At 49.0% G+C, this 115343-nt stretch carries 101 protein-coding genes, 6 tRNA genes and 1 pseudogene (2 of these 108 cut by a window edge); 23 read left to right on the forward strand and 85 right to left on the reverse strand.

From position 1 onward, the window contains the following. The 3 genes in view from FQV43_RS08555 to FQV43_RS08565 are tightly spaced (at most 52 nt apart) and all read right to left on the reverse strand, a layout consistent with a single transcriptional unit that may run on beyond the window. On the reverse strand, positions 1–2276 hold the 5' portion of the coding sequence (locus FQV43_RS08555) for a vWA domain-containing protein (RefSeq protein WP_146340007.1). 628 nt of this gene lie to the left of the window's left edge; 2276 of the gene's 2904 nt are visible here — the first part of the coding sequence; it begins with the start codon at positions 2274–2276; its stop codon lies off the left edge, out of view. A gap of 52 nt (positions 2277–2328) precedes the next feature. Next, a complete protein-coding gene (locus FQV43_RS08560) occupies positions 2329–2895 on the reverse strand; it encodes a hypothetical protein (protein WP_144275396.1) in 567 nt (188 codons plus the stop codon). Positions 2896–2912: 17 nt separating this feature from the next. Then, on the reverse strand, positions 2913–3251 hold the full coding sequence (locus FQV43_RS08565) for a hypothetical protein (protein ID WP_146340009.1): 339 nt from the start codon (positions 3249–3251) through the stop codon (positions 2913–2915). Positions 3252–3474: 223 nt separating this feature from the next. On the opposite strand from FQV43_RS08565, the gene FQV43_RS08570 reads away from it, so the two are divergent. Together FQV43_RS08570 and FQV43_RS08575 are read left to right on the forward strand one after the other, a co-directional pair. After that, positions 3475–4305, forward strand: a complete 831-nt coding sequence (locus FQV43_RS08570; RefSeq protein WP_144275392.1) for a GDSL-type esterase/lipase family protein — start codon at positions 3475–3477, stop codon at positions 4303–4305. 264 nt (positions 4306–4569) lie between these two features. Beyond that, positions 4570–4881 (forward strand): hypothetical protein, encoded by a 312-nt coding sequence (locus tag FQV43_RS08575; RefSeq protein WP_146340011.1) that lies wholly within the window; start codon positions 4570–4572, stop codon positions 4879–4881. An 82-nt stretch (positions 4882–4963) separates the two neighbouring features. Here FQV43_RS08575 and FQV43_RS08580 read toward each other — a convergent pair whose 3' ends face one another. From FQV43_RS08580 to FQV43_RS08610, 7 genes are all read right to left on the reverse strand, one after another. Continuing rightward, positions 4964–5485 carry a hypothetical protein gene (locus FQV43_RS08580; protein WP_146340013.1) on the reverse strand — a complete coding sequence of 174 codons (522 nt, stop codon included), beginning with the start codon at positions 5483–5485 and terminating at the stop codon, positions 4964–4966. Between the two features lie 117 nt (positions 5486–5602). Beyond that, positions 5603–9610, reverse strand: coding sequence for a DNA-directed RNA polymerase subunit beta' (locus tag FQV43_RS08585; protein WP_144275388.1), 4008 nt, complete (start codon positions 9608–9610; stop codon positions 5603–5605). A 120-nt stretch (positions 9611–9730) separates the two neighbouring features. Continuing rightward, positions 9731–13243 (reverse strand): DNA-directed RNA polymerase subunit beta, encoded by a 3513-nt coding sequence (locus tag FQV43_RS08590; protein WP_168195107.1) that lies wholly within the window; start codon positions 13241–13243, stop codon positions 9731–9733. 323 nt (positions 13244–13566) lie between these two features. Further along, positions 13567–15132, reverse strand: coding sequence for a hypothetical protein (locus tag FQV43_RS08595; protein ID WP_146340015.1), 1566 nt, complete (start codon positions 15130–15132; stop codon positions 13567–13569). Between the two features lie 289 nt (positions 15133–15421). After that, positions 15422–15871, reverse strand: coding sequence for a hypothetical protein (locus FQV43_RS08600; RefSeq protein WP_146340017.1), 450 nt, complete (start codon positions 15869–15871; stop codon positions 15422–15424). Positions 15872–15884: 13 nt separating this feature from the next. Next, positions 15885–16199, reverse strand: a complete 315-nt coding sequence (locus FQV43_RS08605) for a hypothetical protein (RefSeq protein WP_146340019.1) — start codon at positions 16197–16199, stop codon at positions 15885–15887. Positions 16200–16468: 269 nt separating this feature from the next. After that, positions 16469–17902 (reverse strand): hypothetical protein, encoded by a 1434-nt coding sequence (locus tag FQV43_RS08610; protein WP_146340021.1) that lies wholly within the window; start codon positions 17900–17902, stop codon positions 16469–16471. A 509-nt stretch (positions 17903–18411) separates the two neighbouring features. Here FQV43_RS08610 and FQV43_RS08615 point away from each other — a divergent pair. After that, positions 18412–19521: a glycerophosphodiester phosphodiesterase family protein gene (locus FQV43_RS08615; RefSeq protein WP_246846908.1), complete on the forward strand. Its 1110-nt coding sequence runs from the start codon at positions 18412–18414 to the stop codon at positions 19519–19521. Between the two features lie 9 nt (positions 19522–19530). Here the strand turns inward: FQV43_RS08615 and FQV43_RS08620 are convergent, their stop codons facing one another. After that, positions 19531–20673 carry an ATP-binding protein gene (locus FQV43_RS08620; protein ID WP_146340023.1) on the reverse strand — a complete coding sequence of 381 codons (1143 nt, stop codon included), beginning with the start codon at positions 20671–20673 and terminating at the stop codon, positions 19531–19533. A gap of 236 nt (positions 20674–20909) precedes the next feature. On the opposite strand from FQV43_RS08620, the gene FQV43_RS08625 reads away from it, so the two are divergent. Next, complete coding sequence (locus tag FQV43_RS08625; protein ID WP_146340025.1) at positions 20910–21425, forward strand: hypothetical protein; 516 nt, start codon at positions 20910–20912, stop codon at positions 21423–21425. A 76-nt stretch (positions 21426–21501) separates the two neighbouring features. Here the strand turns inward: FQV43_RS08625 and FQV43_RS08630 are convergent, their stop codons facing one another. Genes FQV43_RS08630 through FQV43_RS08640 form a run of 3 tightly spaced genes read right to left on the reverse strand, consistent with a single transcriptional unit; the run spans position 21502 to position 24431 of the window. Further along, the gene (locus FQV43_RS08630; RefSeq protein WP_168195079.1) at positions 21502–22533 is read right to left on the reverse strand and encodes a PrsW family intramembrane metalloprotease; all 1032 of its coding nucleotides are present in this window, start codon (positions 22531–22533) and stop codon (positions 21502–21504) included. Next, on the reverse strand, positions 22526–23296 hold the full coding sequence (locus tag FQV43_RS08635) for a hypothetical protein (RefSeq protein ID WP_146340029.1): 771 nt from the start codon (positions 23294–23296) through the stop codon (positions 22526–22528). The genes FQV43_RS08630 and FQV43_RS08635 overlap by 8 nt, the downstream gene beginning before the upstream one ends. Before the next feature lie 16 nt (positions 23297–23312). Continuing rightward, the gene (locus tag FQV43_RS08640) at positions 23313–24431 is read right to left on the reverse strand and encodes an isochorismate synthase MenF (protein ID WP_144275372.1); all 1119 of its coding nucleotides are present in this window, start codon (positions 24429–24431) and stop codon (positions 23313–23315) included. Positions 24432–24551: 120 nt separating this feature from the next. On the opposite strand from FQV43_RS08640, the gene gltX reads away from it, so the two are divergent. The 4 genes from gltX to FQV43_RS08660 all read left to right on the forward strand — a co-directional run bounded on the left by gltX (position 24552) and on the right by FQV43_RS08660 (position 27431). Beyond that, positions 24552–26030 carry a glutamate--tRNA ligase gene (gene gltX, locus FQV43_RS08645; RefSeq protein ID WP_144275370.1) on the forward strand — a complete coding sequence of 493 codons (1479 nt, stop codon included), beginning with the start codon at positions 24552–24554 and terminating at the stop codon, positions 26028–26030. Between the two features lie 54 nt (positions 26031–26084). After that, the gene (locus FQV43_RS08650; protein ID WP_146340031.1) at positions 26085–27098 is read left to right on the forward strand and encodes a PHB depolymerase family esterase; all 1014 of its coding nucleotides are present in this window, start codon (positions 26085–26087) and stop codon (positions 27096–27098) included. A 142-nt stretch (positions 27099–27240) separates the two neighbouring features. Beyond that, positions 27241–27312 (forward strand) — tRNA-Gln (locus FQV43_RS08655). A gap of 43 nt (positions 27313–27355) precedes the next feature. Next, positions 27356–27431, forward strand: a tRNA-Glu gene (locus FQV43_RS08660). Positions 27432–27604: 173 nt separating this feature from the next. Here the strand turns inward: FQV43_RS08660 and rplL are convergent. The 17 genes from rplL to FQV43_RS08745 form a co-directional block, all read right to left on the reverse strand. Further along, positions 27605–27991: a 50S ribosomal protein L7/L12 gene (rplL, locus tag FQV43_RS08665; protein WP_144275366.1), complete on the reverse strand. Its 387-nt coding sequence runs from the start codon at positions 27989–27991 to the stop codon at positions 27605–27607. 115 nt (positions 27992–28106) lie between these two features. Then, the gene (gene rplJ, locus FQV43_RS08670) at positions 28107–28622 is read right to left on the reverse strand and encodes a 50S ribosomal protein L10 (protein WP_144275364.1); all 516 of its coding nucleotides are present in this window, start codon (positions 28620–28622) and stop codon (positions 28107–28109) included. Positions 28623–28903: 281 nt separating this feature from the next. Next, complete coding sequence (locus FQV43_RS08675) at positions 28904–30127, reverse strand: aromatic amino acid transport family protein (RefSeq protein WP_144275362.1); 1224 nt, start codon at positions 30125–30127, stop codon at positions 28904–28906. Between the two features lie 9 nt (positions 30128–30136). Continuing rightward, positions 30137–31702, reverse strand: a complete 1566-nt coding sequence (locus FQV43_RS08680; RefSeq protein ID WP_146340033.1) for an APC family permease — start codon at positions 31700–31702, stop codon at positions 30137–30139. A gap of 2 nt (positions 31703–31704) precedes the next feature. Further along, entirely contained in the window at positions 31705–32523 is an 819-nt protein-coding gene (locus FQV43_RS08685; protein WP_146340035.1) for a universal stress protein, read from the reverse strand. A gap of 28 nt (positions 32524–32551) precedes the next feature. Continuing rightward, positions 32552–33910, reverse strand: a complete 1359-nt coding sequence (locus FQV43_RS08690) for an NAD(P)/FAD-dependent oxidoreductase (RefSeq protein ID WP_146340037.1) — start codon at positions 33908–33910, stop codon at positions 32552–32554. A 44-nt stretch (positions 33911–33954) separates the two neighbouring features. After that, positions 33955–35379 (reverse strand): aminobutyraldehyde dehydrogenase, encoded by a 1425-nt coding sequence (locus tag FQV43_RS08695; RefSeq protein WP_146340039.1) that lies wholly within the window; start codon positions 35377–35379, stop codon positions 33955–33957. 235 nt (positions 35380–35614) lie between these two features. Then, entirely contained in the window at positions 35615–36322 is a 708-nt protein-coding gene (gene rplA / locus FQV43_RS08700) for a 50S ribosomal protein L1 (protein ID WP_144275352.1), read from the reverse strand. Positions 36323–36459: 137 nt separating this feature from the next. Continuing rightward, positions 36460–36894: a 50S ribosomal protein L11 gene (gene rplK, locus FQV43_RS08705; RefSeq protein ID WP_144275560.1), complete on the reverse strand. Its 435-nt coding sequence runs from the start codon at positions 36892–36894 to the stop codon at positions 36460–36462. A 239-nt stretch (positions 36895–37133) separates the two neighbouring features. After that, a complete protein-coding gene (gene nusG / locus FQV43_RS08710; protein WP_144275350.1) occupies positions 37134–37979 on the reverse strand; it encodes a transcription termination/antitermination protein NusG in 846 nt (281 codons plus the stop codon). A 159-nt stretch (positions 37980–38138) separates the two neighbouring features. Further along, positions 38139–38459, reverse strand: a complete 321-nt coding sequence (gene secE, locus FQV43_RS08715; RefSeq protein WP_146340041.1) for a preprotein translocase subunit SecE — start codon at positions 38457–38459, stop codon at positions 38139–38141. Between the two features lie 144 nt (positions 38460–38603). Next, positions 38604–38679: transfer RNA gene (locus tag FQV43_RS08720), tRNA-Trp, on the reverse strand. A 27-nt stretch (positions 38680–38706) separates the two neighbouring features. Then, positions 38707–38778, reverse strand: a tRNA-Met gene (locus FQV43_RS08725). 32 nt (positions 38779–38810) lie between these two features. After that, positions 38811–38883, reverse strand: a tRNA-Thr gene (locus FQV43_RS08730). Positions 38884–39024: 141 nt separating this feature from the next. Then, positions 39025–40974: a fructose-specific PTS transporter subunit EIIC gene (locus FQV43_RS08735; RefSeq protein WP_146340043.1), complete on the reverse strand. Its 1950-nt coding sequence runs from the start codon at positions 40972–40974 to the stop codon at positions 39025–39027. Positions 40975–41076: 102 nt separating this feature from the next. Beyond that, a tRNA-Tyr gene (locus FQV43_RS08740) sits at positions 41077–41161 on the reverse strand. Between the two features lie 105 nt (positions 41162–41266). Next, complete coding sequence (locus FQV43_RS08745) at positions 41267–42268, reverse strand: polyprenyl synthetase family protein (protein WP_146340045.1); 1002 nt, start codon at positions 42266–42268, stop codon at positions 41267–41269. Between the two features lie 149 nt (positions 42269–42417). Between FQV43_RS08745 and FQV43_RS08750 the strand changes: the two genes are divergently transcribed. Continuing rightward, positions 42418–43728: a geranylgeranyl reductase family protein gene (locus tag FQV43_RS08750; protein WP_371710886.1), complete on the forward strand. Its 1311-nt coding sequence runs from the start codon at positions 42418–42420 to the stop codon at positions 43726–43728. Between the two features lie 112 nt (positions 43729–43840). Beyond that, entirely contained in the window at positions 43841–45910 is a 2070-nt protein-coding gene (gene nagE, locus FQV43_RS08755) for an N-acetylglucosamine-specific PTS transporter subunit IIBC (RefSeq protein WP_146340049.1), read from the forward strand. 125 nt (positions 45911–46035) lie between these two features. Here nagE and FQV43_RS10140 read toward each other — a convergent pair whose 3' ends face one another. The 6 genes from FQV43_RS10140 to FQV43_RS08780 form a co-directional block, all read right to left on the reverse strand. Continuing rightward, positions 46036–46194 (reverse strand): hypothetical protein, encoded by a 159-nt coding sequence (locus tag FQV43_RS10140; protein WP_168195080.1) that lies wholly within the window; start codon positions 46192–46194, stop codon positions 46036–46038. Positions 46195–46366: 172 nt separating this feature from the next. Continuing rightward, positions 46367–47053, reverse strand: a complete 687-nt coding sequence (locus FQV43_RS08760) for a demethylmenaquinone methyltransferase (protein ID WP_144275338.1) — start codon at positions 47051–47053, stop codon at positions 46367–46369. A 48-nt stretch (positions 47054–47101) separates the two neighbouring features. Then, positions 47102–48268, reverse strand: a complete 1167-nt coding sequence (locus FQV43_RS08765; protein WP_146340512.1) for a glycosyltransferase family 1 protein — start codon at positions 48266–48268, stop codon at positions 47102–47104. A gap of 97 nt (positions 48269–48365) precedes the next feature. Continuing rightward, positions 48366–48845 carry a DUF3592 domain-containing protein gene (locus tag FQV43_RS08770; protein ID WP_144275556.1) on the reverse strand — a complete coding sequence of 160 codons (480 nt, stop codon included), beginning with the start codon at positions 48843–48845 and terminating at the stop codon, positions 48366–48368. Positions 48846–48885: 40 nt separating this feature from the next. After that, on the reverse strand, positions 48886–50547 hold the full coding sequence (gene menD / locus FQV43_RS08775; protein ID WP_146340051.1) for a 2-succinyl-5-enolpyruvyl-6-hydroxy-3-cyclohexene-1-carboxylic-acid synthase: 1662 nt from the start codon (positions 50545–50547) through the stop codon (positions 48886–48888). Between the two features lie 10 nt (positions 50548–50557). Beyond that, positions 50558–51598 (reverse strand): o-succinylbenzoate synthase, encoded by a 1041-nt coding sequence (locus FQV43_RS08780; RefSeq protein ID WP_146340054.1) that lies wholly within the window; start codon positions 51596–51598, stop codon positions 50558–50560. Positions 51599–51769: 171 nt separating this feature from the next. Here FQV43_RS08780 and FQV43_RS08785 point away from each other — a divergent pair, with 171 nt between their 5' ends. Both FQV43_RS08785 and FQV43_RS08790 read left to right on the forward strand, forming a co-directional pair. Beyond that, the gene (locus FQV43_RS08785; RefSeq protein WP_144275332.1) at positions 51770–53134 is read left to right on the forward strand and encodes a CitMHS family transporter; all 1365 of its coding nucleotides are present in this window, start codon (positions 51770–51772) and stop codon (positions 53132–53134) included. 21 nt (positions 53135–53155) lie between these two features. Further along, positions 53156–54100, forward strand: coding sequence for a 1,4-dihydroxy-2-naphthoyl-CoA synthase (locus tag FQV43_RS08790; protein WP_144275330.1), 945 nt, complete (start codon positions 53156–53158; stop codon positions 54098–54100). On the opposite strand, the gene FQV43_RS08795 is transcribed toward FQV43_RS08790, so the two are convergent. Beyond that, on the reverse strand, positions 54094–55881 hold the full coding sequence (locus tag FQV43_RS08795) for a BCCT family transporter (RefSeq protein WP_146340056.1): 1788 nt from the start codon (positions 55879–55881) through the stop codon (positions 54094–54096). The genes FQV43_RS08790 and FQV43_RS08795 overlap by 7 nt on opposite strands. A 204-nt stretch (positions 55882–56085) precedes the next feature. Between FQV43_RS08795 and menE the strand changes: the two genes are divergently transcribed. Continuing rightward, complete coding sequence (gene menE, locus FQV43_RS08800; RefSeq protein WP_146340058.1) at positions 56086–57228, forward strand: o-succinylbenzoate--CoA ligase; 1143 nt, start codon at positions 56086–56088, stop codon at positions 57226–57228. 8 nt (positions 57229–57236) lie between these two features. Then, a complete protein-coding gene (locus FQV43_RS08805; RefSeq protein WP_146340060.1) occupies positions 57237–58112 on the forward strand; it encodes a 1,4-dihydroxy-2-naphthoate polyprenyltransferase in 876 nt (291 codons plus the stop codon). On the opposite strand, the gene FQV43_RS08810 is transcribed toward FQV43_RS08805, so the two are convergent. Further along, positions 58109–59344 (reverse strand): MFS transporter, encoded by a 1236-nt coding sequence (locus FQV43_RS08810; RefSeq protein ID WP_144275322.1) that lies wholly within the window; start codon positions 59342–59344, stop codon positions 58109–58111. The two genes, FQV43_RS08805 and FQV43_RS08810, sit on opposite strands and share 4 nt — an antisense overlap. A 110-nt stretch (positions 59345–59454) precedes the next feature. Beyond that, positions 59455–59847, reverse strand: a complete 393-nt coding sequence (locus FQV43_RS08815; protein WP_144275321.1) for a DUF4229 domain-containing protein — start codon at positions 59845–59847, stop codon at positions 59455–59457. A 100-nt stretch (positions 59848–59947) separates the two neighbouring features. On the opposite strand from FQV43_RS08815, the gene FQV43_RS08820 reads away from it, so the two are divergent. Then, complete coding sequence (locus FQV43_RS08820) at positions 59948–60217, forward strand: hypothetical protein (RefSeq protein WP_146340062.1); 270 nt, start codon at positions 59948–59950, stop codon at positions 60215–60217. Positions 60218–60236: 19 nt separating this feature from the next. Here the strand turns inward: FQV43_RS08820 and ccsB are convergent, their stop codons facing one another. The 24 genes from ccsB to FQV43_RS08935 form a co-directional block, all read right to left on the reverse strand. Continuing rightward, positions 60237–61247 (reverse strand): c-type cytochrome biogenesis protein CcsB, encoded by a 1011-nt coding sequence (gene ccsB, locus FQV43_RS08825; protein ID WP_144275317.1) that lies wholly within the window; start codon positions 61245–61247, stop codon positions 60237–60239. Positions 61248–61341: 94 nt separating this feature from the next. Further along, a complete protein-coding gene (locus tag FQV43_RS08830; RefSeq protein ID WP_370511223.1) occupies positions 61342–62940 on the reverse strand; it encodes a cytochrome c biogenesis protein ResB in 1599 nt (532 codons plus the stop codon). 22 nt (positions 62941–62962) lie between these two features. Continuing rightward, the gene (locus FQV43_RS08835; protein WP_146340064.1) at positions 62963–63769 is read right to left on the reverse strand and encodes a cytochrome c biogenesis CcdA family protein; all 807 of its coding nucleotides are present in this window, start codon (positions 63767–63769) and stop codon (positions 62963–62965) included. Beyond that, on the reverse strand, positions 63766–64380 hold the full coding sequence (locus FQV43_RS08840; RefSeq protein WP_144275313.1) for a TlpA disulfide reductase family protein: 615 nt from the start codon (positions 64378–64380) through the stop codon (positions 63766–63768). The genes FQV43_RS08835 and FQV43_RS08840 overlap by 4 nt, the downstream gene beginning before the upstream one ends. Continuing rightward, positions 64381–64992, reverse strand: coding sequence for a histidine phosphatase family protein (locus tag FQV43_RS08845; RefSeq protein WP_144275311.1), 612 nt, complete (start codon positions 64990–64992; stop codon positions 64381–64383). Positions 64993–65097: 105 nt separating this feature from the next. Beyond that, positions 65098–66399 carry a glutamate-1-semialdehyde 2,1-aminomutase gene (hemL, locus tag FQV43_RS08850; protein WP_146340066.1) on the reverse strand — a complete coding sequence of 434 codons (1302 nt, stop codon included), beginning with the start codon at positions 66397–66399 and terminating at the stop codon, positions 65098–65100. 43 nt (positions 66400–66442) lie between these two features. Next, positions 66443–66748, reverse strand: a complete 306-nt coding sequence (locus FQV43_RS08855) for a hypothetical protein (RefSeq protein WP_146340068.1) — start codon at positions 66746–66748, stop codon at positions 66443–66445. A gap of 10 nt (positions 66749–66758) precedes the next feature. Next, positions 66759–68255 (reverse strand): hypothetical protein, encoded by a 1497-nt coding sequence (locus FQV43_RS08860; RefSeq protein WP_146340070.1) that lies wholly within the window; start codon positions 68253–68255, stop codon positions 66759–66761. Continuing rightward, positions 68248–68946 carry an ABC transporter ATP-binding protein gene (locus FQV43_RS08865; protein ID WP_146340072.1) on the reverse strand — a complete coding sequence of 233 codons (699 nt, stop codon included), beginning with the start codon at positions 68944–68946 and terminating at the stop codon, positions 68248–68250. Before FQV43_RS08865 ends, FQV43_RS08860 begins: the two co-directional genes overlap by 8 nt. A 184-nt stretch (positions 68947–69130) precedes the next feature. Next, the gene (locus FQV43_RS08870) at positions 69131–70687 is read right to left on the reverse strand and encodes a hypothetical protein (protein WP_168195081.1); all 1557 of its coding nucleotides are present in this window, start codon (positions 70685–70687) and stop codon (positions 69131–69133) included. A gap of 282 nt (positions 70688–70969) precedes the next feature. After that, positions 70970–72700: a hypothetical protein gene (locus tag FQV43_RS08875; RefSeq protein WP_146340077.1), complete on the reverse strand. Its 1731-nt coding sequence runs from the start codon at positions 72698–72700 to the stop codon at positions 70970–70972. 154 nt (positions 72701–72854) lie between these two features. Then, entirely contained in the window at positions 72855–72986 is a 132-nt protein-coding gene (locus FQV43_RS10255; RefSeq protein ID WP_256371488.1) for a hypothetical protein, read from the reverse strand. Next, positions 72973–74037 carry a hypothetical protein gene (locus tag FQV43_RS08880; RefSeq protein WP_146340079.1) on the reverse strand — a complete coding sequence of 355 codons (1065 nt, stop codon included), beginning with the start codon at positions 74035–74037 and terminating at the stop codon, positions 72973–72975. The genes FQV43_RS10255 and FQV43_RS08880 overlap by 14 nt, the downstream gene beginning before the upstream one ends. 159 nt (positions 74038–74196) lie before the next feature. After that, positions 74197–75768: a hypothetical protein gene (locus FQV43_RS08885; RefSeq protein WP_146340081.1), complete on the reverse strand. Its 1572-nt coding sequence runs from the start codon at positions 75766–75768 to the stop codon at positions 74197–74199. A 169-nt stretch (positions 75769–75937) separates the two neighbouring features. Next, positions 75938–77356, reverse strand: a complete 1419-nt coding sequence (locus tag FQV43_RS08890) for a protoporphyrinogen oxidase (protein ID WP_146340083.1) — start codon at positions 77354–77356, stop codon at positions 75938–75940. Positions 77357–77418: 62 nt separating this feature from the next. Then, positions 77419–78486 carry a uroporphyrinogen decarboxylase gene (gene hemE / locus FQV43_RS08895; RefSeq protein WP_146340085.1) on the reverse strand — a complete coding sequence of 356 codons (1068 nt, stop codon included), beginning with the start codon at positions 78484–78486 and terminating at the stop codon, positions 77419–77421. 25 nt (positions 78487–78511) lie between these two features. Then, positions 78512–81181 (reverse strand): heavy metal translocating P-type ATPase, encoded by a 2670-nt coding sequence (locus FQV43_RS08900; protein ID WP_371710942.1) that lies wholly within the window; start codon positions 81179–81181, stop codon positions 78512–78514. A 54-nt stretch (positions 81182–81235) separates the two neighbouring features. Next, a complete protein-coding gene (locus FQV43_RS08905) occupies positions 81236–81709 on the reverse strand; it encodes a hypothetical protein (protein WP_144275270.1) in 474 nt (157 codons plus the stop codon). Between the two features lie 8 nt (positions 81710–81717). Continuing rightward, positions 81718–82326, reverse strand: coding sequence for a hypothetical protein (locus FQV43_RS08910; protein WP_144275268.1), 609 nt, complete (start codon positions 82324–82326; stop codon positions 81718–81720). An 8-nt stretch (positions 82327–82334) separates the two neighbouring features. Then, positions 82335–83420 carry a porphobilinogen synthase gene (hemB, locus tag FQV43_RS08915; protein ID WP_168195082.1) on the reverse strand — a complete coding sequence of 362 codons (1086 nt, stop codon included), beginning with the start codon at positions 83418–83420 and terminating at the stop codon, positions 82335–82337. A gap of 4 nt (positions 83421–83424) precedes the next feature. Further along, positions 83425–84282, reverse strand: a complete 858-nt coding sequence (locus FQV43_RS08920; RefSeq protein WP_168195083.1) for a uroporphyrinogen-III synthase — start codon at positions 84280–84282, stop codon at positions 83425–83427. After that, positions 84282–85178 (reverse strand): hydroxymethylbilane synthase, encoded by an 897-nt coding sequence (hemC, locus tag FQV43_RS08925; RefSeq protein ID WP_144275262.1) that lies wholly within the window; start codon positions 85176–85178, stop codon positions 84282–84284. Before hemC ends, FQV43_RS08920 begins: the two co-directional genes overlap by 1 nt. A 36-nt stretch (positions 85179–85214) precedes the next feature. Beyond that, on the reverse strand, positions 85215–86603 hold the full coding sequence (locus tag FQV43_RS08930) for a glutamyl-tRNA reductase (protein WP_146340090.1): 1389 nt from the start codon (positions 86601–86603) through the stop codon (positions 85215–85217). Between the two features lie 91 nt (positions 86604–86694). Further along, positions 86695–86943, reverse strand: a complete 249-nt coding sequence (locus FQV43_RS08935; RefSeq protein ID WP_144275258.1) for a glutaredoxin family protein — start codon at positions 86941–86943, stop codon at positions 86695–86697. A 146-nt stretch (positions 86944–87089) separates the two neighbouring features. Between FQV43_RS08935 and FQV43_RS08940 the strand changes: the two genes are divergently transcribed. Further along, positions 87090–88139 (forward strand): HAD family hydrolase, encoded by a 1050-nt coding sequence (locus tag FQV43_RS08940; RefSeq protein WP_370511222.1) that lies wholly within the window; start codon positions 87090–87092, stop codon positions 88137–88139. Between the two features lie 49 nt (positions 88140–88188). On the opposite strand, the gene FQV43_RS08945 is transcribed toward FQV43_RS08940, so the two are convergent. The 6 genes from FQV43_RS08945 to FQV43_RS08970 form a co-directional block, all read right to left on the reverse strand. Beyond that, entirely contained in the window at positions 88189–88290 is a 102-nt protein-coding gene (locus tag FQV43_RS08945; RefSeq protein WP_003402602.1) for a 30S ribosomal protein bS22, read from the reverse strand. A 240-nt stretch (positions 88291–88530) separates the two neighbouring features. After that, entirely contained in the window at positions 88531–88722 is a 192-nt protein-coding gene (locus FQV43_RS08950; protein WP_144275254.1) for a helix-turn-helix domain-containing protein, read from the reverse strand. A gap of 205 nt (positions 88723–88927) precedes the next feature. Further along, positions 88928–89737 (reverse strand): pyrroline-5-carboxylate reductase, encoded by an 810-nt coding sequence (gene proC, locus FQV43_RS08955; protein WP_144275252.1) that lies wholly within the window; start codon positions 89735–89737, stop codon positions 88928–88930. Between the two features lie 78 nt (positions 89738–89815). Beyond that, positions 89816–91024 carry an MFS transporter gene (locus FQV43_RS08960; protein ID WP_168195084.1) on the reverse strand — a complete coding sequence of 403 codons (1209 nt, stop codon included), beginning with the start codon at positions 91022–91024 and terminating at the stop codon, positions 89816–89818. Positions 91025–91457: 433 nt separating this feature from the next. Continuing rightward, the gene (locus FQV43_RS08965; RefSeq protein WP_146340094.1) at positions 91458–92240 is read right to left on the reverse strand and encodes a DUF3021 domain-containing protein; all 783 of its coding nucleotides are present in this window, start codon (positions 92238–92240) and stop codon (positions 91458–91460) included. Continuing rightward, positions 92237–93196: a Ppx/GppA phosphatase family protein gene (locus FQV43_RS08970; protein WP_144275246.1), complete on the reverse strand. Its 960-nt coding sequence runs from the start codon at positions 93194–93196 to the stop codon at positions 92237–92239. Before FQV43_RS08970 ends, FQV43_RS08965 begins: the two co-directional genes overlap by 4 nt. A 31-nt stretch (positions 93197–93227) precedes the next feature. Between FQV43_RS08970 and FQV43_RS08975 the strand changes: the two genes are divergently transcribed. After that, on the forward strand, positions 93228–94163 hold the full coding sequence (locus tag FQV43_RS08975) for a hypothetical protein (RefSeq protein ID WP_146340096.1): 936 nt from the start codon (positions 93228–93230) through the stop codon (positions 94161–94163). On the opposite strand, the gene FQV43_RS08980 is transcribed toward FQV43_RS08975, so the two are convergent. From FQV43_RS08980 to mshA, 4 genes are read right to left on the reverse strand one after another with little or no spacing between them, the layout of a single operon-like run. Then, the gene (locus tag FQV43_RS08980; RefSeq protein WP_144275242.1) at positions 94160–94849 is read right to left on the reverse strand and encodes a response regulator transcription factor; all 690 of its coding nucleotides are present in this window, start codon (positions 94847–94849) and stop codon (positions 94160–94162) included. The two genes, FQV43_RS08975 and FQV43_RS08980, sit on opposite strands and share 4 nt — an antisense overlap. A 9-nt stretch (positions 94850–94858) precedes the next feature. Next, positions 94859–96115, reverse strand: a complete 1257-nt coding sequence (locus FQV43_RS08985) for a cell wall metabolism sensor histidine kinase WalK (RefSeq protein WP_144275240.1) — start codon at positions 96113–96115, stop codon at positions 94859–94861. A gap of 20 nt (positions 96116–96135) precedes the next feature. After that, the gene (locus FQV43_RS08990; RefSeq protein WP_146340098.1) at positions 96136–96882 is read right to left on the reverse strand and encodes a phosphoglyceromutase; all 747 of its coding nucleotides are present in this window, start codon (positions 96880–96882) and stop codon (positions 96136–96138) included. A gap of 57 nt (positions 96883–96939) precedes the next feature. Continuing rightward, complete coding sequence (gene mshA / locus FQV43_RS08995) at positions 96940–98232, reverse strand: D-inositol-3-phosphate glycosyltransferase (RefSeq protein WP_210415241.1); 1293 nt, start codon at positions 98230–98232, stop codon at positions 96940–96942. Positions 98233–98403: 171 nt separating this feature from the next. Between mshA and FQV43_RS09000 the strand changes: the two genes are divergently transcribed. Further along, positions 98404–100128, forward strand: a complete 1725-nt coding sequence (locus FQV43_RS09000) for a long-chain-fatty-acid--CoA ligase (protein WP_146340100.1) — start codon at positions 98404–98406, stop codon at positions 100126–100128. A gap of 81 nt (positions 100129–100209) precedes the next feature. Here the strand turns inward: FQV43_RS09000 and FQV43_RS09005 are convergent, their stop codons facing one another. Together FQV43_RS09005 and FQV43_RS09010 are read right to left on the reverse strand one after the other, a co-directional pair. Continuing rightward, positions 100210–100650, reverse strand: a complete 441-nt coding sequence (locus FQV43_RS09005) for a hypothetical protein (RefSeq protein ID WP_144275234.1) — start codon at positions 100648–100650, stop codon at positions 100210–100212. Between the two features lie 235 nt (positions 100651–100885). Next, complete coding sequence (locus FQV43_RS09010; RefSeq protein ID WP_146340102.1) at positions 100886–102001, reverse strand: UDP-N-acetylmuramate dehydrogenase; 1116 nt, start codon at positions 101999–102001, stop codon at positions 100886–100888. Between the two features lie 23 nt (positions 102002–102024). On the opposite strand from FQV43_RS09010, the gene FQV43_RS09015 reads away from it, so the two are divergent. Genes FQV43_RS09015 through FQV43_RS09025 form a run of 3 tightly spaced genes read left to right on the forward strand, consistent with a single transcriptional unit; the run spans position 102025 to position 104341 of the window. Further along, positions 102025–102528 carry a DUF2505 domain-containing protein gene (locus tag FQV43_RS09015; RefSeq protein WP_144275230.1) on the forward strand — a complete coding sequence of 168 codons (504 nt, stop codon included), beginning with the start codon at positions 102025–102027 and terminating at the stop codon, positions 102526–102528. Between the two features lie 10 nt (positions 102529–102538). Then, complete coding sequence (locus FQV43_RS09020; protein ID WP_144275228.1) at positions 102539–103384, forward strand: class I SAM-dependent methyltransferase; 846 nt, start codon at positions 102539–102541, stop codon at positions 103382–103384. A gap of 54 nt (positions 103385–103438) precedes the next feature. Next, complete coding sequence (locus FQV43_RS09025; RefSeq protein ID WP_144275226.1) at positions 103439–104341, forward strand: LmeA family phospholipid-binding protein; 903 nt, start codon at positions 103439–103441, stop codon at positions 104339–104341. Here the strand turns inward: FQV43_RS09025 and FQV43_RS09030 are convergent. The 3 genes from FQV43_RS09030 to FQV43_RS09040 are packed head-to-tail and all read right to left on the reverse strand — an operon-like array spanning position 104338 to position 106567. After that, positions 104338–104955: an aminotransferase gene (locus tag FQV43_RS09030; protein WP_146340104.1), complete on the reverse strand. Its 618-nt coding sequence runs from the start codon at positions 104953–104955 to the stop codon at positions 104338–104340. The genes FQV43_RS09025 and FQV43_RS09030 overlap by 4 nt on opposite strands. A gap of 5 nt (positions 104956–104960) precedes the next feature. Further along, positions 104961–105236, reverse strand: coding sequence for a DUF2516 family protein (locus FQV43_RS09035; protein WP_246847011.1), 276 nt, complete (start codon positions 105234–105236; stop codon positions 104961–104963). Between the two features lie 47 nt (positions 105237–105283). Next, entirely contained in the window at positions 105284–106567 is a 1284-nt protein-coding gene (locus FQV43_RS09040; RefSeq protein ID WP_371710889.1) for a DUF445 domain-containing protein, read from the reverse strand. A gap of 730 nt (positions 106568–107297) precedes the next feature. On the opposite strand from FQV43_RS09040, the gene FQV43_RS09045 reads away from it, so the two are divergent. Then, entirely contained in the window at positions 107298–107573 is a 276-nt protein-coding gene (locus FQV43_RS09045; RefSeq protein ID WP_146340106.1) for a hypothetical protein, read from the forward strand. Positions 107574–107998: 425 nt separating this feature from the next. Here FQV43_RS09045 and FQV43_RS09050 read toward each other — a convergent pair. The 6 genes and pseudogenes from FQV43_RS09050 to lpdA all read right to left on the reverse strand — a co-directional run bounded on the left by FQV43_RS09050 (position 107999) and on the right by lpdA (position 114854). Then, a pseudogene (locus tag FQV43_RS09050) lies at positions 107999–108820 on the reverse strand (hypothetical protein). Between the two features lie 197 nt (positions 108821–109017). Then, complete coding sequence (locus FQV43_RS09055; RefSeq protein ID WP_144275220.1) at positions 109018–109368, reverse strand: hypothetical protein; 351 nt, start codon at positions 109366–109368, stop codon at positions 109018–109020. 65 nt (positions 109369–109433) lie between these two features. After that, a complete protein-coding gene (locus FQV43_RS09060; protein ID WP_144275218.1) occupies positions 109434–110183 on the reverse strand; it encodes a succinate dehydrogenase/fumarate reductase iron-sulfur subunit in 750 nt (249 codons plus the stop codon). Further along, complete coding sequence (locus FQV43_RS09065; RefSeq protein ID WP_144275216.1) at positions 110183–112198, reverse strand: fumarate reductase/succinate dehydrogenase flavoprotein subunit; 2016 nt, start codon at positions 112196–112198, stop codon at positions 110183–110185. The genes FQV43_RS09060 and FQV43_RS09065 overlap by 1 nt, the downstream gene beginning before the upstream one ends. 30 nt (positions 112199–112228) lie before the next feature. Beyond that, the gene (locus FQV43_RS09070; RefSeq protein ID WP_146340108.1) at positions 112229–112990 is read right to left on the reverse strand and encodes a succinate dehydrogenase cytochrome b subunit; all 762 of its coding nucleotides are present in this window, start codon (positions 112988–112990) and stop codon (positions 112229–112231) included. Positions 112991–113444: 454 nt separating this feature from the next. After that, the gene (gene lpdA, locus FQV43_RS09075; protein WP_144275212.1) at positions 113445–114854 is read right to left on the reverse strand and encodes a dihydrolipoyl dehydrogenase; all 1410 of its coding nucleotides are present in this window, start codon (positions 114852–114854) and stop codon (positions 113445–113447) included. A gap of 350 nt (positions 114855–115204) precedes the next feature. Between lpdA and FQV43_RS09080 the strand changes: the two genes are divergently transcribed. Then, positions 115205–115343, forward strand: the beginning of a protein-coding gene (locus FQV43_RS09080) for an alpha/beta hydrolase family protein (protein WP_146340110.1). Its footprint extends 935 nt past the window's final position; only the first 139 of its 1074 coding nucleotides appear in the window; its start codon is at positions 115205–115207; its stop codon lies off the right edge, out of view.

Raw genomic sequence — 115343 nt, forward strand, 5'->3', positions numbered from 1 at the left:
TGAGCTGGGGTAAATGGGTTGAGCCCAAGTACTACATTGAGTTGATACCCCGCAGCTGAGGCTGAACGACTATCCAATGAATATGCGTTCTGCGAAATCAACTCGGCATAATCAATGTTGAATGGCTGCCCAGTATCGGCTCGGTAAATACCAGCGCCTTTCTGAGTAATCGGCACCCGGTACGCATAAACTCGTGGCTTTGATGGCATTTTTCCAGCGACGTACTTCATGAGGTACAAAATCAACAGTGGAATTGCCAGCGCCGCGACGAGCACCACAAACATCACAGCGGTAAAAGTTACCGCATTAACTGGCGCACTCATCGCACCGCGCACTGGAATAGTAGTCTCACCAGCGTCATTACCTTGTTCATCACTAAAGTGCACCGTGAGGTAACCGCTGACAGGACCGTCGGCAAGCTCTTGGCTACGAATAGTAAGTGGGAATGTTGCTTGCTCACCACGCTCGAGGACAAGCGCTCGGTCGGCACTACTATGTTCTGTCTCTACGGCGAAATCAGCAGGATCTAAACCGCGCGGCAAGGTTGGATCCCCCAGCATAATGGTGTCTTCCAGCCATATTTTTCCAGGACCAGACACAGGCACCTCGACAGTGTGCTCTTTCTCGGTGATCTGACCAAGATCAATAGTTCCCGGCAATGAAGGCAAAGACTCAAGGGTGATCGACACCGGGGTTTCATAGGTGATAGGGGCTAACTTAGTGCCGGGCTTATCGCCGCTGGCAGCGGTAGTAATATCCGCACGGAGTTTCACTACCCCACTGGTAGGTTGAGTAATTGCCTCTAATGGCACCTCGACGAAAGCCCCATCTTTAATGGAAATGTCGTGGGCCAGCGGAGTTTCTGTGCCGTCAATGTTTTCAAGCACAGCGCTTAATGTGGCATCTCCGTCTAGAGCAACAGGTTCACCTGAACTATCCACCAGAGCCACTGAGAGAGGTTCGGCATTAAGGTGGCTGAGCGTATTCTCGCCAGCACCATCAACAGCTATTTTTAGCCCTGGGCGAATAAGCATCTGTGCCCGGTACGTGGCATCAGCAATATCAGGGGCACGATACCCAAATACCCATTGACCTGCCCAATCACCAGTACGCTCCATATACACATCAACCATGCCTGGTACTGATTCATTAAATTGGGTCGTGACCGTCGCTGAGCCAATAGTGCTCTGCCCTGGCTGCAACTCCACTGGCTGACCACCTGGGGCAATAAGATAAGGAATAGGTGCTTTATCAGCGGGCACATTCAGGTCTTTTTCCGGCAAACCGGAAAGGCGAATAGGACTTACACTATTATCAAGCACAAACTCAAATGGTTCGTTGATGTTCATCCCGGCGCGTGAATAGCTACCACCTGCAGGAAGAGCGGATCTAAACGCAGCCATGAGTCCGGCAGCGTCAGCACCAGCAAAGAATTGACCATTAGCGGTTTCTCCATTGCCACATTGCATATCAGACTCTGATATGTCTTTAAGCAGGCTCATATCTTGGCGACCACCCGCGGTGAGCCCGACAGAGAAAATGTGGATACCGCTGCGTCGTAATGCTGCCACTGGGCCTTGTGCTGCACATAAATCTGTGCGAGCAGCGTCGGCATCTTGATCTTTCATGGTCATTTTGCCGTCACTGAAAATCATGACTGCCCGACATGGCGCATCACTGGCACCAGCAGTAGCAAGTGCTCCTTGGAATGCGTCTGGGTATTGGGTGAAATTATCTTTGGTACGCTCTTGGAACTTCTTTAATTGCCCGACGACCTCACCCACACCACGATCATCGGAAAGAGCAGACCAGCTGCCATAGTTAGGCTCGTCATTGTAATATCCCTCGCCAAAGCCAGCAGTACGAACGCGAATATCCACCCCGGTTTCCTGACCATAGCGAGCGAGTTCTTTCACAAAGTCAGAAGCAGCATCGACGCGCAATGCTTTGGGATCTGTGGCTGGGATACCGTCGAACTCATCAACCAAAGAGGCTGACTGATCCATCACAATGAGCAAATCTCCACGCTGGGAGCCAGCCATGCACGCGGCAAAATCACTCATTGCAGAGGATTCTTGTTGCTCTGCCGGCTGTGCCTGCGGTGCTTGTTGAGCTTGGGCAGAGGCTGAACCCAGCCCCAACGTCGCTAACGAGCAACCAAATGCCAACGCACCAGCGATAACACTCGCACCAATTTTTTTGAGTTTTCTACCAGCTATTCCCACTGTGTACTCTTTATTCCCTTGTTGTGTCTTGACTTCTTTTCTCTGTGTCATTTCTCTATTTGCCATCACGTGTGTTTCTTTCAGCTCTACCACTTCATTTTCCCTATAGCTTTGAGAACCACAGTGCTATTTCACAACCAGTAATCAGCACACCAAGTAACCCTGCTGCAATACTAAGCCGATAGAGCAGCACCTGAGTGCCGTTACCGATGTAAGGGTTTGCAGCACGAATAGCATTGTCTTTCATCAGGTATATTCCCAGCACCACAAAGGAAATGACTCCGCAAAGAAGCCATCCCACGCTGGCAATAGCCACATAGGCGCTGTCGGTAGCATTAAGAGGACTGATGAGCACTCCTAAACCAATACATAGCCCCAGGAAGGCACATACTGCTGCAATAATCACTGGCGCCCAGGGTCCAGAGACAAAACGTACTGGCACGCTGCTATGCGTGGCATTGTAACCAGTGGCGTTGTAACCGGTAGCAGGTGCTTGAGAGGAATCTACCCATTGAGCATTGCTGGAATTATGAGTTCCACCGCCGAAACCTGATCCTTGGGGAAAGTTGTTGGTCACCCGTCTATCTCTTTTCTTTTTGCTGGTAGCTAATAAGTTTTCTTTGAGCGTATCACTGCTATCTCCCAGATGCCACAGTTCTTTCCTGTGCATTTCTGGGGCAAAAACACCTATGCCCCTTGTACCCCTTGCTCAGTTATTACTGCCGGTTCCGTCTCAGTCTGTTCAGAATGAATTGGTGCACCAGTCTCGACAGGGTCTACAACAGAGGTCACAATCTGTTCTTGATCTGTAGGTTCTTGCTTGTGCTCCCCTTGAACAGCCTGCACAATAACAGCACTACCGACGCCTATCAATGCAGTTATAGCTGCGGTAGCCAGGCTCAAACCAATAATGCGGGGCACGCTAGGCCGTGGAGAATATGGAGAATACGGAGAATATGCTGCAGAATTTTGCGCCGGTGCAAAACCACTGTCTGTATGGTTAGTGCTATCAGTATTAAAAGACATCTCTTTCCCGCCTTCCTATACATTTCCTCTGTATATTCTAGAGTTTCTTGTTCTCGCTTTACACCCTTTCGCCATGCTTTTCCTCAAGAGTGTAATGTTCTTGGGTTCTTCGTCGATAGCAAAACATGGATAATAGTTTCCTCGATCCTCGTACTTCTGTTAGGATTGGGAAATAATTTGGTAGCTGTCTATACGCTTATCAATAAATTCGAGAGGATTTTTCATGGGTTTACGTTCTAAAATGATCGCTGGTGCTTTTGCGTGCATGAGCGCTTTGAGCCTTGCCGTCATTCCAGCTCACGCTGCAGAGGGAAACTTTGTTAGCTTCGGTGATTCCATCCCAGCTGACCCAACTCCGGGCGATTATCTCAACGATAAAATCAGCAAAGCAGTCAATGCACCAGGAAAAAACAATCTCAATTGTGCTACTAACCCTAATGGTTTTGCTGCACAAGCAGCTGCTCGCCTTAATCTTGATCTTGCGGACTACTCCTGTGCCGGTGCTAGTGCTTTTACTGGCGGTCAGCACATTAGCGCTCAGGTCGATAAAGCTATTGCCGACGGCAAGCTCAACGCTGGCACCAAAGTTGTTAGCATCATGGCAGGATTCAACGACACCTACCCACACTACATCAACAAAACCCTCTCAGCTGCCGATATTCGTGCACGCTACGTTGGTGAGATGAGTGCTCAGATCAACCGCATCAAGGCTGCTGCTCCACAAGCAACAATCAAGACCATAGGTTATAACCAAATCACCGATGGTGACTTCGTTTGCCTCGTCCATGTTGGCGGCAATGCATCTGATCGCACTTTCATGCCTGTGATGAATGAAATCGAGCAGCTCGTGCAAAATATGCAGCGCGATACCGCTAATGCTACCGGTACTCAATTCGTAGACATTAAACCAAGTTCTGCTGCTCACGGCATCTGTGCCCCTGACCAGGATCGTTGGATCTCTGGTGTTGTTGATCTTCCAGTAGTACGCAACTTGCCACTGCATCTTACTGTAGGTGGTCACGCAAATACTGCTGAGCAGATTGTCCGCAGCTAAAATGTGAGCACATTGTCTCTGTGCTCGCGCAACGAGAATCCCAGACTCATACTTTCCCGGTAGTGTCTGGGATTTTTCTTATGCCATTTTACTTCCGATCACCTATTGGGCTACATCTCTAAGCGATAACAAGTACACATCATTTTCATACCATCTCCTTGCCCCCCCCTATTGCGCAACTAGGATAAGTGGTACGCGGGCATGGACAAAGTGATATTCAGCAGCTCATACACCTTAATCACAATCAAAAATGGAGGAATTTTTATGGCAGACACAGTGGAGAATGCGCTAGAAAAATATGGTTCTCTGTTGATGTATATCTCGTTCACCGTTTTAGCTTTCATGAATGGCAATGCTCTCGTAAGTGCAATGGGTGTGCTTGCCCTAGTCGTAGCCATTATCCATGTTTTCCGTCCATTACCTTGGTTATCATCGGTGAGCAATGTGCTTCTGATAATGGCAATGATCATTTTTTCATTCAACAGGGGCTGGAATATCATCGCTTGGCTACTGATCGTTGCTCTTTGTTTAATCATCGGAGGCTATGTCTGGAAGGAACTCTCAGATCGCAAGTAACAGTGAAAACATACCAAAACCGTCTACTCCGCAATACGAGTAGACGGTTTTTAGCATTACGACGCTACTTTGAGCTTGACCATTATGCTTGACGCGCACCCCAAAAATAGGCTCTGCCTTGGTACATGAAGCAATCGCTGCTCCTTGTTGGCCATTGATTACGTGTTTGTTCACACGTCCACGTTGATTGATATGGTCCCATCTTTGCCCACTCAAAGCCCTGACCTAGGGTTCCAGCAGGTGGTTGTGGAAAAGCCTCCTGGGCCGGTTGAGCAGGCTGCGCGGGTTGTGCAGGTTCTATTTGCCGCACTGGTTGCTGAGGTATAACTCCCCGAGTTGGTTGAGGCGCTACAATCTCTGGTTCTGTATCCCCTTCCTCCTCTGCGACTTCGTTATGCTCTTCCTCCGTCGCTACTTCTCCATCTGCTGTATCTTCAGCACTTTCTGTAGGTGGAGCTTCTGTAGCGGTTACTGTTTGCGTGACAATACTTGGCGTTTTCTCACCTTGTGCTCCACAAGCACTCAGCGTGACCCCCAACGCAATGCTCACTATAGAAAGAGCAATGCGCATATGAGCACTATGACTTCCCCAAACATTCTTCATGGCATAACCATAGCATGAACCACTTTTGGCGTATTCTCGTCTGTCTTTGCATACTAAGAAACCCGTCGGCGCTCATATTTTTAGCGTCCCGACGGGTTCTTATGGTTTTCCTATGTTTTAGGAGTTGAATGCGTCATCCAATGGAATGGATGCGCCGGTGAATTCACCGTATCCATCGTCACCGTAGATGGAGTCACCATAGGTTGGGATGGAGTATGCAGCATTGCGTGCAGCCTCAGTTGGTTTCACTGCAATGTTGCGGTAACGAGCAATACCGGTACCAGCTGGGATGAGTTTACCGATAATGACGTTTTCTTTCAGACCGATGAGCTTATCGGAACGCTTGTTAATGGCAGCGTCGGTAAGCACACGGGTTGTCTCCTGGAAGGAAGCAGCAGAGAGCCATGATTCGGTAGCCAAGGAAGCCTTGGTGATACCCATGATCTCAGAGCGCAATTCCGCTGGCTGCTTACCTGCGGCAACTGCCTCAGCATTTGCTGCTTTTGCCTCGGAGAGATCCACGAGAGTACCTGGTAGGAACTCGGTAGATCCTGATTCAATCACTGTTCCACGACGCAACATTTGGCGAATAATAATCTCAATGTGCTTATCGTGAATTGCCACACCCTGTGCACGGTACACAGCTTGTACTTCATCAACGAGGTGCTGTTCGACGCCACGTCGTCCGAGCACTTCAAGAACGTCGTGTGGATCAGCAGGTCCGCGGAGGAGTCGTTCACCAACTTCAACGTGGTCGCCTTCACGCAGAGTGCGCTCGATGAATGCACCTGGGTTGTTCTCCATTGGCACGCGGATTGATGCTAGACCCTGACGCTTGGATAGCTTCTCGTAGATGACATCATCGGAGCCATCGTCGGGAGTGATGGTGAGAGTGTAGAAATTACCCTCATCAGTCAAGCTGACGGTACCGGCTACGGAGGCGATAGGTGCGCGGTTCTTTGGTACACGTGCCTCGAAGAGTTCCTGAACACGTGGCAAACCACCGGTAATATCGCCACCAACACCACCTTGGTGGAAGGTACGCATTGTCAACTGGGTACCTGGCTCACCAATGGACTGCGCTGCCACAATACCAACGGCTTCGCCGATATCCACGAGCTGACCAGATGCCATGGACTTGCCATAGCACTTAGCACACACACCTGTTGCAGTCTGGCAGGTTAGTACGGAGCGTACTTTCACACGGGTAATACCAGCGTCGACGAGTTTCGCAATGATTTCTTCAGTGAGATTTTCACCTGCGGAAACGATTGTTTCATCATTGACAGTTACGTCGGTTGCGACAACACGACCAGACACACTGGTTTCGATGAGGTCATGGGCGCGGTAACCGGTGACTTCGCCTTGAGCATCTTTTACTTCTACTGCCACTGGAACGCGGATACCTTGGCGGGTGCCACAGTCGTCTTCGCGAACGATAACATCCTGAGCCACGTCCACCAGACGACGGGTGAGGTAACCAGAGTCAGCAGTACGCAACGCGGTATCGGCAAGACCTTTACGGGAACCGTGGGAGTTGTTGAAGTACTCGAGCACCGACAGACCTTCACGGAAGGAGGTCTTAATTGGGCGGGTGATGTAGTCACCCTTTGAGTTCACAACCATACCCTTCATACCAGCAAGGGTCCAGATCTGACGCATGTTACCGGCAGCACCGGACTTCACGATCATTGGGATTGGGTTGTCATCTGGGTAGAGTGCTTCGACTGCGTTACCCACAGTGTCAGTTGCATCTTTCCAGAGTTCAACGAGACGGTCATAGCGTTCGCGCTCAGTAAGAGCACCCTGCTCCCAGTATTTGCGCTCGATCTTGCGTGCCTCGCTCTCGTAGGAGTCAAGGATTTCGTCTTTGTTTGGCAAGACAAGCACGTCAGACATGGTGATGGTAACGCCAGAGCGAGTTGCCCAGTAGAAACCGGCGTCTTTCATCTTATCCATGGTCTGAGCCACAGTGATCATTGGGTATTTAGCTGCAAGGTCATTGATGACGTCGCCAAGCATGAGTTTGTCACTGCCGCCACCTTTACGAACCATCACGCCTTCAAGGTATGGGTAGTTCCACGGCAAGAGCTCGTTGAACATTACTCGACCGAGGGTGGTGTCAGCCAACCAGGATTGTCCTTGCTCCCAGCCTTCTGGGAAGAGTTCAGCTTCAATATCAGCTGGTGGGCGCAAGTGGCTAATCCGTACCTTGATTTTCGCCTGTAGCCCAAGCACACCACGGTCATATGCCATGATGGCTTCTGCGTAGGAAGAATATACACCCGTTGCTGGACCATTTTCGGTCGCAGGTGCATAGGCTCCCTGGGAACCAAATTCCCCATTGGTCTTGTTCATGGTGAGGAAGTACAAACCAGTCACCATGTCCAGACGAGGCATAGCCAATGGCTTACCAGACGCTGGGGATAGAATGTTGTTCGACGCAAGCATCAATACGCGAGCCTCAGCTTGTGCCTCTGCGGATAGTGGCAGGTGCACAGCCATCTGGTCACCGTCGAAGTCAGCGTTGAATGCCTCACACGCTAGTGGGTGGAGCTGGATTGCTTTACCTTCGATCAGCTTAGGCTCGAATGCCTGAATACCTAGACGGTGCAGGGTTGGTGCACGGTTGAGCATCACTGGGTGCTCGGCAATAGCCTCTTCGAGAACGTCCCACACCTCTGGGCGCTGGCGCTCCACCATGCGCTTTGCGGACTTGATGTTTTGCGCATAATCGTTTTCCACCAAACGCTTCATCACGAATGGCTTGAACAGCTCCAAAGCCATCAGTTTTGGCAAACCACATTCATGCAGTTTGAGCTGCGGACCGACGATAATAACGGAACGACCAGAGTAGTCAACACGCTTACCCAAGAGGTTCTGACGGAAACGTCCTTGCTTACCCTTGAGCAGATCGCTCAAGGACTTCAGTGGTCGGTTTCCTGGACCGTTCACTGGGCGACCGCGACGACCATTGTCGAAGAGCGCATCCACAGATTCTTGTAGCATACGCTTTTCGTTGTTCACGATGATCTCAGGTGCGCCAAGATCAATCATGCGCTTGAGGCGGTTATTGCGGTTAATCACACGACGGTAAAGGTCGTTGAGGTCGGAGGTCGCAAAGCGACCACCGTCTAGCTGCACCATTGGGCGCAACTCTGGTGGAATGACTGGAATGCAGTCAAGAACCATTCCTGCTGGATCATTACCGGAGCGCTGGAAAGCTGCAACAACTTTGAGGCGCTTGAGGGCACGGGTCTTTTTCTGACCTTTACCATTCTTGATGATTTCGCGTAGTTCCTCTGCCTCTTTGTCGAGGTCAAAGTTACGGATGAGGGTCTGGATTGCTTCCGCACCCATGCCACCGGTGAAGTAGTCCTCGAAGCGATCAACAAGCTCTTCATAGATAGAGTCGTCGATGATCATCTGCTTTGGCGAGAGTTTGACGAATGTTTGCCAAATCTCCTCCAAGCGGTCGATTTCCAGCTCAGCGCGTTGGCGAATGCTGCTCATTTCCTTTTCTGCAGCATTTTGCACTTTACGACGTGCATCTGCTTTGGCACCAGCTGCCTCAAGTTCAGCTAGATCTTCTTCTAGCTTTTGCGCGCGCTCAGCAATTTCAGACTCGGCATCTGCCTCAACGTCTTTCTTTTCGAGCAGCATTTCCATTTCAAGGGTGCTCATATCATTGTGACGCGCTTCTTCATCAACGCTGGTGATGATGTTAGCGGCGAAGTAAATGATACGCTCGAGGTCTTTTGGAGGTAGATCCAATAAGTAGCCTAGGCGTGATGGCACACCCTTGAAGTACCAGATGTGTGTTACTGGTGCAGCAAGTTCAATGTGTCCCATACGCTCACGGCGCACCTTGGACTTGGTTACTTCAACGCCACAGCGTTCACAGATAATGCCCTTGTAGCGGACACGCTTGTATTTACCACAAGCACATTCCCAGTCGCGGGTTGGACCGAAGATGCGCTCACAGAACAAGCCGTCCTTCTCTGGCTTAAGAGTACGGTAGTTAATGGTCTCCGGCTTCTTGACCTCGCCTTTAGACCAACGACGGATGTCGTCGGCTGTAGCCAGGCCGATGCGGAGCTCATCGAAGAAATTGACGTCTAACACGTCACTGCCTTTCCCCTCGGACTAATTCCAAGAGATGATAGTGGTTCCAATTGTGATGTTAGTTTCCGCCTGCCTGCTAGTTCCCTTGTAATGAGCGAACTAGCAGCCAGACCTGGGGTATTAAGCGATGTCAGCGTCGGAGCGTTCATCACGAGACAAGTTAATGCCAAGGGAAGCGCCAGCTTGATCGAACTCATCGTCCTCTGAGCCGGATAGTTCCATTGGGGTACCGTCTGCGGAGAGAACTTCCACGTTGAGACAGAGGGATTGCAATTCTTTGAGCAACACCTTGAATGACTCAGGAATACCTGGGTCTGGAATGTTCTCGCCTTTGACGATTGCCTCATAGACTTTGACACGACCAACCACGTCATCGGACTTAATGGTCAATAGCTCCTGGAGGGTGTAAGCGGCACCATATGCCTGCATTGCCCACACTTCCATTTCACCGAAGCGCTGGCCACCGAACTGTGCCTTACCACCCAGAGGCTGCTGGGTAATCATGGAGTAAGGACCCGTGGAACGTGCGTGAATCTTCTCATCAACCAGGTGGTGCAGCTTCAGGATGTACATGTAACCAACAGATACTGGATCATGGAATGGTTCACCTGAGCGTCCGTCGAATAGCTGCGCTTTACCATTGGCGTCTACCATGACGTCACCGTCACGATTTGGACGAGAATTAGCAAGCAAACCAGCTAGTTCTTCGTTGGATGCACCGTCGAATACTGGGGTTGCGGTCAAAGATCCTGCAGGAACGTCGTAAAGTTCTTCTGGGAGGAGCTTCATCAACTCAGCGTTATCTGGGTTGTCTGTGTCAATCTTCCAACCAGCAGCAGCCAACCAGCCGAGGTGAACCTCGAGCACCTGACCGATGTTCATACGACGTGGCACACCGTGAGTGTTCAAGATGATGTCTACTGGAGTACCGTCTGGCAAGAATGGCATATCTTCAGCTGGCAAAATCTTACCAACCACACCCTTGTTACCGTGGCGACCAGCGAGCTTATCACCGTCTTGGATCTTACGCTTTTGAGCGACGTACACGCGGATCATTTCGTTTACGCCTGGTGCGAGATCATCATCGTCTTCACGAGAGAAACGACGAACACCGATAACTTTACCAGTCTCACCGTGTGGCACCTTCATGGAGGTATCGCGAACCTCACGAGCTTTCTCACCGAAAATAGCACGCAGGAGGCGCTCTTCTGGGGTCAGCTCTGTTTCACCCTTCGGGGTGACCTTACCGACGAGGATATCGCCGTCACGAACATCTGCACCGATGCGAACAATACCGCGCTCGTCGAGATCTTTGAGCACGTCCTCGCTCACATTTGGAATTTCACGAGTGATTTCCTCGGCACCGAGTTTGGTGTCACGCGCATCAATTTCGTGTTCTTCAATGTGGATGGAGGTCAGGATGTCTTCTTCCACGAGACGCTGGTTCAAGATGATAGCGTCCTCGTAGTTGTGACCTTCCCAAGGCATGAACGCAACAAGCAAGTTGCGTCCCAATGCCATTTCACCATTGTGAGTACCTGGACCATCAGCGATAACTTGACCAGCTTCTACGCGGTCACCAATGTTGACCAATGGTTTTTGGTTATAGCTTGTGCCCTGGTTAGTGCGCTCAAACTTGCGCAAGCGGTAGGTATCACGGATACCTTCATCGTCCATCACGGTGATGAAGTCAGCAGACAGGTCTTCAACGACACCGGCTTTCTTGTTAATCACAAGATCACCTGCGTCGTAAGCTGCACGAAGTTCCATACCGGTACCAACAAATGGTGCTTCAGCACGCACAAGTGGCACTGCCTGGCGCTGCATATTTGCACCCATGAGGGCACGGTTAGCGTCGTCGTGCTCGAGGAATGGAATCATTGCGGTTGCAACCGACACCATCTGACGAGGTGAGACGTCCATGTAGTCAATCTCAGTATTCTTGACCACGGCTACCTCACCGTTCTTCATGCGAACGGTGACGCGGTCGTCAAGAATGTAGCCGTCTTTATCTACTGCAGTTTTCGCCTGAGCCACTGCATAACGGTCTTCTTCATCAGCGGTGAGGTAGTCGATTTGGTCGGTAAGGCGACCATTTTCTACCTTGCGGTATGGGGTTTCAATAAACCCAAATGGGTTCACGCGAGCATAAGATGCCAAAGCACCGATCAGACCAATGTTTGGACCTTCGGGAGTCTCAATTGGACACATACGACCATAGTGAGAAGCGTGAACGTCTCGAACCTCAATACCAGCGCGTTCACGGGACAAACCACCAGGACCAAGCGCAGAGAGACGACGCTTGTTGGTCAAACCAGAAAGTGAGTTGTTTTGATCCATGAACTGCGACATCTGTGAAGTACCGAAGAACTCACGAATGGCAGCAGAAACTGGGCGCACGTTAATCAACGAGGTTGGTGTGATCGACTCAGCGTCCTGAGTGGTCATGCGCTCGCGAACCACACGCTCCATACGAGACAGACCTACACGAACCTGGTTTTGGATAAGCTCACCGACGGTACGCAAACGACGATTACCAAAGTGGTCAATATCATCAACCTCAACTGGGATCTCACGACCAATTGGGGAGGTCATGGTCTGCTCACCTTCATGCAAACGCACAAGGTATTCCAGTGTGGTGGCAATATCTTCTTCGGTAAGAGTCATTAGACCTTCATTGTCGCCACCTAAACCGAGCTTGCGGTTTACCTTGTAGCGACCAACTTTAGCGAGATCATAGCGCTTTGCCTTGAAGAATGAGTTATCCAGCAAGGAGCGAGCCAGATCACGAGTTGGTTGCTCGCCTGGACGCTGCTTGCGATAGATTTCTAAGAGAGCGGCGTCGGTACGCTCAGCTGGATCGATTTTCTCGAAACCGTCATCTTCCAGAGTCTGCATCATGATGCCAGAGAACCCGAAGCGTTCCTGGATCTGCTGGGTTGTCCAGCCCAATGCACGTAGGAACACGGTTACTGGCTGACGACGTTTGCGGTCGATACGTACTCCGACGGTATCGCGCTTGTCAATGTCAAACTCTAGCCATGCACCACGGGAAGGAATGACCTTCGCTGAATGTAATGGACGCTCAGTTGATTTGTCGATTGTCTGGTCAAAGTACACGCCAGGAGAACGCACAAGCTGAGACACAACAACACGCTCAGTACCATTAACAATGAACGTGCCTTTGTCTGTCATCATTGGGAAATCACCAATGAAAACTGTCTGTGACTTGATTTCCTGGGTGTCGTTATTAATAAACTCGGCTGTCACATAGAGTGGTGCAGAGTAATTAATATCTTTGTCTTTTGCCTCGTCGATAGTGTTCTTCATGTCCTCGAAGCGTGGCTCCGACAACGACAGAGACATATTTCCAGAATAATCTTGGATAGGTGAAAGCTCCTCGAGAATATCCTCGAGACCGCTAGTGACGCGAACGCCCTCACCTAGCTCTTCTTGCTTACGGGCACGCCACTCAGGGGTACCGATAAGCCAAGCGAATGATTCTAATTGAATATCAAGAAGCCCCGGGACCTCGATTGGTTCCGTGATTTTGGCAAACGATTTACGTTTTGGAGCCCCAGGGATATCGGCCTTGGTCTGGCGGGAGACTGCCAAGATGGGTCCTTCCAGCACCTCACGCGGATGATGGCCCCGCAATATTGACCACCAAAACCGCTGGTAATTGTCTATTTTCCAGTCTGCTATGAGGTAGTTTTCCCAGATAACACTAAGTGACCTTGTCAAATCCGCGTTTTTGCACGGCGATCAAGGTCAAAAAATTAGCTGGATACTTTCCTCAGCGCAATTGACTAGCATATACCACTTCTAAAAGAAAGTAAAGTGATATTTACAATACCCACAACCACGCACAATACATACCCCCACATGGCACAAATAGCAAAAATCCCTTATCCCCCAAGAACGGGACATAAGGGATTACGCTTGTTTACGTCATACTATGCAGAACGCAAATGACCACCAGTGGTCACCTTCGGACGTGCTTTCTTCACAGTGCCCTTAGATTTCTCTTCCTGCTTGCTATGCTTTTCGACGTTTTCCTTAACGGTTTGAGCAATAACAGTGGCAGAACCTTGAGGCTTAGGCTGTGACTGCGGCTGTGGCTTATCAGCTTCGACAGTTTCTTTCTTCACAACAGGATTGTCTGGAATAACCGTCACAATGTTTTTCGCGCTTTCCTCAGGCTCAGGCTGAGGTGTCTCAGAGACTTCTGGTTTTTCATTCTCAGTACTTTGGACAGGTTGCTTAGGCGTAGTTACCTTAGAGCTTGGTTCCACAGTAGTTGACTGATCTGAATTATTTGGCTTATCACTAGCAGGTGTTTCCTTGCTAGGGGTTGACTCTTCGCTAACAGCTGTAGTTGTTTCCGAAACTGTGGTTTCTGGAACTGTGGTTTCTGGAACTGTGGTTGGCGGAACTGTGGTTTCAGGAGGACAAATGGTAATGTGCTGGAAGCCTTGGTCACAGTTGTCCTCAGCACCATTAAGGGCACCGTAAAAATTCGTGGCAGAATCCAAGTCAAGGTTAAAAGCTTTAACGTATTGTCCATAGCGGTCGCTTGTAGCTTCGGTATCCTGACCGATAGTGTCAAAGCGGCCAGTGTTTTCTGTTATGGCGCAGAGACCCGCTTTGACACCTTGTCCAGAGCCTTCCTCAATTCCATTCGTCTTATAAAACTCAACAATCGCTTTACGTTGTTCTGGAGTTTGTTCTTCGGTCATTACTGGAGGAAGTTCTCCCGTGTTAGCCCAAACCGGGTTTTCCCACATATCATTCGGTTCTTTCAGGGACGTACACTCTTCAGCCGCACTGCCGAATGCGTTTTCATTGTTGCATTTCCACAGCATATTTTCCACGCGGATTGGCGCATAAGTGTCCTCGCCAAGGGATTTAACTGTACCTTTGACCTCAAAAGTGTAGACTCCAGGCTTATTCCCCAAGCTAATGCGGTAAGAGTTCCACTCAGGTTGGTTATCCAAAGAAGAAGGAGTTACTCCCATTTGCTCAAAAGTGAGAGTGTCTCCACTGGTGAACTTATAGAAAGGGGTGATGCCAGTAACTTCGTCACGTTCTACATTGGCAGTGTCTAGCTCAGCAGCCTCTTTGAGGGGGACTTCATAATCCACTTCTTTAGCTGGAACAGAGTCAATATCTGCGGTGGGAGCTTCACCAATATGAACGGCTTCTGCAGGCATATGGGTGAGACGGATTGACGTCACATTCACTGTTGCAGGAAGTAGAATCTGCGCGGATTTAGTTGTCTGGATGTGATCTTCCGAGTGAACCAATGGTGCTATCTGCACCTGCCAGGTGACTTCCGCGTCGTCACCAACTTCTTTTACACAGGTGGAACCACTATCGCAGTTCGCGCCACCCCATGAACCGAATACATTTTCTGATTCCACAGCTAATACCGAGGGGGGGGGGAGTAGAACTCCCGCACCAAGTGCCGTTGCGGCAGCCACGGCTGCTGCGCGCTTGGCAAAGCGTTGCATAACCATCATTCTTCTCTTTTCTTTCTTAAACTACGCTCTCTTGGTATTCCCCGACCAGAGAGCACCATCAGGCTGAGAAAAACCTAAAAGCCTCCTTATCATAACCATAAAGTGCGTATGCACACCATACTCATCACCCCCACCAAGGTGTTCTATCCCCAATTTTCACTCCTGAGTAGGCCAACTTTTTAGGCGCACCATCCACAGTGCAGAAAAAGCAATACCCACTATTGCGCAAGCAAGAGCAGATTGCACAGACCAAAGAGAAACTCAGGCACAGCCACCAAAGCAATACGCGTTAGTCAGCGCTAGCGAGCTGAGCCAAAAGCATAATGAACACACTCAAAGCAGGTGCAGTGATAGCTGCCATATAAAGATTCTTTGCATTCTGAACCGCAAATTCCGTGGCAGCAACAACTGCGCCAAGCAACCCGCCCAGCGCACCGAGCACCCCGACGACCCCCATCTCCCAACCACCAAAACCCAAAACCCGAACACAATAAACCACAAAACCCGCCTGGAAAATAGAGCTAAAGAAATTAAAGTGGAACGAAGTGAAGGTGAGGCGCTTAAGGAAGTCATGCCCCAAGATAAAGCGGAAACCCTTAAATGATTGCCGCACCACTCCAGGCTCATATGACTCAGATACGGCAGTCGCCCCCTCTTTCTGCCCAGACCTTCTCCAAGAAAACCACACAATCGCAGAGCATAAGACCGCTAAGGCAAAATTGAAAGAACCGATGAGCATGGTCGTCGCAAAGCTAAAAAATACTGACCAAGATTCCGCCGAACCCCAATCCGCCCAGCTCAGACAATATCCCAGCACTGCGTAACAAAGAATTAGCTCGGTTAAGCGAGCGATCATCACGACCAACGATCTCCACAATAGCGCTATTAACACCCGCCTCACCCAGCAGAGAAGAAAAACCCAAGATGAATAAGCACGTATAAAGCACGGGCAAAGACGGTTGCAGTGCAAGAGATAACGCCAGAATCGCTGCACTCAATAAGCGAATAGCATTGGCAAAAGTAATAGCACGCGCACCACCAAGCTTGTCGACGAAACCCGCAATCACAAGACCAAAAAAACAAAGCAGCTGCCGACTCCGTTAAATTGAGGGCGGCTACCTGCATAGCCGAGGCATCAAAAACCGCAATTGCGGCAAGAGGAGCCGCAAAAAGAATGAGCTGCACGCCCAGCGCACTCCATAACTCCGCACTAGCCAGCAATGTTATGAGCCGCTTTGTTGTATTCATGGGCGTTATCCTAATCACAGGATCCCCAAAAAATAAAAGTCCTAGCACTGGTTGGTGCTAGGACTTTTAGATTTCTAAGAAACAAAAATTACGCTGCGCGCAAGTGACCACCCGTAGTTACTTTAGGACGGTCTTTCTTCGCTACAGTCTTAGCCTGCTTAGCGACGTTATCCTTCACACTTTCAGAGATAGCGGTCTTAGGTTCAGGCTTAGATTCTGGTTTAGAATCGGCAGGTTTGTCCTCAGGTTTTTCTTCCTTATCCTCAGGCTCTACGACTGTAGTAACAACCTCACCCTGCTCAGCCTCAACATCTGTGTCAGGTACAGTCGGTGGAACAACAGGCTTAACCGGTTCCTCACGTTCTTCAGGACGCTCAACCGGCTTCACAGGTTTCTCCTGCTCAGGTTCCTGTGGTTCTTCAGAAGGAGTAGGCTCCTGAGTTTCCTCACTCGGAGTTGGTTCCTCTGTTTCCTTAGAAGGCTTAGCAGGACCAACCTCCTCTTCGTCGGAAGGCGTTGGTTCCTCAGACTCTACAGGTTCCTCACTAGGAGGCACCTCAGTCTCCTCATCAGGACAAAGAGTAATATGCTGGAACCCCTGATCACAGTTATCCTCAGCTCCAAGCAGTGAACCATAATAATTCACGGCAGGATTCCAGTCAAGGTTAAATGTCTCCGCATACTGCCGGTAGCGATCACCACCAGACTCAATATCATTGCTAATCGTGTCAAAACGACCAGTATCACGAGTAACTGCACAGGTTCCTACACCAGTCAAACCATGCTTTGTACCTTGCTCAGCATACAACGCAGCAATCTTCTCATTCTCTAGGGCGATTTCTTTGTTGCGCTGAACAATTTCTGCTTTACGAGCTTCAGACGCAGACTCATCCTCAGGAATCATTGGGATAGAGACAGGAGGTAACTCAGCAGAACGCGCCCACGGGTAATTTTTCAGATTCTGGCACCCCTCCTCAGCACTACCAGGTCCACCACCCTCAGCAGAACACTTCCACAACATATTATCCGCACGAATCGGAATGTAGGTATCCTCACCAACTGCTTCAACAGTACCGGTGACCTCAAAAGTGAATACACCCAACGCATACAAGCCGATTTGATAGAAATCCCAATCAGGCTGATACTCAAAACTAGAAGACTCAACACCATATGGGTCTCTCGCCGAAACATCAACATCATCTTTTTGAGAAGCAGAAGTTTCGAGCGAACCGGCAGGATTCTTCACAAACGACGACACATGATATGTCTCGTTATCCTTTAGTTCCTCCATTGAATCAACAATAGGAACCTGGTAATCCACCATCTTTGCAGGAACATAGCTCCAGCTAAAATTATCAGAAGAGTAGTATTTTTGCGCCGGCATATGCGTCAACCTAATCGACACATCTTTCACCGTAGATGGGATCATAATCTGCGCACCACGAGAGGTTTGGATGTGATCCTCAGACATCGCCAACGGTGATAACTGCACCTGCCACGTGACCTGTGTTTCATCCCCCACCTGTTTTACACAGGTAGAACCTGTATCACAGTTCGCACCACCCCACGAACCACGAACATTATCAGCACCTCCCCCTTCGTTAGCGGCTAATACTGAGGGGGGGGGGCTAGAAAACCCGAACCAAGCATACTTACGGCAACTACTGCCGCAGCACGCTTAGCAAAACGTTGTAAAAACATATTTCCTCAATTTCTTCCTAGGAAAAAGAACAAAAAAGCACTTTCCAAGCCATCCTCAACCAAACAAAGCTGAGAAAAACCTAAAAGCCCCCTCATCATAACCCAAACAACATAATTTTCCACCATAATAGGACTTCTCCCTAAAGCACCCAGTACTCTACGTCCCCTTTCCAAACCTATACCCCATGCTGGTGTAACCACTTATCAAACAGAACATTAACCAAAGATGAAAACCTGGATTCCGTCGAGCGCATAAAGAAAACAGTCGGTATCTTTTTAGTGTTTTGGTTTTGTTTCCTTCAATTCTTAACGCGAAAGATAACACTTACTATGAAAAAATATCTGCCAGCACGGGCTATGCTCGCAGCAACCCTAGTCAGCGCACTTATGCTCAGTGGTTGCAGCAATAGTGAAAGCGACAGCACCGCCGAAAAAACCAGCGCCGCAGCAAGCGCAGCGAACACGTCCCAGGCTCCTACACCACTGGCAGCCAATAGCAACGCAGCTGCAAGCGCCAAGCTACCTACCACTTTCGATTTGCAAGCACACCGTGGTGGTCGAGGCGAGTGGACCGAAAACTCACGCACCTCTTTTGAGAATGTCAAGAATGTCGGCGTTACCACCATTGAGCTTGACATTCTTGTCTCCGAAGACGGAGTACCAGTGGTATGGCACGATGAGGACATTCAGGCAGAAAAATGCGCAGATACCGCACCTGCCACCCCGCAAGACCCCGAGTTCCCATACGTCGGCAAGCTCATTAAAGATCTGTCTTGGGCACAATTGCAAACCCTCGACTGCAACAAAGCACTCGAGAAGTTCCCAGAAGCAAAACATGAACAGGGCACAAAGCTCATTCAGCTCAGTGAGCTCTATGACATCTATGCTGGTACCGACGCGTATTTTAATGTCGAGGCAAAGGTAGCCGTGGAAAAACCAGGCACCAACAAACCAAACCCAGAAATTGTTAGCGCAATGCTGGGCGCGATCAATGCGTCTGGTATGGCAGATCGCACCACAATTCAGTCCTTCGACTGGAGCATTTTCCCGCTCTTCCGTGAACAAGCCCCTGAGATTCCATTGGCACTACTCTGGGACGAAACCACCTGGAAGTCTGGTTCCGCATGGACCGGTTCCGTAGATTATGACGCTGTAAAAGGCGATGTCATTGCAGCCGCCAAGCAGCTCGACGTACAGATCCTGTCCCCTGGTTTTGCGGTTCCTTATGACGCAGCCGCCGGCGATAAAGACTATCACCCTGTGGCGACACCAGAGTTTATGCGCAAAGCGCACGAGGCTGGCTTGCGAGTAATCCCGTGGACAATCAATGATGAAGCAACAATGCGAGAGCAGATCGACGCTGGTGTCGACGGCATTATCACTGATTATCCATCCAAGCTCAAGAAGATTCTGGACGAAAAAGGCGTGGAGTATAAGTAGGTTTTATACTCAGAGATCGACAGCATATTCACGAAGATAATCTCGTAAATAAGGCAAGCTAAAGTCGATCTCTCCTTTATTTGCGGTTGGCGTTATCATCTCAGCATTGATCAGGCGACGACGGTAGTTACTGATGTACTGAGCAGTTTTCCCTAACCTCTGCGCAATATCTGTGAGCTGTGATGGACCATCATCTTGTGCCATGCACGCTAAAAAAGCACGGTCAGTATACGAAAGATCCGATAACGCTGGCTCGTGCACAAGTTGCCCCAACTTACGACGCGCCCTCTGGATACTTTGCTCAGCAGCTTCCACCGATATGCTCTGGTTTTCCCGCATATGAAACGCCGCTTGTCCAACAAGTTGAATCATGAATGGATATCCTGCGCACGCTTTCACCGCATATTTAAGTGCGGTTTGATCCCATTCCACTCCCAATTCTTTTACAGGATCATTTAACGCAACACGAACTTCCGCATCGGAAACTTTTTCCAAAACAATGCGATTGGCTCTGCGCAAAAAAGTAACTGGGTTTGCATCATTATCACTAGCCAACAATGGTCTGATTGCAGAGGGTATCCCAGCCATTGCTACTGCAATTTCGCCTTCTCTACGCATAATATGCTGAATAGTTGTACTAAAGTCAAATACCTCATCCCTGCGTAGATGATGTATTTCGTCGAGAGTAATCAGCAATCCGGTGGGTTCTTGTTTCATTTTCTTATCAATACTGTGCTGATATACCAACAAATCTTCTATAGCATCTCGCAAGGTATATGTAGTTTCGTGCAATGCACGTGTTTCCCAATTAAGCCCCAAACCTAGATTAAAAATCGTAAGATTTAAGCCAGTAAGTGTCTTCTTATCAGAAGCCAAAATTTTGATGATTCGATCCCGAATGCGATCTACAAAACCTGGTGTTGCAGTCTCATCAATAATGCGCCAACCACGTTGCTCAGCGCAGTCCTTAAATGCATTGAGGAGCACTGTCTTTCCGATTCCGCGCGCACCAATAATTAATGAGGTACGTTCATGAGTGCCAGGACCATTATCGAGAGCAAAACCGAAATCCTTAATAAGGACATCACGTCCTACCAATAATGGTGGTGTGGTACCAAAAGTAGCTCTAAACGGATTACGCATTCTCTCCATGCACTCAGTGTAATCAAAGCACTTGTGTATCGCTATTTAATTTATGTAGTTTATGTAATTTGTTTATTTTATGAACTTTATGAACAAAGGGGGATAATCGTGTTCCGCACCCATAAGATGAAAAACCACAGCTAGAATGCTTAAACCATCTATAATCTTCCATGTCGCCACTATCTTTTATACTGCTCGCTACAAACAAAGTAGGAATAAAAGTACAGCGCAAAGGAAATAAACAGGTGTCTAGTCTCAGCAAAACACATGGGATATGTGAAGCTACTGGTAAGCGTCGTTATGCGAATTGGATTTCTGCCATGACGATTATGTCGCGGATTAAAGCTGTGTCTCCTATTGTAGCTGGCAGAAGAAAAATGCCAGTTCGGATATACAAATGCCATGCTTGTAAAGATTTTCATCTCACCAGCATGACTCAGCGAATATACCAAAAACAGCAGACGCACTCCTCCTCAGTGGCATTATCAAAAGAATTGGAGAAGAAAGAATTAGCTAAACCCTTGGGGAGCAAAGAAGTGGATGCGTTATTCGATAAAGCCAGAAATCATGCGGAGTTAACTCCAGATTTAGAAGTATTTTTGTATGAAATGCAATATCAAATCCAGGTTTTAGGTTCCAGGGCTTGCCTTGATGCGCAGCACACACTGCGCGAACTGATATGCCATTTTTATGATGAACATACCTGGATTGCTACTGCCAAAAGCCGCGGCTACCACAACCCAGATGTCAACCAAAGCTGAATCACTAATTATCATTAGCTTATCCCCAGGATCAAACACAGCAGACCACGCATGAGCGCAATCCTCCAGTCTGCTATCACACCTGCTCAGGTTGATGATTATACACAGATACCATGGGTACTCCATGAGGGGTTGGAGGTGCAGATAGTAGTTGATCTGCAGCACGTAATGGTACAGCCGTGTGGATTACCCCTGGGGCGTTCTTTGCTGCCAGATGGCTACGAATATAGCAATAAAGGAAAATTGCATAGGCAAGAACTAAAAGCACAATATGTACCACAATCATCATGACTTCACTATCCAAAGCGATATTCCACGCAAAGTGCAGCCCAAAACCAAGCATAAACCACGACGTGGCGATTAGTATTCGTTTCTTCTTGGACCATCCTGCACGCAAAAGAGCGTGTCCTAGTCCATAACCAGTACAACCAGTAAAAATAGGATGCAAGCCGAAGCCAAAAATAGTTCGAGTAAACCAGGATTGAGTTACTCCTGCAATATCACTATTGGGATCAAATAAAGCTCCCTGAGCTCCATAGAGAATGTTCTCGACCACCTCAAAACCCAAACCGACAAGTGCGCCTACCACAAAACCATGCCAAGGTCTATCAAGGTATCGGAATAGCCATAATATGAAAAGCACGCCCATACCTTTAAGAATCTCCTCAGGATATGCGCCGCCAAAAGAAGCAGCTAACGCAAATAACCTCGTCTTTGCGCACAAATCTATAATCGGTTGAGCAATAAAAAGTGGGACTACCGTGCTAAACGCCCCACCCCATAGTAGTGCCGCAAAAAGCCAACCCCGCCCTTTCCCTTTCGGCCACAGCCTAGAGAATCTCAGAATGCAAAAAATGGCAGCAAAGAGTACCACGGCAAATAGCATACTGAGCAAAAAAGTGCTTGGCACAGGAATAAAACTAAAGCCCACGGCAGGAATACACACAAGCACTCCTATGACAATGAAAGTCCACATGATCACTTGTGTAGCTATGCTTTTTCGCTGTGTCCTAAAAACAGCAGGTGCTGCAGAATAAAGCGAAAAATCAGAATAGGTCATATGCGGGGCAATAGGAGGATTACTAGGAGAGTTAATAGGATTAGACACTTTCGTACTCCTGTTCCTGCTCATCGCGATACCCTAGGACCTCGTCGAGATGGCGGAGTTCTTCCTCAAAGTTTCGCTGTTGATCTGTTAATTCTTCTAATTCTTGCGGGTATTGTGTGTCTTCTAATTGTGCCCCACAGCCACACTCGCGATATGCGCCCGCTAAAGAAGTAATGAGCAACTCCTCATCAAGCTCTGTTGCGACAGGTATTGATTCGCCTGCCTCTTTAAGGAAACTATCATAGACTGAAAACAAAGCCTGAACTGCCTTTTTATTTGCTTTCCCTTTGGCCCTTATCACAGCAAAAACAGCATTTCCCTCATATTTATCTTGATTTTCCAGGAGCAAACCAATAACTTTGCGAGTCGGAATCGTGAAATAAATATCCCCACTATTCACAATGTTTTCCCTCGCACTATCAGCGGGCACCCCCTCCGCCCGTAACATCCTCACCAGACTACGCTCTGCATCTTCTACATCCCCCAAAGCCGTAAGCGTAATATACGCACCAGGGCAATCATATTGCTTACCTATGCTCAAACTTAACGTAGCGGTGCATTCTAAAGCCTTTCCGTTTCTGTCCTCAATGGGAAATTCCCAACCGCTTAGGCTATCCCGGTACATCACCGCTTCGTTTTTCCCTGCAATCACAGGAACAAAAGGATTAATCACTGCTGGCAGCGCAAAAGCAACGACTACAGCGCCAAGCACTATCAGCCAATGCTTTAATTTAATTTCAGGGTGAAAACGATATGAAGGCATGAGCCTACTCTACACCTTAGAGCCCCAATGCAGTCATGATTGTTTTTAATTTTGCAGAAGTCTCGGCAACTTCATCTTCAGGGCGGGATTGCGCTACGATTCCACCGCCTGCCCAGGCTCGCGCTTTCGTACCACAAGCCGATACCTCAGCACAGCGAATCGCCACCATATACTCGCCATTACCTTGCCCATCTGCCCATCCAACAGCGCCAGCATAGAAGCGTCGATCGCCTTCTGCAAGAGCGATAACCTCCTCCGCGGCGTCGGTAGGCGTACCGCAAATAGCAGGCGTCGGGTGTAACCATGCAGCTAATTCGAGTGCAGTTGTGTGTTCATTTTTGAGCTTGCCGACGATCGGGGTTGCCAAATGCCACACCTCATTTGTCCGAATCAACTGCGGTTGTGCCGGAATCTCGAGAGTGGAACACAATGGTCGCAGCAGGCGTTCGAGATGATCCACCACAAAAGCATGCTCATCATTATCTTTGCTACTGTTAAGCAATAACTCAGCTTGAGCCTGGTCAAGATGCGGATCGCTGTGCCGGGCAGCGGAACCGGCAAGCGGAAAACTCCTAATCGTGGCACCTTGCTTGCGAACCAATACCTCTGGGGAAGAACCCACGAGCATTGCTCCCACAAAATCTTCTCCAGCAGGGCTAAGGTCAGCAATAAAACCATCTCTAGCAGCAGAAAGATCAATAAGTTTCGCAGCAATCAAACGCGGATCAACCGCAGGATCAAAACCAATTTCTACCGAGCGGGCAAGAACCACCTTTTTCAGTTGGGAATCTTCAATGGTACCAATTGCAGCCGCAATCCTGTCCGTATGCTCCTCCAGAGAAGGATCAAGAGACAGCAAAGACGCATTGAGCTGCGCTCCCGCCCCCACACGATAATATGAGTGTGGCTCTAATGCCCCTGGTTCCCGAATAATGGATTGGGGAACAGTCAGTGCTGGTTTATGATCTCTGCGAAAAGGCAGCGCGCCGACGACCATCTCTTCTGGATTATCATGAAGTTTCTTAATAGCAGCGTCGAGGTCGTCGAAAGTTTCTTTAGCGCCTTGAGTACGAACTGATCCATGCGCACGTGACAGGAGAAAGTCAGGAGCCGAATCAGGACGATAATGAGACATAGGATTCCAATTTATCAATAAACAACGCTAAACCTTAGAAATTCTAACAGTTGATGAACCTAGGAGCAATTAGGGAGAGTAATCGCACCCAAAAGCAAGGAGTGGTTTACCATAGAACCTATGTCTGAAGTACGAGTTCGTTTTTGCCCTTCCCCAACCGGAACCCCACACGTCGGTATGGTTCGCACTGCCCTGTTCAACTGGGCATACGCCCGCCACACTGGCGGAAAACTCATTTTCCGCATTGAAGATACCGACGCAGCACGCGACTCGGAAGAATCCTATCAAGCAATTATTGACTCACTCGTATGGCTCGGTATGGATTGGGATGAGGGTGTTGTCAAAGGCGGACCACATGAGCCTTACCGCCAAAGCCAACGCATGGATATTTATGCGGATGTATTAGAAAAACTCAAAGCAGGCGGATATGTTTACCCTGCTTACTCCACCGCACAAGAAGTAGAAGAACGCCACAAAGCCGCAGGACGCGACCCTAAACTTGGGTATGACAACTATGACCGTGACCTTAGCCCAGAGCAAATTGCAGCTTTTGAGGCGCAAGGACGCACCCCGGTATGGCGTTTGCGTATGCCTGACCATGACTGGAAGTGGACAGACCTTGTTCGAGGCGACATTGAGTTTAAGGCAAGCACCCAACCAGATTTCGTCGTCGCGCGTTCTAACGGCGCACCTCTGTATACCTTGGTCAATCCAGTCGATGACGCACTCATGGGTATTACCCATGTGCTACGCGGTGAGGATCTGCTGCCTTCTACCCCACGTCAATTAGCACTCTATGAGGCTCTTAAAGCTATTGGAGTAGCTAAGCACACTCCCGAGTTCGGGCACTTGCCTTTCGTGATGGGCGAGGGAAATAAAAAATTATCCAAGCGTGACCCACAGTCCAATCTCTTCCACCACCGCGACAAGGGAATCATTCCAGAAGGAATGCTCAACTACCTCGCTTTATTGGGCTGGTCATTATCGTCTGAAAAGGATATTTTCTCTGTTGCCGAGCTTGTTTCCCATTTCGATGTGGTCAATGTTCTTGCTAATCCAGCGCGCTTTGACCAAAAGAAACTAGAGGCGATTAACGCAGATCATATCCGTCTGCTCGACCCCCAAGAGTTCTGCACCCGGTTGCGCGAGTATTTAACGCAGTACACTGAGTTCCCTGCAGATTATCCAGAAGATAAGTTTGCTTTTGCTGCCGAATTGGTCCAAACTCGCATTAAAACTTTGTCCGAGGCATGGGATCTGCTTGCGTTCTTAGTCACTGAGGACGACGAGCTTACTCTCGACGAAAAATCAGCACGGAAAAATCTCAAAGAGAGTGCTATCCAGCCGCTAGAAGTAGGAATTGCGACCCTGGAAAAACTCGAAACCTGGGATACTGCGTCGATTGAAGCTGCATTATCGCAAGCGCTTATTCATGATCTTGAGCTCAAACCACGTCTTGCCTATGGCGCACTGCGCGTGGGTATTTCTGGGCAAGCTATTTCCCCACCACTATTCGAGTCGATGGAATTATTGGGGCGTGAATCAACACTGGCTCGCCTCAAAGCTGCTTTGGCACAGACTCCTTTTAGCGCTGAATAGCCTTTGAGAGAATCGGATTAAAAGGAGTAGGTCATTAAAACGTCCAAGGCCACGTTGCACAAGCGTAGGCGTAGGCACCCTAGCCCGTATCGTCGGACTAAGCCACGCCGTTATCGTCTCTATGCACTGTTCATAGGTATTCTTAGCGCTTCAGTGTCTTTGATTCTCTTTGAGACGATTAGCGCGTCTCGCTCGGCATCAACTACTGCGCAGAGTTCTCAGGAACATGATAATGGCAACGCCACGACACAGGCTCGGAAGTTCCCGCCTAACCCTTCAGTTCTGCCAGGGGAAATGCGGCAGTTATCTTTAGTGACAGCAACTGGTACCGAGCGACAATACTACGTATCAGTCCCTACCCATTATGATCTGCACTCCCCTAAGAAAACCCCAGTATTTTTTGTCCTTCATGGCTGGAAGTCAACCCCAAAGACTTTCGTCGAGGGCGATATTTTTAAGGGAAATGCCGGACAAGAGGCCTTGATTGTTCTGCCCCTTGGAATTGATGAGTCGTGGGCAAGTGCGCCTTATTCTGTCACCACCGTCGATGAGGATATTTCTTTTCTACACCAAATTCTGAGTCAATTAGCTGGCGAATATAACGTGGATAATGAGCGCATTTATGCAGCTGGCTTGTCTAATGGTGGTGGCTTAGTGGCACAGCTTGGTTGCCGCGATACGCAAACTTTTGCCGCAATAGCCACCGTCTCTGCCGCATATTATCAGTACAATCCTGCCGATTGCACCCCTGAAGGCATACCAGCGTTAGCAGTGCATGGCACAGACGATGACGTCATTCATTACAATGGCGGCAGACGTCACGGCGACGATTACTTCTCGGTTGAGGAGATTGCTGATATGTATGCCGAACGCAATAAGTGCCGCATGGATGAGTTTTGGCAAGAAAAACTCAACGAGCGAGATATAGCGTTCACGTACGACGGCTGCCAACATGACACTGCTCTACTCAAAATCATTGGCGGGAAGCACGAATGGCCACAATACGCCGGAGAAACAGAGTACATTTGGGAGTTCCTCAGTAAGCAGCGCTTAGCTAAACGAGCTTAACGACGCTCAGCTAAAACTGCACTGAACAAGTGGTTATACTTGCGATTTGGTTATTAGAGTTGGTTAGGGTTATAGTTATTCCCGTTGCTTAGCGCGCATACTGTGTTAACAGTGTTCTGTAGTTATGTGCTGCAAAGCTTTTTGGCCTATGGTGTAATTGGCAACACTACGGTTTCTGGTACCGTCATTCTAGGTTCGAGTCCTGGTAGGCCAGCAGCGATTCATTGCATAAGATTATGCACTGCATTGCGTCCTATGCCCCGTTCGTCTAGAGGCCTAGGACGCCGGCCTCTCACGCCGGTAACACGGGTTCGAATCCCGTACGGGGTACCAAAAACCGCTCAGGAATGAGCGGTTTTTTCTTTTCTCCTATCGCCTTGGCCGGAACCGCCGAAGTTATGCACCCAGAATCCCTCATGAAATCCTTGAGTAGGTTAAAGCAAAACTCCCGCCCCCGCATAACGCGGGAAACGGGAGTGATGAGATAAAAAGCCGTACGGCAAGAATTACTTAAGGGTAACCTTTGCACCAGCTTCTTCAAGCTTAGCCTTAGCAGCCTCAGCGTCATCCTTAGATGCACCCTCGAGGATAGCCTTAGGAGCACCCTCAACGAGTTCCTTAGCTTCTTTAAGACCAAGACCGGAAACGATCTCACGAACAGCCTTAATTACGCCAATCTTCTTTGCACCTGCATCCTCAAGAACAACGTCGAACTCGTCCTTCTCTTCTGCAGCAGCAGCTTCGCCACCAGCAGCGCCTGCAGCAGCAACAGCAACTGGAGCAGCAGCGGTAACCTCGAATACCTCTTCGAACTCTTTAACGAACTCAGAAAGTTCGATAAGGGTCATTTCCTTGAAAGCCTCGATGAGCTCGTCTTTAGTGAGCTTAGCCATAATGGTTTTCCTTTCGGTTATAAATTGAACCTCGTTGCGGCTCAATTCAGAAAATATTTTTAATTTTTAAGTTTCCTTTTAAGCCCTTGGCATAGCCAAAGGAAGAAAAAGAATCTTATGCTTCTTTCTTCTCTTGAAGTGCAGCCGCAAGGCGTGCAACCTGAGAAGCAGGAGCGTTGAATAGGCCTGCAGCCTTTGCCAAGTTGCCCTTCATGGCACCAGCCAACTTCGCAAGAGTAGTCTCGCGGTTGTCTAGTTCAGCAATCGCCTCAACCTGAGCGGTGGTCAGCGCATTGCCGTCCATGTAGCCACCCTTAATAACGAAAGCCTTGTTTTCAGAAGCAAACTTCTTCATTGCTTTAGCGGCATCTACAGCCTCGCCCTTAACGAAAGCAACAGCAGTAGGACCGGTAAGGAGCTCATCAAGACCTTCTACGCCAGCATCTTTTGCAGCCAGCTTAAGAAGAGTGTTCTTGGCGACGGAGTACTGGACATCAGCACCGAGAGCACGACGCAACTCAGTAGTCTGAGCTACAGTCAAACCACGGTATTCGGTGAGCAGAAAAGCATTAGTCTCTGCGAAACGCTGCTTAAGCTCAGCCAAAGATGATTCGTTCTTCGGATTTGCCATTACTTCGCCTCCTTCCTCATGTACGTTCGGATATTGATCCGCCGAGGCTTCTGCAATGCTTATACATAACAAAAACCCCGTGCAAGAGCACAGGGCACACATCTCCGAAAGGAGGTGAACTCTAAGTGACTCCTGCGTGGGCTGATCCAATTTCTTGGATACCTTCGAGCTAAAAAGCTAACCGACGGTCTTCGGTGAAACTTGAGTACAGGCTTTTTAAGAAAAGCACTTTCATCAAACTTCTCTAGGAAACTTAGCATAGGACTATGCAGAATACAAAACTATGCCCAACCACTAGGCAAAATATGGAATAGCGACGCTAGAGAATACCCAAAAGCAGCAACATACACCACAATCAGCACCACCTGAACACTCCTATGCCCCTGCCAACTCACCTGCCACAATGGTTCAACTTCTCCAGTACGTCGAGCCGCGTGCAAGAGCAACACAGGAACAACAGACATAATCAAACCCGAGAAACCACCAGCGTATCCCAGTGCGTCGGCAAAGCCACCCAAACCAGCAAGAGAAATCACCAATGGCGGAACGACGGTCACCACCAACGCATACACACGCTGCAGCCCACTATGATGCCAATGGAACGTATCCAACACATTGCGCATCGCAGTATAACCAATAGCAATAAACGAGGTGAACATGGCACACAACGCAAAGATATTCGCCAAGTAAAATGCGGCAGAACCCAAAGACTCACCCCAAGAAAGCGTCACCACCTCACTCACATCAGTGCCCAATAGTCCCAAGGCCACAAAAGGAACCAAAGCCAAGGTAAAACCAGTAATAGACATACCAGCAATTATTGACTGCGGAATCGCTTTCTTCTGTGCCGGATCCATACCACGAACCAACTCTGGGACCACATACTGAGCCATGAAAGTAAAAACCGCCAAGTTCATAATCGGCACCACATAAAAAGGATGAAACACAAGCAGATTACTGAGATCAATACCAGGACCAAGCAGCGTCCACGCGCTCAAAATGATAATGATCGCAGCCATGCCACACGTAATCACGCCCTCTAAGAACCCCGTCGCGTGTAATCCTTTCCACATCACAAAACTACCCAGAGCAAAAAACAACAGCGTTCCCAACAACTCCGGAATATGCAACAAATTTGCCAACAGTGTCCCGGAACCAGCCGCATAAGCGACAAGAGCACCCACACTATTGATCATAATGGCAACAAAAACCAACCATTTTCCCCAATTGCCTAGATATTTCTGTGCCAAACCCGATAGCTGCAATGGCTCCCTCGTGCGCCCAGACACCTCCGCCACATACATCATAGAAAACGTGGTGAGCACTCCAGCAATGATGAGCGCCAAGCACAATGCAAGAAACCCACCATGGCGAGCTGCATAAGGCAAACTCAAAATACCAGCGCCGATATTCGTACCAAAGATAAGCGAGACACCTTGCACCACCGTTAGCGCTGGTGCTTCGGATACTGCTTGAGTTTCTTGTGTAGTGTTGCGTGTTGTCATAGGGGTTCCTTAAAAATCGAGAAGTTGAGAATTATTACTGTGCTCTGGCTCTAGGGTCTGGTGTGCGTCGATTCTGGTCAAAGGACTAGCTGGTGTGGCTTTACACAAGGTTTGACTGCGAAAGAACTCCGGCGATTTCCACCTGGTAATCAACATGACGATCACACCAGAACCAAGCACTGTCATACCCAAAATGAAGACCAAACTAACGCCAAAGATCTGACTGCCTGACCCATAACTTGGGTCCATAGAGTCGTAAGAGGTTTGGATAAAGAAAATCAATAACAGTGTGCCGCCAATGAGCGGAGCGAAAAATCTAGTGACACTGTGTTTGAGAGAATCAAAAGCATGATTTCGGAAGTACCACACACAGGCAAAAGCAGTAATGCCATAGTAAAAACACACCATCATGCCCAGTGCGGTAATTGTGTCCCATAAAGCTGCTTCACTCACCACGCGCATCACTGCATAGAAAAGGAAAGAAATACTTGTTGCAGCAATCGTCGCAAAGCCCGGTGATTGATAGCGAGGTGAAATATGCGCAAATCTCTTTGGCAGCGCACCATAAAAACCCATGGCAAGCATGGTTCGTGCAGGACCGATAATCGTAGATTGCAGCGACGCAGCACAAGACACCAAAACTGTAAGTGAAATGAGAATTGCCGCAGGTCCCATCACAGGAGTGGCTAAAGCCGCAAAGATATTTTCTTGTATATCTGCATTTCCTAGCCCAAATTCCCCCGTCGAAGTTCCAGAAAAGCTCAGTGCAGAAATGGCAACAAATTGGTAGAGCACGACGATAACCACAATGGTCACAGTTGCGGCTTTACCTGGAGTAGCGTGTGTACCTTTGGTTTCTTCGCTAAGGGTGAGTACGACATCCCAGCCCCAGTAAATAAAAACCGATAATGATACTCCAGCAGCAAAAGCTGAGAAACTACTTACGCCAAAAGGATTGAACCACTGCAAGGAGATAGGAGTCGGATCAAACGCCTCACCCCTATGCACTCGCCATAACGCCATTGCACCAAAGAGTACCAATGCTATGACCTGGAAACTGACCAAAATGAATTGCACAGTTTTCGTGGTATCCACGCCTCGGTAAGAGATCAACGTAGCTAGAGCCATGAATACAAAACACGTAGCGATATTGACTGCTGTATTATCACTCAACTGCGCCAGTTGTGGTTTGTGACAGAGTTGCGCAAGAAGTAGGTAGAAAAAATCTACGCCAATTCCAGCCAGATTAGATAAAACGAGAATCGTTGCTGCCAGTAGTCCCCACCCGCCAAGCCAACCCATGACGGGACCAAAAGCTCTGGTCACCCACGTAAAAGTTGTTCCAGAATCGGGCATATCCTCGTTGAGTTCCTTATAGCCTAACGCGACCAAAAGCATCGGGATAAAACTCACTAGAAAAATAGCTGGCATATGCTCTCCGACGGCACTAACTGTCGGACCAAGCCCACCAGAAAGCGTATATGCTGGGGCAATACAGCTTAGCCCGATCACCACGGCACCGATTAACCCCACACTGCCCGCTTGTAAGCCCTTTGACTGTTGCCCACTTTCCATGATTACTCACCCCTCGGCACCACAATCAGCGGTAACGTCAATTCACGCAATAGTCGCATGGCAAAAGAACCCGCAAACACAGAATTCTTCTCTGCTACTCGTGATGATCCAATGAAAACGATGTCGCCTTGTTCCCAGGTAGCTTTTTCTAGCTTTTCGACGATAACCAGGTCTTTTCCTGTGGAAGATTCCTGTTCTTCTGTTAATAATTTCTGCACATTTTCCCGAGCATGAAGAACAGTATCTGAATTGCCCTCTGATTCTTTGCCAAGAAATGCAATGAATCTCAACGGAAGATTTGCACGTCGAGAAAGTCGTACTCCTAAGCCAACAAGACTGCCAGCTCCAGGCCGTAGCCCTACTGCACAGTTGAGACGTTGTATCGGTGTAGAGCTATAACCTCGTGGTGCTAGCGCGATAGGAAAATGCGCCCCAAATAATAAGTCGTGCGCAATTGTTCCTAACCTATGTCGTTTTAAGGGACTCGCAGAAGAACCACCTACCACAATGAGTGAAGCACCTAATTGCCCAGCGGCTCGTTCTAGCCCCTGAGCAGTATTGGTATCGGAAAATACTTTTCCACTAGCTTTCACATCATGAGGTATCTGTTCGATGGCGCCATGTAACCAAGAAAAAGCCTGATTAAGTAAGATATCTTCGCTAGTTCCTGTGGGTGGATATTCATAAGAGAAATTATCAGAACGTCGCAGTACAATAATGATCTCTAACTCCGCATTAAGGATTCGCGCTAAATCCACCCCTAATGCAAGGGCATCAATACCTTGCGGAGTTGCCTGATAGCCGATGACTAATTTCATCATTCTTCTCCCGCTCTTTCATCGTGTGGGATTACGTTTGTTGAAGTAACTCGTCGATAGTTTGAGCGACCTTATGCCCCATGCGGATAGCACCATCTACATGCTGATACCCGACGCCAGCTATATCTGAACAAGCGAAATGAATTGCACCGACCGGCTGGGTGTTAAACCGTCCCCACCGAGATAATCCGCCTAAATCATACGAACAGGCATACGCTCCCCTTGTCCATTCCTCTGCGCCCCAATCTGACTCATAGTAGGAACATGGTTCTTTGGTTTCCGGACCAAGAAAATCTGCCATAGCTGATAAGATTTTTTCTTTGCGCTCTTGCGCTGTGAGCTGGAATAATGCCTCAGCCTTTTCATCAGAAACGAAGCCTACGAGGGTACCACGTTGATCTCCATAGTTGGTGTTATCGTAGATCTCTTGGACAAGATGATTAGGTGAAAAGCACGTACCTGATAGCCCTTTTTCTCGCCAAAATGGCTGCTCATATGTGGCATGGACTTTAATAACCAACCCCATTGACTGATGTTGATGCATCACGTGCTGCAATCGCGGCATCTCAGGGCGATAAGAAATGCGGTGATATAGATTTGGCGGTATAGCAAGAATTGCATACCGAGCTGTTATTTCCTTATTACCATCCGCATATACGTGGACACCCGAGTGATCATATTCAATCGTGCGCACTGGAGAATTAAGGATAATGTTTTCCTCACCAATGCGCTGAGCTAAGCGAATAGATACTGACTGCATTCCACCAATCACCCGCTCGTCGAGAATAAAATCCTCGTCGACAAGATGAGAGAAACTACCTGCCGACGCAGCCATATGCAATGCTTGCAGTGCAGAAAAAGAATGAGCGGGTTTTGTAAGCATTCCACCTGCAATAAATAGACCAATGTTTGCTCGTGCTTCGGCATCATCACTGAGTTGTTCTAACCAATGATGAAAAGAGATAGTATCGAGTTCTCTTGCCTGCGGATAGTCCCACGGATTCTCTGGATCAATCTGCGCAACTATGTCGTCGATATGAGAAATCATGCGCAACATTTCTTGCTGAGTTTTCTCGGCACAAGGGAATACCTCACCTGAATAGCGCTGCACTTTGCCATCGAAACCAAGATAAAGACCGTCACCTTGGCGATAACGCTGATATGTTCCTAGGTCAAGTTCAGCTAGTAATGCCTTCAACTCGGTCTGATCAGGTGACACCCATTGACCACCAATTTCGTACCATGCCCCGTTCATAACATCTGACCGAGTTCTGCCACCAACTCGGTCGCGTGCTTCAAGAACAACAGCAGTATGCCCAGCTTTCTGCAATCTATAGGCAGCACTCAAACCTGCAGGTCCTGCGCCAATAACTACTACATCACTATGCATTTCATCTCCTCATTGTTTCTGCTTTGTGGCTTATACTTCATGCATTAATGTGCAATCATCACGTGCTTAATCCGCGTATATTCTTCGACGGCATACACGGATAGATCTTTGCCATAACCAGATTCCTTAAAACCACCGTGTGGCATCTCGGCAACCAATGGAATATGTGCGTTTGCCCAGACACAACCAAAATCTAATTCTCGGCTTGCTCGCTGGACTTTTTCGTTATTACTGCTCCACACCGAAGAAGCCAATCCATATTTCACATCATTGGCAAGTTCAAGTGCGTGGTCGAAATTACTAAAAGTCTGCACGGTGATTATGGGTCCAAAAATTTCCTCTTGAATTTCGGAATCATTCTGCTTCAGACCTGCGATAACAGTAGGCTCAACATAATATCCAACTTCACCCCAACGCTTACCACCTGTTAAAACGTGAGCATGATCTGGTAATTCAGCTAACACTTTCATTACCTTGTCAAAATGCTTCTTGTTATTCAGCGATCCATAAAAGGCTTCTGCATCTTCTGGCTGACCAGGTCGTATTTTCTCAACCTCAGAAACCAAACCATCAATAAACTTTTGTGCAATTTCTTCTTCAACAAGGACACGAGTAGCCGCTGTGCAATCCTGACCCGCATTAAAAAGACCTGCAGCAGCAATTCCTTCTGCTGCTTTAACAAGATCAGCATCGGCACACACAATAACTGGGGCTTTTCCACCCAATTCCAAATGCGACCGCTTAAGATTTTCACCTGCTACTTTTCCAACAGCACGTCCAGCAGAAACAGAGCCAGTAATGGATACCATATCCACATCTGGATGCTTAGTTAGGTAAGTACCAGTTGTAGCATCACCAAGAACTATGTTGATCACTCCTGGTGGAAAGCACTGTGCAATAAGCTCTGCAAGTTTTAAGGAAGATCCTGGTGTCGTGTCGGAAGGCTTAAACACTACCGTATTGCCGGCCGCAACTGCAGGAGCAATTTTCCACAAAGCCATCATCAGTGGATAATTCCACGGAGCCACTTGCGCAATAACTCCCACTGGCTCTCGACGAATACTAGAGCTAAACCCCTCCATGTATTCCCCCGTCGATAAGCCACTAAGAATACGGGCTGCACTTGCAAAGAAACGCAATTGATCAGCACCTACTAGGCATTCTTCTGTTTCAACAAAGTTGATGATCTGACCTGTTTCTTTGCTTTGCGCTACGGCAATATCACGAGCATTTTCTTCTAACAACTCAGCTAACTTCAGCAAACACTTTTGCCGTTGCGACGGGGTGCTATTGCGCCATGTGCGCCAGGCTGTTTTCGCTGCTGCCACCGCAAGATTGACATCTTCTTCATTGGAGATAGGACTCACACCAATGACTTGCTCATTAACGGGACTGACCAATTCCAATGTGTGCGTACTATGAGCAGTAACAAATTGATTGTCAACAAAATTCTTATACCTGCTGTGCATCTGTAAGTCCTTTCATGAATCTCATTTGCTCGGTGATCTGACTTATCAAGCACGATGAAAAACAATGATAATGAGCTACAAGATGCTTATACGCATGGATAAAATGTATATATTTTTATAAAATGTTGTCCTTTTTGGATACACTTCCCTCGAAAAAAGCAAAGGCAGGTAACGCAAATGCCCCGCTTTCACCAGGAAAGCGGGGCATTATGACAGTGCTAAAATTTACTGCATATTATGCTTGGGTGTAGTTCTTCTGAACGCTAGGATCCACAGGAACACCAGGACCAGTGGTAGAAGCAATGGTTACCTTCTTGATGTATACACCCTTAGAGGAAGAAGGCTTAATGCGGTTAAGCTCATCAATCAATGCGCCGTAGTTCTCAGCAAGAGCCTTGGCGTCGAAAGATGCTTTACCCAAGATTGCGTGCAAGTTAGAAGCCTTGTCAACGCGGAAAGCAATTTTACCGCCCTTAACCTCAGAAATAGCTTTTGCTACGTCGGTGGTAACGGTACCGGTCTTAGGGTTAGGCATAAGACCACGTGGACCAAGAACACGAGCAACACGACCAACTTTAGCCATCTGATCTGGAGTAGCAATAGCTACGTCAAAATCAATGGTGCCTGCGTTAATCTGCTCGATCAATTCTGAGGTACCAACAATATCTGCGCCAGCTGCCTCAGCCTCAGTTGCTTTTTCACCTTCTGCAAATACAGCAACGCGAACGGTTTTACCAGTACCATTTGGAAGAGATACGGTACCGCGAACCAACTGGTCAGCTTTACGTGGATCAACACCAAGACGGATAGCAACGTCGATAGTTGCGTCATAGTTCTTGGTTGATGTTTCTTTTGCCAATTCAGCAGCCTGAAGTGGGCTGTAGAGACGATCCTTATCGATCTTCTCAGCTGCAGCTCTATAAGCCTTAGATTTCTTGCTCATTAGTTATTCCTTAAAACATTAGGAGTGTGGTTCGGATCGAAGCTGATCCTGCCACAAATTCTCGTTGCCATGCACCCTGTGGGTAGAAACTCCTCAGAGCACAAAGCAACAACGATATTTTTGATTCTTAATCAATCTTATTCAACAACGTCAATACCCATTGAGCGTGCAGTACCTGCAATAATGCGTGATGCGCTCTCAAGGTCATTAGCGTTGAGATCCTCAAGTTTGGTCTGTGCAATCTCACGTACCTGAGCGATGGTTACTTTACCAACTTTTTGGGTGTGAGGAACACCAGAACCTTTTTGGATACCAGCAGCTTTGAGTAGCATTTTTGCTGCAGGTGGAGTCTTGAGCTTGAACTCGAATGAACGATCTTCATAAACAGTGATCTCCACTGGCACAACATTGCCGCGCTGACCTTCAGTAGCAGCGTTGTATGCCTTACAGAACTCCATGATGTTAACACCATGAGCACCAAGCGCTGGACCTACTGGAGGAGCTGGGTTAGCAGCACCAGCTTCGATCTGGAGTTTAATCAGACCAGTAACTTTTTTCTTCTTTGGAGCCATCGTTATACCTACTTCCTTGGTAACAGGCCATGCCATTATTGATGGTTCCAAGACATGACCCGTCCGGATGCCTCATCCTCTGCACAAAAACCATGCTCAAGGACTTAAGCCACCGGGAAAATATATGCTTAACTGCGCAAAACACGCGAGGTTAAACCTTACCCTAAAGACAAGCACTAAGCAAAAACGCTATGTGCTGCCCAAATGCCCACACAACTGCAAGCACGCAACCAGGGCAATTAGTTCACTTTCTCCACTTGGTCAAAGGTCAATTCCACTGGAGTTTCGCGTCCGAAGATAGACACCAGTGCTTGAATCTTGGCATTTTCTTGATCTATGTCAGAGATCGTCGCAGAAACACCTGCAAGCGCACCAGTCAAAATGGTAACCGCTTCACCTGGCTGGTAGTCCACAGCAACCTGTGGCTTCATGCTTTCCGTAGGCATTGCCACGATCTTCTCACCTTCGGCATTGGTAGTTGCCTTGCCTTCGGTTTCTTCCACGTTCTCTTGTGGCATGAGGAACTTTGCAACGTCACGATGAGAAACTGGAGTAGCTGTACCTTCGTTACCAACGAAACTGGTCACGCCAGGAGTGTCTCGCACCACGGAACGCACTCTGTCGTCGAGATCCATACGCACCAAAACATAACCCGGTAGTAACTTGCGTTTTACTAACTTGCGCTTGCCGTCGCGAATTTCTACAGCTTGCTCCACTGGCACGACAACATCGTAGATAGATTCCTCAACCTCAAGAGTCTGCGCACGCATATCGAGATTGGTTTTTACTTTATTCTCATATCCGGAATAACACTGAATAATGTACCATTGACCAGGTAGTTTCTTTAGGTCGCGGATATATTTACGCAACCGAGCACGATACTGAGCATCAGGCGTTTCTTCGCTTTCAGATTCAGCCTCAGCTATTTCTACGTCTGCTTCTTGAACAGGCTGCTCGACGACTTCCAATTCCGATGCCTCTTGCTCAAATTGCTGGGCTTCTTCTTGGCTTTCTTGCTCTAGCGTCTCTTTAGCAGCTTCACTAAAGACTGCGGCAAAACTGCCTTGTGCTTCATTCTCGCTCATTGTGCTACTCCTTTTTCATTTTTCATTCATTAGGCATATACGACACTACCATGTGCATATCACGCTTATGTTCTGGTTAGATTCAATGAATTATCCCGCCGTTTCACTAGATGAACTAGGAAAATACGACGGGATAATAACGTTATGTACCCATAATAGCTATGGGGTAAATATCTTCTCAACTCCAAGCCCGGCAAGGAAATCCACACCGGAGACTAATGCGGTCATAGCGATAAGAAAACCAAAGGTAATGAGAGTGTAATTGACCATTTGGCGACCAGTAGGCCAAATGACCTTGCGCATCTCTTTGCCTACCTCAGGGAAGAAATGAGCAATGCTATTCTTCTTCTCTGAATCCGCACTACCGCTAACGCTCACGCGTTTAGCTTCCATGTCAGCAGTGGAAGTGGTGCTTACACCCGCAAGCTGACGCTTACCTGTTGGACGTGCAGCACTTTTGACTTGCTGTTCTTCCGACATGGCACTCCTAAACCCTTAAATAATTGAGATTTCTAAAATAGGACAACATGACAACTATAGCAAAAAGCGACATACTGCCCAATCCTGCATATGCAAAATGCCGGCCATCTCCCATATAGCAAGGATATGACCAGCATTAATACCTGGCAGGGGCGACAGGACTCGAACCTGCAACCTACGGTTTTGGAGACCGTTGCTCTACCAATTGAACTACGCCCCTATGGTACAGAAGAAAAAAATTTCCTCGTAGCGATGGCGAGAATTGAACTCGCGACACAGCGATTATGAGTCGCTTGCTCTACCACTGAGCTACACCGCCAAAGTTGTTAGAACGACCTGTTAAAACAACAGAGCCCCCTGACAGAATCGAACTGTCGACCTTTTCCTTACCATGGAAACGCTCTGCCGACTGAGCTAAGGGGGCGAAGTTTCACACCAGACTCAAGCAAAAACTGCCTAAGACTTTCCTTGAAAACCTCCAAAAGATTACCCCGAATGAAAGCAAGAATACAAATCGCCTGCATAACACTTATTTTCATTCGGGAAACACTCAACACCCTACGGCTTAAACACTCTCAGAAGTATGTGCAGCACGCTCAACAGATGTCACCTCAGATACGCAAGCAACCACATCACTAGCACTCTGTGCTGCTAATACACGTTCTCGGAAGTCAGTTTTCGTGAGCGCAGCAGCCAACTTTGCCAGAATTTTTAAGTGCTGCTTAGCCGCACTATCTGGCACTGCAATGAAAAAGACAAGATTGACTGGTTTCTCATCTGGAGCCGCCCAATCAATTGGTTCACGCAAGCGAGCCACAGCGAGAACTGGATGCGTTACCGCAGCTGTCTTAGCGTGTGGAATTGCAACACCGTCGCCAACGGCAGTGCTGAACTTTGCTTCACGCTCCACCGCGGCACTAAGTACCTGGTTTTTATCGCGCACACGATCAGCGCTGGCGTCGATAAGCGCACGCAATACACCATCTCGATCAGATTCTTCTAAATCCAAGAGCACTGTTTGTTCACGTAATAATCGCTCATCTTGCTCTTTGTTTTCTTTATCCTCTTTGCCGCGGCTAAAAGCAATACCAACCAGCATAACTGCCACAGTAGTGGCAACACCTGCTGCGAGAGCAAGGAAAAATTGCACTACCCCATCCACAGCGCCGACCACGGCAACAATAGGACCCCCATGCATGACATTATCGCCCACGCCCAACACGCCAGCGACCGCACCTGCTACGGCACCACCAAGCACGTTGGCAGGAATAGCTTGCAGTGGTCTAGCCGCAGCAAGAGGAATCGCCCCCTCGGTCAGACCGAAAAATCCCATGAGCAACGCAGCAGTTCCAGCATTACGCTCCGACTCATTAAACCACTGACGACGAATAAAGGTTGCCAATCCTAGCGCCAGAGGCGGAACAGAAATAGCTGCCGCAACCATACCCATAGGGTGTGGATTACCAGCGGCAATGAGCCCCCCACCAAAGAGAAACGCAGTTTTATTGAATGGTCCACCCATGTCAAAAGCAATCATGGCACCGAGTACAGCGCCAAGGATGACCACTGAGCCACCGTCGAGAGTTTTCAGTGCCTGAGTAAGCGACTCAAAGAGTGCCGCCACCGGATGCCCAATAACAAAAATGAACAATAAGCCCACAATCAACGTGGTGAAGATCGGAATAATGATAATGGGCATAATTGGTGCAATAAACTTATTGACCGGTATTTTTCGGATGCCCAGAGCCACATACCCAGAAAGCACACCAGCAATAATGCCGCCAATAAACCCAGTACCCGCCTCGGAATCATAAAGCGAGCCTGTCACTGCCACCATGCCTGTAATAAAACCAGGAGCAAGACCAGGGCGATCAGCAATACCAACTGAAATATACGCCGAGAGAACTGGCACCATAAGGCTAAACGCCAACACCCCTAGTTGCTCAATTGTCGACCAAAAAGAGCCCTCAGGCACCACCAATCCCTGTGCCGTCGGTTCACCACCCAGAGAAAGCGCGAATGCCAGTAACAATCCGCCTGTCACAACGAATGGAATCATATACGACACACCATTCATCAGCGCTTGATAGGTATTATGCCCCACTGCACGAATCGACATCCCACCAGCAGTACCCCCGCCGGCTACCGCATGAGCAGAATCAGCCTGCGCACCAACTCCAGCACCCCCGACACCAGCCAAAACTGGAGCTTCTAATGCCTGCTCAAGTAACTGCTGTGGACGTTTAATTGCCTCATCGACGCTCACCGTTAATACCGGTTTAGCAATAAACCGATCCTTAGCAATAACAACATCAGCGGCTATGAGCACAGCTGCAGCTCGTTCTATATCTGCCGAGCTAAACGCTCCCTCAACACCAATAGAGCCATGCGTCTCAATTTTCAACTCGACACCAGCGTCTTGTGCTGCTGCCTCAAGTTTTTCTGCTGCCATATACGTATGTGCGATACCCGTCGGACAAGCAGTAATGGCAAGAACCAAAGGTTTTTCCGTCATGGCTAAAACTCTAGCAGCCTCACCCGACAGACAAGGGGTAATAGGGTCAAGGAGCAAACCAGAGCTAAACAAAAAGCGTGATGATCTTCATCATCACGCTTCTGGTGCCAGGTAGAAGATTCGAACTTCTGTAGGCAATGCCGACGGATTTACAGTCCGCTCCCTTTGGCCGCTCGGGCAACCTGGCAACAACATGGCATAAATAATTATGCTCCGCTGCGATACATACTGTACTACGAACCCCTAGCATAAATGCAAATCAGCATGAAAACAGCTAGTTTTCTCCCCTATTTCACCCCACTCGGCTAACAGTAAATTGCGCCAAAGAACGCAATGCTTGGGTCGTGGCATTATCAGGAAGTTTTTTCAGATGTTGCTCAGCAACACCAAGATAGTGATGAACGTCGTCGAGCGCGCGTTGCTTACCAGAAGACTGCGAGAGCAAATCAATCACATGGCTAACCGTGCGCTCATCATGAATTGGACCAGTGAGAATCTCACGCAATTGCTCGCCAATAGGGGAATCCTCTTCCAGAGCATAGAGCACAGGCAAGGTAAACACGCCTTCGCGCAAATCAGTTCCAGGTATTTTTCCCGACTCAGCGCTATGAGAGAAAATATCAATAAAATCATCAACAATCTGGAAAACCATACCAATTGCCGCACCATAGCCACGCAATGCGTCGATATGCTCCTGAGAAGCACCTGAGTGAAGGCTGCCGAGATACCCGGCCGAAGCGATAAGCACACCCGTTTTCTCTTCAATGACTTTCATATAATGCGCAACAGAGTTGCTCTCACCAGCACCGATAGTTTCTCGCATTTGGCCGGTAACCAAAACACCAAATGTCTCAGCAAAATGCAGCACAGTAGGAATACCCAGCTCCCCCATCAGACGAGAGGCATGGGCAAGCAAAATATCCCCGGCAAGAATCGCAACAGAATTATCCCACCTAGCATTTGCACTCTCGACGCCACGGCGTCGATCAGCCTCATCCATGACATCGTCATGATAGAGCGTGGCAAGATGAGTCATCTCTACCACGGCAGCAGCTTTGATAACATCCTCGCACAATGGTTTTGTGCCATAGTTGGACGCGAGCAGAGCAAACATCGGGCGAAAACGTTTCCCGCCTGCTTGAGCAAGGTGCAACACCTTATCCGTAATAAAATCTGCGCCTTTATTGAGCTCTCGGTAGAGTAGTTCTTCTACCTCACCAAGCCCCTGATTAATGCGCGCATTGAGTTCACTATCACCAAGATCAACTCTTGCCCCGACTGCGCCATTACTCATGCTTATTCAAGCCCTCATTCATATTTAACGACATGACTATTATCAACTACCTAACTTAACATCACGATGAGCTTTTTAATAAGTTTAATGAGTACAAAATCATCAGCAGTATTAGCAATGAGAAAAGATAACCTGACACAATGAGTAGTGTGAGTAAGCAAAACCAGAGCACCACCACTGAAAACACAAGGAACGCAACCGCAACAGAAAAGCAAACCACGCAGTCGCATATCACCACAGATGTCCTGATTGTCGGAGCAGGTCCTGCCGGTAGCGCTGCAGCGATTCATAGCGCTCAGCGTGGTTTTCATACGGTACTCGTCGATATGGCAAATTTTCCACGAGATAAAACGTGTGGCGATGGTCTTACCCCGCGCGCAATCAGCGAACTCGCTCAACTAGGGCTTGCCCGCACCATTACTGACGCATACACCTCTCAGGGATTGAAACTGCATGGCTTTGGCGGAAGCGTTACTGCCCCGTGGCATGACTCAACCTATGGCACCATTGGCTCAGCAATGCCCCGAGTGCAATTCGACCAACTCCTCTTTGATCGCGCGTGCTCCATGCCCGAAGTACAGCCACTCACCGGAAGCGCAGCAGTAAAAGTAGAGCTAGAAGGTCATATTCGTAGCGTAGAGCTTGCCGACGGCACCCGTATCTTCCCTCGCTTTGTGATTGTCGCAGATGGAGTACGCTCCACATTTGGCAAACTTTTAGGGCGCACATGGCACCGAGGCGAAGTATATGGCATTGCCGCACGCTCCTACTGCACTACCCCCTATGCAGATGAGCCGTGGATTCATTCTCATCTAGAACTACGCGCCCCAGATAATAGCGTTCAGCCTGGTTATGGCTGGATTTTCCCTTTAGGTGCCCACAATGGCACGGCTAATGTTGGCTGTGGCGCACTATCGACGGCAAAAAGACCAGCAAAAATTAACACCAAAAAGCTACTCGCGCACTATGTATCCCAAACAAGTGACCAGTGGCATTTTGGTACCCCACAACAGGTCACTTCTGCCCTTTTGCCTATGGGGGGTGCTGTCAGCAATGTCGCAGGTGCTAATTGGTTACTCATTGGCGACGCCGCCGCCTGCGTCAACCCGCTCAATGGCGAAGGAATTGACTATGGACTAGAAACAGCCCGGTTGGGCGTCGAACTGCTTGGGGAGCATAAAGACCTCACATTCATCTGGGGGCAAACCTTACGTGACCACTATGGTGAAGCATTTTTATTAGCTCGAACTGCGGCCAGGTTACTCACCTATCCCCAGTTTTTACCCGTGGTTGGACCACTTGCCTTAGGCAAGCCCTTCGGCTCCTTGCTCATGCCAGCAGCAGCACGACTGATGGGTAACCTAGTGAGCGAACACGACAAGGATATCGTCGCTAGAGCATGGCGCTTGAGTGCGAAAACCATTGGAAAACTCCGCGGGAATACCCCATTATGGAGCTAATTTCTGGCTAGATAGGCACGAAGATTGCCATAGTAGCTCATCACACGGTTATATAACACTAACAACTGGAATACCAGGGTGTCAGCGGATTCTTTATTAAGAAAGGATTGCTATGAAAGATGCAATCGTGTCTGGGCTACAAAAGCTAGGCAAAGCACTCATGGGTGCAGTGGCAGTAATGCCTGTCGCCGCAATTCTCATGGGTATCGGATATTGGATAGATCCCACAGGTTGGGGTGCAGATAATGTCGTTGCTTCGATACTCATTAACTCAGGTTCAGCAATCCTCGACAACCTGGGCTGGATTTTTGCCATTGCGCTATCTTTCGGCTTAGCAAAAGATAGCAATGGCGCCGCAGTCCTTTCTGGGTTCATCGGCTATGCCACAGTAACCAAACTTATCGGCCCAGATACTGTCGCCTCATACAAAGGCATCGACCCCGATTCCCTCAGTGGTGATGCAGCCGTCGATTGGGCAGCACAAGGTTGGGCAGCCATCAACGACAAAAATGTTTTTATCGGCATCCTCGTAGGTATCTTGGCTGCATGGTGCTATAACCGCTTCCACACCACCACACTGCCTGACTTCCTCGCCTTCTTCTCCGGACGCAGGCTCGTACCAATCCTGACCGCACTATTGTCCATTGCCCTTGCCGGTGTGCTCTACCTGCTCTGGCCCATTCTCTACAGCGGACTATTCAACTTCGGTCAGTGGATCCAAAGCATGGGTGCCCTTGGTGCCGGTATCTATGGTTTTATCAACCGTTTGCTCATCCCAACTGGACTCCACCACGCCCTTAACTCTATCTTCTGGTTTGACGTAGTCGGCATCAACGACATTGGAAAATTCCTCGCTGGCGGTAGCACCATTGCAGATGCAACACAAGCAACCTCAGCAGCTACCTGCCCAGGCATCTGGGATCAAACCACCCGTACTTGCGAGGTAACTGGATATATCGGACGTTATCAGGCTGGTTTCTTCCCCATCATGATGTTTGGCCTACCAGGTGCTGCGCTTGCTATTTATTTACGATCGACTCCTGCGCGTCGAAAAGTAGTCGGCTCACTCATGTTTGCTGGTGCTCTTGCCTCTTTCTTCACTGGTGTCACCGAGCCGCTTGAGTTCTCCTTCATGTTTGTGGCTCCATTGCTTTATGTAGTGCACGCCCTCCTCACCGGACTATCCATGTTCATTGCTGCCTCATTGCACTGGACAGCAGGTTTTGGTTTCTCCGCAGGATTGGTCGATATGTTGCTTTCCGGACGCAACCCATTGGCTCATCAGTGGTGGATGCTCATTATCCTAGGGCTCATCTACAGCGTGGTGTACTTTGTGGTGTTCTACTACCTCATTGGCATTTTCAAGTTGCGCACCCCAGGGCGTGAAGAAGAATCCGAGGACAATGACGCTCAAGAAACAATTACTTCCGACGCTCCTACCTCCGACATTGCCCGCCGCATTATCGCAGGATTAGGTGGAGCCGAAAACATCACCAACTTTGACCACTGTGCTACACGACTGCGTGTCACCGTGAGCGACTATCTCAAAGTCAATGAGAAAGAAATTAAAAAAGCTGGTGTCGCAGGGATTATTCGCCCATCCCAAAAGGCTGTACAAATTGTCATCGGCCCTCAAGTGCAAACAATTTACGACGAAGCACAGCGACAACTCACCACTACCACCGACCAACCCAGCAACCTTCCAGCTCTCACTCTCCTCTCGCCTTTCGACGGCACCGCCATCCCATTGAGTGAGGTAGCCGACGAAGTATTCGCCAAGGAAATCGCCGGAGTCGGTGTTGCTGTGCAACCAAGTACGCAGCAGGATTCTCTCATTGTTCATGCACCACTTGCAGGTAGAATAAGCACTATTCTCAAGACTAAGCACGCTCTTGCGATCCAAGGTGAAGAAAACCTCTCAGTCCTGATTCACTTTGGATTAGAAACAGTCAAGTTAGGCGGCGAAGGTTTTGAGTTGCTCGTCGAAAAAGGGCAAGAGGTACAAGCTGGGCAACCGCTCTTGCGTGTTGATATTGCTTTGCTCCGCAAGCACAATATCGACCTGACCACACCAATTGTGATCAGTGAGAAGAAAGCTATCAACACCATTGAAGGCAACTATGGCGTAGTACACACTGGCGATCATATTGCCAAGGCGCATACGCACTCCATAGCGCGCTAATGCCTCTTACTGAATGCGATGAGTTACGTTTCTATTAGTTTCTCTTGCACGGCAGTATTGAGTTGTTTATTATTGAAGTTGAACCCTAGGGAATTGCCGTTCCCTAGAGTTAGTGAGTTGCCTCTCTAGTTAAAAAGTTCCTCCAAGAACTTAACTAGAGCAGTAACAAGTTTGATGACTCCAGTCGCTAGTTGTATTTTTTCCATTTTGCTAGCGTTGGAGTCTTTTGCTTTGTCACTGGTAACAGGCTTCTCACCATGTGGTTCCTCACCTTTAGTAGCCATGATTGGCTCCTCTCGGCTTGTGCTTTCCCCTGGCGAACAGGGGCGGGTGATTCAACCCAAGCGAGGAGTTAGCGAACCCGCCCGCCAGAGAAGGAATTAAAGATAATTCACCGCTAGTTAGTTTAGCAAAAATAATTGAGATAACTAGACCCAGAACCTCAATAGTTAGAGGTTATCGCTTAACAGCCGAATGCAACGCCACAATCCCAAAAGTGAGATTCTGCCAGCCGCATTGCTCCCAGCCATTCTCATTGATCGCCCTCGCCAACTGCTCTTGATCTGGCCAAGCACGAATAGAGTCAGCAAGATACTCATAAGATTCCGGATTAGAAGAAACAACTTTAGCCACCGCAGGCAACGCACGCATGAGATATTCTTTATATACTCTGCCAAAAACAGGCACTACCGGAGTAGAAAACTCAGCTACAGTTAATCTGCCACCAGGCTTAGTCACCCGAGCCATCTCCCGCAAACCAGCACGGTAATCATGGATATTACGCAGCCCATACGATATGGTCACAGCGTCGAAAGTATTATCGGCAAACGGCAATCGCATAGCGTCGCCCACTACTTTAGGAACATCACGTTTGTGACCCGCAGCCAACATTCCCTGCGAAAAATCACACGCGACGCACCATGCGCCTGACTTTGCCAACTCAACTGTAGAAACTGCCGTTCCCGCCGCCAAGTCAAGCACCTTTTCCCCCGGCTTAAGCGCCAATCGCTCACGAGTGCGCTTACGCCATAGACGATCCTGCCCCAAACTTAAAATAGTATTGGTGATGTCGTATTTTTCGCCCACCGTATCAAACATACGGGCAACATCATGCGGTTGTTTTTCCAGGGTTGCTTTAGCCACGGTGTCCCATTCTAGCGCCCCATACTCGCAGAGCTCAACGCCAACGCACTAGCTCACACCCAGCATCTTCTGCGCCCACTTCGACAGCGGAGCACGCTGCTCGTTCTGCATAATCACACGTTCATAATGCTTAAAGAGTTGCGCACACAATGCTTCCCAGGTGCGTTGGCTGATTCCCTCCCGAGCTTGTCGTCGGAAAGTCGCGTGTTGTGCCCCCAAGAGCTTATCGACGCTTGCCTCAAGATCTTTCTCAAAAGAAGCAACATCAAGCAAAAATCCATTCTGACCTTGGGTAATCAAATCCATAGGGCCACCTGCACGTGGCGCAATGGTAGGAACACCACTAGCTTGAGCCTCTTGAATGGTCTGGCAGAAAGTCTCAAACTCGCCAGGGTGCACAAACACATCAAAACTCGCATAGGCACGTGCTAGTTCTTCACCACCGAGGGCACCAAGGAACCGCGCATTGGGCAGTTTATTCTCCAAATCTGCCCGCTCAGGCCCATCACCAACAATGACAACCTGCAAGTCACGGCGCTTATTAAGCGCAGCTAAACGATGCACACCTTTTTCAGCAGCAAGCCTACCGACAAAACCAACAATTTTTTTCTTCCCGCTAGGATCCCATGCAGCACGCAAAGCCATACTGCGCTTATCTGGATGGAACCGCACTGAGTCCACTCCGCGTGCCCAGCGATAGATATTATTGATGCCGTGGATTTTCAGTGCGTCGATAGCGGCTGAACTAGGCGCGAGAGTGCATTGGCACATATTGTGAATAATGCGTGTCCACTCCCAACTAGCTGCTGCTAGTGGCGCTAATTTATAGCGTTGCGCAAAACCGGCAACGTCTGTTTGGTACACAGCTACTGCTGGAATGTGCTGGCGATTTGCTACGAATGCGCCCGCTGCACCCAACACAAAAGGCGATGCAAGGTGAATAACATCGGGCGCGAATTGGGCTATTGCTTCTGCAACCCTAATTCCCGGAACCCCAATAGGTAGGGAGTTGATCCGTGGCACCATAACTGTAGGAACACGAACAATACGTGCGCCTCGGTAGCTAAAAATTTCTTCCTCTAAGCTGCGACCACCAGGAGCGATAATCAATACTTCATGACCATGTTCTTGGGCGTACTCGACGATACGCAGTACGGAGTTGGTCACGCCATTGACGTTGGGTAAAAATGATTCGGCAACAATAGCTACTCGCATGGCGCCCATCATAATTATGTGCTCTGGCGCTTATGTTTCTTTTCCCTAAAACTACTCTAAAAAGATATTTACAGAAAAGTAAACAAGCATGAAGAGACTAATGCTTACGCCGACGCAGTAGCAATGCCATACACACATCAATAAGCCACCAGAGAAGTGCAAACACAATCGTACTCACTACCAAACAACTTCCAGCTGGAATAAATGATAGTGTCCAGGTTCGACCTTCTACTTTCACTAAATCTGGTTGTGTTTTGGCATATGTCACCCATACGCGCTGCCCTTGGCCTAAACCGGTGGGATAGAGCAAGCCTTTTTCCGGTAGATGATATTTCCCCTGCTCGTCCTGATATTCCACGCTCGTGCGAAACCTACCAGTATCTATAACCGTGGCAAGTCCTCTACCAGGATCTTCATTGATTACTTGATCGTTAAGGAAAGGACCTATGACCATAGTGAAACAACCCAATACCACGCAGGCATAAAGAAAAAGCAGAAGTTGGCGTAATCTATGGCGAATTCGCGGCTCGTGTTCTACTGCATACTGCCACAGGCGCTTAGGAAACTTAGGTAGCATTCCTATGCGAGGGATACGCAATGCACTGCTTTTCCTGCCATCACTCATGGTGCATAGTAACTTTCGCTGCTAATGCTTCATGCATCTGTCGACGCGTATTCCTCGATGTCACTGCTTCGATAATCCGCAGCCCTGGCACATCAGTGGCGTCGATGAGCGCCTCGATGAGCTCTTGTGTGGACGTAACCTGTTGATAATCTATCTCATAGGCAGCAGCGATATCCTCAATATGCACCCCATGTGGCGTGCCAAATGCTCGCTCGAAACCGCTGCGATACGCAGAATCTCCTACTTCCAGAGTGGAGAAAATACCGCCGCCATTATCATTAGCAACCACAATGGTTAAGTTTTCCGGGCGCGCAGAGTCGTGTGGAATGAGCAAACCACCAACATCATGTAAGAATGTCACATCGCCAAGGACAGCAACGCTGCGCGGAGCACGTATCTGATCTGGGTGTGCAGCCTGCACAGCTGTTGCCATGCCCATACTTTGCGATACGCATCCATCTATCCCGGCGGTGCCACGCGGACTAAGCGTTGGGATAGCGTCGAAAGGCAAACCGATTAAGGATGCGTCACGAATTGGGTTGGATGCGCCGAGAAAGAGCCAATCGCCAGTGGCGAGTGTGTCACCGACTGCAGCAAGCACGTGTAATCCGCTGAACTCATACGTGGGATCTTCTAAAACCTCGCGCACTGCTTGCACACCTAATTGACTTGCTGCCTCGCATATTTTCAACCATTGGGCGCTAGGCTCACCTGTAGTTGTGATCCGACTGCCCACAGCATGCGCATTGTGCGCAGGGTCGGTAATCACTTCAGTACGGCTGAGCACAAAAACCTTAATGTCAGGATCACTCATGAGCGCTAATACGTCACGGTGTAGCGTCGGATGCCCTACGACGATCACCTGCTGCGGTTTTGTCTCTACGACATAGCCTTGCCCACTTATTTGTTCGGTGGCGAAGATACCGGCTGCCAGTGGGTGAACTGGACGATAAGGTGCGGGTGCAGTTGGTTCCGCAATGGTGGGAACCTCTTGGAGCTGCTCAATCTCCCATGCTTCATCACCTGCAATCACCAGAGTATTTTGCGATAGATCAACACGTATTTCCCCATGATCTACCTGTGGGAAAACCGGGCGCGTTGTGGTGGCACGCTCTGTAATGTTCTCGCTCAATGAATGCTCGACCAAAGGGGTGTCGAAAGCAATGTTGAGATGTACTTGTGGGTGCTGGAATGTTGCAGCGATACGCTCTGTAATAGCTGCTTGCGTGGTGATGTGGCTTTGCTCGATATGTGTGTGGGGTATTCGAGCGCCAAATAATCCTTGTTGTTCGATAGTTTGGTTTGCCCCACAACCATGCAACTGTTGAGGACGATCCGCAGAGATAATTGCCAACGGGATATGCGCGTACTGTGCTTCTATGAGCGCAGGTAAGCAATTAGCTACCGCTGTTCCCGAAGTAGTGAGCACTGCGACTTGGCGTGGTCGGTGGTCTTTGTGGTGCTGTCTGCTCATGCCGAGGGCAAAAAATGCTGCGCTGCGTTCATCAATGCGCGTGTGTACTCGAATATCCGAGCGTGCCAATAAGGCGAGAGAGAGCGCAGAATTGCGTGAACCTGGGCAGATAACAATGTCAGTTAAGTGGCGGGCAAGTTCAGCAGCGATATAGCGGGCGAGTTCGGACGAAGACATCATGGCTGTTATTCTACCTCGCACTTTCATGGCCTACATAGCCTGCTTTGAGCACTTCCCATGCTTGGGCAAGTCGATCCAACCACCAATCTTTGCGCGAGCCAGATGCCGCTAATGCTGCTAGGCGCTCGGGTTCTGGAGCAAGCATGACAGTGCTGAGGTGACCGTCGATAAGCGGGCGAGCAGGGGTAATGTCTTCAACAAATAATTGTTGTGTGGCAAGACCAGCGGCGGCGGGAGGTTCTGGCAGAGCTGCCACTGCTGCTATCCCTGCATTCATGCCCACTCCGGTATCAAGAGCACTTGCGACGGTAATCGCTAACCCACGTTGGCGCATGAATGAGCCGATCTCTAGTAGGCGGCGCACGCCACCCAAGGGCGCGGCTTTGACAATGGCGACATCGGCTGCTTGTTGTTTGGCGACATGGTAGGGGTCAAGCGCGCGTCGGATGGATTCATCAGCAGCGATACGTGCTGTTATTCCTTGTGCGGCTAGTTCGCTGCGTAAGTGTTGGAGTTCTGCCACAGTGGCACAGGGTTGTTCGAGATAATCAAGCTGTCCGAGCTGCCCCAGGGCGTGCGCAGCTGCAAGTGCTTGGGCTGGCGACCACCCACCATTGGCGTCGACTCTGATTTTGAGGTGGGGGTCGTAGTCGCGTACTGCGGCGACTCTGGCACAGTCCTGGGCAAGGTTCTGCCCTGGTTCTGCTACTTTTACTTTGACAGTTTTGACCCCTGGATAGCCTGCCAATATCTCTGCAACTTCCGAGGGTTCCACTGCAGGGATTGTGGCATTGACCTCGATTTTTTCTCTTCTCGGAGCTGGTGGCGCCACATATGCCATTTCTAGTCCACTGGCAAGCCACCATGCTGCTTCGGGTGCATCGTATTCTATGAAAGGAGAAAATTCTCCCCATCCAGCTGGCCCTTCGATAAGTAGGGCTTCGCGCATTGTGATACCGCGAAAACGAACTCGCATGGGTAATGCCACTACGTGAGCACGTTGGCTGATTTCTTCTAGCGATGGTAGCTCGGGCAGATGTTCCAAAAGCATTGTTTTATCTTATAAGTTTGCGACGACGCGTCGTAAATTTTTCTTAGCTAATCGGGTATGAGCTGGCACTTCTTTGGCGCTTACGCTTGTCACGACTGGTGTATTCACCCATCCCCCTACCCCGTTTTAGTGATTGGCGCCACAATATATTAGTTTCTTTATATGCAAATTATGCAAACTCCTCTTGCGCTTACCATAATCGGACTGTGCATTATCATCAGCACAGTTGCCATATTGATGCGTGGCAAAGTACATCCCATTGTCGCTATGAGTCTTATTCCTACCTTGGGAGCACTCGTTGCCGGCTTTGGTTTTAGCGGGGTGACCGAATTTTTTAGCGCCGGTCTAGAGTCCGTTATCAATGTTTCAGTTATGTTCATTTTTGCCATTATTTACTTTGGCATTATGTCTGATGTGGGGTTATTTACTCCATTGGTTAAAACCCTCATCATTGCCACTCGCGGCAATGTTATTTTGGTTGCCCTGGGCACTGCGGCAATCGCCATTGTGGCTCATCTTGATGGCGCCGGTGCCACCACATTCCTCATCACTCTCCCCGCACTATTGCCGTTGTATCATGCCCTGCATATGAGCCGATATGTGCTTTTGGCTATTGTCTCTTTGGCAGCAGCAGTCATGAATATGATGCCGTGGGCTGGTCCACTCGGACGTGCATCCTCGGTTATTTCCCAAGACCCCATCGACCTCTGGCAGCATATTTTGCCAGTACAGCTCATGAGTATTGTGGTCGTATTTATCATTGCTTTCTTTTTGGGGCTACGAGAGTCAAAACGTATCGCCGTGTTAAGGCGCTCGCCTGAGTTTGTTGGTCGCGCAGCAGTTGATGTTCATGACCTTGCGCGTAGCTTCGAGCAAACCCAAAAAGAGGAACAAGAAAAAGAAAATGTCAGCTACAGGCGCAGCAAAGGGGTTTTCGCGGCAAATGTGATCCTGTCACTGTTGCTCTTGGGAGTGCTCATGTCTGGTATTTTGCCACCAGCAGCAGCCTTTATGATTGCTACTGCAGTAGCTCTGCTGATCAATTTCTCTGATTCAGCACAACAAGCCCAAACACTAACCCGCCATGCCCCCAGCGCATTATCAATGGCTGGTGTTATTTTGGCTGCCGCTATGTTCCTTGGGGTGTTAAAAGAATCAGGAATGTTAGAGCATATTGCATTAAGCCTGTTGGCTGTACTTCCTACGTCTTTTGGTCCGTGGATTCACGTTGCTGTTGGATTACTTGGTGTGCCGCTTGATCTACTCACCTCTACTGATGCTTACTATTTCTCCTTGTTACCTGTGGTTCAAGAAACAGTGTCTGGTTTTGGCATCTCTGGTACAGGTGCAGCATCTGCACTGATTTTGGGCAATATCATTGGCACTTTCGTCAGCCCATTTTCCCCAGCATTATGGTTGGCAATTGGTTTATCAAAAACAAACATTGGTCGCCATATCAAATTTACGTTCCCTATTGCGTGGGCTTTTGGTATCGCGGTGGTACTCATCGCGCACGTTATGGGCTTACTTGCCTAGACAGCCACTATCATTGGAATAATGACAACACCTACCCCAAGTACCGATAATCCATTCCGCGCTCATCTTTGGCAGCCTGTGGCAGGTTTTGAGCATTTCAGTGATATTAGCTATCACCGTCATCGTGGTCAGGGCCGAGAATACGGCATTGTGCGTATTGCATTTAATCGCCCCCAGGTGCGTAATGCTTTTCGTCCACATACCGTCGACGAGCTTTACCAGGCACTCGACCACGCGCGACGTAGCCCTGACATTGGCACAGTTTTGCTCACTGGCAACGGCCCAAGCAGTAAAGATGGTGGATGGGCTTTTTGCTCGGGTGGTGATCAGCGTATCCGTGGTCGTTCTGGCTACCGTTACGCTGAGGGGGAAACAGCAGATACCGTCGACGAGCAACGAACCAAAGCTGAGGGGGGTAGGCTGCATATTCTTGAGGTGCAGCGCCTGATTCGTACCATGCCTAAAGTTGTCATTGCTGTGGTCAATGGGTGGGCAGCCGGGGGTGGACACTCTCTCCATGTGGTCTGTGATATGACCATTGCGTCTCGTCAAGAGGCACGGTTCAAGCAAACCGACGCTGATGTTGGCTCTTTTGACGCTGGTTATGGCTCTGCTTATCTGGCAAAAATGGTGGGGCAAAAATTTGCGCGCGAGATTTTCTTTCTCGGCAGAACCTATGATGCTGAGACTATGCAGCGCATGGGGGCGGTGAATATCGTTGCGGATCACGCGGAATTAGAAGATGAAGCAATCCAGGTAGCCAGAGAAATCAATGGCAAGTCTCCAACGGCACAGCGTATGTTGAAGTTTGCGTTTAACCTTACCGACGACGGACTCATGGGCCAACAGGTTTTTGCTGGTGAGGCCACTCGTTTGGCTTATATGACCGATGAAGCCGTCGAAGGTAAGAATGCTTTTCTGGAAAAACGCGACCCCGATTGGTCGCCTTTCCCCTACTACTACTGATTATCTTCCGCGGTTTCTGCAGTATCTACTACATCGCCTGTGATACCCAGGTCACCGGCGATGACAACATTGCCTGGGATAACGATATTTCCATCCTCGTCGTGTTCTAAGGCAATAACTGGTAATTCATTACCGTCCTCGTCGTATCCAGGGGCAGGCTCTGCTTCATGTGCTTCGAGCTTTTCTGCGGTATCAGTTTTTTCCCATTGACGAGTAACGATGCGTTGTTCAGCGGCAGAGTCATCATTCATGCCCTTGATGAGGGAATACATCATGACAAATTGGGTGAGGAAGAATGGGAACGCCACAATAATGACAACTTCCTGCAAGGTACTAATTCCGGAGTTAGGGCTTGCAATCAGCAACGCTCCAGCTACTGCCCCAATTGCTACTGCCCATAGCACCCGGTACCACGTTGGGCTGAACTCTTCTTCCCCGGTAGCGAGCATATCATTAATCATGCCTGCGGAATCAATTGAGGTGATGAAGAACAGCACCACGATCACCAGTGCAAATACACTCATTACCGTTGTCCATGGGAAATGCTCTAGGAAACCAAAAAGCGCAAAAGGAACATTACCGTTTTCGACCACCTCAGTAGCTAACGCCCCTGGATTGTTAAGCTCAATGTCGATACCAGCACGCCCGAAAATACCAAACCAAATAACACTGAAGATAGTGGGCAAAAGCAAGACACCACCAATGTATTCGCGTACGCTGCGTCCACGAGAAATTTTTGCAACGAACATTCCTACAAAAGGCGACCAACATATTGTCCATGCCCAGTAGAACACTGTCCATTTACCCTGCCAACCAGGGTTATTATCGAAAGAATCTGCCCAGAACATGACCTCTGGGAGTTTATCGGCGTAAATACCAAAACTTTCCACACTAAAACGCAACAAGGCAAGCGTGGGACCAGTGACTACCACAAAAAGCATGAGGAGTACGGCAAAAAGGATATTGAGGTTACTTAAAAACTTAATGCCCTTATCAAGACCACTGGCCACCGAAAAACTCGCGGCAACAGTAATGACCACAATAATCAGTAGCTTTACCCAACTGATTTCTGGCACACCCCACAAATAGTTCATACCGGCATTGATCTGCAATACCCCCAGCCCCACGGACACACCAATACCAAAGGTGGTAGCGATAATAGACAAAATGTCAATCAACTTACCAGGTAGCTCATATATTTTTGCCCCAAGAACAGGCGCAAAAACACTGGAAACACGTGGTGGTAGTTTACGTTTATAAATGAAGTACCCTAATGCTAGACCAGGCAGTGCTGAAATAGCCCACATATGCAGACCAAAGTGATAGAACGTAAAACCAAACGCTTCTAGAATGGCGTTTTCGCTCATCGGAGCCGCATTTTGCTGAGGCACATTCACGGCATGGTTGAGTGGTTCTGCCACACCCCAGAACATCAGCACTGCACCGATACCACCGGCAAAGAGCATACAAAACCAGGCGATTAGGGAATGTTCTGGTTCCTCGTCGTCATCGCCAAGGCGTAGTCGTCCGAAACGAGAAACGAATACGCCAATGAGAAAAATGAAGATCAGCGATACGCCACCTATATAGAGCCATCCGACGTTGCGCAGCATCCACCCGGCAATGGTGGAGAAAAAGTTAGTGGCGGTGTCGCCAAGAAGAATCGTTGCGACGATAAAGGCAACGATAAATCCTAATGCGCCAAGAAAAATTACTGGGTCAGACTTCAAGCCGCGTTTTTTCTCTTTACTCACGGGCGAAGCTGCTAGGTGTTTACTCACGAGATAAACTTTCTGTCGCGTTATAAGAACCTTTTAAGAGTACAAAAACTATCGCGCGACGCACCTTCATTCCGGCGTGCAAAATGCATATTGCTGGGGAAATGCGAAAAACAGTTAGCCAATTGTTATCACTCAGTAACTTTTTGGCTATAAAAACTCACTCATATCACCGCATTATGTCGCCAACGCTCTACACTGATTTCTGTGCACCGATTAGAACCCCTCATAATCGACCCTTCCCCCACAGGCATCGATCACGCACTCGACGTGTTAGAGACAGCTATCGCCGGTGAGCGCAGCTTTGTCCCCTTACCGCACAATGACCGCAATCGCGCCCAATTACTACAACGCACACATCGTATTGGCGAACCCATTGACAGCGACATTGCCCTGGTCATGTCCACCTCTGGTACCACTGGCACACCTAAAGGGGCACTGCTTAGCCCCACCAATCTCGTTGCCTCTGCCGACGCCACTCATCAATTCTTAGGCGGCGCCGGCACGTGGCTGCTGGCTATGCCTGCCTATCACATCGCTGGTATGCAGGTGCTTATTCGTTCTTTAGTGGCGGGAACCAACCCAGTATCTATCGACGTAAGCACTGGTTTTCATGTCAGTGATTTCGCCTATGCCGCTGCACAATTACGCGCTGAGTCCACACGTTGCTACACTGCCTTAACTCCCCTACAGCTACTTAAAGCTATGGACACGCTACAAGGCATTGAGGCATTGCGGCTTTTCGACGCCATTCTGGTTGGTGGCGCACCTTTGCGCGCGGAGGATCGTCGGGCAGCAAAGGAATTGGGTATCACCGTGATAAGCACCTATGGCAGTTCCGAAACTGCTGGTGGGTGCGTTTATGATGGCACGCCTATTCCAGGTGCAGAACTAAAAATTGTGTCCGAACGCATCTATGTGGCAGGTCCTATGGTTGCCCGTGGTTATCGCAATAGTGACCAAGACGCAGATTCTTTTATTGACGGTTGGTATGCCAGCAATGACACAGGTTTCTTAGCGCAAGGCATATTGCAGGTGACTGGCAGGATCGACACCATCATCAATTCCGGTGGGCTAAAAATACACCCTGAGGTGCTAGAACAGCGCCTGGCAGAGGTGGCTGGTATTGAGAGTGTATGTATCGTGGGTATCCCCGACTCCAAGCTCGGGCAAGCAATTGCCGCTGCCTATACTGGCAGTGCTGCGCCCACAGATATTATCGAAGCTCTCGACGATCTGCCCCGCTGGCAATTGCCACGGCATATTCTCAAGGTGGAGCAGTTGCCTCTTATTGGGCCGGGGAAAGTGGATCGGGTGGGCGTCGAAAAGCTCATGACAAAGATGGCATAATGGCACGCATGGCTTCACCTAATTTTGAGCATTGGCTCATCGGCGCACGCCCACACACCTGGGCTAATGCTTTTGCACCTGTGATTGTCGGTTCTGCTGTTGCGGCTGCTTATGGAGGGTTTAACTGGGTACGTGCGCTACTGGCAGCTGTGGTGGCATGGGCGCTCATTATCGGGGTCAACTATGCCAATGACTATTCCGACGGCATCCGCGGCACTGATGAAGATCGCACTGGTCCTCTCAGACTCACTGCTTCTGGCGTGGTAGCTGCACAGCACGTCAAATACGCTGCTTTTTTCGCTTTTGGTGTGGCAGCTGCGGCGGGAATCATCTTGAGTGTGCTCAGTGCGTGGTGGCTCATTCTCGTGGGTGCACTATGTATTCTTGGCGCGTGGTTTTATACCGGTGGGAAAAATCCTTATGGGTATCGCGGTCTTGGTGAGGTCGCGGTTTTTGTGTTCTTTGGTCTGGTTGCAGTGCTGGGCACTGTATTCACGCAGTTAGGTCGCATTACTTGGGAAGGGGTTGCGTGTGCTGTGGGAGTAGGTGCTATTTCTGCTGGGGTGAATCTGGTGAATAATTTGCGTGATATTCCCACGGATAGCCAGGCAGGGAAAATCACCCTTGCGGTACGTTTGGGGGACGCGCGCACACGTGTGCTCTATTACGTACTGCTCAGTACGCCTTTTGTAGTCAGTTGTGTGTTGTTGCTGCGTACCTGGTGGGCTGCTTTGGGATTGTGTGCTCTTATTTTTGCAGTGTATGCTGCTCGTCCAGTAGTGGCTGGAAAAACTGGTCGTGAGCTTATTCCCGTCTTAGGGCTGACTGGGCGCACTATGTTGGTGTGGGCGTTGCTGACTGCTGTGGCATTGTGCGTAGGCTAGGTTTCTTCCTCAGTTATTTTCTGCGCCTTGAGCTGGATAAACCCTGGAATGAGGAGGGGAATCAAGTAGCATATAGCCGCACCGGCTGCCATTACTATGGTTACGTGTTGTGCTGGGAAAGCCGCGATAATGGGATATGCAAGAAGAAGCCCTAGTGGGCCGAGCATGAGGTTTGCGTCTGCGGCAAATGCAAATGCTTTACCGCGTTGCTCCGCGGGGAAATGAGAAGCCACCCATGCATTAAATACTGGTTGTGCCAGTGCGTTTGTCACGCGCCCAAGAGACATAAACACTAAGGCAAACCAGATCAGTGGGTGGAACATGGCAAAAATATAGGACACAGCCATGAGCACTTGGGAACCGGCTAGGAAGAACCCAGGGATAGGAATGTTTTTTACCAAACGAGTGATGATATTGCCCAGGAGTAGTAGCCAACTTGGTAGTGCCGCCCATAGACCTAAAACCGCGGGGCTAAACGTATCGACCATGACGATGGGTGCTGATGTGCTCACGATTTGCAGTGGCACTGCTGCGATAATGCCAACAAGAACATAAGCAGATAACCAGCGTACTTGCGCAATCACTGCCCATGATTGTTGAAAAGACCGGTCGATTCTCAACGCATTGCCCAACAGCGTTCGCATAGATTCGCCATGGTCGTGCACCCCGTGGAGTTCTTGGTGTTTACGATCGACGTAAGCCCAAAAGAGCGCACTGCATAGGAATGTGACTACGTCGATTGCGAAACCACATCTGTAACTGTGCTGTGTCACGATAACGCCGCCTAAACCACCGCCGAGCGCTAAGCCAATTCTGCTGAGCATAGCGTTGGTGGCAAAGACTTGAGAGCGTTGGGCTACGTCGTTGGTTAATTGTGCCCAAATTGCAGAGACGGCAGGTCGATACAGACAAGCCATGATGCCGTTGATAAAGAATGCAGTGCAGATAAGGATGTAATTGTGGCCGAAGGCTAATGCTGCGGTGGCGATCATTCGGCATAGTTCGCTCACCCATGCGATTCGGGGGCGGGCAATGCGGTCTACGAGGGGAGCAAGGAAAGCAACGGATAGGGATAGTCCCAGAGAGAGGAAGAATAAGGGCAGGACGATTCCATGTTGTGATGTCACATCTAGCAGGTAGAACACCAGAATGGCGCCGGTGAGTCCATTGCCAAAATTGGTGAGCATGGCATTGGCGCGGATGTGTAGCCACAATCTGGGGTTAGTGGGCATGGTGTTATTCTTTCTCGTGATGTCCTTGCGAGTGTCTCGACATAACACCAGTATTCTATCAATTGATAGAAACTGTGGGTGGGAGCAGCGCCACAGCCCATCATCAAAAATTAGCGCTTAGCTAATTCTTCTTTCACCCACTGCTTATAGGCCTTATGCTGCGTATGCCACTGTTCCAGTGCCCCAGTGGCCTGCACCCGCAATCCCTTGAACACAAAAACAGATAGGGGCAACGCCACAATGAGCGCTAATGTTGCCGAAATCAGAATCGGAACAGGCGCACCAATTGCCAAAGCCAATGCCTGAATAACAATTGTAAGAAGTAAAAACAGACCTAGGCGTGCCAAACCGTAGAGCATAATACTGCGGCGTGCTTTTGCTGCCGCGGTGGGGTCTTTGTGCGGCGGTGCGGAAGTTTTTGCCCCAGCCGCAGAATCAGCCGCAATATCAGAGCTGATGGGGCTGGCAGAAGTTTCTTCAGGGGTATTATGCTGCTTAGTCATCTTCTCCAGCTTAGCAATATCGTGATTATTCCATACAACCGCATAAAAGGTAGGCTGGAACTAATTTATTTGGGTCTTGGTGAAAGGATAACAATACACAATGGGAAGACTATTGCTCCTGCTCCTCATTGTCGCCGCGCTGGTATTGGTGTGGCGTGCTTTTGGTCCACACTCTTGGAAACGCAATCAGCAGCCTCGTACCCCAGAGATAAAAGGGCCCGACGACGATGAGAACTTCCTCTGGGAAATTGAGAAGAATCGCTTTAAGGAGCGTCGGGCGCGGGAAGAAGCCCAGCGCCAAGAGCAAGAACGGCAGCGCAGGCTCAACAAACCTGGGGATACTGACCCAGAGACTTCCCCAGAACGCTAGTCTGGGGGCATAATCGCGCTTAGTTGACCCCAGCGTAGGAATGTAGCCCAGAAACCACCATGTTAATGAAGAAAAGGTTGAAGATCATCGTCGCAAGGGCAAGAATGTTGATCCATGCTGAGCGCGAATCACGCCATCCTGCGGTCGCTCGTGCGTGCAAATACGCAGCGTAAAGAATCCAGGTAATAAAGGCGACAGTCTCTTTGGGATCCCAACCCCAGGGGCGACCCCACGCTGACTCTGCCCATATCGCCCCAAGGATAATTCCTAAACCAAATACCGGAACAGTGATGATGGCAGTTCGGTAGGCAATGGCATCGAGCATTTTTGCGCTAGGTAGTGGCTTTGCCAACGCACCAAAGAAATTATTGCTTTCTTCCCCAGCAGGTTGCGCCATACGAATCAAATACAATAGCGACGCAACTCCAGAGATTAACCCGATAGAAGCACCGGTAGATACGGTTGATACGTGGATCGGGAACCATACTGACTGCAATTGTGGGATCAGCGGCGCAGAATCCGTGTAGAGTTTTGTTCCGCCGAAAAAGAGCAACGCTAAAATCGGCACCAATACCCAAGACCACATGATCCTTAGTTCTTTGCGCTGAAGATATAACGCAGCGCCTACCATGCAGAACAGGGAAATGACCAGGATGTACTCATAAAGGTTGCCGAAGGGAAAGCGGGAGGCGGATAGTCCGCGGGTAATCACAGCAACTGCGTGCACGATAATGCCCAGCCACACAATAGTTTGGGTCATGCCTGCTGCTTTTTCCGCAGCTTTCTCTTTCTTGGCAACTGCGTCGGAAGAAGCTACTGGCACGGCAGTTTTTTCTTCAGTATCTTGAGCGCTGCCGCCAGCAAGAACTGGTGTTTTAGCCGCCAAAAATTTTTGCTCCCGACGCATATCCACAAGCGCTTTACTGCGCACATAGTAAAGAATGGACAGCACTAACCCGATGAAATAAATAACAAAGGCAGAGACATACGCCGAGTCAGATAGTGACGCCAAAGTGGTGTTGATATTCATAGCCGCACAATGCTCTTTTCAGCTCATTTTTTATCAAGACGAATAGTAAAAATACCTATAGCCACATTACTCTTGGGAAGAAAACTAGCCAAGGTCAATCTTGTTCTTCATAGTCAATTCCCAGGATAGTGCAATGAATCCTGTGGTATTCCTCACCCCAACCAGCACGATCAGTACGCGCCAAACCAGCGGTTTCCACATAGGTGGCGTGCTCCCCCAATGGGGTAATGCGCACCCAGATTCTTCTCCGCTTGATCATCAATGACCCAACCAAGGACACTAAGGACACCAATGTCCAGGCAAGAATCCAGCCTTGGGCAGGGTTGTGCGAAATTTGGTAGTTGGCGAACTCCTCCGCGCCGTCGAAGGTGACAATGGTGCCATCATCCAAAGTCACCGACTGGCCTTTAGTGAGGTTCACTCGCTCCAAACGCTGCAACTGACCAGAGTGAATCAAGCTATTATCCAGGGTGAACAGCCCCTGCCCAACGCCAGTATCCAAACCATTATCGCCTCGGTAAATATCAATGGCCACTGCGGGGTCGGTCATTGTCGGATAGCGGGAGCTGAGCAATTCATTATTTTCACCCGACCATTGGGCGGTCGGTGCGAATAGTCCTTGGATTGCTAATTGCTGTTGGCGACGCTGATAAAGATCCGGGTACAGTCCCGCTGGCGGGTCAAAGCGCATAGCTCCTGAGGACAAGAAATAGGTCAAATCATCAGGGCGCCACTGCACGGTTTGGGTGCGCTTTTGTCCATTAGGCCAGGTGATAGTGAAGGTCGGTGCAAAACCATGACCCTGGAGATATACGCGGTCACCAGCAATACGCAATGGGTGATTGACTCGCAGATTAAACTCTTTCCACGTTGCAGAATCAGTGTTAATCTCATCACCTTGGGCATAACTAATCCGCGAGCTATACATCTTTGCTTGCCCATTGGGCAGATAGTCTGCCTTAAAGTCATGCACCTCAAAACAAAACGGGCTTAACCCTGTTCCGTCAAAGGTAGGCCCTGCCTTAAACGAGTCATAATTAGCCGTGGCAGTATTACAAAACTGCGTGTTCATCTTGTCTTTTTCAGAGGCAACCACAATCACTTGCCCCTCATAGCTATAGAGCTTGCCGACGGCAATCGCAATGAGCATTCCCACAATGCCTAAGTGGAAACACAAATTAAAAAACTCCCGCAAATAACCACGTTCAGCAGCAAAGGAACGAACACCAGCACGATCTTCTTGTGGGCTATAAGCCGCCAAGTGCCAGCGTCGAAAAGCGCGGCGAATATCTGCTTCTACCTGCTCCTGTGATTTTTCCACACTGCCAGCTTCGTGCAGCGGCAAGCGTTCAAGATTCTTAGGCGCACGCACTGGCGGCATTTTCATTGCTTTGTAGTGGTCAATGGTGCGCGGAATGATACAGCCAATCAAAGATACAAAGAGGAGAAAGAAAATGGCAAGGAACCACGAAGAATTGAATACGTCGAATAGTTGCAGCTTGTCATAGATTTTTGCCACATTGCCATTATTTTCAATGTACTCAGTGACTTTTCCTTCATTGAGCGAACGCTGTGGCAATAAAGCACCAGGAATGGCACCTAGTGAGAGCAAAAAAAGCAGTACCAAAGCTGTGCGCATCGAGGTAAGCCAATGCCACGCTTTTTTGATCGCTTTAATTATTGCACTCATCATAGTTTTCACGCTGACCAATCTTCTAAATTAATGGCACACCAAAATCGACAATAAGCTCAATAAGCTGGCGCACCCACGTAATAAATATATCCCACGCACCGGTGAGCAATGCCACGCCCACCACAATCAACAACACCCCACCTATGCGCTGGATAGTGCGACTATGGCGCGCCAAAAAACCTACCGCACCCATCGCTTTTGCTGACCCTAATGCCACCAATAAAAAGGGAATTCCCAATCCAAGACAATATCCCAGCATAAGCACCACGCCACGCGCCGCAGTCATACCCTGAGTACCAGCAGAAATAGAAACAATTGCTGCCAATGTTGGCCCTAAACACGGCGTCCACCCCAAAGCGAACACGCCACCTAGTAATAGCGCGCCTAAGCGCGTCGACCAGCGTCGAGGCGCAATACGATGTTCACCCTGCAGAAAAGGAATAGCTCCCATGAAAACCAAGCCCATGAGGATGGTCACCACTCCACCAATGCGCATGAGTAGCTGAGAGTTCAGTGCAAGCACACTGATTGCCCCAAAAACAGAAACTGTAGCAAGCACAAAAATAATGCTGAACCCTGCAATGAATAATGCCGCTGCCCCAGCTACTCGCCACCGCGCAGCACGAGCAACAGTGGGCTGATCCTTGCTGTAGTCAACTTCTGCTCCCACGATTCCAGCCAGATAAGAAATATAGCCCGGCACCAGCGGAACGACGCAGGGGCTAGCAAAAGAAACCAATCCAGCAGCTGCCGCAGCTAACACACCTAAGGCAAGTGGTCCGGTGGCTACTAGGTCGGCAAAATGCTGCCCAATACTTGCCCCGCTCATGCTTCAACCAAGGGTTTGACCACGTCTAACACATCTTTAGCAGTAATTTCGCGCAGGAATACTGCCGCTGGGCGGTGTTGTTTATCAAGGATAATGGTGGTAGGAACCACAGATGCCGGAACACCACCGAGCTGAGCTGCTGTCTTGAAAGGTGGGTCATAGATACTCGGGTAGCTCAAACCATTATTCTGCACAAAATCTCGAGAGGTTTCTGGGTCAAAGTCACGCACATTAATTCCTAGGACTGTGCCATTATGCTTTGCCAAAAACTCTTGCACTTCTTGGAGATCATCAGACTCACTACGACATGGCGCACACCATTGCCCCCACGCGTTCAGCACCACTACCTGACCAGCGAAATCGCTGAGTTTGATCGTAGTATTTTCGTCCATAAGCGCAGGTCCAGAGAAATCTGCAATAGGGCTGCGCTCATCTTCAGGATAGAAAATCTCTTGCTTGCCGTCGGGAGAATAAAACTCAAAAGTACCACCAATTGCCACAGCGTCTTTACCTGCGGTGTTGTCATCACTACAGGCAACAATCCCGCCTAGGGCAGCAACACATAATAATTGGGCACATACTTTTGTTAACTGTTTATGCAAACTACGCATTTAGATCTCCCGAGCCGGTTCTGAATAGATACACTCGACGAGCTCCCGGTCATGGAACACCAAAGAACTCACACTAGCAAGTTCACAGCGACGCGCAGCAGGATTATGCGCCAACTTTTTCCCTTGCGCATAACGCTGCACACACACAATAGGTAACTGATGGCTCACAAGAATTGCCTCGTGACCTTCGGCTTCACGCCTAGCAGACTCGATTGCGGTAAGCATACGAGTCAAAATATCCTCATAATGCTCACCCCAACTAGGCAACATAGGGTTATGCATAAGCGGCCAATGCACTGGATTCCACAGTTGAGAACGCAGACTCTTAACCCGCAACCCCTCATAGCGATTACCAGCCTCTAAGAGCAGCTCGTCTATGCTATTGTCCAAACCTGTCACCTGAGCGATAGGCGCTGCGGTTTCCTGCGCGCGCTCCAAGGGCGAGCTACGTAATATCGCAACATCATGCCCAGCAAAAGCGGCAGCAGTTGCCGCTGCCATTGATTCACCCCGTGCTGATAAATGGTAATCAGGCAAGCGCCCATAAAGAATACGCTCCGGATTATGTACTTCGCCATGCCGCACAAGGTGGACAATCGTCGTAGAACTCATAGTGCCTTTCTACCAGATGAGGTCAATAATTATTTCTACTCTACTCAATAATTATGCAAGAATTATGCACGTTCACGCAGCCTGCTCTACGCTGCCTATGGCTTGTTACGCCGGCTGTGCTGCCGCTGCCGCAGGTGCTGCCTGAGCAAGTGCTTTTTCGATACGCTCAAAATCATTGTCACCGAGCGCAGAGGACACAAACCACGTCTCGAATACACTCGGTGGCGCATACACCCCGTTGTCTAGGAGCGCATGGAAAAACGGAGCATAACGGAATGTCTCCGCCGCTTTCATCTGCGCAAAGTTATGCCCCTCGCCTTCAGCGAAACGAATAGAGAAAAATGTTGCGGCACGCTGGATATGATGTGCCACCCCTGCTTTGCTTAACGCCGTACTCGCCAAATCTGCGACCTTATCAGCATTGGCTCGGATCACATCATAGACCTCTGGTGTAGCCAATTCCAGGGACTTCTTCCCCGCCGCCATCGCCACAGGATTACCAGACAAAGTACCAGCCTGATATACCGGCCCTACTGGCGCTAGATATTCCATAATCTCCCGACGCCCACCAAAAGCCGCAGCAGGCAATCCACCAGACACAACCTTGCCAAAGGTGGTTAAGTCACCAGCAACATGATCAACACCAAACCAACCTTGATAGGAAGTGCGGAACCCGGTCATTACCTCGTCGAGAATCAACAAGGCACCATGAGCATGGGCGATTTCTTTGAGCTTGGCATTAAAATCATGCTGCGGTGCCACAGTACCCATATTGCCAGCGGCAGCCTCAGTAATAATGCACGCAATACTATCTGGATACGTAGCAAAGGCCTGCTCTACCCCTGCAAGATCGTTATAATCCACCACAATAGTATCGCCTGCCTGAGCACCAGTTACACCAGGTGAATCCGGCAAAGCAAAAGTCGCAACCCCGGAACCAGCTGACGCAAGCAACGCATCCACATGGCCGTGATAGCAACCAGCAAACTTAATTATTTTTGACCTGCCAGTATAGCCACGCGCCAACCGCACCGCCGACATAGTAGCCTCAGTGCCAGAGTTCACCATGCGGACTTCTTCCACGCTGGTTCGATTCACAATCAACTGAGCTAACTCCACCTCAGACTCAGTAGGAGCACCAAAACTCAACCCTTGAGCTGCTGCTTTAGCCACAGCCTCCACAATCTCTGGGTGTGCATGCCCAAGCAGCATAGGACCCCACGAACACATTAAATCTACATATTCATTGCCATCGACGTCATACAAAGTGGCACCGCGTGCAGATTTAATAAACCGCGTTTGCCCACCGACAGAACCAAAAGCACGCACTGGGGAATTCACTCCACCGGGGATAAGGTTTTGGGCGGCGTCGAAAAGCTCGCGGGAACGAGAAATATGTGCAGTCATGACTCCATTGTAAGGCAGAGGCGCGACATATAGTTTACGGCAACTATTGGGCAGCACTGTCTTTCTTTGGTTTTGCAAAGATACCGCTCACGATACCACCGATGAGAAAGAAAACGGCGGCCACTGCTACAACCACGATGATGAGCATAGGAATGTGGGCAATGCCAAAGGTCAACTCAGTATTTCCTGCAGCATTCTCCTTGGCATGGGCATACACCATCCCCCACAAACCTGAGCGATAAAACTCTTTATCGTTGGTACTGAAAATGAGGTAAAGGATTGTGCCTATCGCACTCGCCACCACAACAAGGAACGATAGCATTACTGATAATGAGAGACGTTTAATCATGATCAGACTCCTAATGTAATCGGGAATGGTCACGCAGTAGTGTGATTCCCCATGCTGCTACCACTACCACAACTACCCCAAAGACTACGCCATAACCCCATGTGTTAAGAGAAAATAGTGACGTTACCAGTGATGTCATCAGAACAACACTCATGAGGATTCCTAATCCTACCAATGCAGAAATTGGATTATCGTGCGCAGCTGGAACCAATATACCTGCTGTTGTTGTCAGCGGTATGCTGCTGACACATCCAAGGCATATCACCACGGTATGCAGCCCAAAATTACCGCTCAGAAATGAGCCTAAAATGAATAACAACGCAATGGGAATACACAGCCATACCAGGGCTTTTACCAGATAACAATACTCCCGTGCAGGGGAAATTACTCTGCTATACATTTTCCGCAACGGGCGCACTGTGGAATAAGAATAAATCCCCATGCACGCAATCAATTCTAATGAACACTCAGGTGGCAACATTCTGCTTTTAAGAATTGCCACATAGCCAAGCACGCTGAATAATACCGCAATCCAGGTTTCCTTTGAGCGAATAATGCTCATCATTATGGCTATCTCAACGCTCCTGGCTACTGATGTTTGCTGCGCAACAAGACCAGCGAAAGAAACACCAGGATAATGCGCCTTAAGATACATTCGAGTGCTTATTCCTAGCGGAGAATGTGTTACCACGGCAAAAGTTATACACACAGCAAAGGCGACAAAGAACACCAAGGTGCTTACTACCATGCCATTATGTACCAAAATTCTTGTTAAAACATTAGACCATCGCCAATAGTTTTCCCCTTTGCTAAAGGCAGTGGTGAGCGTCGATAAGCCATACGTAATATCAGCGCTAATCACTAACGCTGCCCCTACCGTTAGAATCAGAGCCACGTGGCTGCTTATTGCCTGCAATCTAAGAACGCGTGCGCCTTTCTCCAACAGGTTATATGCAATGATCAGGGCAAGGAGCAATAGGATAAATGGGTACACTATGCTCGTGAGGCTCTCGGATAGGGAACTGAAACCACACGCTAATGTCAATGAGATAAGGGACGGAAGCAAGAAGAATGTTGCGCACAATGTAGCTATTGTAAGCTCCATCAGAAAAAGAGCCATCCTGCGCTGAAAATCAGTAATAGGCATGAAAGTCGTGAGTTTCATCAAGCTACCAGTACGCATGAGCAGTAGCTTTGCGACGAGAAACCCAATAGTTGCCCACAATGGAATAACTAAATTAGAAAGCCCAAGGACAAGCCTAATCGACGACTCATTGATCCCAATTTTTTGATAAAAGAGAAAAGAAATTATCGACGATGAAAACACAATAACCACAAGGGCTACCAGCAACATGACACGCGCCCATTTCTCTTTGAGCACCCCTACCGACAATAGCTGCCGAACTTGGTGCTTAAATAAGAAAAGATAGAGCGTAACCACCATGCTGCTGCGTGCTCTTATGCCACCCATAGTTCTCTCATTTCCCTTTTCTACCGACTTACTCATTCAGAAAACGATCGACTATGGCGCTTGCAGTACCATACTCTTTTTCTAGCTCGGCACGCGCTGCATCATAAACAACTGCGCCATCTTGTATGCACATGACTCGGGTGGCGAGTCTATCCAATAATTGCGGATCATGCGATACCACCATCACCAGATTTTCCCTGCTCAAAGACGCAAGATCCTCACCCGCCCTGAGCATAGAGCGGCGATCAATTCCATTAAGCGTTTCATCGAGCATGGTAAAAGGAAGACGCAACATCAACGCCGTAATAAGCTGTATCTTCTTTTTCATTCCATGCGAGTATTCCTCGATAAGTTTGGTTTCCCACTCTGCCATGTCATAGCGCGTGAGATACTGAGCAAAAACATCAGCCGCAAAAGGTTTTTTGTATAGCTTCAGATACAGCGCAACTAATTCACGACCAGTCAGATATTCTGGAAGATCCTCATTGCCCGACAAATAAAGAAGATTCGATTTAGCAGATAACGTAGTAGTGCTTTGTTCATTCCATGTCACACCACCCGCGGCAGGCTTTAATAGTCCGGCACATAGTTTCAGCAATGTGGACTTTCCCGAGCCGTTCTCCCCGAACATACCAATGAGTTCACCACGTCCAGCTTGGAAATGAACTCCCACTACAGCTGAGGAATGTCCTGGATAACTGTACTCTACGTGGTTTACTCTCAACATTTCTGCCTGCACTTATGATGAGGGAATGATACTTGATACTGGACGACAGTAGTATCAGTTAAACACAGCAGCTCACACGCGGCAATAGTTATGAGTCGGTAGTGACAATAGTTAGATGAGGCGAGTAAGAGAAAAGTCCTAGCACTGGTTGGTGCCAGGACTTTTAGATTTCTCAGGAACAGGATTACGCTACGCGTAGATGTCCGCCAGTAGTAACTTTAGGACGGTCTTTCTTCGCTACAGTCTTAGCCTGCTTAGCGACGTTATCCTTTACACTTTCAGCGATAACAGTCTTAGGTGCAGGCTTGGATTCTGGTTTAGAATCGGCAGGTTTATCCTGCTCAGGCTGTTCAAGATTGCCCTCAGGCTCTACAACGGTGGTAACAACCTCACCCTGCTCAACCTCTGTGTCTGTGTCAGGAAGAGTTGGTGGAACAACAGGCTTAACTGGTTCCTCACGTTCTTCAGGACGCTCAGCTGGCTTCACAGGTTTCTCCTGCTCAGGCTCCTCAGAAGGAGTAGGCTCCTCACTTGGAGTTGGCTCCTCTGTTTCCTTAGAAGGCTTAGCAAGCTCAACTTCCTCTTCGTCAGAAGGCGTAGGTTCTTCAGATTCCTGTGGCTCGTCAGAAGGCGTTGGTTCCTCAGACTCTACAGGCTCCTCACTAGGTGGAACCTCAGATTCCTCGTCAGGACAAAGAGTAATATGCTGGAATCCCTGATCACAGTTATCCTCAGCTCCAAGCAACGGACCATAAAAATTCACCACAGGATTCTGGTGAAGATTAAACGTCAACACGTACTTCTCATACTTAGGACCAGCAGCCTCAATATCATTGCTAATCGTGTCAAAACGATCAGTGTTACGAGTAACTGCACAGGTTCCCACACTCGTCAAACCATGGCGAGTACCCTGCTCAGCATACAACGCAGCAATCTTCTCATTCTCTAGGGCGATTTCTTTATTGCGTTGGACAATTTCTGCTTTACGAGCTGAAGATGCAGACTCATCCTCCGGAATCATTGGAATAGACACAGGAGGTAATTCACCCGTACGACCCCACGGGTAATCTTTCAGACTCTGACACCCCTCCTCAGCGCTACCAGGTCCACCGCCCTCAGAAGAACACTTCCACAACATATTATCCGCACGAATCGGAATGTAGGTATCCTCACCGACTGCTTCAACAGTACCGGTGACCTCAAAAGTATAAACACCTGCCGCAACCAGACCGATCTCATAGATATCCCACTCAGGCTGATACGCAAAAGACGAATAATCCATACCAGCTATCTGGAGAAAATAGTCCTTCTCCTTCTTATAAGCATTCTTGTAGAAAGGACTTACCTTATAGCGTTCTTCATTTGCTGTATCAGTATCGTCGTAGCGATATGGATAATCTTCAACATTAGTGACATCTTTGATAGGAACATCAAAATCTACTTGCTGAGCAGGAACAAACGAACCATAACCGTAATCATCTGATCTGGTTGTTTCGATAATGTTTCCATCCAAATCTTTCCACGCATATACGTTAGCGCTATCAGTAGATACCTGCTCTGTTGGCATATGCGTCATCTTGATAGACACATCTTTGACCGTGGATGGAATAGCTATCTGCGCACCACGAGAGGTTTGGATGTGATTCTCAGAAGTTAATAATTTCGATAACTGTACCTGCCACGTGACCTGTGTTTCATCCCCCACTTGTTTCACACAGGTAGAACCCGTGTCACAGTTCACACCACCCCAATAACCATGGACATTATCAGCGCCAGCGGCTAATACTGAGGGGGGGGGGCTAGAAAACCCGCACCAAGCATACTTACGGCAGCAACCGCCGCAGCACGCTTAGCAAAACGTTGTAAAAACATATTTCCTCTATTCTCCTAGGAAAAAGAACAAAACACTTTCTAGATTCCCTCAAAACAAAGCTGAGAAAAACCTAAAAGCACACTCATCATAACCCAAGACATAAAGAAAGTCCTAGCACCATCGGCGCTAGGACTATTGTGCAAAATAAAATTACACTACGCGCAAGTGACCACCCGTAGTAACTTTAGGACGATCTTTCTTCGCTACAGTCTTAGCCTGCTTAGCAACGTTATCCTTCACACTTTCAGAGATAACGGTTTTAGACTCAGGCTTAGAGTCAATCTTGGACTCGGTTTTAGCCTTAGGCTCAGCGGGTTTATCCTGTTCAGACTGCACAGGCTTGCCGGTAATCTCAACAGATTTGTCCTCAGGCTCCACCACAGTAGTGATAACCTCAGCGTCAGGCAACGTTGGCGGAACCATAGGAACCTTAGGCTCCTCACGCTCTTCAGGACGCTCACCAGGCTTCACAGGCTTAACCTGTTCAGGTTCATCAGAAGGTGTAGACTCCTGAGTTTCCTCACGTGGTGTTGGTGCCTCAGACTCCACAGGCTCATCGCTAGAGGTTGGTGCCTCAGAATCAGTTGGTTCCTCTGTTTCTTTAGAAGGCTTAGTAGGCTCAACCTCCTCTTCCTCAGAAGGAGTAGGTTCTTCAGATTCCTGTGGCTCATCAGAAGGAGTAGGTTCCTTAGACTCTACAGGCTCTTCACTAGGTGGAACCTCAGTCTCCTCATCAGGACAAAGAGTAATATGCTGGAACCCCTGGTCACAATTATCCTCTCTACCACGCAACGAACCAAAATAACTCATTCCAGGATTCAACCTAAGATTAAACGTACGCGCATACGCACCATACTTACCCTCAGCAGCGGCCTCAATATCAGTACTAATCGTGTCAAACCGACTTGTATTACGGGTTACTGCACAGGTTCCCACACCAGTCAAACCATGAACAGTACCCTGGTCCTCATACACTGCAGCAATCTTCTTGCGTACGTCGTCGGATTGTTCTTTCGTCATCACAGGAGGCAATTCATCCGTCAAAGCCCATGACCATGTATCATTCATCTTCAAGGAAGTACAATTTTCCTTGCGATCTTTAAGTTCATAGTCATCGTTCACGGGGCTACATCGGTTTATCATGTTTTCTGCGCGAATCGGAACATACGTATCTTCACTAACCGACTCAACTGTACCGGTCACCTCGAAAGTAAAAATACCGGACTGATTCAACTTAACCTGATAAAAATCCCAATTAGGTTGCTCTGGGAGAGCAGACTTCTTTACCCCATACTGGTAGTACACCTCAGACATATCCACACGAGTATCCTTCGGAGCAGGGGCTCCCTCTGGAATAGCATCAGGATCATCATACTCAAGGCTCAGATCATCTTTTTCATCTGGTTTAATCGGATTTTTCACAAAGGAAGATACTGCATAAGTACCACTATCAGTAACATCATCTATCGAATCAACAATAGGAACCTGATAATCTACCTCTTTATCTGGCCAAATACTGTCAGGATCATCACTAGATAAATTTAGTCCATCATCACTGACTGGCATATGAGTGAGCTTAATAGACACATCTTTCACCGTGGATGGAATCATAATCTGTGCATGATGAGACACATATCCAGACATTAGACCATGATCATCTGGTATCGCCAATGGCGATACCTGCACCTGCCACGTCACTTGTGCATCATCACCTATTTGCTTCACACAAGTAGAACCCGTATCACAGTTCACACCACCATACGAACCACGTGGTCCACCGTCCATGGCTAATACCAAGGGGGGGGGGGCTAGAAAACTCACACCAAGCATACCAACGGCAGCAACCGCCGCAGCACGCTTAGCAAAACGATTTAACAACATTATTTCTCTCCTAGGAAAAAGAACAAAAAGCACTTTCCAGATTCCCTTCAACCACACAAAGCTGAGAAAAACCTAAAAGCCCCCTCATCATAACCCAGGACATAAAGAAAATCCTAGCACCATTGGTGCCAGGACTCTTGCATGAAACAAATCATTACGCAGCGCGCAGATGTCCACCAGTAGTAACTTTAGGACGGTCTTTCTTCGCCTGCTTAGCGACATTATCCTTTACGCTTTCAGAGATAACAGTCTTAGACTTCTCACGCTCCTCATCAGGACACAACATCCTCATCAGAACACAAAGTAATATGCTGGAACCCCTGGTCACAATTATCTTCACTACCAAGCAGTGCACCATAATAATTCACTGCAGGGTTCAAGTGAATATTAAACGTCTTCGCATATTTCTGATAACGATCACCAACAGGCGACTCAATATCACTACCAATCGTATCGAAACGACCAATATCCGCCGTCGCCGCACAGGTTCCCACACCAGTTAAACCATGCTTCGTACCCTGCTCAGCATACAAATCAACAATTGCTTTACGAGTTTCTGCAGACTGCTCAGCAGTTGTCACAGGAGGCAATTCACCAGTACGCGCCCAATCGTACTCTTTCAGAGATAAACAACCTTCCTCGGCGCTACCAGGTCCACCACCTTCTCGAGCACACTTCCACAACATATTCTCAGCCCGAATCGGCACATAGGTATCCTCACCAACAGCCTCAACAGTACCGGTGACCTCAAAAGTAAATGAGCCCGGCGCATTCAAGCCGATTTGGTAGAAATCCCACTCAGGCTGCTCCTCAAAGCTAGAAGGTTCAACACCATATAGAGCCCCTTCATCATCAGCTAAAGAACCATGAGGATTCTTCACAAACGACGACACCTTATACGTGTCATTGTCAGTAAGTTCCTCCACTGAATCAACAATCGGAACCTGATAATCCACCATCTTCGCAGGCACAAGACTCTCTTCTAAATCTGCGCCTTCAATCGGCATATGAGTGAGTTTGATGGATACATCTTTCACAGTGGATGGGATCATAATCTGGGCACCACGAGTAGTTTGGATGTGATCCTCAGACATCACCAAAGGTGACAATTGGACCTGCCAGGTGACCTGTGTTTCATCACCTACTTCTTTCACACAACTAGAGCCAGTGTCACAGTTCGCACCACCCCAAAAACCGTGGACAGTATCAGTAAAAACGTTACTAGAGTAAGTTCTACCGCCCGTAGCTGATACCGAGGAGGGAGATAGAAAACCCACACCAAGCACACCAACGGCAACCGCAGCCGCAGCACGCTGAGCAAAACGATTCAATACCATTATTTCTCTTTTCTCTTCTAGGGAAAATAATCAACTCTTACACACAGGCAAGGAAGTAACTTTAAGCTGAGATAAACCTAAAATCTTTCTTATCTTATCCTAAGACGCGAAGAAAGTCCTAGCACCATCGGTGCCAGGACTCTTGCATGAAACAAATCATTACGCTACGCGCAGATGTCCGCCAGTAGTAACTTTAGGACGGTCTTTCTTCGCAACAGTCTTAGCCTGCTTAGCGACGTTATCCTTCACACTTTCAGAGATAACAGTCTTAGGCTCTGGCTTAGATTCTGGCTTAAGCTCAGCAGGTTCTTCCTTATCCTCAGGTTCTACCACTGTGGTAACAACCTCAGAATCAGTGTCTGTGTCAGGGAAAGTTGGTGGAACAACAGGAATCTTAGGCTCCTCACGCTCCTCAGGACACTCAGTCGGCTTCACAGGTTTCTCCTGCTCAGGCTCCTCAGAAGGAGTAGGTTCCTGAGTTTCCTCACTTGGAGTTGGTTCCTCAGACTCCTGTGGTTCTTCAGTTTCCTTGGAAGGCTTAGCAGGCTCAACCTCCTCTTCGTCGGAAGGCGTTGGTTCCTCAGACTCTACAGGCTCCTCACTAGGTGGAACCTCAGTCTCCTCATCAGGACACAACGTAATGTGCTGGAAGCCCTGATCACAGTTATCTTCGCCACCATTGAGTGCACCATAATAATTCACTGCAGGGTTCAAGTGAAGATTAAACGTCTGCGCGTACTTACCATACTTGTCACCAGCAGTTTCAATATCTTTACCAATCGTGTCGAAACGACCAGTATTACGAGTAACCGCACACGAACCCACGCTCGTCAAACCATGCACCGTGCCCTGATCAGCATACAGATTAGCAATACGCTCATTTTCTAAAGCGTTTTCTTTATTACGCTGCTCGATTTCTACTTTACGAGCTGAAGATGCAGATTCATCCTCAGGGATCATTGGGATAGACACAGGAGGTAGTTCATCAGTACGACCCCACGCATAATCTTTCAGACTCTGGCAACCCTCTTCAGCGCTACCAGGTCCACCTTTCTCAGAAGAACACTTCCACAACATGTTCTCAGCGCGAATAGGAATGTAGGTATCCTCACCGACTGCTTCCACAGTACCGGTGACCTCAAAGGTATAAACACCATGTATGTTTAAGCCGATTTGGTAGAAGTCCCAATCAGGCTGATACTCAAAGCTAGAAGGCTGAACACCATATATACCCGTTTTATCATCAGCTAAAGAACCATCAGGATTCTTCACAAACGACGACAATCCATACGTGTCATTATCTGCTAGTTCCTCCATTGAATCAACAATAGGAACCTGGTAATCCACCATCTTCGCAGGCATAGAACTCTCATCAAAATCTGCGCCTTCAATCGGCATATGCGTGAGTTTGATGGATACATCTTTGACAGTGGATGGGATCATAATCTGGGCACCACGAGAGGTTTGGATGTGATCCTCGGATCTCACCAATGATGCCAATTGTACTTGCCAGGTAACCTGTGTTTCATCCCCCACTTGCTTCACACAGGTAGAACCAGTGTCACAGTTCGCACCACCCCATGCACCATGAACATTATCAGCGCCACCCTGGTAGTTATCAGTACCGCCGGCACCGGCTAATACTGAGGGGGGGGGGGCTAGAAAACCCGAACCAAGCATACTTACGGCAACCACAGCCGCAGCACGCTTAGCAAAACGTTGTAAAAACATATTTCCTCAATTTCTTCCTAGGAAAAAGAACAAAAACACTTCTCAAATTCCCCTCAACCACACAAAGCTGAGAAAAACCTAAAAGCATTTCTCATCATAACCACAGAGTAGAAAAAACACCACTCTACTGTTTGCGAGCCACAACTCAATCACACGATCTTATTCGTCGTTATTTCCCCATCAGTTTCGCTGCCGTTTGGCGCGCTTGTGCGATAACAGCAGGTACTCCCACACCATTCACCCAGGCACCAACCAATGCCATATCTGAATGCGCCGCCATAAGTTTTTCCACCTGAGCGACAATCTCATTATGATGCAAATCATAAACCGGCAACCCGCCAAACCAACGCTGCACATAGATCTCAGCAAGCCCAGCAGCTCTACCATCAAAGCCGGTAACCTTCTGGAGATCGTCGAGAGCATAATCGACCAAATCATCTTCTGCAGCTCGGGTTAAAGCGTCATCACCATATCTACCAAATGATGCACGCACCACGGCACCACCGTCGACAGCGGCAGCAATATGCGGCCATTTCTTTGAGGAGAATGTGAACGCTTTTGCTCTTATACCAGGCTCGTCGGCAGCAACAAGAATTCCCGAGTTATCAGGCAAGCCCTCGGCAGAATCAAACTTCATGCCTACGACAACAGAACTCGCTAACTTGATTTTCTTAAGCACTGCGCTGATTTCTGGATCAATGCTTTTGAGCAGCAATGCCGTCGTAGGAGCTGGAGTAGCAAAAATCACCTTGTCGAACTCTGCTGTATCAGTTCCCGCACCGCTAAGCTGATAGCCACCAGCAGTCTTTTTTACTCCAGAAATAAAAGCATCAATATGAATCTGCGCCGCCGACTGCTCCGCCAAGGTCTCATACAACTGAGCATACCCATGTCGGAAAGTGCTAAAAACCTGCGGGCGATATTCACCACGAGATTGCCGATCCTCCTGCGTGCTCTTCCGCTTAGCCACAATGCGCTCGACCGCACCGCTCAAAGTGATTTTTTCTCCAGCGGCACGCAACTCGTCGAAAGTATGCGCCAACTCCGGCAACGTAGCACGCACCCCAAGATCATCAGACAAAGAGGAATACACCCCTCCTTGCAGCGCCGACACAACCCGATCAACCACCTGGTCACCATAGCGCTCACGCACAAGCGCACCGAGGCTCTGATCCGCCTCAGTCCAGTCAATCCCCTCAGCTTGCGCCTCTGCGTCAATGCGTTGCGCAGTAGCTTTATCGACGATCCCCGCCAGACCAGCCGAGTCAGCTGGTATGCCCATGACAGTGTCACGAGGCATAGGATGTACTGCCCCACCACTATAAATCAGCGAAGGCAGACCACTCGGTGATACCAGATCCTCGCCAAGTCCTAGTTCATGGAAAAACTCGGTTGCATCCTGTCGAAAAGCCACATAAGCCTCTGCCCCCATGTCCACTCGCCCAAAGGCAAAAGGCACCGTGTAGAGTTTGCCGCCAATGCGATCAGCTGCTTCATACACCTCAACCTGAGCCTGCGGGTTCTCTTTATGGATACTATAGGCACAGGTGAGCCCTGCTAATCCTGCTCCGATAATAGCAATGCGCATGGCTTTGTCTCCTCACATCTGCTTAACGTGCGCTTTGATATTGATATATGCGATATGCACATTTAGAACTCGTGAACAATCTCAACTGCACGAGTAATCGCTTCTGGTTCAGTAGTCGGCAATACACCATGCCCTAGGTTGAAAATATGTCCTCGCGCTTGCCCCGCATCAATAGCCCGATCTGCCTCAGCACAAATACGAGCTATATGCTCTCGCAGGACATTCTCATCAGTAAATAACAACGCTGGATCCAAATTACCCTGCACAACTTTCACCCCACTAGCTGCACTAATACGCCCAGCAGCCTGGTCAAGAGGCACGCGCCAATCCACACCCATGACCTCAGAACCTGCCTCACTCATTGCCCCAAGCAACTCACCAGTACCCACCCCAAAGTGAATCCGCGGAATCTCCGCAGGCGCAATTTCCGCAAAAATTTGCTGAGAATACGGCAGCACATGCTCCCGATAATCTCTTTCGCTCAAGAAACCTGCCCAAGAATCAAATAACTGCATAGCGTCAATACCTGCGGCAATTTGAGTCCGTAAAAAACTAACAATACTCGGTACAAGACGCTGCATAAGTTTATGCCACGTTTCTGGCTCAGCGTGCATCATCGCTTTAGTCCGCTCATGATTCTTACTCGGTCCGCCTTCCACCAAATAACTAGCTAAGGTAAACGGAGCACCAGCAAAACCAATAAGCGCCTGCGTCGAGGTAAGCTCCCCCAAAATCATCTCAATACCCTGAGTTACCTCTGGCACTTCGGCATCCAAAATTGCCAAGCGGTCGACGTCGTCAAGGCTGCGAATTGGCTGAGCAACCACAGGCCCTTTACCAGGCACAATATCTATCTCCACACCAGCTGCTTTGAGTGGAACCACAATATCCGAGAATAAAATCGCCGCATCAACATCATGGCGACGCACCGGCTGCAAGGTTATTTCTGCCAATAACTCTGGCATAAAACACGAGTCCAACATATTTATGCCCGCTCGCACTTGGCGATACTCAGGCAAAGAGCGCCCCGCCTGACGCATGAACCATACCGGTCGCCGGCTGGGCTTATTACCTTGGATAGCGTCGATAAGCGGAGCATTGAGCAAAGTGCGCTTAGAGCTCATTGACATTATGCCTTTCTAATTATTATGCGTATTATGCGGTCTTGCGCGACAATCGTGAATGTAACTCAATGAGAATTGAGGATGCCAACATCAAAGCGGTAGCAATCATCGGATGAATCAAACCCGCACACGCAGCAATCAAACCAAGAACATTATAACCCCAGGCAAACACAAAGTTTTGGTGCACAATTTTATTGATTCGGCGTGCAAAGCGAAACAGCCACGGAATAGGCGCTACCCGATCTTCCAAGAACACAATATCGCTATGCATATGATCCACTTCGCTCGGATTATCCACATTTTCAAGCGCACCAAGCAACATTCCCACATTGGCCACGCGGAAACACTCTTTAATACTTGGATCACCCACGACCGCAGCATTAACACCATGAATCCGAATAGAACGCACTGCTTGAGGTTTATCCCGAGGCTGCACACCAGCAAGAACATGAGACACTCCCACAGAATCGCCATATCGACGCGCAACTGGATACGTATCCCTGCTCATCATCATCGTTTCAATGCCCATTGCCTCCAGCGTATCTACCGCCTCAGTAGCATCACTTTTCGCATGATCCTGGAGAGTAATCACGCCACGATCTTTGCCTTTCCAACCAACCACAATAGGAATACCACCCGACAAAGCTGCGGCAGCAAGACGACCACTGAGCTGCGAAAGATTACGCGGACGCCACAAATAGGCCTCCACACTACGTAATTGAGTATCCCCCTCAGAATCAGTAATAGGAATTTCCACCATTGCATGAAAATTGCCATCATCATCAAACTCATGATGAGACGCCTCCAAGCGATGAGGAATCGACTCATCAGTCGATTGATCACGCGCCTCACGAGAAGCACGCACCAACGCGCGCGAAAGTGGATGATTACTTTCTAAGGCCATAGCGCCCGCAACACGCAACACCAACTCAGGATTTTCACCACGATCAGCAGTAACAGTCTCCACAATCATGTCATTTTCCGCCAAGGTACCCACTCGGTTGAAAATCACAGCATCCACCTGATCAAGCTGACGCAAATTATCCACTTGCGCAATGAGAATACCTCTGCGAGCTGCGGTTTCCAGCCCCTGCCGAGTAGCAACTGAGGCTGAAACAGCAAGAGCTACCGGTGCAACCACACCCAACACAGCAAGTGCAGCGGCAAAAGCATGATTGATATTTCCAGTACCCATCGACCAAAACGTAAAAGTACACGCTGCCAAAAATAAGGAAATAGGCACCAAAATACTTGCCGAATACGTAGCACGCTCATCAGCAGCATCTTGCTGACGCGAAGCCTGATCAATCCAACGATGTACCGCTGCAATCCATGTCCGATACCCGGTATTGCGCACCCGAATCTTCAACCGATTCTTCTTATTAACAGAACCAGCATAAACAGTAGACTTCACCTTAACCGAGAAACTTTTAATACCAAAAGGACGAGCATCCACTTCCGAATGCCCACCAATAACAGCACCATCAACTGGAATAATCTCACCAGGCTCAATGATGATGTCATCACCTACATTAAGACTCTGAATTGCCCGCTGTTGCTTCTCCGATTGCCCAGTTTTGCGATTTTTGGTAGCCACTGTCACCAAAGCAGAAGGATCTGGGCGATATTTTGCCAGCACATCAGCATAACGCACTCGAGTAGTATGCGAGAGCAATCGCCCACCCAAAAGCAGCAAGGTCATGCCACACGCAACGTCAAAAAACAAGGTTCCTTCGTCGAACCGCGCTGCATCAATAGAAATCCACTGAGGATTCATGCGATAGCTAGGCACACCCGCGCTGGTAAACACCACCAAACACACTGACCATATCCATGCCAATAACACAGCTGCCGAACTTGCAGAATCTAATGCTGGCTTTTTACGCGCTGCACCAGCTATGGTAGCGCGATGGAACGGCCAAGCACCATAAAACACCACTGGTATAGATAACGCAATGAGCACCCACTGCCAATAATCAAATTGCAGATCAGGATAATAACTAATCAGTAGTACCGGAATCGAAAAAACCAAACTCACCCAAAAACGACGCGCAGTCAGTAATGCACGTGCCGTAAAGAGCACCGTGCTGCCAGAATGAGAACGCTCCTTTTTCTCACGCTTCCCACGCTCAGGTGTTTTATCAAGATAACCTGAACGCTTGGCTTCCTGAATCGCCTTGGCATCATCTTCTATCTGCTTGCGCAACCGTGCCGACACATTGCGTGCCCGAGTCCGTCGATGTTGACGACGCTGAGCACGAATATGCCGCCCATCTTCCACATCAGTCCATGCAATACGACGCTGTAACGAGGCTTCAGTAAGCACAGCACTCATACCAAACTCTTCCAGCATGGCACTAATCTCATGGGCTTCGATAGAACGCGGTGCACTTACCCAAGCCATAGCAGTGGAATACACAATGCGGATATTGATACCGTCAATCTCGTTAATTTTTGCTTCAATATCACCAATAGCAGCAGCACTCGGCAAATTATCTAACTCAAAAGCAAAGGAGGTACGCGCATCTTGTGCATCAGCAGCATTGTCGAGCGACATCGACGACGCAGGATCATCTCCTATTCTCCTGCCCAAATGCGCATGCAAAGATCGAGTATCGATCCCGGCTTCAGCTGCAGCAGTTTTAGCGTTATCAATAGCACGCGCTAGGCTAAGATCCTCACTATCACCAGTGATAGGCATGGATTTTTTCGTCGAGTTTTTATCAGATTGCGCTGTCATGAAGAAAGGCTCTCATCATTTCCGTGCTTTTCGCATCTCAAAATACGAACTAACTGATGGGTGAAAATACAGCATTGCGTCGACAATAATGGCAAACACAATAATCATTAACCCTATACCACCAATTTTTAACATGATAGCTATGAGGTTAAAAGCAACAAGGAAAACACAAATAGCAAGGTAAAAACGACGCACATTTTTAGCGGAAGAAAAAAACTTTCCCGCCAAACCAGCAAGGCACAGGCCACCAAGAAGATTCACTACCGCCAAAAAGCGATGGTTACGTGCCACTATCTGCGCTAATTCTGTAGATACTCCTTGTGGAGCACGGACACTAAAGAGCACAAGTGCCGACACAATAAGCGCAATAGCAATGATAATTGCCAAATAATACGTAGCATACAAAGCAATAGGTGGGCGCACATTCTGACGCTCACGTGCTTTCTCACCCCGAGATGGGCGATAAGGCGAAGGAAACATACTGGTCACGGTGAGCTTTACCTTTTCTTACGGTGGTCGGCAGAAGTGTGCTGTGAATAGTTTAACTTCCCAGCAGTACCAGGTGGGTTATCGTCATTATTATTCTCTAACCATGACTGTACTTCTTTCTGATTAAAGAAAACCAACGCCATAATCGCACCAACACCAATAAGGATTTGGACACACCCATCGAAAGCGGTGAAATAGATGGGAATCGTCGTCGGTGTAAGAGAACCAGAAAAGAACACAAAAAATGCACGCACTGCCAAATATACGGCAAAGAAATTGAGTATCCGCCTACTGCGTAATGCGTATTTTCCTGACGTCACCACTGAGCGATAAGCCCAAAAGAATAAACTCAATACCACCAAGCTAAGACACAGGTTTAAGAAAATAGAAATCGCCAAGGAAAGATCTAACAACTTATCACTGTAGTGCATTCCTGCAGGCAATAACTCGCGCACTTGCTTACGACTAACCCCACGAGTATGCCACGCTAAAATCGCAGAGCACACCGCGTGAATAATCTCACCGGCAAAAACCAATAGCCACAAGCGTTCACCATCTCTCATAGATTCTGGTTTTTGTGGCGCACCGCTAGAAAGCGAGTGTTTCGATGTATTCATATATCCCTTTACTTGTTAGCCCCACGCAGTATCTTTGCAGCATCCACTGCAAAATACGTCAAAATCTGTTGTGCACCGGCTCGTTTAATAGCGATCAATGACTCCATCATTGCTGATTCTAAATCAAAACAGCCACTGCGAGCAGCTGCATGAAGCATCGCATACTCACCAGAGACTTGATACGCCGCCACCGGCACTCGAGAACTCTCAGCTACTTTGGACACAACATCAAGATACGGCATAGCTGGTTTGACCATAACAAAATCCGCGCCCTCGCTAATATCCAACTCAACTTCCAAAAGTGATTCAGTAGCATTTGCTGGATCTTGCTGATACGTGCGTCGATCACCAACAAGTGAAGAACCTACTGCGTCACGGAATGGCCCATAAAAAGCCGAAGCATATTTGGCGGAATAAGCCATGATGGCCACATCCTGATAACCAGCGACGTCGAGAGCACGTCGAATAGCAAGAATCTGCCCATCCATCATGCCCGATGGACTCACAATATGTGCACCCGCCTGTGCCTGCGCCACCGCCATTTTTTGGTACAGCGCTACCGTGCGATCATTATCGACCACCTGCTCACCATGACTATTCTCAGTGAGCACTCCACAATGCCCATGATCAGTGAACTCATCAAGACACGTATCTGCCATAAGCAGCACTGAATCACCAAAACGCTCTCTAGCAGCACGCAATGCCCTATTGAGAATTCCCGACTCCTCCCAGGCCTGACTACCTTGAGCATCTTTATGCGCAGGACTCGGCACACCAAAAATATCCACGCACCTAATACCCACTGCACGGGCTTGCTCAATCGCAGCTAAGAGCGAGTCGATAGTATGCTGCACTACCCCAGGCATAGTGCTAATTTCACGCGGCTGCTCAATATCCTCGGCAACAAACATAGGCAAAATGAAATCCTGTGGCGCAAGGGTCGTTTCCGCAACAAGACTACGCATAGCAGGGGTAGTTCTTAACCGGCGCGGTCTACGAACGATAGGCGCAGGTGAACTCGCTACATCACAATCTACGAGCGCACCATCCTTAGCCGTGGTATCTGCGGTACCTGCCATTGCTTCACTCCTCATTTTCCTACTCTCCACCCTCATCAGCACAATAATCACGCTGCGCAACATAATGCACAAGTGCTTCCACTAAATGCTCTGCCGAGGCAACCTCTGGTACCACTGATACCACTAATCCAGCCTCCTGCGCTGCTTGCTGTGTCTTTGGACCAATACAAGCAATAATAGCCTGTTGCGGAATATCCCCCATCAGGGCAAGCATATTACGCACAGTCGACGCCGAGGTAAAACAAATGGCAGCTGGTTGTACGTGGTGAAATAAGGCTCGCACCTCGTCGCTAGGTTCAGGCGCCAGCACAGTATGGTAAGCCACTAAATCAGTAACCTGCCACCCCAACTCGCGCAAGCCTTCGCGCAACTGTGGAGTGGCAATATCAGCACGAGGCAAAAACACTCGAGAGCTACCATCTGCCGCCACACCCAGCGCTGCCACCACGCCCTCAGCATTATAGGCTTGGCGCGGGGCAATCACCGTGGGGTCATACCCATACTCACGCGCAACCGCAGCAGTTTTAGCACCGACGACCGCCACGTTGAGCCGAAGCAGTGCAGTGTTAGCGTGCTCAGCGTCGCTGGTGGGAAGTGTGTTAACCGCGGTGTGTAGTGTGCGCACGGCATTAGCACTACTAAAGACTACCCACTCATATTTTCCAGCTATTACTTCGGCTAACGCATCATGTATAGCTGCTCGTTGTGCCCCTGTTACTGGTTCGATGGCAATTGTGGGCAATGATTGTACGTGAGCACCATAGGTCGATAGCAGTGTGCTCATAGCTCCCGCTTGTTCTTTAGCGCGCGGTACCCACACTGTCCACCCGCGAAGTGCAGTGTTCTGAGCATGAGCCTGAGAATCAGAGAGGCACATTAGTAGAGGATATCTCCTGCACCCTGGGCGAGTAACCATGTTGTGAGTTCCTCGGCAAGCTCGGGTGCAGCATTGACAGCTCCGGTGAGCTTATGGTGGATTGTGGTGGTGCCATCAAGGGATATCACAGCTGCGCTCAGCGTGATATTCTCTTGCTCAACCTGGGCATATGCTGCAACTGGTGCCGTGCATCCGGCTTCTAGGCGTTGGAGTATGCGTCGTTCTGTCTCTGCTGCTAATTGTGCTTTTTCATCCACTACTGAGCTTATTGCTGCACGAGCGCGTTCATCATCATGGCGACATTCAATCGCTAATGCGCCTTGGGCAGGAGCTGGCAAAAATAGCTCGGGGTCAAAAATCTCAGTAGCGTATTCTTGCTTTCCGACGCGCACCAATCCAGCATAAGCAAGCACAATGGCGTCGAGTTCGCCTTGATGAACTTTGGCAATGCGTGTGTCGATATTGCCGCGCAATGGACGAATATCTAGATCAGGACGCAATGCTTTGAGCTGCGAAATTCGTCGGGGAGCACCTGTGCCTACCTTGGCTGACTGAGGTAATTGCGCCAAGGTCAAAGAATCTCTTGCCACCAGGCAGTCCCTGGCGTCGGCACGCGTGGGCACAACGAGATGAAAGCGAGGATCTCGTGCGGTGGGCAAATCCTTAAAAGAATGAATAGCGATATCACATTCTCCAGCAGCTAATGCCTCCCGCAATGCTTGGGTAAACACTCCTACGCCAATGCGTTCTACCGGTGCCATATTGACATCACCAACAGTGGTAACAATATGCAACTGTGCCGCATGACCGTTTTGTTCTAGTGCTTGCAAAACATGACCTGCTTGCGTGGTGGCTAAGAGACTGCCGCGTGTTCCGATCAGAAGCTCGGTACTCATATACTCGCCTTACTTTTCTACTATGTGCTATTGGTGCTATTGCAGACCAGCTGTTGCTCGTTGGGCGTCGGTAATGCCCAAGGTTACTACCGAATTATCTGGCAATTCCTCTACGCCTACTTTTACGCTGCGGTCTTGCCCTGGCGATCCTTGCAACCCAAATAATTCCTGTAATGCTTGGTCATAGGGCACTACCTGGGCTGTTGCGGCTAATTCTTTCACCCGTACTGTCGGTTGATGCAAGAGCTTATCGACGACCCGGCGCACAGTATTATGCACTTCCATGCTGTGCTCTTTGCTCATTGTTGGGGCCTTAGCCTCCAGGCGAGCAAGCTCTGTATTGATAATATCTGCAGCTTGACGACGTAGCGCCGATACCACCGGAACCACATCACGCATTCTTTGTGCACTGTTATATGCAGCTAGTTCTTCATTGACAATATGCTGTGCAGCTTGACTAGCGCCTTGGGCACCATGATGCATACTGGCATGGAGTTTTTCGATATTGATCAGGTGAATGTGTGGATTGTCGCATACGTTATCGTCAATATCACGAGGTAAAGCCAGATCGACCAAGGTTAACGGGTGAGTAATCTGCGCTACCTGTTCCCCGCTCATCGTACGCGTATGTGCTGCACCTATGGCAGAAATAATCAAATCTACCTCAGCAAATACGCTGTCACGCTCCTCAAAAGGTACAGCTCGCGCATTCACCTGAGCTTCATGGGCATGGTGTGCCAACCGTTGCGCACGCTCAAACGTGCGATTAGCAATAATGAGTTCTGCCACCCCTAAGCGTCCCGCATGAGTTGCCGCTAATGATGCCATTGCTCCTGCACCCAGCACCAACGCTTTTTTCCCGCGCAAAGGTTGGGCTTCAGCTGGGTCAAGTTCCATAGCTACGAGGGCTTGCTCAAGGGCAAAAGACACCATTGAGGCACCAGATTCATCAATATCAGTTTCATTATGCACGCGCTTACCAGTATGAAGTGCGGCTTGCACCAGCCCATGTAGTGTAGGGCCGACGGTGCCATTCTGGGTTGCCTCATGATAAGAGCTACGCACCTGCCCAATGATTTGTTGTTCGCCCACGACCATAGAGTCCATACCAGCGGTTACGACCATAACGTGTTCTACCGCGGCGTCGGCATAGCGAACATAGAGATAGCCGCGTAGTGTTTCAATATCTACGCCACTTGCTTCGTGGAGGACAGAGACAATATCGCTCACGCCCGTGTGAAAACTAGAGGTGACAGCATAGACCTCAAAGCGATTGCAGGTAGAGACGATCATTGCTTCAGCTAGAGATGGACGGTCAACTAAACGTCGCGTGGTATCTGTTTTTAGATCATTATCCATGCTGAGCTGTTCCAGAAGTGCCACTGGTGCTGACCGATGTGACATTCCCACAACAAGCGCACTCACGACTGATCTCACCGCTTTCACAACATATCAACCAAAAGATTGACTTCTAACAGTTATTCCGATGTATAACGCTAGTAGTTCCACGGGCAGTTCACAACAAAGCCTGAGCTAACTCTGCATTATCGACTTCCCAGCAGGCAAACTCCTCGTCGTCGATAAGCACAACGGGAACCCGATCCCCGAACTCTGCCGCTAGATCCGAATCAGAATCCACATCAAGAATCTGAAATGACGCACCCGCCTGAGCAACGACCGGCTCAATTTGCTGCGCGACGCGCGCACACGAACCGCAGCTACGACGACTCAGCAAAACCACATGATGAGCATTTTCAGCAGACATAAGCTAGTGCAAGACTTTCTTTTATATAAAGATGCTTAGGAGATGGTGACACAACTAAGCAAGATCACTCTTAGCAGATTAACATAGAGAAAAGACTAAGCATTAAGCGCTATAGACGGCAAAAGAAAATCGGTGAAGAGTATATTGTGAGCACTATTCCAGATCCTTCCTGGCATCAAACACCACAGGAGTTTCTTGCAAGTTGGTCAGGAACACATGGCAGCATGCGCAGATTTATTGAAGAACTAGCCCTGCCTCCACTCAGCGAAAAGACACAACAAGAAGCTGGGGAAGCTGCCGCAGCAATATCAGTCGCACAATTATTTGGCTTAGAGCTCGACGACTACACCTCAGGGCTTGATTCTGTCAGTGGCTCCATCGAGGCAGCAGGTGGCTTACACATCAACTCCCCCGACCCAGAGATACCACAAGAAAATGGGGTTGCCGCCTTCTTCGACGTCGATAACACCTTGATCCAAGGCTCTTCTCTCATTGTCTTTGCACTTGGGTTGGCTAAAAAACGCTATCTCAAATTATCGGAAATAATCCCAGTGATGTGGAAACAAATCAAATTCCGACTCACTGGCTCCGAAAATGCACAAGACGTGGCAGAAGGACGCAGGCAAGCGCTTGAGTTCATCAAAGGCAAAAGCGTCGACGAGCTGCTGGAATTATGTGAGGAAATTGTTGATAGCAATATCAGTGATCGACTCTGGCCAGGAACCAAGCAACTGGCTGAAATGCATCTTGCCGCCGGTCATCAAGTATGGCTAGTCAGTGCCACCCCCGTACAATTAGCCCAGGTACTAGCGCGACGCCTAGGGCTCACCGGGGCACTAGGCACCGTTGCCGAAGTAAAAGATGGCAAGTTCACTGGACGGCTCGTCGGAGATATCTTGCATGGTCCCGGGAAAAAGCACGCCGTCGCAGCTCTGGCCACTCTAGAGCGTTTGGATTTGGCGCGGTGTACCGCATATTCCGATTCCATCAACGATGTTCCCATGCTGTCTATGATGGGCACTGCCGTTGCCATTAACCCCGATAGGCAACTGCGCAAGCACGCGGAAAAATTAGGTTGGGAAATTAAAGACTACCGCAGTATCCGCAAAGCAATTCGCCAATTTGGTGCGCCGGCGCTCATCACTACTGCGTTTAGCTATAGCAGCTGGCTACTACTCAAACGACGAGGCACATAACCCCATGCAGCCCACAAACACAGGGCCAACATGGGGTTCTTACTTGCCCTTACTTGCCAAGTTTACGACGCTGCACGCGAGTACGGCGCAATAATTTGCGGTGCTTCTTTTTGGACATACGCTTACGACGCTTCTTAATGACAGAACCCATACTGGTTTCCCTCGTTTCCACAACTAACTGTACTAATGACGTACTACCCTTTTTGACAATCAGCACAACATCTTACCTACCAGCCCTGCCAGAACAAAATATCAATCAGCGGAACACAATAGAAAGCGCTACAAGGTACACAGCGGCAAGCGCAGTAGCACACACGACAGAAGGCTGAAATACATAAGCAAAGGCGGTGTGGAAAACCACACCGCCTTTTAACAAGAAAACTGTTAAGTATTAGCCAACCTCATAGTATGAGGAGTCCAAATACTCGTTGACAGCCTTTTCGTGAACACGGAAACTGCGACCAACGCGAACTGCAGGCAATTCACCTGAGTGAACTAACCGATACACAGTCATTTTGGACACTCGCATAATCTCTGCGACCTCAGCAACCGTTAAAAAGGTACCGTTTTCTTCTCTTGCCATATTCATATCACCCTTCAAGCAATACCGCGCTGCAGGCTTCCCCTCCCGCAGACTTGTCACGGACGTGCTTGTTAAAGTCTAGCGTGAAGTATGTGACTATTGCGACTTGAGATTGCTAAAAATAATTGCAGTGATGCAATTTACCCCCTGCGTCTCAAGAAAAGCACTGTATATAGCGTTTTCAGAGTGACCCAAGGGGTTAAAATTATTTTTTGCCTAACTCCCGAGAACGCTGCGCACACGCCTGGGTTGCCCGATAAAACGCACCACGAATACCCGACTCCTCAAGCTCACGGATAGCGGTAATCGTCGTCCCAGCGGGAGAAGAAACATTAGCCCGCAATTGACTAGGCTCCTCCCCCGTCTCTTTGAGCATCGTCGCCGCACCATACAATGCCTGCGTTGCCAATTCTCGAGCAGTATCCCGGTCAAAGCCCAGGTGCACACCAGCATCAATCATTGCCTCAGCGATTAAGAATAAATACGCCGGCGAAGAACCAGACATCGCCACAGCCGCATCCATATCAGCCTCGTCGATCACCTGCACGCTACCCACGCTACGCAGCAGCTCCAGAACAGTATCAAGCTGTTCCTCCCCCACAAAGCGCCCTGGAGACACTGCGCACATACCAGCACCAACCAACATAGGCGTATTAGGCATAACCCGCACCACCGGCGCACCAGCCGCCAACGCCTCCTCAATAGCAGCATTAGTAATACCAGCCGCCATAGAAACGATAGTCGTCGCAGTGTTGTTATCCACCACATCAGAGATTTCTTCCACTACCGAGATGATCTGCTTGGGTTTCACACACAAAAACACCACATCAACCTCATCAACTGCTGAGGTATTCTCAGTAAAAGGCACCACCCCATAGGTCTGCTTGAGATAAGCACCACGCTGCGGATTGCGGTTAGTCACATGAATATCAGCAGGATTAACCCCACTGGCAACCAACCCTGCGGTTAATGCCTCACCGATTTTTCCGCCACCAATAATCGCTATAGAACTCATGCGTCCACCCTGCCACGATTATCAGATTGTGTCTACTTTGCCAATAAAAACCACTACCGACGATTCTCATCCCCTAGGTCACACAGAAACAATCTGCCACGGACGAAAAACCAACACAGTAACAACAGCAACCACACACGCACTCCACAACACCGGTAACGCACCTAAAAACTCCGCCACACACCCACCAACCAAAGCACCCAATGGGGCAAAACCAACCCCCACAAACTGAAACACGCCATTGACCCGCCCAACCATATTCTTCGGCGCAACCTCCTGACGCTTAGCGATCATCGTGATCCCGAAAACTGGGGCAAGAATACTCGCCCCAAAAGAAATAACCACAATAGCTACAAATGAGTGCGTCACCACCGGAGCAGCAAAATCAATCAACAGCCCTAAGACACCAAGCGCGATTGCGCCAGTAAAGCCCAACCGCTCCGCGAACATAGGAGCCAAAAACCCACCACACACTGCAGCAACACCAAGAATCGCAAACGACAACCCAATAGTTCGCGCAGAAACTGCCAAATCCTGCACATAGTAAACCAACGCCACTGAAGAACTAGCAGAAGAAATGATATTCATCATGCCAACACACAACATCGAACGATACAACCAGCCATGACGTCGAATAGCGACAAACCCCGCCACCGCTTCATGAAATGGATTAGCTGTATTTTCTTGGGTTTTGACAGACAATCCTAGATGAGCATAAGCACTCCCGCCTCGTTTGCTATGTTTGCGATCCTCAGAAAAGGCAACCGCCACAGCAGAAAGCAAAAACAAGGACCAAAAAATAATCATCATGGACTGATCACTAAGAAAACCCGCACACGCAGGAGCCAAGAGCGTGCCACATACCGTCTGAATAATCGCAATATGAGAAAACGCCTTAATGCGTTTTTGCTCGTCAACAATTACTTCCGACGCACGCGACTGCGCCGACACATCAGTAGCCATATCCACAAGCCCAACGACCAAAGCCGTCGCCAGAAATAAGCAATACATATAGCTTCGATTAGCGCTGACGAAACTCAACAAAAGCATGAGCACCATAACAACCGCACGTACCCATGTTGTAGATTTGAGCAGGAGGCGAGCACCACTGCGATCAATATACACCCCAACAAAAGGGCTACTCATCCACGGAAGTAACTGGAAAACAGCAATAAGAGCAACAGGAAACTGACCAAACCCCTGTACTGCTGCCCATAAAGGTATCAGAGTATATCCAATACCATCAGCGATATTTGCCAACGTTAACAGACAATAAAATCTACGCACGTGCGTCTCCCTAAAAGAGCATAATTGTGTGCTTATACAGCACAAGTCCAAGCAGAATTACGATCGCTTTAGCGTTAATTGCTTCGTGCGCTTTTTATCAATTCGGGCACACGAGATGGTGCCCGATTTAACAAGTCATAGATTTTAGGTCAGATACTGCCGCAGCCATTTTCAGCCCTTTCCGTCGAAACAGCATGATATGCAGGTAATGGAGTCTCTTTAGCAGAGAGTTTGGTGTTATTCACACTAACAAAAAATATCTATCATGCAATAGTTTTAAGTGGGACACCCCTTAGCGGGGCTAAAACCACTCGCAATAAACAAAAACCGCCAGTCCAAAACCAACTGACGGCCACAATAATCAATACACCCTAGCTTCCCAAGGCGAACACAACCGGGCACCTAGCGACCAGCCCGCATATGGCTAGCTCCTCTAGCCAATAGTGAGCAACGGACCAAAGGTAAGCACCAAACCAGTTGCCCCAGCAAGAATCATGCTGAGTCGATCACGATTAGTACGCAAGAAATACACCAACCCAATGAGCATGGCTACCGTAACCACAGCAATAACACTCACCGCCGGCTTACTAAACGCTATCCACAAGAACTCAAACACCTTGAAGATAATAACGCCCAACACAATGCCAACAATAGACATCAGAATAACCGCACCTACCGAGACAGATTCCTCTTCCTCGTAGTCGTAATCGTATTCCTCGTCTAGCTCAGCCTCCTCAGCTTCAACAGACTCAGCGGCAACGCTCTTATCCTCATCAGCTAGCTTAACGACGCTACTGCCGTGCATTTCCTGTGCTGATTCTGGTGCTGATACTGCCGCTGATTCCTCAGCCTGTGCTTGTGGTGCAACCACCTTAGCTGGCTTGGCCGACGCCTCTTGCACATCCTCACGAGTGTTTTCCGTCTTTATCACCGGAATTGAGCCTGTGGTAAGCCGCACTGGGTCTTTCTCATCTACCACAGAAAGAACCAATGTGCTTGCGTCGGCAGTGTCTTCTTCTGCGTCCAAAGGCTGTGACGTATGCTTTGGCTGCACGGGCTTCGCATCGACCCTAGGAATACCACCAGTAAGCTCAGCTACTGAGATACCGCCTTCTTCAATGCTATGCCGACGGCGTCGCTTAGGACGAGAATTAGGGTCAGAGTTTTTCTTTTCCCGCGACAACAATTGTGCAACGGTTAGTTGCTCCTCACTCATTTCTTCCTGCCTTCCTCATCAACAGTTTGCGGCAAATCCTTTTCCAGACGACGCAAAATAACGCCTTCGCGCAATGCCCACGGACAAATTTCTAATCGCTCAATTTCCAGTGCACGCATAGCAGCCTCAGCAACGAGAGCGCCTGCCACAATCTGATGAGAACGATGAGAACTCACACCTTCTAATTCTGCCCTGTCTGCCGCCGTCATGCGGGAAATAAACGCAATTAACTGCCTTAAACCTGGCGCAGTGAGTTCCCGCTTCACAAAAGAACCCGCCGAAGACGGTGCAGCACCGGTCAAACGCGCCAAAGTTCTAAAGGTTTTAGAAGTACCTACTGCCAAACGCGCCGCACCATGAGAACGAATACCCCGCGCTGCCTCGGCAAGTTCTGCGTCAATATAATCGCGCAGCAAATTGATCTTTTTGCGCTCCGGTGGATCAGTATCAAACCACTCGTGAGTCAGGCGACCTGCACCAAGGTCAAGAGAAAAAGCGGCATCGGCTTCTTCGTCCATACCAGTACTCAACTCCAAGGAGCCGCCACCAATATCGAGGTTAATAATGCGACCAGCTGACCAACCATACCAACGTCGAACAGCTAAGAATGTTAAACGAGCTTCGTCTTCACCAGAAAGAATCTCAAGACGCACACCGGTTTCTTTTTCGATATGCTCCAATACTTCCTTGCCATTGCTCGCAGAACGCACTGCTGAGGTAGCAAAAGGCTTGAGTTCATCACAGCCAAGCTGGCGGGCAAGGTCACGCGCCTCAGCAACTGAATCAGTCAGTTTACTAATACCCTTGGCACTAATTGCACCATCGGAATCTAAGTATTCCACTAACTTGAGTGTGGTTTTCCAATCGCTCATGGGAGTTGGACGACCACCCCGCTTGGCATCGACTGCCACGAGATGAACCGTATTACTACCCACATCTAATACACCTAATCGCACATTCTAAGGTTAGACGGTAGCGTGTCCAAGTGTGAACTTAGGCGAAGAAAAAAATAAGAAATCTGTTATCAATTTAGGGTTTCCTGCCCATTCACCTGCAGGAAAGTCAATACACGCTGGTATGGAATTGGCACCTGATTTTCCTAGACAATGGCTCGAAATTGTTGATCCCGATGATAACGAACACATTATTAGCCTCGATTTAACATGGTTAGAGTCGCACTATTCCTGTGCTTTCGGCACCCCCGACTGCCATGGCATTGACGCAACCAACCCTAGCGTCGGATGCTGTGTCCACGGCGCTTTCCTCAGCGACGAAACCGACCGCGACCAACTTTATAATGCCGTCAGCGAAATGCCAGCTCGTTTTTGGCAATTACGCCCAGACACCACCGACGCCTATCTCACCCACGGCGAGCCAGAAGAATTAGAACCCTGGCTAGAATGGGACGAACTCGATAATGACGAAGGCGAACCAGAACCAGCCTTAAAAACCGCGCTTATCGACGGCGCCTGCATCTTCGCCAACCGCCCAGGCTGGCCCACCGGCGCAGGATGTGCCTTGCACCAATGGGCTTTGGCTGAGCATCAAGATTTAACGATTGTAAAACCTGAGGTGTGCTGGCAGCTCCCACTGCGCAGGATAGAGGCTTATGAGCAAAGAGCAGATGGCGTAGAGATTTTGCGCACCACCATTACCGAGTACGAACGTCGCGGGTGGGGTAATGGCGGTGAGGATTTCGACTGGTATTGCACCAGCGCACCTGCGTGCCATCGCAATGCCCAACCGCTGTGGCAGAGTCAGGAAAAAGAATTACGCGCGCTCATTGGCGATACCTGCTATGAGCTGCTGGCTCACCATTGCACGAAGCGTGCCGAGGTGAAAAAACTGGGTGCAGCACCTGAGGTTTTTGCACTGCACCCAGCTACGCGTGCTGCCCAGCAGCAGGTTCAAGAAGGTGATTAGAAGTCGAATTTATAGCCCAGACCGCGCACAGTGAGTAAGTGCTGTGGTGAAGAAGGCTCTTCTTCAATTTTGGAGCGCAAACGCTTGATGTGGACGTCGAGAGTTTTGGTGTCACCAACATAATCAGCTCCCCAGATGCGGTCAATCAATTGACCACGAGTGAGAACTCGACCATGATTGCGCATGAGGTACTCGAGGAGATCGAACTCTTTGAGCGGCATTTGCACTTGCATGCCGTCGACAGTAACTGTGTGGCGTTCAATATCCATGCGCACACGACCACCAACGAGAATCTGCTCGTTTTCTTCTTCCTCGTAATTGCTATCACCACCGCGACGCAGTACCGCGCGTACCCTGGCGATCAGTTCTCGAGAAGAATAGGGTTTGGTGACGTAATCGTCTGCACCAAGTTCTAAACCAACAACTTTGTCGATTTCTGAATCCCGAGCAGTAACCATGATGACAGGCACAGAGGAAACGGCACGCAATCTCTTGCACACATCAGTGCCTGACATTCCGGGAAGCATGAGGTCAAGCAGCACAATATCAATCTCATTGCGATTAAACTCGACCAATGCACTCGCACCGTCGGAAGCGTGGACTACCTCAAAACCCTCTTTTTTTAACAAAAAGATCAATGGTTCAGCCAATGAGTCTTCATCTTCAACCAGCAGAATTGTTGTCATTGTCTTATCTTAACCTTTCTTACGCGAGGTTGCTCTAGATATTACAGATCCGGTGTTTTTGGCAGTCGCCGCAGAACGCAACGACAAATCTGGTTGGATATCTTCACTAGGAATTTCTTGATGCGCTTTAGCCTGACGAATAGGCAGCTCAAGCGTAAAGGTTGAGCCAGTACCAAGCCGCGACCACACTTTGATATGCCCGCCATGATTCGCCGCAACGTGCTTCACAATCGCAAGCCCTAAACCAGTACCGCCTGTGGAACGCGATCTGGCTTTATCGACGCGGAAAAAGCGCTCAAACACCCGCTCTTGATCTTCCGCACTAATGCCAATGCCGTGGTCAGTAACCCGAATATGCACGGTATTGTCATCAACCTTTTTGGTAGAAACTGTGACTGGCATTGCTGAAGGAGAATAGTTAATCGCATTAGAAATGAGATTACTTACCGCAGTAACCAGGAGATTCCTATCTCCCATAATGGAGACATCGACAGCCTTAGAGCGCCTTAATTCAATACCAGCATTTTCTGCAGAGAGGATATTTCGATTAAGCGCCTCTTCGATAACCTCATTAACTGATACAGATTCCATATCAGGTAATGCCTCAGCACCTTGGAGCCGAGACAAAGAAATGAGTTCATTAATCATGTCAGCAAGTCGATGCGACTCTTTATACAAGCGGGTTGCAAAATACTCCACCTGCTCAGGATCATCAACCACTTCTAATAATGCCTCGGACAATAATGCCATACCGCCCACCGGGGTTTTGAGCTCATGAGAAACATTGGCAACAAAGTCCCGGCGAGCAGATTCCATACGAGCATTTTCTGACTCATCAGAGGCATACACAATCACAAAACGATCATCAGCCAAAGTCAGTGGCTTCACGACGGCACGCACCAAGGTAATTCTGGAACCAGTACGCCTTTTGCGTATTTTTAACTCAATTTCTCGAGTTTCTTTATCGTCTAGGACTTCGTCGATAAGCTCTTGGATTTCTTGCACGAGAGTACGCTCATGCACCAGACCCAAATCATGGGCTCTACCATTAGAAAGCACCACTGCCCCAGAACGCTCTACGACAACCACACCGGTCAAAGAACCCTGCACTGTCAGGTGCAACACTTGGCTGATAGTGGTGATTTTATTGTCTGCCAGGGTGGTAGCAACACGATGTTTACGCACATAGGAGTGAATCCACTTAAACGCAGGTAGGGCGAGGCCAGTCATGACCACACCCAAGAGAAAAGCTGCTAAAAGATTCACTGATTAGATACTGTAGCGACTTATTTGGCACCCTGCGCGGCAACTGCTGCAGCACCTGCTGCCGCTGCCTGTGGATCAAGATAATTACCACCAGGATTACGCACTGCCCCAGACTCATCTAACTCATAGACCAATGGGATACCAGTTGGGATATTCAACTGAGCAATATCAGCATCTGAGATATTGTCAAGGTGCTTGACCAATGCACGCAAGGAATTACCATGAGCAGCAATAAGCACTGTTTGCCCCTGCTTTACTCGTGGCAAAATCTCACTCTCATAGTAAGGAATAAATCGCTCTACCACGTCTTTAAGACATTCTGTCTGTGGCACTGCGTCAAGCTCACGATAACGAACATCATGCGCTTGAGAATAGGTGCTATCATCAGCCAGCGCTGGTGGCGGAGTATCATACGAGCGACGCCACGCCATAAATTGCTCATCGCCATACTTTTCTTTGGTTTCTGCTTTATTTAATCCTTGCAGAGCACCATAATGGCGTTCATTCAAGCGCCAATCGCGCACAACTGGTATCCAGTGGCGATCTGCCGCATTCAGGGCGATATTCGCAGTGCGAATAGCACGACGCAGCAAAGAGGTATAAACAATATCAGGCAAATTTCCTGTTTCCGCTAATAGTTGCCCACCACGCTGTGCCTCTTGTTCACCACGAGCTGTGAGATTAACATCCACCCAACCAGTAAATTGATTAGACTCATTCCATTCGCTTTGCCCATGTCGAAGCAAAATTAACTTTCCGATAGTCATGGCTCTAGTCTGCCACGGAATTGTGTCGCAAGCCAGCACTCATGCAACTTATTCTGCTTATTCTGTGCCACCATAAGCGTCACGATCACGGCACACCGGTATCTCAGCAGTCAAAGCATCGGAATACACTGTTGCCATTTTGCTTGCCGCTGCTTCCCACGAAAAATGAGCAGCGTGCAATACCGCTTCTTCTGCCATTTGATTGCGCATTTGGTCATCGTCCAAGATAGAGCTGAGCACCTGAGCCCAATCATCCGGGTCATGCCCATCGACGAGTATCCCTGTTTGACCGTCGGCAATGGCAATGGGCAAGCCACCTACCTTTGCGGCAACCACAGGGGTGCCACTTGCCTGAGCCTCCATAGCTACTAAGCCAAAGGACTCATTAAAACTTGGCACAGCAACAATGTCTGCTGCTTGATAGAGTTCCACCAACTCTGTGGGTGGACGTGGCTGCAAAAAACGCACTCGATGAGCAATACCAAGCTGATGCGTAAGCTCAATATATTGGCTCATTACCGTTTCAGAACCCGAGGCACCACCACAAATGAGTAGGCGGATTTGTGCATTGGGATCGGCGTCGTATATGCGACCAAGGGCGTTTAAGAGCACATTGATTCCCTTAAATTTTTGCAGCCGCCCCACAAAAGCAATGACTTTAGCGTGCATGGGAATACCGAGGTTCCTGCGCGCTGTCTCAGTATTGCGCGCGGTACCTGGGGTAAAAAGCGTGGTGTCTACCCCTGGGGAAATCACCGCAATTTTCTCTGGAGTGGCGTCGTAATGGCGCACGAGGTCATTTGTTTCCTCAAAGGTATTTACTACCAGGACATCAGCGTTATCGACCAATTGCTGCTCGCATATCCGACGCGATTCTGATTCACTACTCAGCGTTTGCTCACGATACCTGTTTTTCACCGAGGCCAGGGTATGCGCTGTATGAATAAAAGGAACCTCCCACAGGTCGCGCAATAGCCAACCGACTTGCCCCGATAACCAATAATGCGAATGAATGAGGTCATACACGTCATGGCGCAGCTCATCATCACATTTAACAAACTGAATAATTCCGCCGGCAAATGCTGCTAATTGTGTTGCCAGTTCTTCTTTCGCAAGCCCTTCATAAGGACCTGCCACAATGTTGACCACCCGAAGATTAGGAGCAACAGAGATAACATCACCTTGGCTGGACGACGTTGCCCTGGTGAATATATCGACTTTAATCCCCTGACGAGCTAATTGGGTAGCAATGTTGAGAATATAAACATTCATTCCACCTGCATCGCCCACACCTGGTTGAGATAAAGGTGAAGTATGCATAGAAATCATGGCAACGCGCATACCACTCATAGTAGCTTTTCTCACTATTTCTGCCCATCTAAGACACCAGTAACAACCATGAGCTTTTCCTCATATTTTCATGCTATCCTGGCTAGAGTTCTGCTAACCTACGAAACAGTAACCAACATTAGCTTTCCGACGCGAAAGCACAGGGAAAATACGGCACAGAAGGAAAACACCATGCCAGATGCAACGCACTCGACAGCCTATGAAAATAAGTCCTGGCTGCAAAATTATGGCGAGTGGACTCCCCACACACTCGACTACGAAGACACCACCCTCCTTGATATTTACGACAATAACCTGGCAATCAATGCAGATAAAACCGCCACCTATTTCTTTGGACGCACCCAAACCTACGCAGAGCTAGACAAACAAGTCCGCTCGGCAGCAGCTGGCCTGCGTGCCCTAGGTGTGCGCCCTGGAGATCGCGTCGCCATCATTTTGCCAAACTGCCCACAACATATTGCCGCATATTTCGCCGTGCTCAAACTTGGCGCGACCGTCGTCGAGCATAATCCGCTTTATACTGCAGCGGAATTAGAACCGCCGTTCCAGGATCATGCGGCGCGGGTTGCGATTGTGTGGGACAAAGCCGCATCTACGCTAGAAAAATTGCGGCATAATACTTCACTGGAAACGATCATCAGTGTCAATATGATTAACGCTATGCCAGCCCTCCAGCGCTTTGCCTTGAGCCTGCCTATTCCACCACTCAAGCAAAAACGCGAGCAGCTGTCCGCACCTGCAACAAATACCATGCCGTGGGAGGTCCTCACCGGAACTGCTCTTGGTGGCGACGGCAGTGATATTGTTTCTGCTCCTGAGGTGAGCAAAGAAACAGTGGCAGTTATTCTCTACACCTCTGGAACCACCGGCACCCCCAAGGGGGCACAGCTAACCCACGGTAGCTTATTTGCCAATTTGCTCATGGGTAAGCATTGGGTCAAAGGTCTTGGTGATCAGCCAGAACGCCTATTGGGCGCGTTACCGTTCTTTCATGCCTATGGTTTGACGATTATCCTTAATCTTTCTTTCCTAGTAGGTGGCGAGATCATCTTGCTGCCAGCTCCACAAATCCCACTCATCATGGGGATTATGAAAAAGCGTACCCCCACTTGGGTTCCCGGGGTGCCGACCTTGTATCAGAAAATCATTGAGGCAGCACGTAAAGATAATGTGTCGCTTTCTGGTATTCGCAATTCTTTCTGTGGCGCAGCTACCTTACCTGTGAAAACGGTGGAAGATTGGGAACAGCTCACTGGTGGTTTATTGGTCGAAGGCTATGGACTCACCGAAGCCTCCCCTATTATTGTTGGTAACCCCATGAATGGGCGTCGCCGACCTGGATATGTAGGTATCCCATTTCCCGATACTGAAGTACGTATTGCCAACCCGGATAATCTCGACGAAACCCAACCAGATGGCGTCGAAGGCGAGATTCTTGTGCGAGGTCCACAGATTTTTGCTGGTTATCTCAATCAACCAGAGGCGACTGCGCAAAGTTTCCACGGCACCTGGTATCGCACTGGCGACGTTGGGGTCATGGAAGAAGATGGTTTTATTCGTTTGGTTGCCCGCATTAAAGAAGTCATTATTACCGGTGGTTTTAATGTGTACCCGGCAGAGGTGGAAGAGGTACTCTCGCAGCATCCAGATATTGCCCTCAGTGCTGTGGTTGGTATTCCACGAGAAGATGGCTCAGAGTCTGTGGTAGCAGCGATTAAACTCAACGAAGGCGCTGCGCTTGATCCAGAAGGGCTCAAAGAATTCTGCCGGAGCCGCCTGACTCGGTATAAAGTTCCTCGCACGTTCTATCACTTTGAGGAGCTTCCTCAGGATAATCTCGGGAAGATTCTGCGTCGTAAAGTGCAAGAAGAACTTATAGAAAGAACAAAGAAATAGCATAACCATCATGCTGGCTAGAGCACCGCAAAGGTACTAGCCAGCATGATGTTTATGCGCCTGATATAGTGCTTCGCTTGCTTAGTTGTCGCGTTCTTCGCTATGAGCCTCATCTACTTTTTGCACAGGATCAGTAAAGAGGAAGGTGCCGGTATTTCCTGATTCACAGGTCACGGTAAAAGTGTGGAAACCATCTACTGGACCGGCCTCAAGGTTAGCTGGCGCAGTGACATAAGCAAGCAGACCCGATACATCAGCACCTGGTGACATCACTGTTCGATCACCAAAAGAGGTAGTAAGCTCAGCGCGGGTATCGGTATTTTGACAATCAGCAATAATTGCCAACTCATTGCCCGGCACAAACTCACCATCAATACTTGCTTCTACTTGATTATGCGAGTAACCAGCATTTTCTACAGAAGGGGCAGTAGCGGTTTGCTCGCCACCACGTGCTAAAACACCACCGACGATAAGCGCTGCCACACCGACAACACCTGCACCAAGTACGACACTATTTCTCATTTTCTGTTCCTCCTTAAAATCCTAAAATCCTTAAGCCTTATCCCAAAAAGCACTATGGATGCTGCACCAATGCTGTCTGCATATCAGCATCATGCGTACGGCGTACAAGGTACAAGATTGGTGGTTTAGCATATGTCTGCCCATAGCTACTATCTGCGCTTAGCTGCGCTACCACTGAGCAGATCGACAAACCTTATACCCCTATACGCTATGTTGTTATTGTCCAACGACCAGTCTAGAGCTCAATTCCTATCCATACAGGCTCAGTAACCAAATTGACACCAAATCGTTGTTTTACTCCATCGCGTATCTCACGCGCCAAAGCCACAAGATCTTCAGTTTTTGCCGCACCTCGGTTGGTAAGTGCAAGAGTATGCTTAGTCGATAACCGCGCCTGCCCCATGCCGGGATAGCCGCGCTCAAAACCGGCTCGATCAATTAACCACGCAGCTGAGAGCTTCTTTTTTCCGTCGCCAAGGTCATAACATGGCATAGCTTGGGCAGTCTGTTCGTCGTGGAGCTTAGCGACTTGCGCACGCACATAATCACTGTGCTCACTATCCACAATCGGGTTGGTAAAGAAAGAACCTGCCGACCATGTGTCATGATCCTCTTCGTTATAAACCATGCCCTTGTTCTGTCGTAATTCAAGCACTGCTTCACGTACCTGTGCGATCGGATAGCGCTGCTGCCCAGATTGTGCACCCACTGCACGAGCCAATTCACCAAAACGCAATGGGGCGGATAGACCGTCGGTATGCAAAGCTAACTCCACTGCCAACACCACTGCCCGATTGGTGAACTTGAGATTGGAATAGCGGTACCCCAACTCAAGAGACTGTGCACTGACCCACTCACGCCGTGCTAACCGACGATCATAAAGCTCTACCCTCGTGAGCACATCAGCAATTTCCACACCATATGCACCCACATTTTGCACCGGAGTAGCACCAGCAGAACCCGGAATACCTGATAAACATTCAATACCACCAAGTCCGGCTGCAACACTACGCGCCACCACTGTATCCCATACTGCTCCAGCTTCAGCAGTGATAACTCCTGTGGTGGGATCCACATCTATCTGAGCACATTCCATCACTACGGCTACTACTGGAATTTCGCCATCAGCGATCACAAGGTTGGAACCACCCCCAATGATCAACAAAGGAATCTCCTTGGCGTCGAGAAGCTCGACAACAGCACAAACCGCCTCTTTAGTGCGACAATGGACTGTGGCACGCGGTGTTCCACCAAGGTGAAGCGTGGTCAAATCAGCAAAACTTTGCTCATCGACGTACACATCTGCAATTTTTCTTAGATCGTCAACGGGGACTGCGAATGTATCTGTCACCTTTTCCAGAGTAGTCTGTAATCATGACTTCACGAAGTGAGAACACCGTTATTATTAACCAACCCATTAAAAAAGTGCATTCTGCCTACACTAATGCTGATTATTGGGCATATATTGCGCAGAACCTCAGCCCAGAACCAGGTGAAGTACATGAGTTCACCGCAACCGACAATGGGGCTCGCGTTACCCTATTTGAGATTCTGCCCACCTCTTTACTACCTGAAGCAGTACGCGCAATGATCTCACAATCACTCAAAGTAAAGCGCGTTGTCACCGTGACTGCACTTGCAGATAACAGCAGCACACTAGACTACACTGCCGACGTCAAAGGCACCCCGGTAGATTTCAAGGGCACAATCTCCCTCGCCGGCGACGAGGACAAAACCACCCTCACCTATGCCAATGAGATCACCGTCAATATCCCATTCATGGGTTCTGCTATTGAGCCAAAAGTTGCCGATGCCCTCGGTGAACTCTTCACCAATGAAGGCCAGCTCACCGAAACATGGATCACCAATAACAGCTAAGTAGTTCATCATGGCAAACCACGCCCATAATATGCGTGCAGATTTTTCTGCAACTCATCCCGGGCGTGGTTTTATGCATTCTACCCACCCCACACGCCCAGTCGGAGTCATTACCCGAGGCACCACTGCCATTAATCGACTACGCCGTTGTGATAGGTGGGCAGCGCACAACCCCACCATACGCTACGCCTTGACCCATACTGACTCTGCCCTTGCTCTCGACGTCGGCTATGGCGCAAGCTACCACACCACTGTGGAATGGGCGAGGTGGTTGCGCACGATTCGCCAGGATGTCCGCGTCATTGGCTTAGAAATAGATCCCAATCGTATCCAAGAACCACGCTATGGAGTGAGCTTCGAGCTAGGTGGTTTTGAGCTGGCAGGGTATCGCCCCACTCTCGTGCGGGCTTTTAATGTGCTTCGCCAATATGATGTCGCCGATGTGGAACAATCCTGGCGCATGGTATGCGAGCGACTTGCCCCAGGCGGACTTTTTATTGAGGGCACCTGCGATGAATTAGGCAGACGATCCACCTGGATTCTACTAGATAAAACAGGCCCACAATCACTGACCTTGGCATGGGACCCGCATGACATGGACAAGCCTTCAGATATTGCTGAGCGCTTGCCCAAAATCCTCATTCAACGCAATGTTGTCGGGGAGAAAATCTATGATCTTTTACAGTTATGCGACCAAGCCTGGCAGCATTGCGCCCCGTGGAGTATTTATGGTCCGCGAGTACGGTGGCACAAAACACGCGAACTACTGCGTCAACAAGGACTAGAGTTTACCCCTATTCGCAGGCGAGTTCGCGATAATCAAATCACTTTCTCCTGGTCACAGGTCTGCCCATAAAAAATATATCGCCTACGGTGGTCAAAATAAGTTTTTTCGACCACTATGGAGTAAATGAGCAACAAAAAACTCACAATCAGCTTTAGTATCCTGATCGCACTCATCATCTTGTTGCTTGCCGCCGAAGGCGGGCTAAGGATGTACGTCGGAAAGCAAATCGCCGAGCAGCTGCAAACTAACGCTCGCACTGATAAAAAGGCAACGGTTTCTTTTGGCACGCATCCCTTGTTGCTGGGAGTAGTGAAGAAAAATATCTCAAATGTCACCATCAATACTCCCGCAACAGTGCAGATTGATCACACTACCGACGGCACCCCTACAATCAGCGGCGTGCCTGAGGCAACCCTGAATGTTCGCGATCTTTCCCGCGAGGATCCACAGCACCCTATAGCTGGGACTATTGACTTAAACACCACGTTGAGCAAAGAGTTCATGCTTGCCATCATTCAGCAACAGGTCACACACCTGGGTGATCCACAATATGCTGGCAATAACACTACCGACGACGGGCGCCTCGATGTCGATGCTTTGGCACGCAACCTCTTCAAGAAAGACTCAGACGCCAATGCACCAGCACCAGGTAATTCTGTACTCAATGGCGCAGGGATTGGTGAACTAATCAAAAACTTTATCCAGGTGACTAACCTTGATACCGACCCCGCTACTGGGACTCTCCACATTGAAATCAGCAACGGTCTAGCAAAACTGGTAGTAGAGCCACAAGCCAAAGACGGAAAACTTGTGGTTACCGCAAAAAATACTGACATTTTTGGTCATGAGTTGCCTGCGTTTGTATCCACTGCACTCAATGATGGCTTTGCCAAGCTCTCTGATTCTTTTGAGCAAAACCTAAGAATAGAGCAAGTCGAGGTCGTGGAAGAAGGAATGAAACTCCACCTCGTTGGTGAGAATGTCGACCTTTCTCGTTACGATACGGCTCAAGCTCAAGAGCGCTAGTCATATACCCAATACCCATGTGGGACATACTGAGCATAATCAGCTGCGGCGCCGAGATTACTCACCGCATAAATGCGCATAGTGCCCAGTGCACCTTGCGCACTGAGTGCCATCAATTCTGCAATATGCTCAGGCGCAGTGCTCTGGGTACCAGTGAGCAAAAAATCTATACCACATGCCGCTGCCTGCACGGCAGCATTTTTTGTTTGCGCTATCTCCAGCATGGTTGTTTCCACAACAACACCTAAGTGTGCCGGAGCCGGGATAGCTTCACGCAAGGAAATCAACTCAGACATCAATGCAGCATTATCTTGACGCTGCACGATTGCTTGATCTAATACCACCACAAGATGCGTGGCCCCATATTGCACCGCAAGACGTGCCTCTGCGGCTTTAACCAAACTATGATGTTTTCCCGTGGGATACCCAACCCAAGCTCCCACAACAGTTCCTTTTTCCTGGGCAGCGTGGGTGGCAGTCAGCATATTTGCTTCGACGCATACCCCCATGTCATTGGTTAGTGCTGCGGCAACTAATTCTTTTGTTTGGGCAGCGTCGATAAGCGGGTCTGCGATGATGGCAATGATGGTAGTGTCAGCAGAATTATTGCCCATGCACATCACCAATCATAACGACCATTGAGTATGTCTTTGATTTGTGGGCGAACATCGAACCAGTACAAACCAATAATGACAATGCCGATCCAGGTGAGAAACGGGAGCTGATACACAACAAGCGCTGCGGCAATCATGAGCATTCCTGCCCATATCCACTTGCTTTGCCTATCCGCGGCGTCGAACGCATCATCTCTGGTGAGCAACGCTAGCACGGCGCCAACGACACCTGTCAGCGCTAAAATTATTCGACCAATTTTGTAGAGAAAGAATAAGCCCATAATTACGACTTCCATCATATTCCTTTCTAAGCATCACTCGTTTTACGTTAACCACCAAAGACCACAAAAGATATGCTGTGGATAATCAGACCTGCTAATGCACCAACCACAGTACCGTTTAATCGAATGTACTGTAAGTCTTTGCCAACCATAAGCTCAATTTTCTCACTTGCTTCATCGGCATCCCAGCGGTTAATGGTTTCCGAAATAATGTTGCTCACTTCACCTGCATAATTATCAGCCAGGAAAGTCGTAGCCCCTATCACTCGACGATCAAGCTGAGCGCGTAACTGCTCATCATCTAGGATTTTATGCCCCCACTCCACAACACTCTGCGCTATTTTATGCCGCAAGGGTGAGTGTGGGTCACTCGCTGCCTGAGTAAGCGCCTGTGTGCCATAGCGCCATGCTGCTTGGGTTGCTTCCTGAACTGAGCGAGAGTTCATGATGTCTGTCTTTATATCTTCAACGCGCCCAATCATGACGGGATCATGCTGCAAGTCCTCAGCAAATTGCTGAATAAACCGCTCTAATGCTGCTCGCGCCTCATGGTTTTTATCACTCACGACGCTTTGTGTCCACGATACCAACTCTTGATAGATTTTTGCTCCGACAAGGTCATTGACAAATTTTGGTGCCCACTTAGGTGCCCGCTCCCCTGAGAGGCGGTGAATCAGATCCTCACTTGCCACTGCTTTTTTATGTGCCCACTGCACAAACTCATCAATAATGGGTGCCACTTTTCCTTCATGAATAAGCTGCTCAAGCACCTTGCCAGCTGGTGGCCCCCATTGTGGCTGTGCCAATTTCTCGATCAGCACGGTGTTGATAAGTGCTTCGGCATCACGCGGGTCAAGATTATCCACTACGCGGACAATAAACTTTCCCACTTCGCGAGAAACTTTCTGCGCATGAGTTTCCACAATCATCCACTGGGCTATCCGGTGCGGTATCTGCGCTTGAGCTACCTTCTGCGTAATCAATGTGGTGTTGAGAAAGTTGTCACTCACAAAACTACTCAGCGCTGCCCCTACTTGATCCTTTTTATTGCGAATAAGCGCTGTGTGCGGGATTTTCAGTCCCAGTGGGTAGCGAAATAATGCGGTGACAGCGAACCAATCGGCAAGACCGCCAACCATACCGGCTTCTGCTGCTGCTCGCACAAACCCGACCCATGCCCCACTGCCACGCGTCTCCAAGAACCGACAGGCAAAAAAGACCAGGGCAGCAATGATGAGCAAGCCGGTGGCAATGGCTTTATGCCGTGCCAACGCTTTCCGACGTGCCACTTCGTCTTGAGCACTAAAACCAGGCATCTCTGCTGCTTGCATGATGGTTATACGCCCCTCATAGGTGTGGTCACAGTTGTAGTTTCGGAGCTTTCTGGGTGAGTATTTGACGGTTGGGTAGAAGATGACTGTGCGTAGTACCAGAAACTCACTGCTGTTAACGCAGTGATGAGTGCACTGAGGATTAAAGTAATTTTGCGCATGATATGTCCATCATAGGTCAAAAGAAAAATCGGGCTGTAATAACGCGTGGGGCGTTATTATCGGCTTGTTTATTCTTGTTGATCTGTAGTGATGCTGATTTTCAGACACACTTTTTGCTACTTATCCCGTAGGTACCCCCGTCGAGCTGACCACCGCGCTCCTCAACCTCCTCCCCCACCCCCTCGATACGGACGCCCTCGCGCGCCTCGCAGCGCTCGTAGTGTACTGCGACGTCGGCCACATCACCACCGAGACCGACTGCCCAGGCAGGCGACCCCGCTAACAGCAAAAGAGGCTCCATCCCAGGACCGTAATCCTAGAGCAGAGCCTCTCCACCAGGTGGCGTCGCCACGTAGCTCCCCATGCAGCCAGCAAGCGCTACGTCACGATTGCCAGAAACACGACACCTAAAACACTCCGCCGCCACGCATTTTAGAGTCAAACACCTTCACAAAAACGTCCGATGCCCAGCAGTAACTGAACTCGCCAAGACAGGACAGAAAATTTATGCAACAATGGCTCCACTCCGGTAAATCACTGGAGAACACACCCACGAAAGGAAATGTGCATGAGCAAGCACTTTAAGCAGCGCTTCGCTGCTATCGCTCTCGCTCTCGCCGTCCCTGTCACCAATACGGCTATCGCTTCTGCCACGCCCAAGGCAGAAGAAACTCAAGAGCAGCAGGTAACCAATCAGCAGGTCCTCGACGCCTCTGAGGCCGTCAAGGAAGAGCTCCGCCGCCAGGGCGTGCCCGAGAACGAGGTCCCCACGGTGACGACCTACGGCGTCCGCGGCTGGGCCGCCGGGCCCGGGGCGCGCCTCATTTCCCTTGTCCTACTCTAAGTATCTTTGAGGTGAAATGAAAAGTAGATTTTATTCTGCCATATCTGGAATTGCAGTATCCACGTCCATCATTACGGCATTTAACTACGGACAGCCCCAAAATGAAACTTTTCTAGTTCCACTGATGATAACTTCAATCATCATGGGTATATGTTTCATTTTTCAGGTGTCGCATGTTGAGTCGATAGAGCGCAAGAGGGAAGGGCTCAATTCTAATCTGATCCTGTTTTCAGCGAGCGCTTTGATGGTTGCTATTCTGTTTAAGATAGCAGAAATGGCAGGTTAACCACGTCTAAGTAGGGGGAGGGCATGAGGTCCTCCCCTACTTATTTCATGTCTCCCTGCAACACTTCGGGCACCGGCGGGCGGGGGTTAAGTAGCAAAAAGTGTGTTCGGTCGGCGTGTCGCCAGCCGGACATTATGCGTTAGCGGAGATGTCCCTTTCTGATTCCTATGGAGTGGGAGTATTCGGTTGGGATAGCGTTGTCATAGAAGGTTGGGCGACCTGTTTCAGGGTCAGCTTTGTTGATGTCTTCTAGAACAAGATCGGATACTTTGGCGAGTTGATCTTGTCCGAAATTGCACTGCTTGGCGATTGTTAAAGGATCGTCAGGCAGCTGTGTTTTTGTGTGCAGCCACCACTCCAACATTTTTCGTTGATGCTTCCCACCACGACCGCGGTGGGCATCTGCTCGTCGTTTCAGTTCTGCGTTGATGCCACCTTCGAGACAGTTTGTGGTGGATGCCCACCGTGTTGGTTGCACCGCCTGAGGTGGTGGCTTCAGATAGGCAAACAACCAGTTGTTGCGCACAAGGTGCAGCAGGGAATTGTAGGCCTGTGTTGATTCGGTCGTGGCCCAGTGCCAAGCGATGGCATGATCGATGCTTGCTGCGATCAGTAGGCACCCGGCTTTGGTGTAGGTGCCGTCGATGAAGATTTGGTCGTAGATGCGATGGGGGTCTGGTTGGTTGGGGACGTCGATGAGCCAGAAGTTGGCGAATCGGCGGGTTAGTGTCCATCGGCTGACACCGCGGTGTGCGGTGACGTCGGTAAGAGATGCTGTGCCGGTGATGTAGGTGTGGAAGTCTGTGAAGTCGCGGGTGAGTGTTGTGTCAGTGCGGCGTCGGGTAAGTGAGCTTGAGTATGTGGGGTCTTTGCATCGCTAGCGGGTTGTTCCTGTGCTGGTGGTTCCGTTTTTCTTTATGTGCCTTGTGCATACTGGGCATCGTGGGTGGTTGGTAGGCATGCAACGAGTTAATCAACTCGTTGCATAGCACATGCCGGTGCGTGGGGCGTTATTATTGGCTTGTTTATTCTTGTTGAACTGTAGTGATGCTGATTTTCAGACACACTTTTTGCTACTTATCCCGAAAATCGGGTTCCATGCTCCCGCTGAGACACGGGGCATGAACCCGATTTTCTAATATAGCTTGAAACTATTTTTTAGTTTACTCGACCTGTTTCTGCACGGTACTGGCGGTACTTGCTGCGCCCATAGTGGATAGCACCAAAACCACCAACCAAACAGGCAAGAGTCAAAATACCACCGAAAACGGCAAAGAATACCCATCGACCGGATTCTGCGCTGTACTCCGAAGGAATAGCCAAGCCATACACTAAGGTACCCATGCCTATCAAAGAGGTGAGGATGAGCCCCATCCCAGCCCAGGTAGCAAAACGACGCAATGAAGAATGCGGTGCATAGAGACTCGATGGATCATAGCCATCAATGTAGTGCGGGCGATCAGCAAAAACTGGGTAGCTCGTCCCGCTAATTTTTACACTCTCGGACATGAGAATCTTTGCCTTTCCGTAGCTAGGTGTTACGCCTAGAAAATACCATCAAGCTCCAGTGTAGCTTAGTTATCTTTACCTGTGAAGAATGCGCGAGCACGTTCTTTATTGATTGCCGCCACAGCAGTGAGCGGAATACCCGCAGGACACACATCAGCGCACTCGCCATAAAGAGAACAATGACCGAAGTTCGTTTCCAACTCATCAATCATCTTGCGCGCACGACGTCCACGCTCGTTCTTACCCAGTGGTAGGAGTGAGAGATGAACAAGTTTTGCACCAGTGTAAAGGTGTGCTGCACCATTTGGACACGCTGCAACACAAGCACCACAACCAATGCAAGCTGCGTGGTCGAGGGCAAACTCAGCAGTTTGGTGAGTCACGTGCAAGGTATCTGCGTCTGGTGCAGTACCTGCATCCATAGAAACATAACCACCCTGTTGCATTACTCGGTCTAGTGCTGAGCGATCCACAACCATATCTTTGATGATTGGGAAAGCAGCAGATCGGAATGGTTCGATCTTGAGGGTAGAGCCATCAGCAACATTGAGCAAACGCTGCTGACACGCTGGTTGGTTTTGTTCTAAACCATGTGGGCGACCATTAACCATCAAACCACACGTACCACAGATACCTTCACGGCAGTCAGAGGCGAAAGCAAAAGGCTCTTTGCCTTCTTCGATTAATCCAGAGTTTACGTGGTCAAGCAGCTCCAAGATGGACATTTGTGCCACAGCGTCTTCGACGGTAATGGACTCGAAATGACCTTCGTGGTTCGGACCGGCCTGACGCCAGATTTCAAGATGTAGTTTCATTACTTGTAATTCCTTGTCATCAGCGGGATCGATTCGAAGGTGAGTGGTTCAGCGTGACGGATGAATTCGCCCTCCGCTTTACCTGGCTCCCATGCAGAAACGAAGCACCAGTTTTCGTCGTCACGCTCAGCCTCGCCTTCTGGGGAGAGGTGATCGTCTCGGAAGTGTGCACCACAAGATTCATCGCGGTCAAGTGCATCAACGCACATGAGCTCGCCGAGATCAATGTAGTCAGCAACACGATTTGCATATTCTAATACCTGGTTCATCTCATCTGGAGTACCAGTAATGCGCATATTCTCCCAGAAGTCTTTACGCAATGCGCGGATCTTTTCGATACCAGACTTAAGGTCTTCGATATTACGTGCCACACCACAGGAGAAGTAGAGGATTTCACCAAGCTGACGGTGATAATACTCTGGACCATGTGGATTATCCCCACGGATATTCATGAGCTTGTCGATACGAGCCTGAGCACGCTGCAAGGCTACTTCTACCTCAGGCGCATCAAGTGGCAATACTGCCTCACCAAGGTGCTTAGCCAAGTAATGAGGAACGGTAAATGGCAAGGTGAACCAACCATCTACGGAAGCAGACAGCAAGGAGTTTGCACCTAGACGGTTTGCGCCGTGGTAAGTCCACGATGCTTCACCTGTTGCGAAAAGACCATTGATGGAGGTCATTTCGTTAAAGTCTGTCCATAGACCGCCCATAGTGAAGTGGCAGGTTGGTGCAATACGCATTGGTGTGGTGAATGGATTTTCACCAATTGCCTCTTCATACATTTGGAAGAGGTTGGAGTAGCGCTCACGAATTGTTCCAGCACCAAGACGCTCAATTGCGTCACGGAAGTCGAGATACGCGGCATTGTGTAGTGGACCTACACCAAGACCTTGGTTAATTTGCTGTGAGATTGCACGTGAGGCAACGTCGCGAGGCACAAGGTTACCGAATGCTGGGTAACGGCGCTCGAGGAAGTAATCACGCTCTTCTTCAGGGATAGTGTTTGGGTCGCGGTCGTCATTTGGTTTGATTGGCGACCACACACGACCGTCGTTACGCAAAGACTCAGACATCAAAATGGTCTTTGACTGCCATTCAGAGTTCACTGGCAAACCAGTTGGGTGGAACTGAATGAAAGATGGGGAGGCAAAATAAGCACCTTGCTCATACGCACGCATAATTGCAGAAGCATTGGAGTTCTTTGCCAAAGTCGACATATGGTAGACGTTTCCGTAACCACCGGTCGCAAGAATGACTGCGTGTCCTGTGTGGGCGCTAAGCTCACCAGTGATGAGATTGCGCATAATCAGACCTTCGCAGCGTTTCTGACCATCTTTTTCGGTAGTGATGAGATCAACCATCTCATTGTGGGTGAAGATCTCAACAGAGCCAAGATGAATCTGGCGCAGCAACGCGGAAGTAGTGGAAAGCTGTAGCTGCTGACCTGTTTGACCACGAGTGTAGTAGGTACGGGAAACCTGCACACCACCGAAAGAACGAGTAGCAAGGGTTCCGCCATACTCGCGAGCAAAAGGTGCACCAATTGCATTCATGTGATCGACTACACGAGCAGATTCATAAGCAAGGCGCCAACAATCTGATTCACGGCAACGGTAGTCGCCGCCTTTAACGGTATCTTTTGCATGGCGATAAGCGCTGTCGTTATCGACTTTCTTACCGCGAGCCGAGTTCACACCACCCTGAGCAGCAATGGAGTGCGCACGACGTGGTGCGTCATGGTAGGTGAAAACTTTAACATCATAACCAAGCTCACCAAGTGCAGCAGCAGCTGCTCCACCAGACAAGCCAGTTCCTACTACGAGAATTCGGAACTTACGACGGTTAAGTGGTGACACAAGATCCATATGATCTTTGTGATACTGCCACATATCTTTTGCAGGTACGCCCTTTGGTTCAGCTGAATCCAAAATGCTGCCTGGAACCACTCCCGGCACAATGGAAGCTGGCTGGTTGAACTCAGGGCGAGTGCTAATTGGAGAGTGAGTGCTCATTTATTTTTACCTTTTTCGTCCTCTTGACCCTTATTGAACCAAACCTAAAGCGATGGATAACGGAATCGCGATATTGCCAATCATGACAATTGCTGGCACGAGATAGGACAGTGCAAGCAGGAAAGCACGAGTGCGTTTACCAGTGATACCTAGGTCAGATACCGCAAGGAAGATTCCGTGGCTGAGGTGTAGGAACAGCACAACCATAGCAATGATGTAGAAAATGGTTACTGGCCAACGGCTAAAACTTGCAATCATATTGGCATAAACTTCACCATGCTCAAAGCTGCTTGATGCTGCTGGCGCAACACCAACGGTGAGGTCAAGGATGTGGAAGATAATGAAAGCAAGCAGGATGATACCGGTAAGCAACATTGTCGACGTGGTGAAAGAGTTAAAACCACCAACAAGGTTAGTACGGCGGAACTTTCCACGAGATTGGCGAGAGCGCTTTGTTAGTTCTGCTGCGCCATAGATGTGGAAGATGATTGCAGCTAACAAGACGATACGGGTAACCCATAGCATGACGCCGTGTGGCAATAATGGGTACAGTATGTCTTCTTGCAACCAGTGTCCATATTCATCAATAGGTCGGCTGCCGTCTTCATATTGTGGGAGGAATACTTTTAGGTTTCCTACCATGTGGAAGACAACGAACCCAGCAAAAATGAGGCCAGTGATGGCCATAGTTAGCTTCAGAACCCAAGTAGGAATTCCCACTCGGTCACGAAGTGGTTTCTCAGTTATTTTTCCGTGGGCGATAGCATCACGGTCGATATTGTTTACAGTCATGGCACCTCCAGTGTCGGATTAACTTTATAAGCTAAGACCTCTGATAAACCACCCAACAGGTTGTTGCATAAATCACATTGGGCGCTAAAAATCCTTGTCATAGGCACAATATTAGGCAAGCCTTAACTTTAAGAAAGGTTATACAAAAAGGGGCATACCCCCGTTTAACTGCTCATTTTCACAAAGCGTAAGGTGACACGCGTGGCACCCACGCGAATCCATACCCAATGAAGAAGTCACATAGATTACACCCTTTTGGAATCAATCAAAATATCTATACGACTCAGCTTTGCATCTCTCACAACTCACGTCGATACTGGCAATACTATTGCCGCCACCATCACCGTCGTGTGCTCACCTAAATTAAGCAAAAAAGACCTGTCCACCCTTGATGTATTACATCAAGGGTAGACAGGAATAAGCAGTAGGAACCTCGTGGTTCCAAGCCCCCCTACTAGAGGTTAATCATGTGCCCCATAATTCCCTCTGCAGCTTCTTTCATTGCCTCAGAAAGAGTTGGGTGTGTATGAACATTGCGCCCAATTTCCTCAGCAGTAAGGTCAAAGCGCTGCGCAAGAGTAAGTTCCGGCAAAAGTTCAGAAACATTAGCACCGACCATATGAGCACCAAGTAATTCACCAAACTCGGCATCAGCAATGATTTTCACGAAACCAGCCGACTCAGCAAGACCTTGCGCTTTACCATTAGCTGAAAATGGGAATGTTGCCACTTTGATTTCACGATCAGCGAATTTCTCTTTCGCTGCATCCTCGGTATACCCAAAGGAGGCGACCTGTGGATTACAGAATGTTGCACGCGGCATCATCATATAATCGCCCAGCTCTTGAGTCTCAGCACCAGCGATAGTTTCTGCCGCCACAACTCCCTGAGCCTCTGCAACGTGTGCCAACTGCAATTTAGCGGTGACGTCACCAATTGCATAAATATGTGGCACATTAGTGCGCATACGATCGTCGATAGCAATAGCACCACGTTCAGTCAGTTCTACACCAGTGTTTTCTAGACCATAGCCCTCAACGCGTGGCGCAAAACCAATAGAAACCATAACGCGATCCGCTTTGAGCGTATCGGATTTAGAACCGTCCTTGGACTCCACATCCACCTCGACGGAGGAGCCATTATCACGAATAGCTGTGGTTTTATGTCCGGTAAGTAGCGTAACGCCCAGTTTCTTGTATTGCTTTGCAATTTCCTTGGATACGTCTTTATCCTCATTAGGCAACACACGATCCATGAACTCTACAATGGTTACCTTAACGCCATAGTTAGCAAGAACATAGGCAAATTCCATACCAATGGCACCCGCACCGACGATAACCATAGACTCTGGAGCTTCCGACTTAAGAATCTGCTCCTCGAAAGACAGGATATTGCCACCAATTTTAATACCTGGCAAAGAACGAACTACCGAACCAGTAGCGATAATACAATTATCGAAAGTAATAGTTTTACCAGCATCTTTACCCTCAGAAATTTCGAGAGTATGCGCATCCTGGAACACGCCGAAGCCATCAATCTCGGTAATACCATTCTTCTTCATCAAATAATGGACACCTTTAACAATTCCCTCAGAAACCTTGCGGGAACGTGCATGTGCCACACCAAAATCAAAGGTTACGTCGCCAGAAATACCGAAAGTTTTTGCCTCATGATTAAAAATATGAGCTACTTCCGCATTCTTTAATAACGCCTTAGAAGGAATACACCCGACGTTAAGGCATACGCCACCCCAATACTGCTTCTCGACGACAGCTACTTTCTTTCCAAGCTGAGCCGCACGAATAGCCGAAACATAACCACCAGGGCCTGCACCCAGCACTACTACATCATAATGTTCAGTCACCCTTACTAGGATACGGAAAAGCAATGATATTGTCTCGCCCGGGAGTCCATAAGGGTATTTTTCTCGTCTCATAGTGACTCTACTAAGCCCTTTCGGGGGCAAAGCTCACAGAATATCTAGAATATCTGCAGAACATAAAGAAACATGAGACACACACGCAACATACGTATTGCATGTGCAGCAGATTTGCTTATAGTCAAGAGAAAATAATCATGCTAGATTTTTAACGTCACTTGCACACGTATGCTACCCATCCACTCACAGCAGTGGCGTAACGCATGGGCACTGTCAGCCGACTATGTCTATAGCGTCTATAGCAACCAGTAGAGATTCCTTGCGTTTCAGGAAAGATGAAAATCACAATGATACTCACCCGATTTTTCAGAAACACCTCGTATGCGCTCAGCGCTGCACTTGTAGCATTGATTCCCTCAACATTCTGTGCAGCACACACCCAAGAGCAAGAATCAACGCCAACCAACGCATTGG

The sequence above is a fragment of the Corynebacterium sp. sy039 genome (assembly GCF_007904105.1).
Taxonomy (GTDB): Bacteria; Actinomycetota; Actinomycetes; order Mycobacteriales; family Mycobacteriaceae; genus Corynebacterium.

Coding starts and splice junctions, on each gene's coding strand:
- FQV43_RS08770 (WP_144275556.1), bottom strand. CDS start 48,845: ATGCTACCTAAGTTTCCTAAGCGCCTGTGGCAGTATGCAGTAGAACAC.
- FQV43_RS08745 (WP_146340045.1), bottom strand. CDS start 42,268: ATGAGTAATGGCGCAGTCGGGGCAAGAGTTGATCTTGGTGATAGTGAA.
- proC (WP_144275252.1), bottom strand. CDS start 89,737: ATGAGTTCTATAGCGATTATTGGTGGCGGAAAAATCGGTGAGGCATTA.
- mshA (WP_210415241.1), bottom strand. CDS start 98,232: ATGAGTGGTATGCGCGTTGCCATGATTTCTATGCATACTTCACCTTTA.
- FQV43_RS08695 (WP_146340039.1), bottom strand. CDS start 35,379: ATGCACAGCAGGTATAAGAATTTTGTTGACAATCAATTTGTTACTGCT.
- menD (WP_146340051.1), bottom strand. CDS start 50,547: ATGATGTCTTCGTCCGAACTCGCCCGCTATATCGCTGCTGAACTTGCC.
- FQV43_RS08785 (WP_144275332.1), top strand. CDS start 51,770: ATGCAAACTCCTCTTGCGCTTACCATAATCGGACTGTGCATTATCATC.
- FQV43_RS08935 (WP_144275258.1), bottom strand. CDS start 86,943: ATGTCTGCTGAAAATGCTCATCATGTGGTTTTGCTGAGTCGTCGTAGC.
- FQV43_RS08820 (WP_146340062.1), top strand. CDS start 59,948: ATGGGAAGACTATTGCTCCTGCTCCTCATTGTCGCCGCGCTGGTATTG.
- FQV43_RS09065 (WP_144275216.1), bottom strand. CDS start 112,198: ATGAGCACTCACTCTCCAATTAGCACTCGCCCTGAGTTCAACCAGCCA.
- FQV43_RS08600 (WP_146340017.1), bottom strand. CDS start 15,871: ATGCTCATCGGTTCTTTCAATTTTGCCTTAGCGGTCTTATGCTCTGCG.
- FQV43_RS10255 (WP_256371488.1), bottom strand. CDS start 72,986: ATGTTGTGTCCTGATGAGGAGCGTGAGAAGTCTAAGACTGTTATCTCT.
- rplL (WP_144275366.1), bottom strand. CDS start 27,991: ATGGCTAAGCTCACTAAAGACGAGCTCATCGAGGCTTTCAAGGAAATG.
- FQV43_RS08835 (WP_146340064.1), bottom strand. CDS start 63,769: ATGAGCGGGGCAAGTATTGGGCAGCATTTTGCCGACCTAGTAGCCACC.
- rplK (WP_144275560.1), bottom strand. CDS start 36,894: ATGGCTCCAAAGAAGAAAAAAGTTACTGGTCTGATTAAACTCCAGATC.
- FQV43_RS08920 (WP_168195083.1), bottom strand. CDS start 84,282: ATGTGCCTCTCTGATTCTCAGGCTCATGCTCAGAACACTGCACTTCGC.
- rplJ (WP_144275364.1), bottom strand. CDS start 28,622: ATGGCAAATCCGAAGAACGAATCATCTTTGGCTGAGCTTAAGCAGCGT.
- FQV43_RS08945 (WP_003402602.1), bottom strand. CDS start 88,290: ATGGGTTCTGTCATTAAGAAGCGTCGTAAGCGTATGTCCAAAAAGAAG.
- FQV43_RS08780 (WP_146340054.1), bottom strand. CDS start 51,598: ATGCTTTTGGAACATCTGCCCGAGCTACCATCGCTAGAAGAAATCAGC.
- FQV43_RS09015 (WP_144275230.1), top strand. CDS start 102,025: ATGACTTCACGAAGTGAGAACACCGTTATTATTAACCAACCCATTAAA.
- FQV43_RS09055 (WP_144275220.1), bottom strand. CDS start 109,368: ATGTCCGAGAGTGTAAAAATTAGCGGGACGAGCTACCCAGTTTTTGCT.
- FQV43_RS08675 (WP_144275362.1), bottom strand. CDS start 30,127: ATGACAACACGCAACACTACACAAGAAACTCAAGCAGTATCCGAAGCA.
- ccsB (WP_144275317.1), bottom strand. CDS start 61,247: ATGAATATCAACACCACTTTGGCGTCACTATCTGACTCGGCGTATGTC.
- FQV43_RS08615 (WP_246846908.1), top strand. CDS start 18,412: ATGAAAAAATATCTGCCAGCACGGGCTATGCTCGCAGCAACCCTAGTC.
- FQV43_RS08620 (WP_146340023.1), bottom strand. CDS start 20,673: ATGGAGAGAATGCGTAATCCGTTTAGAGCTACTTTTGGTACCACACCA.
- FQV43_RS09005 (WP_144275234.1), bottom strand. CDS start 100,650: ATGAGAAATAGTGTCGTACTTGGTGCAGGTGTTGTCGGTGTGGCAGCG.
- FQV43_RS08865 (WP_146340072.1), bottom strand. CDS start 68,946: ATGTTGAGAGTAAACCACGTAGAGTACAGTTATCCAGGACATTCCTCA.
- nusG (WP_144275350.1), bottom strand. CDS start 37,979: ATGAGCGAGAATGAAGCACAAGGCAGTTTTGCCGCAGTCTTTAGTGAA.
- FQV43_RS08685 (WP_146340035.1), bottom strand. CDS start 32,523: ATGATGAAATTAGTCATCGGCTATCAGGCAACTCCGCAAGGTATTGAT.
- hemC (WP_144275262.1), bottom strand. CDS start 85,178: ATGAGTACCGAGCTTCTGATCGGAACACGCGGCAGTCTCTTAGCCACC.
- FQV43_RS09035 (WP_246847011.1), bottom strand. CDS start 105,236: ATGGGCTTATTCTTTCTCTACAAAATTGGTCGAATAATTTTAGCGCTG.
- FQV43_RS08680 (WP_146340033.1), bottom strand. CDS start 31,702: ATGGAAAGTGGGCAACAGTCAAAGGGCTTACAAGCGGGCAGTGTGGGG.
- FQV43_RS08575 (WP_146340011.1), top strand. CDS start 4,570: ATGGCAGACACAGTGGAGAATGCGCTAGAAAAATATGGTTCTCTGTTG.
- FQV43_RS08875 (WP_146340077.1), bottom strand. CDS start 72,700: ATGTTGTTAAATCGTTTTGCTAAGCGTGCTGCGGCGGTTGCTGCCGTT.
- FQV43_RS08560 (WP_144275396.1), bottom strand. CDS start 2,895: ATGCACAGGAAAGAACTGTGGCATCTGGGAGATAGCAGTGATACGCTC.
- FQV43_RS08855 (WP_146340068.1), bottom strand. CDS start 66,748: ATGATTAAACGTCTCTCATTATCAGTAATGCTATCGTTCCTTGTTGTG.
- FQV43_RS08845 (WP_144275311.1), bottom strand. CDS start 64,992: ATGAGTTCTACGACGATTGTCCACCTTGTGCGGCATGGCGAAGTACAT.
- FQV43_RS08860 (WP_146340070.1), bottom strand. CDS start 68,255: ATGAGTAAGTCGGTAGAAAAGGGAAATGAGAGAACTATGGGTGGCATA.
- FQV43_RS09060 (WP_144275218.1), bottom strand. CDS start 110,183: ATGAAACTACATCTTGAAATCTGGCGTCAGGCCGGTCCGAACCACGAA.
- secE (WP_146340041.1), bottom strand. CDS start 38,459: ATGTCGGAAGAACAGCAAGTCAAAAGTGCTGCACGTCCAACAGGTAAG.
- FQV43_RS08570 (WP_144275392.1), top strand. CDS start 3,475: ATGGGTTTACGTTCTAAAATGATCGCTGGTGCTTTTGCGTGCATGAGC.
- FQV43_RS08890 (WP_146340083.1), bottom strand. CDS start 77,356: ATGCGCATTGCTATTATCGGAGCAGGATTAGCAGGGCTCACCTGTGCC.
- FQV43_RS08990 (WP_146340098.1), bottom strand. CDS start 96,882: ATGACTATCGGAAAGTTAATTTTGCTTCGACATGGGCAAAGCGAATGG.
- FQV43_RS08840 (WP_144275313.1), bottom strand. CDS start 64,380: ATGCGTAGTTTGCATAAACAGTTAACAAAAGTATGTGCCCAATTATTA.
- FQV43_RS08880 (WP_146340079.1), bottom strand. CDS start 74,037: ATGGTATTGAATCGTTTTGCTCAGCGTGCTGCGGCTGCGGTTGCCGTT.
- hemL (WP_146340066.1), bottom strand. CDS start 66,399: ATGACTGCACATATTTCTCGTTCCCGCGAGCTTTTCGACGCCGCCCAA.
- FQV43_RS09000 (WP_146340100.1), top strand. CDS start 98,404: ATGCCAGATGCAACGCACTCGACAGCCTATGAAAATAAGTCCTGGCTG.
- hemE (WP_146340085.1), bottom strand. CDS start 78,486: ATGTCAATGAGCTCTAAGCGCACTTTGCTCAATGCTCCGCTTATCGAC.
- hemB (WP_168195082.1), bottom strand. CDS start 83,420: ATGAGGAGTGAAGCAATGGCAGGTACCGCAGATACCACGGCTAAGGAT.
- FQV43_RS08565 (WP_146340009.1), bottom strand. CDS start 3,251: ATGTCTTTTAATACTGATAGCACTAACCATACAGACAGTGGTTTTGCA.
- FQV43_RS08640 (WP_144275372.1), bottom strand. CDS start 24,431: ATGTCTCATTATCGTCCTGATTCGGCTCCTGACTTTCTCCTGTCACGT.
- FQV43_RS08580 (WP_146340013.1), bottom strand. CDS start 5,485: ATGAAGAATGTTTGGGGAAGTCATAGTGCTCATATGCGCATTGCTCTT.
- FQV43_RS08830 (WP_370511223.1), bottom strand. CDS start 62,940: ATGATGAGTGCAATAATTAAAGCGATCAAAAAAGCGTGGCATTGGCTT.
- FQV43_RS08885 (WP_146340081.1), bottom strand. CDS start 75,768: ATGTTTTTACAACGTTTTGCTAAGCGTGCTGCGGCTGTGGTTGCCGTA.
- FQV43_RS09045 (WP_146340106.1), top strand. CDS start 107,298: ATGAGCAAGCACTTTAAGCAGCGCTTCGCTGCTATCGCTCTCGCTCTC.
- FQV43_RS08910 (WP_144275268.1), bottom strand. CDS start 82,326: ATGAATACATCGAAACACTCGCTTTCTAGCGGTGCGCCACAAAAACCA.
- FQV43_RS09070 (WP_146340108.1), bottom strand. CDS start 112,990: ATGACTGTAAACAATATCGACCGTGATGCTATCGCCCACGGAAAAATA.
- rplA (WP_144275352.1), bottom strand. CDS start 36,322: ATGAGCAAGAAATCTAAGGCTTATAGAGCTGCAGCTGAGAAGATCGAT.
- FQV43_RS08635 (WP_146340029.1), bottom strand. CDS start 23,296: ATGCCTTCATATCGTTTTCACCCTGAAATTAAATTAAAGCATTGGCTG.
- FQV43_RS08950 (WP_144275254.1), bottom strand. CDS start 88,722: ATGGCAAGAGAAGAAAACGGTACCTTTTTAACGGTTGCTGAGGTCGCA.
- FQV43_RS09040 (WP_371710889.1), bottom strand. CDS start 106,567: ATGCAAGCAGCAGAGATGCCTGGTTTTAGTGCTCAAGACGAAGTGGCA.
- FQV43_RS08790 (WP_144275330.1), top strand. CDS start 53,156: ATGACAACACCTACCCCAAGTACCGATAATCCATTCCGCGCTCATCTT.
- FQV43_RS08900 (WP_371710942.1), bottom strand. CDS start 81,181: ATGCCTATCACTGGTGATAGTGAGGATCTTAGCCTAGCGCGTGCTATT.
- FQV43_RS08595 (WP_146340015.1), bottom strand. CDS start 15,132: ATGATGGTTATGCAACGCTTTGCCAAGCGCGCAGCAGCCGTGGCTGCC.
- FQV43_RS08735 (WP_146340043.1), bottom strand. CDS start 40,974: ATGACGGAAAAACCTTTGGTTCTTGCCATTACTGCTTGTCCGACGGGT.
- FQV43_RS10140 (WP_168195080.1), bottom strand. CDS start 46,194: ATGGCTACTAAAGGTGAGGAACCACATGGTGAGAAGCCTGTTACCAGT.
- FQV43_RS08965 (WP_146340094.1), bottom strand. CDS start 92,240: ATGAGTGAGGAGCAACTAACCGTTGCACAATTGTTGTCGCGGGAAAAG.
- FQV43_RS08805 (WP_146340060.1), top strand. CDS start 57,237: ATGGCTTCACCTAATTTTGAGCATTGGCTCATCGGCGCACGCCCACAC.
- FQV43_RS08690 (WP_146340037.1), bottom strand. CDS start 33,910: ATGCATAGTGATGTAGTAGTTATTGGCGCAGGACCTGCAGGTTTGAGT.
- FQV43_RS09025 (WP_144275226.1), top strand. CDS start 103,439: ATGAGCAACAAAAAACTCACAATCAGCTTTAGTATCCTGATCGCACTC.
- FQV43_RS09030 (WP_146340104.1), bottom strand. CDS start 104,955: ATGGGCAATAATTCTGCTGACACTACCATCATTGCCATCATCGCAGAC.
- FQV43_RS08815 (WP_144275321.1), bottom strand. CDS start 59,847: ATGACTAAGCAGCATAATACCCCTGAAGAAACTTCTGCCAGCCCCATC.
- nagE (WP_146340049.1), top strand. CDS start 43,841: ATGAAAGATGCAATCGTGTCTGGGCTACAAAAGCTAGGCAAAGCACTC.
- FQV43_RS08980 (WP_144275242.1), bottom strand. CDS start 94,849: ATGACAACAATTCTGCTGGTTGAAGATGAAGACTCATTGGCTGAACCA.
- FQV43_RS08765 (WP_146340512.1), bottom strand. CDS start 48,268: ATGCGAGTAGCTATTGTTGCCGAATCATTTTTACCCAACGTCAATGGC.
- gltX (WP_144275370.1), top strand. CDS start 24,552: ATGTCTGAAGTACGAGTTCGTTTTTGCCCTTCCCCAACCGGAACCCCA.
- FQV43_RS08810 (WP_144275322.1), bottom strand. CDS start 59,344: ATGCCCACTAACCCCAGATTGTGGCTACACATCCGCGCCAATGCCATG.
- FQV43_RS09020 (WP_144275228.1), top strand. CDS start 102,539: ATGGCAAACCACGCCCATAATATGCGTGCAGATTTTTCTGCAACTCAT.